Origin of the sequence: Pantoea sp. SOD02 (assembly GCF_024707505.1) — a bacterium.
GTDB classification, from domain to species: domain Bacteria; phylum Pseudomonadota; class Gammaproteobacteria; order Enterobacterales; family Enterobacteriaceae; genus Pantoea; species Pantoea symbiotica.
Genome location: NZ_CP102604.1, coordinates 2931835 through 3047177 on the forward strand (window position 1 = coordinate 2931835; position 115343 = coordinate 3047177).

A 115343-nucleotide genomic window follows, 5' to 3' on the forward strand; every position below is an offset into this window, starting at 1 on the left:
CTCTTCCAGCACCGGCTGCACGGTACGCACCACAAACGGGATGCTGGTAAAGGCCATCGCCACGGCAATGCCGAGCCAGGTGTAAGAGACTTTGATATCAAAATGCGCCAGCCATTGACCGTACCAGCCGTTGACCGAAAACAGGCCTGCCAGCGTTAAGCCCGCAACAGCGGTTGGCAGCGCAAACGGCAGATCCATCAAACCATCGAGCAGCGTGCGTCCCGGGAAGCGATAGCGCGTCAGAATCCACGCCATCAGCATGCCGAATACCGCATTGAACAGCGAAGCGACGCCCGCCGCCAGAATGGTGACTTTGTACGCAGCAATCAGCTGTGGATGAGTGATCACATCCCAATACTGCGTCAGCGTCATCTGTGACAGCTGCATCAGCAGCGCGCTGATCGGCAGCAGCAGAATCAGGCAGGTGAACAGTAAGCTGGTGCCGAGGCTCAATCCAAAGCCCGGCAAGACACGTTTTTGAGCAAGCGCAAACATTAACCGCGCCCCGCTGCCAGTAATTTATCCAGCTCACCGTCACTGGCGAAATGGACTTTCATCACGTTGTCCCAGCCGCCAAAGGCATCTTTGACGTTGAACAGTTCAGTCTGCGGGAAGCGATCTTTCTGCTCCGCCATCAACTGCGGATTGTTCACGCGATAGTAGTAACTGGTGATAATTTTCTGCGCTTCAGGCGTGTAGAGATAATTCAGATAGGCTTTGGCCGCGTCTGTGGTGCCGTTGTGCTCGACATTTTTGTCGACCCACGCCACCGGGAACTCCGCCAGAATATTGGTTTTCGGCACGATCACTTCGTACTGATCTTTGCCGTACTGATTACGGATGTTGTTCACTTCCGATTCAAAGCTGATCAGCACATCGCCGAGGCCGCGCTCGGCAAACGTAGTGGTAGCGCCGCGACCGCCGGTATCAAACACTTCAACGTTCTTCAGGAACTTCGCCATAAAGGCTCTGGTTTTGGCTATATCTTTGCCATCGGCCTGATCGGCTGCGCCCCACGCGGCGAGATAGGTATAACGCCCGTTACCGGACGTTTTAGGATTCGGGAAAATCAGCTTCACGTTATCGCGCGCCAGATCGGCCCAGCTGTGAATCTGCTTCGGGTTACCTTTACGCACCAGAAACGCCATGGTGGAGTAAAACGGTGAGCTGCTGTTTGGCAGACGTTGTTGCCAGTCAGCGGGAATCAGTTGGCCTTTGTCATGCAGCACCTGCACATCAGTAACCTGATTGTAGGTCACCACATCGGCGCGCAGACCTTGCAGAATTGCCAGCGCCTGCTTAGAAGAACCGGCGTGCGACTGCTTGATGGTCAGCTTGTCATTGGGATGCGCAGCGTCCCACTGCTTTTCAAAGGGTGCATTCAGGGCAACAAACAGTTCGCGCGAAACGTCGTAGGAGCTATTCAGCAACTCAGTTGCTTGCGCCGCACTGGCTAAAGCACACGACAGCGCGATACCGCCAAGCCATTTTTTCGAAATCGGAAGTGTCATGCTGCACCCTGAAAGACGGCAGTTAAGCCAATGCCATTAGATGCTGTCAGTGTATTTATAACTCAGGGGAAAGCTGTAACGGTTTTATATATCGTTTAGGGATTTCAAAGTCTAAAAAGGCATAAGACGGAGGGAGAGTTTATGCGGTGAGTGGGAATGAATTGTGCGGCGTTTTGGCCAGGTCGCCATAAATGGCGACCCAACGAAATCTCACACCGTAGGGTCGCCATTTATGGCGACCTCGCTTAATTACAACGCTGTCAGCACATCCAGCGACGGCGCAAAAAAGTAGCTACCACTCACCGGCTTAGTGAAGCGCAACATCGCGTCCATTTTGCCGTCGCGCTCGCCGAACATGCTCAGCAGCTGTTGCTCAATGTTATAGAGGCGATGACAGTAAGAGATGAAGTACAGCCCATGCGTACCGCTGGCGCTGCCGTACGGCAGGCTTTGGCGCAGAATCTTCAGCCCTTTGCCCTCTTCTTTCAGATCGACACGGCTGAGATGCGAAGTAGCAGGACGCTGATCGCCCGGCAGCTCTTCATCCGTCTCTTTGGTACGACCAATAATCGCTTCCTGCTTCTCTACTGCCATACGATTCCACAGCTTGAGGTTATGCTCCCAGCGTTGGGTAAACACATAGCTGCCGCCCGCATCCGCGCCTGCGCTGATAATCGCCACATCTTTGCGCGCTTCGCCCTGCGGGTTTTCCGTGCCATCGACGAAGCCCGACAGATCGCGGTCTTCAATCCAGCGGAAACCGTGCGTCTCTTCTTCGATATTGACGGCAGCAGCAAAGGCGCTGAGTGCGGCCTGAGCCAGCGCGAAGTTCACGTCGTGTCGTTGAGATTGAATATGGATCAGCAAATCGCGCTGCGTAGCCGGCGCAATGCCGTTGCCGAGCGGCGCAAACGCTTTGAGTTCAGGTGCGGAAGCGTTGCCTTGCAGATCGCGCCACAGCGCATCACCAAAGGCGATCACCGCGCCCAATCCGGCATCACTGAATTTGCTTTGCAGCACTTCAAGCTGCTGCAGGAAGGATTTGCTGCCCTGGCGCAGCGCGTCAAGATCACCCGTGACGCGGGCTTCGAGCCAAATGGCGAAACGGCGGTGTTCCAACAGGATCCCGCTCTGAAACTGAGACATTGAACTGCTCTCCGGCATGAAAGTTAGACGATGTTTTTTCGCCCGTATCATACCGGAAAGCCACACTCTTTGAGCGGGTGTTTAAGCAAGTTTTATCTTGTTTAACGCTGCCAGACAATCTTGCTGATTTTCCAGCTTTTCAGGGTATCGTCCGACGGCATCAAGCCTTCCGGACCATGCCATTCTCCGCTGTAGATGTAGGAGATGTGCTGGCTGCCCGGCGCACGGCACTCAACATCACGTGCATCGAGACCGGTAACCATTTTGCAGTTATTAAAGGCTTTGCTGAACTTAGCGCTGAACAGATCGCCGATCTTGCTGCCGTCCGCCGCTTTGGCATCGGCATCCTGCACTTCAATGCGTTCAACGCTGGTGCTGCCGTTAATTACCAATTTAACCTTGTCGCCATCCAGCGCCTGCCAGAAATCCACCACCTGACCATTCTGCGTGCGCATGCCCTGACGCAGTTTGTAATCGCCGTTCAGCGCTTTATTGATAGCGTCTTCCGACATCGAGGTGGTGCTCGTCAGGCCCGCAACCCCTTGCTCGGTGACCTCCAGCGATCCACCAAACCAGCCGAGCGGATTGAGCGCTGACCAGTGATAGCTCAGCGGATTGTACCAATGGCTTTCGCTATCGCTCGCGTTGCTTGAGGAACCCGAACTGGCGCAGCCGGCCAAAATCATGCTGCTAACCAGCAGTGCGTGACGAACAACTTTCATGAAAACTCCTTGATCTGCTAAGCCGATTGGCGTGCCTGTTGGAGTCGCAAACCGGCAAAAAGTTTATTCGATGTGCTGATGTTCCGGCAGAAAGCAGTCGCGCAGACGAGGTTGCGTTTGCAGCCAGAACAATGCCAGCAGGTCAAACAGCGTCAATAACAGCGGCAGCGGCGAGTCGGGAAAGGCGCCTTGCAGCAGGCTGTAACCTTGCCACAGCAGGCTGATGAGTAACGATGCGCTCAATACATGACGCCAGCTTTGCCACAGGCGCGGCCAGCGCTGACGATAGCCGGTCAGCAACAAGCCAATCGCCGCCGGAATGCCTAACGCCAGTCCCAGCCAGAAGCTTTGGCGATCGGGATAGAACAGCGCCAGCAAATCATTGCCCTGCTGACGCGATGCGCCCGCCATCACCAGCAGCAGCCAGGTGCGCGCCTGCAATAACAGGATCAGCCAGAAAAGAAACGGCAGCCGCAGCTGCCCTTTCGCATCGTACTCTTCGGGAAGGTATTTCAAAGCGACCATTAATACTCGCGATCTTCAATCAAACGCTTGCCCAGCAGCAGCGAATCCACCGGCTCGTACTCAAGCTTTTCATAGAACGCCACCACCTGATCGTTCTCTTCGCGCACCATCAAATTAATTTTTGGACAACCGCGCGCAATCAGCTTCTTCTCAAGACGATTCATCAACGCATTGGCAAAACCACGCCCCTGATAATCAGGATGCACCGCCAGATAGTAGACGGAACCGCGATGACCGTCGTAGCCGCCCATCACCGAACCGACCACTTCGCCACCCACTTCCGCAACCAGAAACAGTTCCGGGTCGTGGTTCATTTTGCGTTCGATGTCCAGCTCGGGATCGTTCCATGGGCGTAACAAATCGCAACGCTCCCAGAGCGTGATCACTTCTTCAAAATCTTCCTGGCGGAAAGAACGGATTTCCATCGACGTTACCCTGCTGTTAGGCACAATTCGCTGATTATCACGCATTCTTTGCCAGGCGCAACCCTCACGCGTGACAACGGGGCAAAAAAAGCGCGACATCGCTGTTAGTCAGTTGCAATAGAAAGTAAACACTTGAAATAGTTACGAGGTCGCCGCCTGGCAATTGTTACGCTATAACACTGGGCAGGATTTACCTGCCATGGACCCGTAAATGAAGAAGATTTCACTGCTTAAGCGCCTTACCAATCGTCGCCAACTGATACTTTCCGGTTTAGCGCTGGCGGTGTTGTCACCGCGCGCGGTACAGGCCAAAGAACAGAACAGCGATTTGCGCGTCAGTCCGCGCCATACGCCACCGAAACCCGCCAGCAACGGCAAACGCATCGTGATGATCGATCCCGGCCACGGCGGCATTGATTCCGGTGCTGTCGGCGAAGAGGGTTCAGAAGAGAAACACATCGTGCTGGCGATCGCTAACACCGTGAAGACGCTGCTGCAGTCGCATCCGCGCATCGAAGTGCGCCTGACGCGCGACAGCGACCACTTTATTCCGCTCTATCAGCGCGTTGAAATTGCCCATCAGCACGGCGCTAACCTGTTTATGTCGATTCACGCCGACGGCTACACCAGCCCGGATGCTAACGGCGCATCGGTGTTTGCCCTCTCCAATCGTGGTGCCAGCAGCGCGATGGCGCGTTACCTGTCGCAGCGTGAAAACGACGCCGACAAAGTGGGCGGCGCCGAGGTGCAGGATAAAGATCATTACCTCAACCAGATTCTGTTCGATCTGGTGCAGACCGATACCATCCGCAACAGCCTGACGCTCGGCAAGCACGTGCTGGATCAGATTCGCCCGGTGCATCATCTGCACAGTCAGCACACCGAGCAGGCCGCTTTTGCAGTGCTGAAATCGCCGTCGATTCCGTCGGTGCTGGTGGAAACCTCCTTCATTACTAATCCGCGTGAAGAGCAGTTGCTCGGCACTCAGGCGTTCCGCCAGAAAATTGCCAGCGCCATTGCCGACGGCATCGCCCGCTACTTTGATGAGGTCGATCGTCGCGAAGCATAGCCTTTATCCTGTGGTAGAATCGCGGCAAATTTCCGGAACGAGTGACTGATGAGCAATCCCGATATTTCCCGCGTCAAAGCCTTTTTGCTGGCGCTGCAAGATGATATTTGCGCCCAATTAGCGGCGGAAGATGGCAAGGCGAGCTTTGCCGAAGATGAGTGGCAGCGTCCCGGCGGCGGCGGCGGACGCAGTCGCGTCTTGCGTGATGGCGCGGTATTTGAACAAGCTGGCGTTAACTTCTCGCACGTGCACGGCGATCAAATGCCCGCTTCCGCTACCGCACATCGTCCCGAACTGGCTGGCCGCAGCTTTGAAGCGATGGGCGTGTCGCTGGTGGTGCATCCATCCAATCCTTACGTACCAACCAGTCACGCCAACGTGCGCTTCTTTATTGCGGAAAAACCGGGAGCCGATCCGGTGTGGTGGTTTGGCGGCGGTTTTGATCTCACGCCTTACTACGGCTTCGAAGAGGATGCGCTGCACTGGCATCAAACCGCACACGATCTGTGCCAGCCGTTTGGTGAAGAGGTTTATCCGCGCTACAAAAAGTGGTGCGACGATTACTTCTATCTCAAGCATCGCGACGAGCAGCGCGGCATCGGCGGCCTGTTCTATGACGATCTGAACACGCCCGATTTCGATTACTGCTTCGATTTCATGCAGGCGGTCGGTAACGGTTTCGCCAACGCCTATCTTCCGATTGTGGCCAGGCGCAAGGCGCTGCCGTGGGGCGATCGCGAGCGCCAGTTCCAGCTTTACCGTCGTGGTCGCTACGTCGAGTTTAATCTGGTGTGGGATCGCGGCACGCTGTTTGGCCTGCAAACCGGCGGCCGCACCGAATCCATTTTGATGTCGATGCCACCGCTGGTGCGCTGGGAATACGATTATCAGCCAGAAGTCGATTCCCCCGAAGCCGCGCTGTACCGCGATTTCCTGCCAGTCAAAGATTGGCTCAAATAACCCGTAAGGTCGCCATTCATGGCGACCTTTTTGATGGTTCTATAACGGTTCTGTCTGCGCCTCCACCACCGCTAACGCCACCATATTCACAATGCGTCGCACCGATGCGATGCGCGTCAACACATGCACCGGTTTGCTGATCCCCATCAGCACCGGTCCCACCGTGACACCTTCGGAGCAGGAGACGCGCAGCAGGTTATAGCTGATTCGCGCCGCTTCGACATTCGGCATAATCAGCAAATTCGCGGTGCCTTTCAGCGGGCTATCTGGCATCAGTTCGCGGCGAATGCTCTCGACCAGCGCCGCGTCACCGTGCATCTCGCCGTCAATCTCCAGATCCGGGGCGCGTTGCTGAATCAGCGCCAGCACTTCGCGCATTTTGCGCGCGCCCGGCGCATTCGAGGTGCCAAAGCTGGAGTGTGACAGCAGCGCCACACGCGGTTCAATGCCGAAGCGCCGCACCGTTTCCGCCGCCAGCAGTGTGATATCCGCCAGCTGTTCCGCGCTGGGATCTTCATTAACGTAGGTGTCGGCAATAAAGGTGTTGCCGCTCGGCAACAACAGCGCATTCATCGCGCCCGCTACCTTCACGTCCTCACGCAGCCCAAACACTTTCTCCACCACGTCGTAATGTTCCTGATAATCGCCGATGGTGCCGCAGATCAGCGCGTCAGCCTCGCCGCGATGCACCATGATTGCGCCAATCAACGTAGGATTGCCGATCACCGCGCGCTGGGCGGTTTCCGGCGTCACGCCGCGCCGTTTCATGATCTGGTAATACTCGTTCCAGTACTCTTTGAAACGCGGATCGGACTCGTTATTAACGATCTCAAAGTCTTTGCCTGCCTCGATCTTTAAACCCTGCTTTTGCAGACGCATAGCGATGACGTTCGGGCGGCCAATCAGAATCGGCTTCGCCAGGCCCAGCGTCACCAACTCTTGTGTGGCGTGCAGCACGCGCACCTCTTCGCCTTCGGCCAGCACCACGCGTTTGGGATCTTTGCGCGCCTGCGAGAAGATCGGTTTCATAAACAGATTGGTTTTGTAGACGAACTCGGTGAGCTGCTCGCGATAGGCATCAAAGTCTTCAATTGGTCGCGTGGCGACGCCCGATTCCATCGCCGCTTTGGCTACCGCTGGCGCGATCTGCACAATCAAACGCGGATCGAAAGGTTTCGGGATCAGGTATTCGGGGCCGAAACTCAGATCCTGATCGTCATATGCCGATGCCACCACATCGCTCTGTTCCGCCTGCGCCAGCGCCGCAATCGCGTGGACCGCCGCCAGCTTCATCTCTTCGTTGATCGCCGTGGCACCCACATCCAGCGCGCCACGAAAGATAAACGGGAAACACAGTACGTTGTTCACCTGATTGGGGAAATCAGAGCGGCCGGTACAGATAATCGCATCGGGCCGCACCTGTTTTGCCAGCGGCGGCATGATTTCCGGTTCGGGATTGGCCAGCGCCAGAATCAGCGGATCCTGCGCCATCTTATGCACCATCTCCGGCGTCAATGCTTTGGGGCCGGAGCAGCCGAGGAAGATATCCGCGCCGCCAATCACCTCATCTAGCGTGCGTGCGCCGCTGTCGTCTACTGCATACGCAGCTTTGGTTGGCGTCATATTCGGCTCGCGATCGCGATAGATCACGCCTTTGGAATCACACACCACAATGTTGTGCTGCTGCATGCCGAGCGCCACCAGCAGATTCAGACAGGCAATCGCCGAAGCACCCGCGCCTGAAACCACCAGCCGCACATCGCTAATGGCTTTTTTGACGATGGTTAAGCCGTTGAGCACCGCCGCAGTACAGATGATCGCCGTGCCGTGCTGATCGTCGTGGAACACCGGAATCTGCATGCGCTCACGCAACTTTTGCTCAATATAGAAGCACTCGGGCGCTTTGATATCTTCTAGGTTGATACCACCAAAAGTGGGTTCCAGCGCGGCAATCACCTCTATCAACTTGTCGGGATCGCGCTCATCGATTTCGATATCAAACACGTCAATGCCGGCAAACTTTTTAAACAGCACGCCCTTGCCTTCCATCACCGGCTTACTCGCCAGCGCGCCAATATTGCCCAATCCCAGCACCGCCGTGCCGTTGGAGATCACCGCCACCAGATTGCCGCGCGCGGTGTATTTGCGCGCCGCCAGCGGATCGGCGGCAATTTCCAGACAAGGTGCGGCTACGCCGGGCGAATAGGCCAGCGCCAGATCGCGCTGTGTGGCTAACGGTTTAGTAGGTGAAACCTGAATTTTTCCGGGCGTGGGAAATTGGTGAAAATCGAGAGCGCTTTGCTTGAGTTGATCGTCCATTAGGCATCCTTTGGCGCAGCTAAGTGAGCGTTCAGTATAGGAATGTGCGGCACAAAAGAGGGTGAAGGCGCTCAAAGAACACACAGTCTGAAAGGCACAGATTGCCACCGCTTCGCCTGCGGGATCGGCACAGCCTGCTATTCTTATTGATGGCAAAAAGCGTAGCTGAACCGTTTAGGCTAGACCTCCTTTCACTATCGCACCTCTTAAGCGCCACGACGTCACAATCAGAGAAAACGCATTTTCTTCGTGCAACGTCTGTAGCACTGTGTTGGACCAATACTTAACAGGAATGGGTGCAACACCTTTGCCCACATTATTGCTAATCAAGGAGTTAAGTGATGAACCAGCTAGATGCATTAAAACAGTACACCACCGTGGTGGCGGACAGCGGCGATATCGAATCCATTCGCCATTACCACCCGGAAGATGCCACCACCAACCCATCATTGATTCTGAAAGCCGCCGGCCTTGACGCTTACAAACATCTGATTGATGACGCCATCGACTACGCAAAAAAACAGGGCGGCAGCAAAGAGACGCAAATCATTAACGCCAGCGACAAAGTGGCGATCAACCTCGGTATGGAAATTCTGAAGAGCGTACCGGGCCGTGTTTCGACCGAAGTGGATGCGCGCCTCTCCTTCGATCGTGGCATGTGCGTTACCAAAGCCGAGAAGCTGGTACGTCTGTACGAAGAGTACGGCATCGACCGCTCACGCATTCTGATCAAACTGGCATCCACCTGGGAAGGCATCAAAGCCGCCGAGGAGCTGGAGAAAAACGGTATTCAGTGCAACCTGACGCTGCTGTTCTCCTTCGCTCAGGCGCGTGCCTGTGCTGAAGCCGGTGTGTTCCTGATCTCGCCGTTTGTTGGTCGTATTTATGACTGGTACAACTCACGCAAACCGATCGACCCGTATGTGGTTGATGAAGATCCGGGCGTGAAATCTGTGCGTCGTATCTACGATTACTACAAGAAGCACCGTTATAGCACCGTCATCATGGGTGCCAGCTTCCGTAAAGTGGAACAGATTCAGGCGCTGGCCGGCTGCGACCGACTGACCATTTCCCCTAACCTGCTGGAAGAGCTGGCCAACAGTGATGCGCCACTGGAGCGTAAGCTGGAGCCATCAACCGAAGGCTTCCATCAGCCGGCTTCACTGTCTGAAGCGGAATTCCGCTGGGAACACAATCAGGATCCGATGGCGGTAGAAAAACTGTCAGACGGCATCCGTCAGTTCGCCATCGACCAGCAGAAGCTGGAAGACGTGCTCTCTTCTCGTCTGTAATCCGCACTCACTCTTATGGCGGATGGGCATTGGCTCATCCGCTATCGCCAAATCACAAGGGAGAACCTTATGTCTTCACGCAGAGAGTTGGCTAACGCGATTCGTGCACTCAGCATGGATGCGGTACAAAAAGCAAATTCCGGACATCCCGGCATGCCGATGGGCATGGCAGATATCGCCGAAGTTTTGTGGCGCGATTTCCTCCACCATAATCCCAATAATCCGGCATGGATTGATCGCGACCGCTTTATTCTTTCCAACGGTCACGGTTCGATGCTGCAATACAGTTTGCTGCATCTCACCGGTTACGATTTGCCGATGGAAGAGCTAAAAAACTTCCGCCAGTTGCATTCCAAAACGCCAGGTCACCCGGAACTCGGTTATACCCCAGGCATCGAAACCACCACCGGTCCGCTCGGCCAGGGTTTAGCCAATGCCGTGGGCATGGCGATTGCCGAGCGCACGCTGGCGGCGCAGTTTAACCAACCCGATCACGATATCGTTGACCATTACACCTACGTGTTTATGGGCGATGGCTGTTTGATGGAAGGCATCTCGCACGAAGTAAGCTCGCTGGCCGGTACGCTCGGTCTTGGCAAGCTGATTGGTTTCTACGATCACAACGGTATCTCGATTGATGGTGAAACCGAAGGCTGGTTCACCGACGATACCCATAAACGTTTCGAAGCCTATAACTGGCATGTGATCGGCAGCGCAGAAGGTATTGATGGTCACGATCCAGAAGCCATTGCGGCGGCGATCAAGGAAGCGCAAAGCGTCACTGATAAGCCATCGTTGATCATCTGCCGCACGGTGATTGGTTTCGGTTCGCCGAATAAAGCCGGTAAGGAAGAGTCGCACGGCGCAGCGCTGGGCGAAGAGGAAGTGGCGCTGACGCGACAGAAACTCGGCTGGAAGTACCCGGCCTTTGAGATTCCCAAAGAGATTTATCAGCAGTGGGATGCCAAAGAAGCCGGCAGTCAGCGTGAGAAATCCTGGAATGAGAAATTTGCCGCCTACAAAGCTGCCCATCCGCAACTGGCAGAGGAATTCAGCCGCCGCGTGAGTGGTGAAATGCCGGTAAATTGGGAAACTGAAACCCAGAAATTTATTGAACAGTTGCAGGCTAATCCGCAAAAAATTGCCAGCCGTAAAGCCTCACAAAATACGCTGGAAGTGTACGGCAAGCTGCTGCCGGAATTCCTCGGCGGTTCGGCGGATTTGGCACCGAGCAACCTCACTATTTGGTCAGGTTCGAAATCGATCAAAGATGATCTGGCCGGTAACTACATTCACTACGGCGTGCGTGAGTTTGGTATGACGGCGATTGGCAACGGCATCGCCACGCACGGCGGCTTCGTGCCGTACACCGCCACCTTCCTGATGTTCGTCGAGTATGCGCGTAACGCGGTACGCATGGCGGCGCTGATGAAGGCGCGTCAGGTGCTGGTGTATACGCATGACTCCATCGGCCTTGGTGAAGATGGCCCGACGCACCAGCCGGTTGAGCAAATCGCTGGCTTGCGCGTCACGCCAAACCTCAGCTTGTGGCGTCCATGCGATCAGGTTGAAACCGCTGTAGCCTGGAAAGCCGCCGTTGAGCGCCATCACGGGCCAACCGCGCTGATTCTGTCGCGTCAGAATCTGCTGCAGCCGGATCGCAGCAAAGAGCAGGTGGCGAATATCGCGCGCGGTGGTTACGTGCTGAAAGATAGCAACGGCACACCGGAAGCGATCATTATCGCCACTGGTTCAGAGATTGAAATCGCGCTGGGCGCGGCGGAAAAACTCACCGCCAACGGCCACAAAATTCGCGTAGTGTCGCTGCCGAGTACCGATGTATTTGATAAGCAGGATGCTGCTTATCGCGAATCGGTGCTGCCATCTGGCGTGAAAGCGCGCGTGGCGGTCGAAGCCGGTATCGCTGATTACTGGTACAAGTATGTCGGGCTGGACGGCGCGATTGTCGGTATGACCACCTTTGGTGAGTCTGCTCCGGCCGGCAAACTGTTCCCGGAATTCGGTTTCACCGTCGAGAACATCGTTAGCCATACCGAAGCATTACTCAAGCCGCACTAATCGATCTGGCCCTGCGTCTTTTTGGCGTAAGGGCCATTTTTTGATCACAGCCTGATACAGAAAAAAATCTGCCCTGCCCTCTTCACGCCTCGCTCAAACTGATTACTATAAGCTTTCCTCCGATTCCTATAGCGGACGCTTTCCCGTTGAAAAAACGTACTCCTTTTTTACTGGCCTTAATGGTTTCAGTGCTTCCATTAAAAAGCATGGCGCAGTCATCGCCCGATCCACTGTTGGCATCGCAAATTGTTGATCGCTACGCCGAGCACATTTTCTATGGCAGCGGCGCAACAGGCATGGCGCTGGTGGCGATTGATGGCAATCAGCGGGTTTTCGCCAGCTTTGGTGATACGCGCCCCGGCAACAACGTGCGTCCGCAGCCCGATTCAGTGATTCGTATTGCCTCACTCAGCAAGCTGATGACCAGCGAAGTGATGGTGAAGATGGCCGAACGCGGTCAGCTGCGTCTTGACGATCCGCTAAGCAAATACGCGCCGCCCGGCGCGCGCGTGCCGAGCTACAACGGCCAGCCGATTCGCCTGATTAACCTCTCCACGCATACCAGCGGCCTGCCGCGCGAGCAGCCCGGCGGTAAACCGCATCGTCCGGTGTTTGTCTGGCCGACCAAGTCCGATCGCTGGCAATGGCTGAGCGGCGCCGCATTAAAAGCCGCGCCGGGCACCAATGCAGCCTATTCCAATCTTGGCTTTGATCTGCTGAGCGATGCACTCGCCAAAGCGGCGGGCATGCCGTATCCGGCGCTGTTTCAGCAGTTGATAACGCGTCCGTTGGGCATGAAAGACACCACTTTCACGCCGTCACCGGATCAGTGTCAGCGTCTGATGATTGCGGAGAAAGGCGCCAGTCCGTGCAACAACACGCTGGCGGCTATCGGCAGCGGCGGCGTTTACTCAACGCCAGACGATATGGGCCGCTGGATGCAGCAGTTCCTCAACTCGGCAGTGAATCACCGCACGCCGCAAATTGATCGCCTGCAAACGCTGATCTACCGCCGCGACCAGTTGACCAAAGTGGAAGGCATGGATGTGCCGGGCCGCGCCGATGCGCTGGGCATGGGTTGGGTTTATATGGGGCCGAAGGAAGGTCGTCCGGGGATTATTCAGAAAACCGGCGGCGGCGGCGGTTTCATTACCTATATGGCGATGGTGCCGCAACACAACGTTGGTGTGTTTGTGGTGGTGACGCGCTCGCCGTTAACGCGTTTCACTCCGATGAGCGATGGCGTGAATAATATGCTGACCGAGCTGGTGGGCAATCAGTCGGGTTCACCGATGACGGTGCAAGCGATTCGTTAATCATATGGGCGAAGGTCGCCATTAATGGCGACCTTACGGATTAACGCGACTGCACCGGATTTTGCGATTCAGTGACCCAGAGTGTTGGCCAGTCTTCACTGCTGTGCCACGCATCGCAGGTCTTCTCCTCCGCATACTCCGCCAGCACAAACTCGTTGCCGTCATACTGCCAGCGCGTCGCCACGCCGCAATCACCCAATCCACGTCCTTTACTGAAGGTGTAGAGCAATCCATGGCTGGCATCGAATTCGGCGTTCACCAACTCCAGCTGATTATCGCTGCGTGATGCTGGGGTAAACGGCAGCGTTAAGCTCAAGCCACGCGACACATAAGGCGCATCACGCGTCACTTCGAATGCCAGATCGATAACGTTATAGGCACCGGTTTCACAGCTAATCAGCAGCAGCGCTTTGCTGTCGGTTAGCGGTGAAACGCTCACTTCACGTCGCAGCGGATCGAGCGAGCAATTATCGGTATTTACCCGCCAGGTACCAAAATCAATCAAACCGCTGGTCTCTTCCTGCGTCAGCGGCGGCGGCGACGGTAAAGGCGCAGGTAACGCCGGCAAGGCGGGCTGCGGCGGCACATCCCACTGCACGCGGTCGCCACGCTTCACCCAGGCGCTGGCACCGTTGACGCGCCCCTGCACATCATCCATCAACAATAACGCTGCCTTCATGCCGCTGAGCGGAATGGTGGCGTTGGCTTTGTAGGTCAATTGCAGGCTTTGCGCATCCAGCGTCTGCGCCAGGAACTCGTCGATGGCGATAGCATTGCTGGTCGCCAGATGGTGCGGCTCCACCGTCCAGTGTTTGAGATCCGGCGTCAGACGACGTTGATCGAGCAACAAATTGTCCTTGAGCGGGCCGCCCGGCAGCTCACCGCTGTAGCCGCTGCCGTAATCAATGCGCAACAAGGGGCGATCGTTGACGCCAGCATGACGTGAGATCGTCATCACTAAGCCGTTGTCACCGGGAAAACTGCGCGCCACGCAAAAAGCCGCATTGTTACAGGTCAGCTGCCAGTCAGAAAATGACTTTTGCAGTGGCTGAGCCTGTACGCACGCGACAAAAAGAAAGGGCAATAAAAGCAGTAACTTCATCCAATACGACATCAAAAAAATCGGTCCCCAAATTCCTGGAAAGAAAATAATAGCGCAACGGGAACGCTGTCAGCAGGCCTAAACTGTGAGCCGGCCCTAAAAGCGGGGTCAACCGCTGAAAAAGACATCACCTTGTGGCAATCGGGTATTGGATAACGCAATGGCTCATCATCCGTTTTGACCGATTCCTGCTCAATCGGATTCGTCGCACTCTTGTTGACGCATCACAAAACGGTCAAATACACACAAACGGGCATAAACAGTCATGCTAGGTTAAATCCATGTTGCGGCTATGCAACGCGCGTAGAACGCGGATTTCGCGACATCAGGCGCATTTATGTGAAGTACTTCACGTAATTTTAATAACCAGACATCTCATTTACATTAAAGACAGATCCAGATCACTCTAATCAGCTAAGGCGTTTTGGTGACTGTGGACTCGTGCGCAGCCCACACTTTCCAAATGCGCAATCCAGTAATTTATAACCATCGGAGGTTAGTATGTTGCCGATTGAAAGACAGCAGCGAATTATTGACGAATTAAATGTAAATGGTCGGGTCATTGTCGCTGAATTAGTCACGTTATGTCAGGTTTCACAAGAAACCATTCGGCGTGATTTAACTCAGCTGGAGAAACGTGGTCTGTTACAACGCAGTCACGGTGGTGCGGTACCAGCAAAACGACAGGCCGCTAACATTCAGGGGAATACAAGAGGCGTTAACGAGTATGAATTATCTTTCCGCCAGAGAATAAATGAACACGTTGATGCCAAGATGGCTATTGCCAAACGCGCACTCGATTTCATTAGCCCTGGCGATTGTATATTACTCGATAGCAGCACCACTTGCTGGTATTTAGCGCGACAGCTGCCAGATATTGAATTAACGGTATTAACCAACTCCATCAGGATTGTGCAAACCCTTGCGGCACGCGGCAGCATCCGCACTATCTGTCTGGGGGGAGAATATTCTGACCGTTATGAAGATTTCCACGGCGTAGTCGCCGAGCAACCGCTCAGGGAATTTCAGATTAATAAGATCTTTTTTTCCTGTAGCAGTTTAGGCAATGACGGTTATTTACGCGAAGGGAACGAAAACAACGCACATTTAAAACAGCAAATGTTATTAGCAGCGGAAAGAAAACATCTGCTGCTGGACGGAAGTAAATTCCTGCAGCCCTCATTCGCGCGTATTTGTCATTATCGCGATGTGGACTTCCTCATTACTGACCAATTAAAAGACAAAGAGCTGGAACAAGAATTAGCGTGGAACGGCGTCAATATTATTGATTGCTCCCAGCGCAGCCATTCTATGCAGCTAATAAAAAATTAAATCGGAGTCTTTATGAAAAAACATCTTATCGCCTGTTCTCTGCTCGCCCTGTTTGCCGCCTCCGGCGCGCACGCTGCTGACAAATTACGCATGGGCATCGTGGTGAAAATTGGCGGTATTCCGTGGTTCAACGCCATGGAAGCGGGTATCAAGAGTGAAGCGGCGAAACGCGGCATTGACGCGTGGATGGTGGGCCCAACCGCGGCCGATCCGGCTTTGCAGGTGCGCGCTATCGAAGATCTGATCGCCCAGAAGGTCGACATCATTGGCGTGGTGCCGAATGACCCGAAAGTTCTGGAACCGGTGCTGAAGCGCGCCCGTGATGCCGGCATTGAAGTGATCACTCACGAATCGCCGGATCAGAAAGGCGCCAACTGGGACTTCGAACTGGTGGATGCGCCGACGCACGGCATCAACCATATGAAAGCGCTGGCGAAGTGCATGCATGAAGAGGGCAAATACGCCATGTACGTCGGCAGCCTGACCGTGCCATTGCATCAGCAGTGGACCGATGCGGCGCTGAATTACCAGAAAGAACACTATCCGAAGATGCAGATGGTCACCGACAAGTTTGGCGTCGGCGAATCGCTGGATGACTCGATCCGTACGACCAACGAACTGATGTCCAAGTACCCGGATTTGAAAGGGATTATGGCCTTTGGTTCACAAGGTCCGATTGGCGCCGGTCGTGCGGTGATGAACCGTAACAAGATGGATCAGGTTTGCGTGATTGGAGCCTTCAGTCCTGGTCAGGGCGCGTCACTGGTGCAGCGCGGCGCGATCAAAGGCGGCTACATCTGGAATCCGCAGACCGCAGGCGAAGTGTTCGTGCGCATCGCCGACATGATGCAGAAGAAAGAGCCAATCACCGACGGAATGACCATCGAGGGTTTGGGCAAAGTGAAAGTTGACGAGGCGACCCACACCATCCTCGGTAACAACACCGAAAGCCTGGACAAAGAGAACCTGCCAAAACTGGTGAAAATGGGGCTGTAATGATGAAAGAGGTGATCCCACAGACGCTGATTGCGCTCGACAACCTGTCGAAAACATTTGGTGGCAACCGCGCACTGAGCGATATCTCGCTGACCTTGCTGGCTGGCGAAGTGCACTGTCTCGCTGGCACCAACGGCTGTGGCAAGAGCACCTTAATCAAAGTCATTTCCGGGGTGCATGCCCCGGATAGCGGCAGCCGCATCACGCTGGGCGAAGGCCCAAGCTTCCCGCGTCTGACCACACGTCAGGCGCGTGACTTCGGCATCCAGGTGATCTACCAGGATCTGTCGCTGTTCCCCAATCTCAGCGTGGCGGAAAACATCGCCTTCGAGCACAACTTAAGTAGCCTGCTCGGCTGGCACCGCAAAGCCAAACTGCGTGAATCGGCGCAGCGCATTATAGATGAGCTGAAGTTTGACCTCGACCTCGATGAGAAAGTGGCATCGCTGTCGATTGCCGCCCGCCAGCAGGTGGCGATTTGCCGTGCGCTGGTCGCCGATGCGCGGCTGGTAATCATGGATGAACCAACGGCGTCGCTGACGCGTACCGAGGTAAATCAGCTGCTGCGCACCGTGCGTTACCTGAAAGACAAAAACATCTGCGTGGTGTTTGTCAGCCATCGTCTGGATGAAGTGCTGGAGATTTCGGATCGCGTGACGGTGATTCGCGACGGCCGCAAAATGGGCTGCTGGCCCGCCAAAGAGATGACGCCGCACCATCTGACCGAACTGATGACCGGCCTGAAGCTCGACTACCAGTTAAAAACGCCGACGCGCAATGACGACCGCCTGATCCTCGAAGTCGAAAAACTGACGCGCGCCGGACAATACCACGACGTTAATTTCAAACTCTATCAGGGCGAAGTGCTGGGCCTGTGCGGCCTGCTGGGCTCTGGCCGCACCGAACTGGCGCTATCGCTGTTTGGCATGACCAAACCCGACAGCGGCAAGATCTGGCTCGACAGCAAACCGGTGCGCTTCCGTGGACACGAAGACGCGATCAAAGCCGGTATCGGCTACGTCTCTGAAGATCGCTTAACGCAGGGCTTAGTCCAGCAGCAATCTGTGGCCGACAACATGGTGTTGCCGATCCTCGACAAACTGCAAAACCGTTTCCACCTGATTGACGAATACCGCAAGAACAAGCTGATCCTGCAGTGGATTCAGCAGCTTGGCGTGCGCGTTGCCGATCCCAATCTGGCGATCTCCACGCTCTCCGGCGGCAACCAGCAGAAAATCGTGCTGGCGAAATGGGTGCTGACCCAGCCGCGCATCCTGATCCTCGATTCGCCCACCGTTGGCGTGGATGTCGGCGCTAAAGCCAGCATCTATCAGCTGATTCATCTGCTGGCGAAGGAAGGTTTGTCGATCATCCTGATTTCCGACGAAGTGCCCGAGGTTTGGTACAACTGCGACCGCATCCTGCACTTCCGTGATGGCACCGTTCATGCCGAATACCAACCCGATACCGTTGAGCAACAGCAGCTGGCGGAGGTGATCAATGCCTGATTTTTCTCGTTTACGTCCGAGCTCCAGCCAGGGCTGGCTTGCCTGGGTTTTGCTGGCGTTCATCGTGTTTTTCTCTGCCGCCAGCGATCAGTTCCTGACGGTACAAAACCTGCTGGATCTGGCCGAAAGCTACGCCGTGACCGGCATCTTTGCCCTCGGCCTGTTTGTGGTGCTGGTGACCGGCGGCATCGATATCTCCTTTGCTGCGGTGGCGTCGGTGGTGCAATACCTGATCGCCTCCCTATTTGTGCAGTTCCAGTTTGATAACGCCCTACTCAGCATTCTGCTGGCGGTGGTGTGCGGCACGCTGTTTGGCGTAATCAACGCCCTGCTGATTACCTCGCTGCGCGTGGTGTCGATCATCATCACCATCAGCATGCAGTCGCTGCTGTTTGGTCTGCTGATGTGGGTGACCGGTGGCAAAAGCCTCTATTCGCTGCCGGATTGGTGGATCACGCTGCGCAGCGTGCTGCCGTTCAGCTGGCAAGGCAACAGCTTCCAGATTGGATTGCCGCTGGTGACCATGCTGGTGATTGCCGGACTCACCGCGCTGCTGCTGAACAAAACCAATCTCGGCCGCCAGCTGTATGCGGTGGGCGGCGATGCGGAATCAGCGCGCCGCATCGGTATTCGCGTCGGTCTTATCCACATCTTCGCCTACGGCTGGCTGGGTGCGATGGCGGCGATTGGCGGCTTAGTGCAGGTCTATCGCATGGGTGAAGTGGTGCCGAATGCGCTGGTCGGCGGCGAGCTGGATGTGCTGGCGGCCACGGTGCTGGGCGGTGCCAGCCTGATGGGCGGCAAAGGCACGGTGAGCGGCACCTTAATGGGTGTGTTCCTCATCGCCATCCTGAAGAACGGCCTCAACCTGATTGGCGTCTCCAACTACTTCATGAACATCGTGGTGGGTGGCGTGATCATGGTGGCCATCGCCGTGACTCACTACAAAAAACGTAAAGAAACTGATGTCAGTTTCGTTTAACGGAAGGCGCATTCACATGAAATCACTCTCTGCTCTGCGTCCGGACGGCACCAATATCGGCCTGATGCTACTCATTGCGCTGGCGCTGGCGACCTTCACCATCATGCTGCCGGGCCGCTTTCTCACGGATTCGACCTTTATGAGCATGGCGTTTCAGCTGCCCGAACTCGGCTTGCTGACGCTGGCGATGTTTATCGCCATTCTCAGCGGCGGACTGAATCTGGCGATCATCGCCACCGCTAATCTGACGGCGCTGTTTATCGCCTGGACGCTGATGCGCGCCCTGCCCGCCGATGCGGGAACCGGCATGCAACTGCTGTGGCTGTTCATCGCAATCATCGGCGCGATGCTGATTGCGGCGCTGATTGGCGTGATAACCGGCGTGATGGTGACGCGCATCGGTGCGCACCCGATTCTGGTGACGCTGGCGACCATGATGACGCTGAACGGTATCGGCATCTGGCTGACCAAAGGTGCAGCGGTCAGCGGTATGCCGTCGGTGGTGCAGGCGCTCGGTTCTAACACGTTGCTTGGCGTTCCGCTGCCGCTGTGGGTGTTCCTGATTGCTGCCGCGCTGCTGGCGCTGTTCCTCGGCAAAACCCGCGCCGGTAAATGCATCTACATGGGCGGCAGTAACATCAACGCCACCTGGTTTAGCGGCATCAACACCCATCGCATGGTGATTCTGGTGTACGTCATCTCCAGCCTGCTGTGCGTGTTGGCCGGACTGATCATGATGGCGCGCTTCAACTCGGCGCGTATGGGTTACGGCGATGCGTATCTGCTGCTGACGGTGCTGGCGATCATCCTTGGCGGTACCGATCCCAACGGCGGCTTTGGTCGCGTCACCGGCGTGGTGCTGGCGCTGATCGCGCTGCAAGTGCTCTCCACCGGCTTCAACCTGATGAATATCAGCCAGCACGTCAGCCTGGCGATGTGGGGCGCGGTACTGATTGTGGTGCTGGCCTTCAAACAATTCAAAACCCGCTTTAACGAACATCGTGCCGTCAAACTCAGCAAGCTGGCTGCGGCGCTTAACCCTTTGACCGAAAAAAAGGAAGTATGATGCGTATTCAAGTCTCCCCGTCGTTGATGTGTATGAATCTGATGGAGATCAAGCACCAGCTCGCCGTGCTGGACTCCCGCGCCGACTTCCTGCATATCGACATTATGGATGGTCACTACGTGAAAAATATCACGCTGTCGCCGTTCTTTATTGAGCAGATTCGCCCGTTTACCAAAGTGGCGCTGGATGTGCATTTGATGGTCGAGCAGCCCACCGATTTCATTGAAGTGATTGCCAAAGCGGGTGCGGATTACATCTGCCCGCACGCCGAAACCATCAACCGCGATGCGTTCCGCGTGATCAATATGATCCGCAGCTTCGGCAAGAAAGTTGGCGTGGTGCTCAACCCCGCGACGCCGGTCTCCTTTATCCATCACTACATTCATCTGGTGGATAAGATCACCGTGATGACGGTGGATCCGGGCTACGCCGGGCAACCGTTTATTCCGGAAATGGTGCAGAAGGTACAGGAGCTGAAAGCGCTCAAGCAGGCCAACGGCTATAAATACCTGATTGAGATTGACGGTTCCTGCAACACCCGCACTTACAACACGCTGGTTGGCGCGGGCGCAGAAGTGCTGATTGTTGGCACCTCCGGTTTATTCAATATCCATGACGATCTGGAAACCGCCTGGAATATGATGCGCGAAAGCATCGATGAGGCTCAGGGATTGGCGCAGGTATCCGCATGAAAAAATGCTGGCTCGGTATCGACATTGGCGGCACCGGCACACGTCTGCAGCTGATGGAAGCAGGCCGCGTTTGGTCGAGCTTCCGTAAAGTGCCGACGGCCAGCTGGGCGCAGCAACCTGATGCGCTTAGCGCGTTGGGCGAGTTAATCAGCGAAACGCTGGAGCAGCAGCCGGTGAGCGGTGTGATGCTCGGATTACCCGGCATTCTCAGCCGCGACCGCCAGCAGGTGATTTCGCTGCCGTTTATTCAGGCGCTGGATCAACAACCGGTTGCCGCGCTGCTCACCGAACGTCTTGGCGTGCCGGTGGCGATGGATAAAGATGTTAACCATCTGATGCTGTGGGATTTACTGCAGCTGGAGCAGCTGCCGGACAGCGCGGTGGGTTTGTATCCCGGCACCGGCATGGGCAACAGTTTGTGGATCAACGGTCAGTTTTATCATGGTCAGCACGGTGGCGCGGGTGAGCTTGGTCATGTGCCCGTTGCCGGCAACGATCTGCCCTGCCCGTGCGGCAATCGTGGCTGTGCGGAAACCGTCACTTCTGGCCATTGGCTGAGCCGCTGGGCGAGCGCTAATGTGCCGGAGACCAATATGTCGGTGCTGTTTACCCAGCATCGTGAGCATCCGGAGCTACAGGCTTTTGTGCAGCGCCTGGCGCAGTTGATTGCCACCGAGATGAACATTCTCGATCCGGAATACCTGATTCTCGGCGGCGGCGTGCTGGCGATGGCGGACTTCCCGCTGGCGCAGTTACGCAGCCAGATCCAGCAGCATCTTCGTCCACCCGCCACGCGCGACGGTTTGAAGATCGTGTTTAGCCAATCCACCGATCACACCGGTTGTCGCGGTGCCTGTTTAGCCGCCGAACGTCTGTTCAGGAGTGCATGATGAAAGGAAAAGTGTGTGTGTTTGGCTCGTTCAACCTCGACGTGGTCGCGGTGATGAACCGTTTTCCGATGCCGGGCGAATCGCTCACCGCCCATACCAGCATGATGGGACCGGGCGGCAAAGGCGCCAACCAGGCCACGGCCGCGCTGCGTGCCGGCGCGCGCGTGCACTATATCGGAAAGATTGGTAATGATGACTTCGGCATGTTTGCGCGTCGTCATCTGGAAAAGACCGGTTTCGATGCCATCACCTTGTTCACCTGCAAGGAGAAGCCAACCGGCAACGCGCTAATTTACGTTGCCGGTGACGATGCCGAGAACATGATTTCGGTCTATCCCGGCGCGAACACCACGGTAACAGCCGCCGAAGTGACGCGCTGCCAACCCACCGTCGCGGCGGCCGATATTCTGCTGGTGCAGCTGGAGAATAATCTCAGCGCCATTCAGCGCATGATCGATAACGCGCGCGCTGGCGGCACCTTTGTGATTATGAATCCCGCGCCGTGGCAGAAAGTCACTGATGCGCTGCTGGCGAAAGTGGACTTGTTGACGCCGAACAGCACCGAAGCGATGCAGCTGACCGGCGTGAAGGTCACCGACTTCGCCAGCGCACAGCAAGCGGCAGAAAAGCTGCACCGTAAAGGCGCGCGTCAGGTGATTATTACCTTGGGAGTTTCCGGCGCGTTGCTCTCAGTAGCCGAACAGCCGCCGCTGCGTATTCCGCTGTTCCCGGCGCAGCCGCTGGATACCACCGGCGCGGGCGATGCATTTAACGGCGCACTGGCGGCGCGGCTGGCTTCGGGCGATGAATTGCCGCAAGCGGCGCTGTTTGCTTCGGCCTATGCTTCGCTGTGCGTGGAACGCTCTGGAGCGGCACACTCGATGCCCTCTTACGCTGAAGCGCTGGCGCGATTGCAGGCATATCCGGAGTGTGTGCCGGAAGCGTTGGGTGAGTTGGTATAATCCTGTGCGGTAATGGACAAGGTCGGCATGAATGCCGCCCCTACGGGTGTTGTAGGGTCGCCATTTATGGCGACCTGGCCAAATTACGGCTTCAACCACCCGGCGATTTGGGCATGCTGCAACAACATAATGGCTTTACCGTCACGAATGCGGCCATCTTTTACCATCGCCAGCGCTTCCGGGAAACTCAGCTCCAGTACGGTAATATCTTCATCCTCAACGCCACCGCCGTTGTTGGCGCGCTGCGCATCGCTGTATTGCGCGGCGAAGAAGTGGATCAATTCGGTGACGCCGCCCGGCGACATATAGACTTCGTAGAGTTTCTCCACCTTGCCCACCTGATAACCGGTCTCTTCAATCGCTTCTTTGCGAATGCACTCTTCCGGCGAGTCGTCATCCATCAGCCCCGCGCAGGTCTCAATCAGCTCTCCGCTTTCATTGCCATTCACATAGGTGGCAATGCGGAACTGACGCACCAGCAGAACGCTATTTTTTTCTGTGTTATACAGCAGGATGGTGGCGCCGTTACCGCGATCGTAAACTTCGCGCTTGTGACGCACGACTTCGCCATTGTTGCGGGTGAGTTCGTAGGTGAAGTTGCGCAGCACAAACCAATTTTCTGACAGCAACTTGTCTTTGATGATGTTGATCTTTAACGACATAACCGCTCCACTGCTAAATTGAGGGAGCCTGAGATAATAGGCCGAAGCGGCGGGGAAAACTATCTGAATTGTGAGGATGGAGGAGGTATAAAAAGGAGGTCGCCATAAATGGCGACCCTACGGGGGAAATAAGTTGGAACGTAGGGTTGCCATTTATGGCAACCGGTTCAAAAGCCGTTTGGCTGGTCTTTCATATCCGGCAGATGGTGCGCGATGCCTTTGTGGCAATCGATACAGGTTTTCCCTTCCTCAATCGCTTTGCTGTGCATCTTCGCTGCCACGGTTTTCTGCGCGGTGAAATCCATATAATCGAAGTTGTGGCAGTTACGACACTCCTGCGAATTGTTGTTTTTCATCCTGCGCCACTCGTTTTGCGCCAGCTCGATGCGGTGATCCTCAAACTTTTGCGGCGTATCAATGATGCCGAAAATCTTGGCATACACCTCTTTGCTCGCCTGGATCTTACGCAGCATTTTCGGGCCCCACTCGTGCGGCACGTGACAATCCGGACAGGTGGCGCGCACGCCGCTGCGGTTGTTGTAGTGCACCGTCTGCATATATTCCTGATAGACGTTATTGCGCATTTCATGGCAGCCGATACAGAACTGCTCGCGGTTGGTCATCTCCATCGCGGTGTTGAATCCACCCCAGAAAATAATCCCGCCAGCAAAGCCCAGAATCAGCAAGGTGCCGAGCGCCAGACGACTTGGACGTCGCCACCAGCGCCAGATGCGCAGAAGTTTCTCTTTCATCATTTCCTCACTTACCGAAGCCGTCAGCCGGTTTGAAGGTGTTTTCCACCACCGGTTTGGCATCGGTTTGCGGTACGTGACACTGCAGGCAGAAGTAGCGGCGCGGCGACACGGTGCTGCTCACCAGACCATCACGATCGGTGAAGTGCGTTGGGCTGACGCGCGGCGCGCCGGTGGTGAGATAGCTCTGCGTGCCGTGACACTGCAGGCAACGGTTAACGTTTTTCGTCACCTGGTAGCCATCCACGCTGTGCGGGATCACCGGCGGCTGATTCACGTAGTTCAACGGTTGGCGGCTCTGCTCTTTGGGCTGATGAATGGTGCCCTGCTGCGTGGCCGTCACTTCCGGTGACTGATTAAGATCGACGCCGTTATTGGCGTAAACCGTGCCGCCCAGCATCAGGGCGGCCAAAGTAACGAGTGTGATTAAGGGTTTCATTGCATCCTGCCTTAAATTTTAACCAGCTTGACGGCGCATTTTTTGTAATCGGTCTGCTTCGACAGCGGATCGGTGGCGTCCAGCGTGACGTTGTTGGCCAGCACGCCCGCATCAAAGAACGGCATAAATACCAGACCTTTTGGCGGCTGATTGCGACCGCGCGTTTCCACGGTGGCAAGGGTTTCACCACGACGCGACACCACGCGAACTTTCTCGCCGCGACGGAAATTGCGCTCTTTAGCATCCAGCGGATGTATATAGAGTAGCGCCTGCGGCACCGCGCGGTGCAGTTCCGGCACGCGACGCGTCATGGTGCCGGTATGCCAGTGTTCCAGCACGCGACCGGTACAGAACCACAGGTCGTACTCTTCATCCGGCGATTCCGCTGGCGCTTCGTATGGCAGCGCGAAAATGGTGGCTTTGCCATCCGGCTTGCCGTAGAAACGCACGCCTTCACCGGCTTTGACGTAGCTGTCGTAACCTTCGCGATAGCGCCAGCGCGTTTCTTTGCCATCGACAACCGGCCAGCGCAAGCCGCGCGCCTGATGGTAAACATCGAACGGCGCGAGATCGTGGCCGTGACCGCGACCAAAGCTGGCGTACTCTTCGAACAAGCCTTTTTGGATGTAGAAGCCAAACTCGCGCGCTTCATCATTCAACTGGTCATCTGCCACTTCACTCAGCGGGAACTGGTTGACCTGGCCGTTGGCGTACAGCACATCAAACAGCGTTTTGTCACGCAGCTCAGGATTCTGCGCCAGCAGCGCTTCTGGCCACACTTCAGCCACTTTGAAACGTTTGGAGAAGTTCACCAGCTGCCAAAGATCGGATTTCGCGTCGCCCGGCGCTTTGACCTGCTGATGCCAGAACTGGGTGCGACGTTCGGCGTTGCCGTAAGCGCCCTCTTTCTCCACCCACATCGCGGTAGGCAGAATCAGGTCAGCCGACAAGGCGCTGACGGTGGGATAGGGATCGGAAACCACGATGAAGTTGCGCTCATCGCGCCAGCCCGGCATACGCTCCTGCGTCAGGTTCGGACCGGCCTGCATATTGTTGTTACACATCACCCAATAAGCGTTGAGCTTGCCATCTTTTAGCGCGCGATCCTGCGCCACAGCGTGCAAACCAATTTTGGCTGGCACCGTGCCCTGCGGCAGCTTCCACAGCTTCTCGGCGGTGGCGCGGTGTTTATCATTGTTGACCACCATATCCGCCGGTAAACGGTGGGCGAATGTACCAACTTCACGCGCCGTGCCGCACGCCGACGGCTGGCCGGTGAGTGAGAACGGACCGGTGCCCGGACGCGAGATTTTGCCGGTCAACAAGTGCAGGTTGTAGCACAGGTTATTGGCCCACACGCCGCGCGTATGCTGGTTGAAGCCCATGGTCCAGTACGACACCACGTTCACTTTCGGGTCGGCATACAGTTCGGCCAGCGCGATCAACTGATCTTTCTCCACGCCGCTCATTGCGCTGGTTTTTTCCACCGTGTACTCGGAAACAAACTTCGCAAACTCGTCGAAGCTCATTGGCGTGGATTCGCCGCTGTCCGGGTTCTTCGCCGCAGCCTGACGCGGATCGGTTGGACGCAAACCGTAACCGATGTCAGTCACGCCTTTGCGCAGCGTCACGTGGTTCTGCAGGAAGGTTTTATCGACATTATTGTTCTGAATAATGTAGTTGGCGATGAAGTTGAGGATCACCAAATCGCTCTGCGGCGTGAACACTATCGCGTTATCGGCCAGCTCGAAGCTGCGATGACGATAGGTTGAAAGCACCGCCACTTTGACGTTGTCATTACTGAGACGACGCGCGGTGATACGTGACCAGAGAATCGGGTGCATCTCCGCCATGTTCGAGCCCCACAGCACAAAGGCGTCGGCCTGCTCGATGTCGTCGTAGCAGCCCATCGGTTCATCCATGCCGAAGGTGCGCATAAAGCCGACCACCGCTGAAGCCATGCAGTGACGCGCATTAGGATCGAGATTGTTGGTGCGGAAACCGGCTTTCATCAGCTTGGAGGCCGCGTAACCTTCCCATACCGTCCACTGACCGGAACCGAACATGCCGACCGAATCCGGGCCGTTGGCTTTCAGCGCCGCTTTGAACTTCTCTTCCATGATGTCGAAGGCTTGATCCCAACTGACCGGCGTGAACTCGCCCTCTTTGGCATATTTGCCGTCGGTCATGCGCAGCAGCGGCTGGGTCAGACGATCTTTTCCATACATGATCTTCGGCAGGAAATAGCCTTTGATACAGTTCAGACCGCGGTTCACTTCTGCCTGCGGATCGCCCTGCGAAGCCACTACGTGGCCATCCTGGGTGCCGACCAACACGCCACAGCCGGTGCCGCAGAATCGGCACGGCGCTTTTTCCCAGCGAATCGGCGCAGCCAGCGAGGTCGCGGCTTTGGTCACGGTAGGAATGGTGAGTCCTACAGCCGTGGCAGCAGCCGCCGCCGCATTGGCCTTCATAAAATCACGACGACTTATACTCATGATGCTTCCTTACAAGGTTCTTCAATTTCGTCTTGCTGGTGATAAACCAGCGATACCGCCAACACGCCAGCGATGTTGCGACTCTCTTCAATATTGCGCAGCAGCGCGGCGCTATCTGCCGCACCCAGCGTCACCGCCAGCGTGCCGCGTGCGGCGTCTTCGGCAGCGATATCGCAATCGTCAAAGGCCAGCAGCGCACTTTTCACGGCGGGAATCGACGCCGGGCGCGCCTGAATCACCAGGCCGCAGACGTGCCAACTGTGTTCATGGTTCATGATGTAATCCTGTGGCTGAGACCGGACAAGGCGCGATGCAGGCGCCGCAACCGGTGCAATGCTGCGGAAGGGTTTCAGGCTGTGCGATGCCGTTTGGCATCAAATGGAAACGGATGGCTTGCTGTTCGCAACTCTCCTGACAACTGCGGCAATTTACGCCAAGAAAGGTGATGCAGCGGTTGTCGATGCGAATGCGTTGCGGAAACGGTTCGGTTTCACGCGCGTGGAACAGCGGCTGCGGGCAAGCGTCTACGCAGGCAGCGCAAAACGTGCATTCGCCCTGCAGAAAATCGAGGTGCGGTACTTCACCGGCAGCCAGGCGGATGATGTGGGTTTCGCAGGCCGCCACGCATTTGCCGCAGCCATCACAACCGTTCTCTCCCCGCCACCACGGCAAAGCGATGCCGTTAGCAGACGCTACGCGCTGCCCGGTAAAGAGTTCACGTCGCGACAGCGCCATCGGTTCACCTTAAACGGGGGAAAGAGAGATGGTGCGTAAAATAACCTGACGCTAATGAGGGCTATATCACCCCAAAGGGGTAAATCCCGACGTGGGATCAAGTGAAGGGGAATTGAAATAAAAACGGGGGCCAAAAGGCCCCCGCAGATGAGAATCGCTGTGATTAGCGCGGTGAATCTTCCGCCAGCGTATCGTGATTCTCAGCATGATGTTCATGCTCTTTCTGCGCTTCAGCATGCACGCGTTTGCGCACGCCAAACCAGCCCAGCACCAGAATCACGGCAATTAACGGAATTGAGGCTATGGTGTAGGTGCCGTTTGGATAGTCAAACGCCATCAACACCAGCACGCTCGCCAGGAATAGCAGCGTCAACCATGAAGTAAACGGCGCCCACGGCAGTTTGAAGCTGACATCGTCTGCCTTGCCTTCTTTAATCGCTTTGCGCAGACGCATCTGACACACCACGATAAAGCCCCACGACGAAATGATGCCGAGCGAAGCAAAGTTCAGAACGATTTCAAATACCTGAGAAGGCACGTAGTAGTTGAGTACCACACCAAATATGTATACACCGATGGTCACTAAAATACCGGCATACGGCACCTGCTGTTTGCTCATCTTCGACATGAACTGCGGTGCAGAACCGCCCATCGACATCGAACGCAGGATACGACCGGTAGAATAAAGCCCCGAGTTGAGGCTCGACAGCGCGGCGCTCAGCACCACGATGTTCATCACGCTACCGATGTAAGGCACGCCAAGTTTAGAGAAGAAGGTCACGAACGGGCTTTGTCCCGCCTGATAGGCGTTCCACGGCAGCAGCAGCACCAGCAACACTACCGAACCGACGTAGAACAGGCCGATACGCCAGATCACGCTGTTGATGGCTTTAGGCAGCATGGTTTTGGGATCTTTACACTCGCCTGCCGCCGTACCAACCAGCTCAATCGAGGCGAAGGCGAACACTACGCCCTGCACCAACACCAGCGCTGGCAGCAAACCGTGCGGGAAGAAGCCGCCGTTATCGGTGATCAAGTGGAATCCTGTGGTGTTGCCGTCGAGCGGCTTACCGCTGCCCAGGAATATCGTTCCCACAATCAGGAACGCCACAATCGCCAGCACTTTGACCAGCGCGAACCAGAACTCCATCTCGGCGAACCACTTCACGCCGATCATGTTCATGGTGCCGACAATCGCCAGTGCGCCCAGCGCAAACACCCACTGCGGCACATCGCCAAACGCGCCCCAATAGTGCATGTAAAGCGCGACGGCGGTGATATCGACGATACCGGTCATCGCCCAGTTAACGAAGTACATCCAGCCCGCAACGTAAGACGCTTTTTCCCCAAGGAATTCACGTGCATAAGAAACAAAGCTGCCGCTGGAAGGACGGTGTAATACCAGTTCGCCCAACGCACGGAGGATAAAGAAGGAGAAGATACCGCACACCAGATAAACCAGCGCCAGTGCAGGACCGGCCATTTGCAGGCGCGCGCCAGCACCGAGGAACAGACCGGTACCGATTGCACCGCCGATGGCGATCATTTGTACCTGACGATTACCCATTGCTTTGTGGTAACCGCTGTCATGCGAGTTGAGCCAGCGTCTTTTCGCAGCGCGTTGTTCGGCTGCGGTTTTTTTAGTTGATTTCATAGCTATCCTGTTTGTCCTGACCATCAATCACCGCTGAACCAAACGATTGCGTATGGCGGTGCGAAATGGGGTAAAAACCCGGTGTCACGCGGCGGAACGATGTCGCGTGGCGGGGTGGGAATTTACGGCGATGAATCCTACCCGTTCTGCAAGAACGAAGCAAAAAATACCGCCAGGCTGCACAAGATGAATTGTAATAATCCGTCGCGGTGCACAAAAAAACCGGTCAGAGGGCTGACCGGTAAAGGGATGGCTACAGGGATAACTACTACTACAGGGATACTACTGGAGGGAATTAACGATAAATCTCTGCGGTGCCGCTCCACAGGCTGGAATCGCCTGGAGTTTGTACACCAATAACGCGATAGCCGCTGGCGCCTTCCTCCTGCGCTTTTTGCGACAGATGGCGCGTTGCATCATCCAGCGTACCGCGTACGCCGCTGATGGAAACGGTGCCCGCGCTTTGCAGGTTTTGCGCTTGTGTAGCGCTTACGGGCTGGGCTGCCAGCGTCGAGAAACTTGCGGTGGCAAGCAGTGCAGCAGTCAGAACGGCATAACGTCTCTTCATGTGATGCTCCTGTTGTCTTCCGTTAAGGGTTACAAGACTCATTATCACGCAGGGAATGAAAACCAGGTTGAGCAAGCGGTAAAGCCGTTTAATATTTCGCCAGCTAAGCGCGGGTTATTTAGGGAAAGGTAAAGAGAAAGGGTTTTATCTGTTAAAAGTAACCTGATGTGACGAGATCGAACTCGCCGTTACCGCACGGCTGCCCTATAATCCACGCTCTTACAAGGGTTATTACTGTGATTGTGAAACGTCCCGTTACTCGAACCATTGCCCGCGCACTCAGCGTGATTGTGCTGCTGTCGCTATTGACCACCGGGCTGGCGCTGATGACGCTCTCCAGCAGCCTGCGCGATGCCGAAGCGGTGAATGTCGCCGGATCGCTGCGTATGCAGATTTACCGCCTGGCGTGGGACAGCACGCGCGATCCGCAGCAGCTGGAACATCACATTCAACTCTACCGGCAAACGCTGGAATCCCCGGCACTTCAACATCTGGAGCGCGCGTGGGTGCCGCTTGAAGTGAGTAGCCGCTATCGCTATCTGCGCGACAGCTGGCCGATGTTGCAGGAGACATTGCAGCCCGAGCGGGCACAAATCTACCAGCAACGTGTCGCAGGCTACGTCAGCGAAATCGACCGCTTCGTGCTGGCATTGCAGCATTACGCTGAACTGAAAATGCATCTGGTGGCCGCCAGCAGCCTGTTTGGTTTTCTGGCGATTGTGGCGCTGGCGCTGTGGACGATTCGCTTTATCCGCCGCAACGTAGTGCGGCCGCTTAACGCGCTGGTGACCGCCAGCCAATATGTTGAGCAGGCGAATTTCGCTTTTCCGCCGCTGCCGGTGCAACAACCCAATGAACTGGGCGTGCTAGCGCAGGCCTTCACCACCATGGCGGAACGGCTGCATTCGCACTATCGCCTGCTGGAGTGCGCGGTGCGGGATAAAACCGAAGATCTCACGCAAGCCAATCGCACGCTTTCTCTGCTGTATGAAAGCTCACAAATTCTCACCAGCAGCCCACCCAATCCCGAACTGTTTCAGGGATTGCTGCGTCTGGTGCAGCGGCGTGAAGCATTAACGGTGCTGCAAATTGCCAGCGAGGGGATTGAGTTTCAGGCCGGCGTGGCGGCGGATGATTTAAGCTGGCAGCGATTACCGTTAATGCAGGAAGAGCAGCGGCTGGGTGAGCTGTGCTGGCAAACCCGCCGCGCACCGCCCGCTGACGAACTGATGCAGAGCCTGGCGAACATGCTGGCGCGCGCGCTGTGGATCTGGCAGACGCAAAAACAGTATCAGCAGATGCTATTAATAGAAGAGCGCGCCACCATTGCGCGCGAACTTCACGATTCGCTGGCGCAGTCGCTCTCTTTCCTGCGCATCCAGCTGGCGCTTCTGCGGCGTAATGTCGATGAGTCGCAACCGCAGGCGCTGGCGATTATCGCTGACTTTGATCGCGCGCTGGCCGAAGCCTATCAGCAATTGCGCGAACTGCTGACCACTTTCCGCCTGACCATCGAACAGGCTGATTTGGTGCAGGCGATGCAGGCGATGATTGCGCCGCTGCAGGAGCAATCGCAGGCGGCCATCGACTTCGATTATCAGCCCGGCTTGCAAATGCTGGATGCCCAGCAGCAAGTGCATGTGCTGCAGATTGCGCGCGAAGCGCTGCTCAACGCGATTCGCCATGCGCAGGCGCAGAATATTCAGATTCATTATCAGCGTGTCGCTGAAGAGGACCACCTGCTGACGATTGAAGACGATGGCTGCGGTATTAGCAGCCTTGAAGAGCCGCCGGGACATTATGGATTAACGATTATGGCGGAGCGTGCCGCGCGCTTATCCGGCACGCTGATGATTACCCCGCAGGAGCAAGGTACGCGCGTTACGCTGCGTTTTCCGCCGCGCCCGGCGCATCGGTTGAGTTAACAATGAGCATGAGGTCGCCATGAATGGCGACCCTACGGTGGTTTGGTAGGGTGCGCATTCATGCGCACCTGGAACCAGGTCGCCATGAATGGCGACCCTACAAAATTAAAGACTGGAGAGATTATGGCCAACCCTTCCCTGACAATTATGATCGTTGACGATCATCCGCTGATGCGCCGTGGTATTCGCCAGCTGCTGGCGCTGGAGCCTCGGCTGGAAGTGGTGGCCGAAGCCAATAACGGCACTGAAGCACTGGCCGAAGCGCGCCGTTTGTCACCGGATGTCATCCTGCTCGATCTCAACATGAAAGGTATGTCCGGGCTGGATACGTTAAAAGCGCTGCGCAATGAAGGCATCGCCGCGCGCATTTTGGTGCTGACGGTTTCCGATGCACGCAATGATATCTACGCGATGGTGGATGCCGGTGCCGACGGCTATCTGCTGAAAGACAGCGAACCTGAACTGCTGCTGGCGCAGGTGATGCGCGGTGCGAAGGGTGAAAACGTATTTAGCGATGCGGTGGCCGATTATCTTGCGACGCGTCAGCCAACGTCGAATCCGTTCAAACAGCTGACGGAACGCGAGCTGGATGTGCTGCAGGAAGTGGCGCGCGGATTATCAAATAAGGAGATCGCCGCCACCTTGCACATCTCCGAAGAGACGGTAAAAGTGCACATTCGCAACCTGCTGCGCAAGCTGGATGTCCGTTCGCGCGTTGCCGCGACGGTGCTGTGGCTGGAGAGCCTACATGTGTAATCGCGCACATAAAATCGTCACTACATTCACACTTTCTCCATAATTTACTCACGATTCTCTAATTTGCTCAGCGTAAAGTACTATCAGCAGGCGTTTTCGTTAGAGGACCTTGCACTCCGCCAGCGTGACGCCATCCGCGCATCGCGCTCATCATAATAAAAGTAAAAAATACGCAGTTGAGGAGTGTCGGTTACATGTCGAATTTTTTTATCGACCGCCCCATTTTTGCCTGGGTTCTGTCTATTTTGCTCTGCCTGTGTGGCACGCTGGCGATCATCTCGCTACCGATTGAACAATATCCCGACCTCGCGCCACCCAACGTGCGTATCACCGCCAACTATCCCGGCGCATCCGCAGAAACGCTGGAAAACACCGTCACGCAAGTTATCGAACAGAACATGACCGGCATCGATAATTTGATGTACATGTCCTCCAACAGCAGCAACACCGGCCAGGCTCAAATCACCCTCACCTTCACCGCTGGCACCAATCCCGACGAAGCGCGCCAGCAGGTACAAAACCAGCTGCAAAGTGCGCTGCGCAAATTGCCCGCTGCGGTACAGTCACAAGGCGTGACGGTGAATAAAACCGGTGATAGCAACATCCTGATGATTGCCTTCGTCTCCACCGACGGAAGTATGGACAAACAGGATATTTCAGATTATGTCGCCAGTAACATTCAGGATCCGCTCAGCCGTATCGATGGCGTCGGCCAGGTTGATGCCTACGGCTCGCAATATGCGATGCGCATCTGGCTCGATCCCAACAAATTGATTGCCTACGCGCTGACCACCGAAGACGTGGTGAGCGCGATTGAATCACAGAACGCGCAGGTGGCGGTGGGTCAGGTCGGCGGCTTACCGTCCGTGGACAAACAAGCGCTCAACGCCACGGTAAATGCGCAGTCGATGCTGCAAACACCTGAGCAGTTCAAAGCGGTGACGCTGAAAACCAACAGCGACGGCTCGGTAGTGACGCTCGGCGATGTGGCGGATGTGGCGATGGGCGCGGAAAAATATGACTTCCTCAGCCGCTACAATGGTCAGGCGGCTTCGGGACTCGGCATTAAGCTGGCTTCCGGCGCCAACGAGATGAATACCGACAAACTGGTGCGTGCGCGCATTGCTGAGCTTTCGCACTACTTCCCGCACGGGCTGGAAGCCAAAGTCGCCTATGAAACCACGCCGTTCGTGAAGGCCTCAATTAAAGACGTGGTAAAAACCCTGCTGGAAGCGATCCTGCTGGTGTTCCTCGTGATGTACCTGTTCCTGCAAAACTTCCGCGCCACGCTGATCCCAACCATCGCAGTGCCGGTGGTGCTGCTCGGCACCTTTGCGGTGCTCTACGCCTTTGGTTACAGCATCAACACCCTAACGATGTTCGCCATGGTGCTCGCTATCGGTTTGCTGGTGGATGACGCCATCGTGGTGGTGGAAAACGTCGAGCGCATCATGAGCGAGGAAGGTCTGTCGCCGCGCGCCGCCACGCGTAAATCGATGGGGCAGATTCAGGGCGCGCTGGTCGGTATTGCGCTGGTGCTGTCGGCGGTGTTTGTGCCGATGGCGTTCTTTGGCGGCACCGTCGGCGCCATCTATCGCCAGTTCTCGATCACTATCGTTTCGGCGATGGTGCTGTCGGTATTGGTGGCGATGATTCTGACGCCCGCGCTCTGTTCCACGCTGCTGAAACCGCTGGAGCAAGGCCATCATCACGGTCGTCGTGGCTTCTTTGGCTGGTTTAACCGCACCTTCAACGCCAGCGCGGAACGCTATGAGCGCGGCGTCGCCAAAATTCTGCGCAAAGGCGGACGCTGGCTGCTGCTCTATCTCGCGATTATCGGCCTGATGGCGTTCCTGTTTATCCGTCTGCCCACCTCGTTCCTGCCGCTGGAAGATCGCGGCGTGTTCCTGACGCAGGTGCAATTACCTGCCGGTGCAACGCTGGAGCAAACCTCGAACGTGGTGGCGAAGGTCGAGAACTACTACATGACCCAGGAGAAAGATAATGTGGTCTCGGTGTTCTCCACCATCGGTGCGGGTCCTGGCGGTAACGGCCAGAACGTGGCGCGCCTGTTCGTTCGTTTGAAAGATTGGGAAGAGCGTCCGGGCAGCGATCGCACCTCTTTCGCCATCATCGAGCGTGCGACAAAAGCCTTCCACAAGATCAACGAAGCGCGCGTAATCGCCAGCAGTCCGCCAGCGATTACCGGCATGGGCAGTTCGTCGGGCTTCGATATGGAGCTGCAGGATCACGGCGGCATCGGTCATACGCAGTTAATGGCGATGCGCGATAAGTTGCTCGAGCTGGCCGACAGCAATCCGGCGCTGTCACGCGTGCGTCACAACGGCCTCGACGACAGCCCGCAGTTGCAGATTGATGTCGACCAGCGCAAAGCGCAGGCGCTGGGCGTGTCGCTGGATACCATCAATGACACCTTAACCACCGCGTGGGGCTCGACCTACGTCAATGACTTCCTCGATCGCGGTCGCGTGAAGAAAGTCTACGTGCAGGCAGCGGCAGAGTTCCGCATGCTGCCGGAAGACGTCAACAAGTGGTACGTGCGTAACAGCAGCGGCGGCATGGTGCCCTTCTCTGCTTTCGCCACCAGCCACTGGCAAACCGGTTCACCGCGCCTTGAACGCTACAATGGTTACTCCGCACTGGAGATTGTCGGTGAAGCGGCGAACGGCGTCAGTAGCGGTACAGCGATGGACGTGATGGAAAAACTGGTTGGGCAGCTGCCGCTCGGCGTCGGCTTCCAGTGGACCGGCGCATCCTATCAGGAACGCTTGTCCGGTTCGCAGGCGCCAGCGCTGTATGCGATTTCGCTGCTGGTGGTGTTCCTGTGTCTGGCGGCGTTGTATGAGAGCTGGTCGATTCCGTTCTCGGTAATGCTGGTGGTGCCGCTCGGCGTGGTGGGTGCGCTGGTGGCAACCTGGATGCGCGGGCTGGAGAACGATGTCTATTTCCAGGTGGGTTTGCTCACGGTGATCGGCTTGTCGGCGAAGAATGCCATTTTGATTGTCGAGTTCGCCAATGAGATCAACAGCAAAGGCCGCGAACTGATGGAGTCGACGCTGGAAGCCTCACGTCAGCGTCTGCGTCCGATCCTGATGACTTCGCTGGCGTTTATCTTCGGCGTACTGCCGATGGCCATCAGCAGCGGTGCCGGTTCCGGCAGCCAGCACGCGGTGGGTACCGGCGTAATGGGCGGGATGATTTCCGCTACCGTGCTGGCGATTTTCTTTGTGCCGCTGTTCTTTGTGGTGGTGCGCCGCCGCTTCCCGCTGAAAGAGAAGCCGCACGATTAAGCATGCCATTCCGCTGCGTGTATTTATTCGGTCGCCATAAGTGGCGACCCTACATCCACCTCATCCGTAGGGGCGCCATTTATGGCGACCGTACAAAAAAAGCCGCCATGAACGTCATGGCGGCTTTATTGTTGTGTGTGGTAAGAATTACAGCAAGTTGGGAAATGCCCTGCTTTTCTCTTCACGCGTTACTTGTTACGTAACATCGCTTCGATGAATTCTTTCCAGTTTCCCATTTCGGTGTCGACCATAAAAATCCTCTCTTATTGTAGCGGCAATTCTACGCCGTTTTTTTCTACAGGTGAATACGTTTCCACCTGTTATCACTATCGGCAAAAGCGTAGAAAAGCTGCAATCTGTTGAAATTGCGTACTGACGCACATTTCAGCAACTCTATAAAACGACTCAGAAAATGCCTGACTTAAATCGCGTAGCAGAAAATGGCGATTAGGATAATCCTTAGTGGCTTAATGATGTCACTGGCAATTATTAAGTGCGTAAGTGAAAGCGCTTCCCGGCCCTAAGTAATAAAATTTATAACGGCAAAATGGTCATGAAAAAAACGTGAATCAGGCAGGCTTTCGCCGTCAGCGCTCACAGCCCTTAGAGCGCTGTGGTAAACTCGCGCTTTATTTTTTACTAAACGGGAATAAGCGATGACAGCGCAGTGGGTGATGTACGGAATTAAAAATTGCGACACGATTAAAAAAGCACGCAACTATTTAGCGTCTTCCGGTATCGACTACTGTTTTCATGACTATCGCGTGGATGGCATTGATGACGCGCTGCTGCAATCGTTTATCGATCAGCTCGGTTATGAGGCGCTGCTCAACACGCGCGGAACCACGTGGCGCAAGCTGCCGGAGGCCGAACGCGACGCGGTAAACGATGCCGCCAGCGCCAAAGCGGTGATGCTGGCGCAGCCTGCCATCATCAAGCGTCCGGTGTTAGCCGCGCCGAATGGCGATCTGCTGGTCGGCTTCAAAGATTCCCTTTATTCCGCCTTTATCCAGGAGAAGTCATAACATGTTCTGTCCGGTTATTGAGCTGGCTCAGCAGCTTATCCGTCGCCCGTCTCTCAGCCCGGATGATGCCGGTTGTCAGGCGCTGCTGATTGCGCGTCTGGAAGCCATCGGCTTCAGCGTTGAGCCGATGCACATTGGCGATACGCTGAACTTTTGGGCGACGCGCGGCCAGGGCGAAACGCTGGCGTTTGCCGGTCATACCGATGTGGTGCCGCCGGGGGATGCCAACCGCTGGATCAGCCCGCCGTTTGAACCAAGCATCCGCGACGGCATGCTGTTTGGTCGTGGAGCCGCCGACATGAAAGGCTCACTGGCGGCAATGGTGGTGGCAGCGGAACGCTTTGTTGCCGCTAATCCGCAGCATAAAGGTCGTCTGGCGTTTCTGATTACCTCCGATGAAGAAGCCAGCGCGGTTAACGGTACGGTGAAAGTGGTTGAGCGTCTGATGGCGCGCAACGAACGCATGGATTATTGCCTGGTCGGCGAACCGTCAAGCACCGAGATCGTAGGTGACGTGGTGAAGAATGGCCGCCGCGGCTCGATGACCGCGAATCTCACCATTCATGGCGTGCAGGGCCACGTGGCCTACCCGCATTTGGCGGATAATCCGGTGCATCGCGCCATGCCTGCGCTGAATGAGCTGGTGGAGACAGTTTGGGATGAAGGCAACGAATTCTTCCCGCCGACCAGCATGCAGATCGCCAACGTGCAGGCCGGCACCGGCAGCAATAACGTGATTCCTGGCGAATTCTTTGTGCAGTTTAACTTCCGTTTCAGCACCCAATTGACCGATCAGATGATCAAAGATCGCGTGGCGCAACTGCTTGATCGCCATCAGCTGCGCTACACGCTGGAGTGGAATGTTTCCGGTCAGCCGTTCCTGACCTCACGCGGCAAGCTGGTGGATGCCGTGGTAAACGCTGTGGCGCACTATAATGAGATTAAGCCGCAGTTACTGACGACCGGCGGCACCTCCGATGGGCGCTTTATCGCGCGCATGGGTGCGCAGGTGGTGGAACTGGGCCCGGTGAACGCCACCATTCATAAGATCAATGAGTGCGTGAAAGCGTCAGATTTGCAGATGCTGAGCCGTATGTATCAGCGCATCATGGAACAGCTGATCGCCTAAGCGCGCAGAAGGAGAAAGGGGATGGAATTCTTTAAAGAGTACTGGTGGATCCTGGTGATCCTGCTGATGGTTGGTATTTTGATGAACGTTTACAAAGACCTAAAACGTATCGATCATAAAAAATTCATGGATAACAAACCGACGTTGCCGCCACATCGTGATTTCAACGATAAATGGGACGACGAAGACGACTGGCCGAAAAAGAAATAACCTCCATATCGCTAACGGCGCGAAAATCGCGCCGTTACGCTTTCTGCTACATCATCATCACCACATCATCATCGCCCGGTTTGGCACCGCTGAGCGCCTCATCGAAGTAACGACGCGGCACGGTATAACGCAAATGATTCAGCGCCAGCTCCATGCTGCGATCGTTAATGGCGTGCGGTAAATCTTCCACCACATCCAGCGTGACATCGCCGCCCAATGACATCAGACGTTGCTTCGCCTCTTCGGCGCGTTGCAGCGGGATCTGTTCGTCGTAATCACCGTGAATCAGATGAATGGTGTTACGCGTGCTGGCCCGCAGCGGCAGCGTGGCATAGCGGCCGCTGAAGACAATCGCGCGTCCGGCTAAATCCGGCTGCGCTTTTATGCCTTCCAGCACCATGATGCCGCCCTGTGAAAAACCCACCAGCGCCGTTGCTTCGGCACGCACGCCGCTCTCCTGCTGCCAGTGACGCACCGATCCCACGAATTCTGGCATGATCGCATCCACGCCCTGCTGCTCAGAACGATCGTGTGGCGGAATATCGGCAAACCATTGGCGCCCTTGCGGCACGCTGCCCGCGTAAGGTGCGCCGACTGACACCACCAGCGCCTGCGGGAACGCTTTCGCGAACCAGCTGCCAATCTGCGCCATTGAATCCGGGTTGTCGTTGATGCCGTGATAAAGCAGAAACAGCTGCGCTGCACTGCTAGGTTGCTGAACAATTACATATCGTAGTGCCATAAGATCCTCCTCAAATCACTATACGCCGCTGCTGGCACAGAGATATCGGGAAAATTTGAACGAGATAATGGATTTATTGCAATGAACGCAGCCGCTGCGCGGCATCGGGATTGAGGTGAATCAGTGCTGCGGCCGCTTCCAAGCGCAGCTGGTTTATCAGGGCTTTACGCCCGCTGAGACCGGCATGTTGCGCGGCTTGGGTTAGCGTCTGTTTTTGCTGCAGGATGGCATTCAACAGCGATGAAGGAGACTGGCGCACCAGCCGCTGTAGCGCCGCGTAACTGGCTTCGAACGGGCGCTGCGCCCAGGCAAAACCGGCTAACAACGCCCAGTCATCGTCGTTGAGTTGCTGGCTGGCATCGTTTGTCAGCGCTAATGGCAGTTCGATGATATCTCGCAGCCACGGCCAATCCCGCGCCAGGCGCTGCGCAGCCTGCTGTTGTAGAACTTCACCTTCCGCAGATGTTGCCAGCATCGCCATCGCCGCATAGCAACCGCTGCTCGCTTCGCGCTGCGAGCCAATACGCACCAGCGTAAAACCGCAGGCGCGCCAGAAGTGCCACAAAGATTCGGTGTAGCCGAAACTTACGGAGAGATAATCACAGCCCTGCGCCTGCTGACGTGCGGTGGCCACCAGCGCTTTGCCAATCCCACGCTGACGTTGTGATGCCTGCACCGCGATTCGGCTAATGCGCTGTGAGCGCAGCGTCGCCGCCTGCGCGAAACCGGCATGGGCCGCCAGCGATTGCGCCACCAAATTACCGCGTGGCCGACGATGACCGGCCCACACCGCATCGGCTAATGGCTGATCCAATCCGCCCTCTTCCACCAGCCACAGCGCGCCAGTTACCTGATCGGCTTCACCCGCCAACCAAAAGCGCATGCCGGGCGCATCCAGCATGCGCCGCAAATCCAGTGGCGAAGTGCGATAGTGCGCGCTGGCAAGCAGGCGATATCCAGCTTCCAGCGCCGCTAAGTTGTGGTCTGGCGTTGCCGGATAAATCGCGATCTCACCGCTTACATTGCTCTCCTGCGCATCTTCAAACAGCAATGCCTGGCTGAGCCACTGTTCCAGCGGATCGTTTGGCGACCAGCGCAACGGCTCGTCGAGCTGGAAATAGCGCACATCCGGCAAGGTGGCGCAGAAGCGCAGCATAAAGCCGCGTCCGGTGCCTTCGTAACCTTGCACGGTGGTAATGAGCAGCACGCGCGGGAAACGATGCACCAGTTGCTGCAGGATCGGCGCGGGAATGGCGGCAGCTTCATCGACAATCAGCCACTGCGCCTGAGGCGGCGCTTCCTGTGCAAGGATCGCATCGGGTGCCATGAAACTGAAATACTCACCGGCAAACTCTGCCAGCACATCAGTGGAGACTTTGGCTGGCGCCGTGACTAAACAGTGTTGATTGCGCTGCGCCAGCATGCCGGCCAACGCGGATTTGCCGCGACCGCGCGCGGCGGTGATCACCGCAACGCCTTGCGGCATCGCTTCAAGCTGTTCGAGGATTTGTGCTTGTTGCTGCGGCGCCTGACAGCGCCAGTCGGGCAGATGCGTTTCCACGGGATAACGCACCGCTTGATGCTGACGTTGCAACATCACTTGTGCATCGTTAAGCATGAGGAATTGCAGATGGTGGATAAAGTGCGGCGTGGCGATCGGCTCGGCGACATCTGCCCAGCGCAGGCTGTCGGCATCGGTTTGGTTGGGCCAGCTTTTCCAGGCAGGCGTTAACAGCAATAACCAGCTGCCCGCGCGTAAGGTTCCGGCCAGCGCGGCAAAAGCTTCGGCGTGAAAACCGCTGCGCGCATCGAATATCGCGTGCTGGAATTCACGGCCCAACAAAGTACGTAAAGCAGTGGGCGCGACGGCCTGCGGGAAATCGGCGCTGTCGCTCACCGTCAGCCAGTCACCGGGCAGCGCGGTGAGCCAACCTGTGGCCTGCTGCTGCGCCCAATCCGCATCACCCGCTATAACGCAAAGGCGGCGAATGCCTGCACGCTGCATCGCCGCCGTTTGTTCATTTAAGCAGATCACTTGCTAGCGAAGGTGTTGCACTGGCCAGGATCGCCGCTATCGAAACCGCGTTTCAGCCAGGTGTAACGCTGCTGAGAGGTGCCGTGCGTGAAGCTGTCCGGTACTACGCGGCCCTGACCTTTCTGCTGCAGACGATCGTCACCAATCGCTTCAGCGGCATTAAGCGCTTCCTGCAAATCGCCCACTTCCAGAATGTTTTGCTGCTGCATGTAATGGCCCCAAACGCCGGCAAAGCAGTCCGCCTGCAGCTCCATTTTCACCGACAACTGGTTCGCCTGCGCCTGGCTCGCGCCCTGCTGCATCTGACGCACTTTCGGCTCAATTCCCAGCAGTTTTTGTACGTGATGACCCACTTCATGAGCGATCACGTAGCCTTGCGCAAAGTCGCCACCAGCACCGAGTTTGGTTTTCATGTCATCGTAGAACGACAAATCGATGTATACGGTTTGGTCGGCAGGACAGTAAAACGGCCCCATCGCCGATTGTCCGGTTCCGCAGTTGGTGCGCGTCGCCCCGCGATACATCACCAGCTTCGGCGGCACGTATTGCTTGTTCATCTGCTGGAACAGCTTGCTCCAGGTATCTTCGGTGGTCGCCAGAATTACCGAGGTGAATTTTGCATCTTCGTTACTCTGCGCGCTGTTCACCTGCCGCTGCTGCGAAGTGGGCGCGACATTACCGCCGCCACCTTCTAATAGCGCGGTGAGGTCGTAGCCGTAATAGCCGGCAACGGCCACCACCACCAGCAAGATAAGGCCGCCTTTGCCGCGTGGAATGCGGATTTGTCGTCCACCGCCGCCGCCAAGGCCCGGTGAATCATTGCGTCGATCTTCTACGTTGTCGCTCTCACGACGCCCTTGCCAGCGCATGGTCTAACTCCTTTAAACATGTTTGGCATGATTTTAGTTGGCGGCAGCGGGAAGCACCAGTGTTGTCGTTGCAGAACACCGTTGGGCCGTGATTTATGACGACCTGAATGGCGGGCATAAAAAAAGGTCGTCATAAATGACGACCCTACGGGAGAGGTGGACGAACTTAGTCCAGCTTGACACCTAAACGGTGTGCAACTTCTTCGTACGCTTCAACCAGGCCGCCGAGGCTCTGACGGAAACGGTCTTTATCCATTTTGTCCATGGTGTTTTTGTCCCACAGACGCGCGCCATCTGGCGAGAACTCGTCACCCAGCACCACTTCGCCGTTGAACAGACCAAACTCCAGCTTGAAGTCGACCAGGATCAAACCTGCGTCATCAAACAGTTTGCTCAGCACTTCGTTGGCTTTGAAGGTCAGCTCTTGCATGCGTGCCAGATTCGCTTTGCTCACCCAGCCGAAGGTTTCGCAGTAGGATTCGTTGACCATCGGGTCGTGTTTGGCGTCATCTTTCAGGAAGAGATCAAACAGCGGTGGATTGAGCACAATGCCCTCTTCCACGCCCAGACGTTTTACCAGCGATCCTGCCGCACGGTTGCGTACCACGCACTCTACCGGCACCATCTCCAGCTTTTTCACCAGCGCTTCGTTATCCGACAGCAGCGCTTCCATCTGGGTCGGAATGCCCGCTTCCTGCAATTTGGTCATGATGAAATGGTTAAACTTGTTGTTTACCATTCCTTTGCGATCAAACTGCTCGATTCGTGCACCGTCTCCTGCTGACGTATCGTTGCGGAATTCAAGTACCAGCAGATCCGGATTATCGGTGCTGTATACGGTTTTCGCTTTACCGCGATACAACTCAGCTCGCTTTTGCATCTTGTTAACTCCAAACATGAAAGAACCCGTGTTCAGCGGTGTTTCACCGCGCGCCGATTGCGTGACGCAATCGTTTACTTCGCCGGGCGCTATTATACACAAAATGCTTAAAGGGTTTGTGTATATGCCAAATCAAAAAAGGCCGGAGAATCTCCGGCCCTTTGGCAATTTATTTCAGCGCGCCTTGAATCACCTGCACCAGCGCGTCGTTCTGCGCCTGGGTTAGCACGTGACCTTTCGGATCGATGAACTGCAGACTGCTGCGGTTATCCAGATCGCCAACCTGCAATTTGTAATCGCCGTTTGGTAGTTCTGGATCTTTGGCGCCGATCTGATCCCACACGCCGCTGCCCGGCTGTTTGTAGGTCACTTTCAGGCTGCCCTGCGAACGGTTGTCATCAGTGACTTCCATGCCCACGCGTTTCAGCGCCGCTGGCAAACGCTGCCAGGTGACATTAAACGGTGCGCGCAGAATCAACAGCGGTAAACCGGTGTCATCCGCGCCGCTCTGGACATCAATCTGTCCTGTCGCACGGTTGGCCGCCGCATCCTGGCTGGCAGAATCCACTTTATCCAGACCGGTGCTGATGTCGTTCAACATCTGGCCGGTATAGCGTTGAATCTGCGCTGGAGATGTCACCGCCTGACCAGACTGCTGCAGTTCCAGCAGACGAACGGTCAGCACTTGCTGATAGCTCTGATTCTGCACGCTGATCTGATAGCGACCGCGATACTGGTTATCTTCGTCAGCGCGGTTCCACTGCACCCAATCGGTAGTCAGCTGTTGACCAGCATCATCACGTTGCGCGATCGGGAACTTGTACGACTGAACCACACCAACCACTTGCGACCAGATCGAACCACGGCTGCTTTCTACTGCCAGCACGCCCGTATTACCGGTGAACTGTGCACGCGTGCCGTTTAACAGCGCCAGCGGCTGGGCTGGCGGACGAATATCCAGCTCTTTGCCAACCGCGCCTTTCGCCACGTTATGCGGAACATCGTAATCACCATTCTGCAACGGCAGAATCATGCCCGCTGGGGCTTTTAAATCGTGCAGCTCAGGCGCCTGCAGGTAAGATTCATCACCGCTGACCTGGCGCTTATAACGCTGATCGTTGGAACACGCTGTTAGCAGCATCAGGGTGGAAAGGCCCACTACCGTTGCCAGCGTCGAGCGCTTAACTGAATAACTCATTGATTCTCCCTAAATTATCGCAGACCCGCTTTAATCAGCGCTTGTGCCGTTTTCGCCTGACCGGCTTCGGTCAGTGGCGTCATTGGCAAACGCAGCGTGTCATCCGCGATTAATCCTAGCTGTTTTGCTGCCCATTTCACCGGGATTGGATTGGGTTCACAGAAAAGCGTCTGGTGCAGATGCATCAGACGCTGATTCAGGCGACGCGCTTCGGCGAATTTGCCCTGTTGCGCCAAGGCACAGAGTTCAACCATTTCACGCGCTGCAATGTTAGCCGTGACCGAAATTACGCCTTTGCCGCCCAGTTGCATGGAGTCCAGCGCCGTCGCGTCATCGCCGCTGACGATGATGAACTCATCATTAACCAGCTCTTGGATCTGTGAGATACGCGATAAGTTCCCGGTGGCTTCTTTGATTCCGATAATATTTTTAATTTCGGCTAAGCGCGCAACGGTTTCCGGCAGCATGTCGCAACCGGTACGCGAAGGAACGTTATACAGCATCTGCGGCAGATCGGTACTTTCCGCAATGGCTTTAAAGTGCTGGAACAAGCCTTCCTGCGTCGGACGGTTGTAATAAGGCGTAACCGTCAAACAGCCCACGACACCGCTGCCGGTAAAGCGTTTGGTCAGAGAGATGCCTTCAGCAGTGGCATTTGCGCCGGTGCCAGCGATAACCGGAATACGGCCATCCGCCAGTTCCAGCGTTTGCATAACCACATCACCGTGCTCGTCATGGCTGAGCGTGGCAGATTCGCCGGTGGTGCCAACAGAAACAATCGCCGCGGTGCCGCTGGCAACATGATAATCAATCAGTTTTTTCAAACTTTCGCGGCAGACATTACCTTTTTCATTCATTGGCGTAATGAGCGCAACAATACTTCCGGTGAACATGGGCTATCCCCTCGACAAACAAGTGCCTCATGTTACGTTTTACATTGAAAGAAAAGCAAGCGAGCCACGCCATTCCCACGCTTGTCAGCAGTTTTTTTTATGTTTACCTTATAGTTATTAGCGAACGTACAGGAAATGCCATTTTGTCGCAGTCACAGCCTCACCATCTGGTGATCACCGCACTGGGCGTTGATCGTCCGGGTATCGTCAATACCATCACCCGCCACGTCAGCAGCTGCGGCTGTAATATCGAAGACAGCCGTTTGGCGATGCTGGGCGATGAGTTCACCTTTATCATGCTGCTTTCCGGTAGCTGGAACGCGATAACCCTGATTGAATCGACGCTGCCGATGAAAGGGGCAGAGCTGGAACTGCTGATTGTGATGAAGCGCACCAATGCACGCGTCACGCCACCGATGCCCGCCACCGTATGGGTGCAGGTTGAAGTGCCGGATTCACCGCACATCATTGAACGCTTTACCGATCTGTTCGATAAACATCAAATGAACATCGCCGAACTGGTATCGCGGATTCAACCCGCTCAGGACGACGTTGCGCCCACGCTCTATATTCAAATGACAGCGCACAGCCCGGCCAATCAGTTCAGTGCGCCCATCGAGCAGGCTTTCAATCAGCTGTGCGAAGAACTGCATGCACAAGGCTCAATTCGTCTTTATAGTGTCACCGACGATGCTGACAGCACCGTTTAATCAGGCTCCGGGTTATTTCGCCACACACTCTGCCGCTGCGGCAAACCGTGTTGTGAAATAACCCTGACGGTAAACACCACCTGGCACTTTTACTCTTGATGGTGTATTACCCACAGCATGTAGAAAAAATGGAGAGTTGTGATGAATCCACTGAAAGCCGGTGATACTGCACCGAAATTTAGCTTGCCCGATCAGGACGGCGAACAAGTAAATTTGGCCGACTTCCAGGGACAGCGCGTTCTGGTCTATTTCTATCCGAAAGCCATGACGCCGGGTTGCACCGTGCAGGCTTGCGGACTGCGCGACAACATGGATGAGTTGAAAAAAATTAGCGTTGAGATTCTGGGTATCAGCACCGATAAGCCTGAGAAGCTGTCGCGCTTTGCCGATAAAGAGCTGCTGAACTTCACGCTGTTATCGGATGAAGATCATCAGGTGTGTGAGCAGTTTGGCGTTTGGGGTGAAAAAACCTTTATGGGCAAAACCTATGACGGCATTCACCGCATCAGTTTCCTGATTGATGCCAATGGCAAAGTTGAGAAAGTGTTCGACGACTTCAAAACCTCCAACCACCACGACATTGTGCTGGATTATCTGAAGTCAGCCTGATGTAAACGGGTGCGCAGGTCGCACCCGTTTTCTTTTACTCAGCGCGCGGCTCGTCGAGCGCCGGGGTTTCTGGCCACGCACGCACCACCGCTTTCACCAGCGTCGCCAGCGGAATCGCAAAGAACACGCCCCAGAATCCCCACATCCCGCCGAAAATCACCACCGACAGAATGATCACCAACGGATGCAGGTTGACTGCTTCAGAGAACAGAATCGGCACCAGCACGTTGCCATCCAGCGCCTGAATCACCAGATAAATGGCTATCATGGTCCAGAAATCGCTGCCCAATCCCCACTGGAACAGGCCAACGCCAATTACCGGAATGGTCACCACCATTGCGCCGATATAAGGAATCAACACCGAAATACCCACCAACACCGCCAGCAGCAGCGAGTAGTTGAGGCCCAGCAGCAGGAACGCCAGCCAGGTGACAAATCCCACCGCCACCATCTCCAGCACTTTGCCGCGAATGTAGTTGGTGATCTGTTGATTCATCTCTTGCCACACCACGCCCGCCAAACCGCGATTGCGCGGCAGCACGCGACGTACCGCATTCAGCATCTGCTCTTTATCTTTCAGCAGGAAGAACACCATCAGCGGCACCAGCACCAGATAGATCATCAGCGTCATTAAACCCACCAGCGACGCCAGCGAATACTTCACCAGCGATTCGCCCAAGCCGGTGAGACGGCTGCGCAAGTTTTCGACGATAATATCGATGATACCCGCATCGACCAGCGCCGGATAACGCTTCGGCAGGCCAGCAGCAAACACATAGAGCTTATTCAGCATGTTGGGCAGGTCACGCGTCAGGTTGATGCCCTGCTGCCACGCCACCGGCGCGACAATCAGCACCATCACCAGCAAGATGCCGGCAAACACCACCAGCACCGCGCTGGTTGCCCAGGTTCGGCTACAGCCAACGCGCTGCAAGCGCACCGTTGGCCACTCCAGCAGATAAGCCAGCACCAACGCCACTAACAGCGGTGCCAGCAAACCGCTGAGGAAGAACAGAATGCAAAACGCCGCCAGCAGAATCACCAGCAGCCCGATGGCCTGCGGATCGCTGAAGCGGCGTTTGTACCATTGATAAAGCAGAACGAGCATTAAAACATCCTTGATACTAAAAATGTGGTCGCCATGAATGGCGACCCTACAAAAAACTTAGTGTGTAATGCTACTGACCAACGCATCCTGACCGGAGATCATCACGCAGTTGCGTCCGGCATTTTTCGCCTGATAGAGCGCGGCATCGGCTTGCTTGAGACTCTGCTCCTGCGTACCACTTTCCGGCTGCCAGTCGGCAATGCCCACCGATAGCGTGACATTGCCGACCTGATCGATCCAGTTTTCCGCAATGCTGATGCGCACACGTTCAGCCAGAATGCGCGCATCCTCAACCGAGGTCGCAGGCAGCAGCATCAGGAACTCTTCCCCGCCGTTACGGCACACCACATCGGTTTGACGTGCGCTGCCGCGTAAGGTTCGCGCCACATGTTTAATGACTTCATCACCCACATCATGACCAAAGGTATCGTTGACGCGTTTGAAGTGATCGATATCCAGCGCCAGCACCGAGAAGGGTTGACGCATAGTGGCGAAGTAGTCGAGCACCGCGCTCAGGCCACGGCGATTAAGCAGATTGGTCATGGGATCGCTCTGCACTTCCGATTTCAGGCGACCAATTTTGTCCTGTACTAAACCAATGCCGGTAAGCAGCGCACGTTTGACCTGCGCCGCTTCGAAATACCAGGCGCGAATACCGCCAATCTCACTCGACACGCCTTGTGAATCCATCTGGCTGGCTTTGCGCGCCAGCTGCCACAGCGGCAGCGCAATCAGGCGCGCCAGAATCACCGCCACCAGCAAGGTCAGCAGCGCAAACGGCACCGAGTTTTTCAATACTTTCAGCAGTAAACCGGTGAGCGGCGCCAGCGTGACATCGGTGGGTTTCAGCGCCACCACCATCCAGCCGGTGGTCGGCACGATGGCGTAACCGGCCAGCTTAGGCACGTTCTCTTCCGTCAGTTGCACTTCACCGTTGGTTTTCTCTTCGCGCTGGCGATCGCTGACGATGCCCGGCACGCTTTTACCAATCAGCTGGCTGTTCTGGTGATAGAGCACCTGATTATTGCGATCCAGCACGTAAACGTGGGTGCCATCGCGATAGAACTGCTCACCGAGCAGCGCGTTGAGGATGCTTTTCTTCTTCAGGTAGATGGTACCGCCGACGTAGCCAAGGTAGCGTCCGTCTTTGCTCCAGATCGGCCAGGAGACAAACACAATCAGGTTATTGGCAGCGGAAATGCTGGGCTTGCTGACCATCGGCTGACGCTGCGCCAGCGCCTCACGCGAAGCCTGGCTGGTCAGCTGCATGCCCTTCAGCATCAGCGATTCGGGTGAAATGGCTTTCACGATGCCGTTGCTGTCCACAACTGCCACCGAGTTGAAACTGTTGGTTTGCTCACGCAGGCGATTCACTTCCTGCTGCGACAAATCGGCATTATCAAAATCATTGCCCAACTGCGTCGCGCTGTAGTGCAGCTGCGACTGAGCCAGCTGAAAGAAGACCTCAGTGGTCGCCGCCAGTTTGGTAGCGTAGGCGCGATTGGCTTCGAGGGTACTTTCGATCAGGACCATACGTTGCACGCGCCAGGTGGCGTACAAGGTGTTGGCAAGCGTGATGACGATGCTGGTGATCGCCAATAGCGCGATCAGCGTTCGCAGGTCAGTTTTTGGCCGCAGGCGCATTAGCATGGCGCGCCGGCCTTAGTGAATAGATTCATCAATATGTGTGCCTGACAGTCTTGTTATTGTTGGATGCACTTGCCCTGGTGAGCTAACGGGCGATTGTACACCCACAACGCAAATTGAGCACGAAGCATCCTGTCAGCCACACAGATTTCTTTCTCTGCGCTGGCGCTAATCGATCAAACCGTTGGCGTCGTAAAACGGCCACGGACCGGGATAATCGCCGATAGCACACAAATGCGTGCTCATGCCCTGCTGCGGATGCCAGCGATGCAGCAGGAAACCCGGCGGCTCCAGCACAAAATTGGCTGGACCATTTTCCGCGAGATCAAACGCTACCTGATGCGAAACGCCCGGCGCAACACAGGCCAGGGTACCGGCAAAACGCGCCTGCACCGAGCGATGCAGATGGCCGCTCAGCACGCGTTCCACCTGCGGATGACGCTGGATAATCGCCGCCAGCGCCGCCGGATTGCGCAGCGGTTGGTTATCCATATGTTCTATGCCGCAGAGAAACGGCGGATGATGCAGCATCACTAGCGTTGGCAACTGCGGCTGGCGCTGCAACTGCTCATCAAGCCACTGCAGCTGCGCTTCATCCACATAGCCCCACGGCTGCTGCGGCACGCTGGAATCGAGCGCCAGCAACTGCACGCCTTTCACCTGCATCTGCCAGTTCAGGGTTTCACCGTGCTGCAAATAGTGATGATCCGGAAACGCCGCACGCAGCGCCTGACGATCGTCGTGATTGCCTGGCATCAGCAGAAACGGTATTTGCAAATGACGCAGCGCCTGCTTCAACGTTTGATACTCTTCCGCCGTGCCGAAATCGACCAGATCGCCGGTGATCACCACCATGTCCGGGCGCGGAGTAAGGCGGTTAAGCGTCTCGATGACCCGCAGCAGCGCGGCTTGGGTGTCGACTTTTTTGTAGGACAAACGGCCGTTGGCCTTGATGTGTAAATCGCTAATTTGCGCGATTAGCGTCATTGCTTCAGACACGAATTTTTTCCTTTGGATATGAAACGCCGGCCGGTCGCCATTAATGGCGACCCTACAACGGCACTGCACGCTTATCGGTCGCCATTAATCGCGACCCTACGACGGCACCGCTCGCTTATCGGTCGCCATTAATGGCGACCCTACGACGGCACCGCTCGCTTATCGGTCGCCATTAATGGCGACCCTACGACGGCACCGCTCGCTTTTGTAGGGTCGCCATTTATGGCGACCGGGCCAATTAAGAGAACTGCAGTGCAGCGTCCTGCGCCAGCGTCCAGCTCACCGCTTGTCCGGCATGCCAGGCTTCGCGCGCGTGGCGATCCACCTGAATCGGCGTGGCCAGCCCGATATCGATCATCAGCCGCTGCGACGCGCCCAAAAAGGTGCTGGCGACAATAAAGCCCTGACGCTGATAGCGATCATCGCTGGCCAGCAGCACATCTTCCGGACGGCAGAAACGCTGCGGATTGCCGCGCGTATCCACATCCACGCAGTTAATCGCACCAACAAAATCGGCGACAAATTTTGATGCCGGACGCTGATAGATGTTCTGCGGCGTATCGATTTGCACCAAACGTCCCTGCTCCATCACCGCGATACGGTCGCCGAGCGCCATCGCTTCCTGCTGATCGTGCGTCACGTACACTGCGGTGATCGCCAGCTTCTTCAACAGCGCGCCGATCTCCAGACGCAGACGATCGCGCAGGCGCGCATCCAATGCCGCCAGCGGCTCATCAAACAGCAGCACTTTGGGCCGCGCAGCTAACGCGCGCGCCAGTGCCACACGCTGCTTCTGCCCGCCGGAGAGTTTGTCGATGCTACGCTGCGCCAGCGCGGTGAGATCCACCAGCGCCAGCATCTCCTGCACGCGCGCTTCGCGTTCGGCACGCGCCACGCCCTGCACTTTCAGGCCGTACGCCACGTTCTCGGCCACATTGAGATTCGGGAACAGCGCGTAGTTCTGGAACACCATGCCGACGTTGCGTTTTTCAATCGGCAACGCGGTAACGTTGCGATCGTCAAACCACACTTCGCCGCCGACGTCGCAGCTCTCCAGCCCACTGATAATGCGCAGCGTGGTGGTTTTGCCGCAGCCGGACGGCCCCAGCAGCACCAGCGTTTCGCCGGCATGAACGGTGAGATCGAGCGGTTGTAGCGCCTGATGATGATTAAAGTGACGTGCGCAGCCGCGCAGCGTCACGGTAACGGCCGCAGGATTCATGCTGCCTCCTTGTGTTGGCGCGAAACCGCGCGGTTAAGCCAGTGATTCACAGCATTGAGCATCAGCAGCAGCGGCAGAATCATCAGAATGAAAATCAGCGTGTAGGCGGAGCCCACTTCCAGCCTCATCGAGGCGTAACTGTCGGCGAGGCCAACCGGCAAGGTTTTGGTCAGCGGCGTATGCAACATCCAGGTGATGTTGAATTCGCCCACCGACAGCGTGATCACCATAAAAGCACCGGCGAGAATGCCGTTGCGGCAGTTCGGTACCACCACGGTAAAGAAGCGCTGCCACAAGCTGGCACCAAGGCTGGCCGAGGCTTCTTCGAGGCGCGGCATATCTACTGCCTGCATCACCGCCAGCACCGGCCGCATCATAAACGGCAAGGTAAACAGCACGTGACCAATCAGGATAAACAGCCAGCTGTCGCGCAGGCCGGAAAACTGGCCGTAGAGCAGAATGATACCGAGCGCGGTCGCCAGACCGGGCAGCGCCACCGGTAGCATCAAACACTCTTCAATACGTGCCGCCCAGCGGCCCGGCGCTTTCAGCAATCCCCACGCGGCGGGCACGCCAATCACCAAGGTGAGCAATAGGCAGAACAGCGCGATCAGCAGCGACAGCCAGAAGGTATCGGCGTACATCTGCCACACTTGCTCCACCCACTTCAGCGTGAAGCCGCTGCGCAGGCCGATAAAATAGTTATTGGTGACGCCCGCCAGCATCGACAGCACCACCGGCACGATCATAAACAGCGCGGTAATGGCGGTGATCAGCAGTTGCAGGCTAAACAGTCCACGACGTTTCATGATTGCGCTTCCTTAGACTGCGCCAGACGGCGCGCCAGCATCAGCGCCAGCCAGGCGAATCCGCCCATCAATACTGATAGCGCGGCGGCGGTGGCAAAGTTGGCGTAGTTGGTGAACTCGCCGTAAATGGTCAGCGGCAGCACCGCTAAATCAGTGCCGAGCGTAAAGGCGGTGCCAAAGGCGCCCATGCTGGTAGCGAAGCACAGCGCGCCGGTAGAGAGCAGCGCCGGTTGCAGGCCGGGAACAATCACATCCCAGGTGATGCGCCACTGGCTGGCACCAAGGGAACGCGCCGCTTCTTCCAGCGAGCGATCGAGTTTTTCACTCGCCGCCACCAGCGTGACGATGGCGCGCGGCAGCGAGAAATAGAGGTAACCGATAAACAGCCCCGCCAGCGAATAGGCCAGCGTCCAGCGCTCATGCACCAGGCTCATGCTGACTTGCGCCAGCAATCCCTGACGCCCGGCCAGCATCACCACCAGAAAACCCACCACCACGCCGGGAAACGCCAGCGGGAAGGTCAGCAGCGCCAGCAAGGTGCCGCGCCCGGTAAAGCGCTGGCGCGCCAGAAAGCAGCCGACGATAGCGGCAATCAGTAGCGTCACCAGCGTCACCGCCAGCGACAGCAGCACGGTGTTCAGCAGGCTCAGCAGATAGTGCGGCTGGGTGATCACCGTCCAGTAACCGCTGTGCTGGGTGCTGCGATCGTTCTGCATGCCGATTTGCAGCAAACGGGCAAACGGCAACAGCCAGAAAGCGCAGAAGAACAGCAGCGCGGGCAGCGTCAGCCACAGCCAGCGGCTGCCCGGTTGCGTACGAATCTGGCGGCGCGAGGCCGCCAGGGTGTCAGCCATCGACATTAACGAATCTCGCTCAGGTATTTCGCCGAGAAGGCTTTCTGCGCATCGGCCATCTGCTGATAATTCACGGTTTGCGCACGCGCATAATCGCTGTCTGGCAGGAAGAATTTCTTCGCCTCTGCGGACATCGCCGAGGTGCGCACCGGACGCAGGAAGGCATTGGCCCAAATCGCCTGACCTTTATCCGACAACACGTAGTCGATCACTTTCTTGCCGTTGTCTGCGTGCGGCGCGTTCTTCACCAGGCTGATGACGTACGGCACCGTGACCGTGCCTTCTTTCGGAATCACAAAAGCGACATTGGCGTGATCTTTATATTTGGCGCGATAGGCGTTGAAGTCGTAGTCGAGCAGGATTGGAATTTCACCGGAGATCAGGCGCGCGTAGGCGGTTTGCTTCGGTACGATCGGCTGGTTTGCCTGTAATTTTTTGAACCAGGTCAGCGCAGGCGTGAAGTCATTCATATTGCCGCCCTTCGCCTGGTTGACCGCCACGGCCGCCACGTAACCGACAAAAGCACTGGCCGGATCGAGATAGCCGATCATCCCTTTGTATTCCGGCTTCAGCAGATCGTCCCAGGATTGCGGCACCGGCGCGCCACCCAGCGCATCAACGTTAACCATAAAACCCATGGTGCCGGAGTGCAGCGCCACCCATTTGCCATCGGGATCTTTCATTCCGGCTGGGATCTCGTCCCAATGCGCGGGCTTGTAGCTGCTGATGACACCGGCGCTGTCCGCCTGGATGCCAAAACTGACGCCGTAATAAACCACATCTGCCACCGGATTGCCCTTCTCCGCCACCAGCTGCGCCAGCGCCTGGCCGGAGTTTTTGTTGTCCTGCGGCACCTGAATCCCGGTGTCTTTGGCAATGGCGTTAAGCTGGGTTCCCCAATCCGCCCACTCGGGAGGACAGTTGTAGCAAATTGCCGTCTCAGCGGCCTGGGTGAAACTACTGAACAGCGAACCGGCGGTCAGTGCGAGCGCCCCGGCAATGATGGTGACTTTTTTCATGATGGTTCCCTGATGTTGGCAATTGAAGAAAAAGCGGTTGCGGGCGCAGCGATGCTTTCGCCGCTGCGCAACCGATGCGCCAGTACGCGAGTGCCGCGACTGGCTTGTTGTAACAACATGTCGATGGCACCCGCGCCGAGCATGTCGGCGGGTTGCGTCACGCTCGCCAGCGACGGCGCGATTTGCTCGCCGATATCGATGCCATCAAAACCCATCACCGACAGCTGCTGCGGAATGCGCACACCGGCGCGCGCCGCCGCACCAATCAGGCTGATGGCGAGCAGATCGTTAGTGCAAATCACCGCGCTCAGCGGCGTGCCGCCTTGCAGCTGCGGCTGCAGCAGAGCGAAATCAGATTGGGTATGGCTGGGCATTTCAATCACCGGCAGCGCGTCGAGTCCGGCTTGTTGCATCGCATCGCAATAGCCCTGATAGCGCAGACGTGCGCGATCGGATTGCAGCATCGGCCCAGCCACCATGCCAATGTGGCGATGGCCGAGTTCAAGCAGATGTTGAGTGGCTTCTTGCATCGCCTGACGGTTATCGACGCAAATAGCTGGCCAATGGGTTTCCTGCGGCACGTTGTGCGTCAGGACAAACGGCATGCTGGCTTGATGCAGCGTATGCAGAATGGCGCTGTTATCGGCGTCGGCAACGGTAAGAACCAAACCGGCCACGCGCTGATTCAGCATGTGTTCCACAATCGCCGCTTCGCGCTCTGGCTGATAATCGCTGGTTGCCACTAGCAGACCGTAACCGGCGGCACGCGCCTGCCGCTCCATCGCTTGCAGTTGGCGGGCGAAGATCGGATTGAGCAGCGACGGCAGCAGCACGCCGAAGGTGGTTGAACTTTGGGTACGCAGTTGGCGGGCAATGTGATTGGGGCGAAAGCCGAGCTGCTCGGAGGCGCTCAACACTTTTTCCAGCGTGTCAGCACGCAGTAGATGCGGATCAGAAAATGCGCGTGCAGCGGTGGCGCGAGAAACGCCAGCCAGTTTGGCCACGCTGATTAAATCGGACATATTCGCCTCGTAAAGTGCCAATGAGATCGATCTCATTGGCGCTTAAACTAGCGGCGAACTGTGACAGCAACATCGCGGAGAAATGACAGCGAGATGACAGCAGCGTGAACTGCTGTCAGGCAGGAATTACAACATCAGGAAGGCATAACCTTCGTTTTGCAGCGACGCCACGGTGGTGCCGCTCGACAGCGTGTGGGTGACGCGCGTATCAATCCAGTCACGTTCCAGCTGATGGAAAGCCACCGACTGATCGCAAATGGTCACCTTCACGCCGGCTTTTCTCAGCTCATCAATGAGCTTGAGATTCGGGTTATCAGTGCCGTACGCTTTGCGGAACTGATCGTTGTTCAGCGCGGCAGGAACCGCATCGCTGTTGATCGACACCACAAACTTCAGCTGATCGAGCGGTACACCCGCCGCGTAATAGAGGTTGGTGACGCGCGCCACGCGCTCCAGCCCAAGGTTGGCCTGATGAATATCCCCTTCATTACGGTTGATCTGGAAGACGATTTTATTGCTCAATCCCGGCGTGGTGGCAGGATTGTAGTCGGGCACACTCACATAATGGATTTTGCCGTAGCCGTCGATCGCCGGCGTGCTCCAGAAGTCAGCCGGTTCGGTTTTCTTGTCGGCAAATTTATCGCTGACCTTGTCGACCAAATCGGGCAGTTGTAATACATTGCCGCCGACAAAACCTGCCAGGGCCGCAATAACGATATAGGATGCTGGACGCATTTCACTTCTCCTGTGCCTGAGATTTACATCTGTAAGAGTGCATAACCCTGATTTTCCAGCGTCGACACGGTGGTCGGGCTGGAGAGTGCATGAATCACCGATGGGTCAATCCACTCTTTCGGGAAGTGATGGAACGCCACCGACTGATCGCACACTGAAACTTTCACGCCCAACTTATTCAGCGCGCCAATCAGCGCCAGATTAGGGTTGTCCGCTTTGTAGAACTGCTGGAAATGCGCGTTATCCAGCATCGCAGGCGTGGCATCACCGGTAACGGACACCACAAAGTGCAGGTCGTCGGCCGGTACGCCCGAAGCGATATAGAGATTCACCACGCGCGCGACACGTTCAAGACCAAGATTTGGCCGCGTCATCTCTCCTTCACTTTTGGTGATTTGAAACACCACTTTGTTGCTTAAACCCACCACCGGTTTAAAGGCGGCATCCGGCTCGTAATGGATTTTGCCGTAGCCGTCGACGGCCGGCGTGCTCCAGAAACCGTCGGGATCGGTAGGTTCGGCAGAAAAATGGCTGACAACACGCTGATATAAGTCATCACCTTTGCTCACGGTGGCGCCAACAAAGCCACCGACAATCGCGATAAGGGCGTATGAGACTACAGAACGCATAAAAACTCTCCGGCATGCACTGCGCGTCAATTCACAGTCCGTTTGAATAAAGTGCTTTATCTATACCACAGCGTGAGCATGGCAAAAGTCCTGTAGTGACGGGCTGTCCGGCTGAATGGTTGCGTGCAAAATAATTAGCAGGGTTAATTGAAAAAGGCTTTCGATTGACGCTTTGCCAGGAGTTGAGAAAAGAGTGGCCGTGAAATTGTGACCATAATCCAGAAAGGATAAGTTTACGTGCGTTTAAAATCTGTCCAATAATTACTGTGCAAAATGCCCTTAACACCATAATCACGATTAAAATCACTGATGGATAAAGCGGGCCAACAGCGCTGATTTGCCTCTTCTTTTCAGAGTAAACCTGGAAAAGTTCATGCCAGGCTCAATAATTTTGAGTAACTTTACGTAACTTTAACTTTTTCCGGTTAAGAAGCCTGTTTATCTCGCTGCAGCCTATTCAATTTTTTGCTGCAATTTCGTCGCGCTGTAACCATTTTTTTCATTTAAAACCCATCAAGCTTCGTCGTTTGCTTGTTGTCTCAGTCTGGTTAAGATAGAGCGCGTTACGCAAATGGAAAATAGTGCAGAACATTTGAACCACTTACCTGTCCAATTTCGGGTGACTTTTACAGGATCAAGGCATGTTTAACCGGTTGAAAAAATCATTGCTGGCGGCCCTTATTCCTACGCTGCTGCTGACGCCTGCGCTGAGTGTGCGCGCTGACGTCAGTGATACGCTGCCCGACATGGGCACCACAGCAGGTTCAACGCTCTCTATTAATCAGGAACTGCAGATGGGCGACTTCTACGTACGCCAGCTGCGCGCCAGTGCGCCTCTGATTAACGATCCGTTGTTGAATCAATACATTAATGAGCTCGGTCAGCGTCTGGTGGCGCATGCCAACTCGGTACGCACACCGTTCCACTTCTTTTTGATCCAGAACGATGAACTCAACGCCTTCGCCTTCTTTGGTGGCAACGTGGTGCTGCATTCGTCGCTGTTCCGCTACACCGATAACGAAAGCCAGCTGGCGTCGGTGATGGCGCACGAAATCTCGCACGTCACGCAGCGCCATCTGGCGCGCGCCATGGAAGAGCAGCGACGCAATGCGCCGCTGACCTGGGTGGGCGCATTGGGGTCGATTCTGCTGGCGATGGCCAGTCCGCAAGCGGGCATGGCGGCCTTAACCGGTACGCTGGCGGGCGCGCAGCAAGGCATTATCAGCTTTACCCAGGGCAACGAACAGGAAGCCGACCGCATTGGTATTCAGGTGCTGCAGCGCGCCGGCTTCGATCCGCAAGCAATGCCGACTTTCCTGCAGAAGCTGGCGGATCAGAGCCGCTTCTCCTCCAAGCCACCGGAAATTTTGCTGACGCATCCGTTACCCGACAGCCGACTGGCCGATGCGCGTAACCGCGCCAACCAGATGCGTCCGGTGGTGGTGCAGTCGTCGCAGGATTTCTACATGGCGAAAGTGCGTTCGCTCGGCATGTACGCTACTGGCCGCAATCAGCTGACCGATGACCTGTTGAATGAATACGCCAAAGGCAACGTGCGCGAGCAGCAGGCGGCGCAGTACGGCAAAGCGGTGCAGTTCCTGCAGGCTAAAAACTTTGATAGCGCCAAACGCGTGATCGCTCCGCTGCTGGCGAAGCAGCCGGATAACGTCTGGTTCCTCGATATCATGACCGACATCGACATCGGCCTGAATCAGCCGCAGCAGGCGATTGCCATGTTGACCAGCTCCAAAGGCAGCAGCACCAATCCGGTACTGCAACTGAACCTGGCTAACGCCTATGTCGAAGCGAAACAGCCAGCCAACGCCAGCCGCATCCTCAATCGCTACACCTTTGCCCATCCAGACGATGTGAACGCCTTTGATCTGCTGGCGCAGGCTTCGGCGGCGCAGGGTTTACGGGATGAAGAACTTTCAGCGCGCGCTGAAGGTTTGGCGCTGAATGGCCAGCTTGATCAGGCGATCTCCACCTTAAGCAGCGCCAGCGCGCAGGTGCCGCTCGGCAGCCTGAAACAGGCGCGTTATGACGCACGTATCGATCAGTTCCGTGAATTGCAGAAGCGTTTTAAGGTTTATCAAAAAGGATAAGAAGATGGTCAGCATTTATCACAACCCGCGCTGCAGCAAAAGCCGCGAGACGCTTGCGCTGTTGCAGGAGAAAGGTATTGAGCCCGAAGTGGTGCTCTATCTTGAGACGCCGCCCGATGTGCCAACGCTACAGCGCCTGCTGCAACAGCTCGGCATGCACAGCGCACGCGAACTGATGCGCCGCAAAGAGGATCTGTATATAGAGCTGGCTTTAGCGAATAGCGAGTTAAGCGAGGATCAGCTGCTGCAGGCGATGGTGGAACATCCGAAACTGATCGAACGCCCAATCGTGATTAATGGCGAACAGGCGCGTATTGGCCGTCCACCTGAAGCGGTGCTGGAGATTCTCTAAAGCTCCAGCGCTTCTTTAACAAAGGGAATGGTAAGTTTGCGTTGGGCGCTGATGGAGGCGCGATCGAGACGATCCAGCGTATCAAACAGCGTGCGCATCTCACGGTCGAGGCGTTTCAGCAGGAAGCGCCCGACATCTTCCGGCAACTCAAAACCACGCAGTCCAGCGCGCAGCTGCATCGCCTGTAATTTGTCATCATCCGAGAGCGGCTGCAAACGGTAAATCTGCCCCCAATCGAGGCGTGAAGCCAAATCCGGTAAGCCGAGATTCAGCTGACGCGGCGGTCGATCGCCGGTAATCAGCAAACGCGTTTTACCGATTTCCAGAATGCGGTTGTAGAGATCAAAGATCGCCATTTCCCACTCCGGATCGCCTGCGATGCACTCGATATTATCGATACACACCAGCGCCAGATTCTCCATCCCTTCCAGTACTTCCGGTACAAACCACGTGCGCTTATCCAGCGGCACATAGCCCACCGCTTCGCCGCGCGCCGAGAGTTCCGCACAGGCTGCGTGCAGCAGATGACTGCGGCCACCGCCTTCGCGCGACCAGAAATAGAGATAGCTACCGTGTTGCTGAGAGAGTGCGCCTTGCAGCGCCGCCAGCAGAGACGTGTTTTCCCCCGGCCAGAAACTGGCGAAGGTTTCATCATCGGGTAAATAGAGTGGCAATGAGAGCTGTGCCGGCGTGTTCAGAAGTACCTCAACGGATGAGCGGGCAGAAAACCGCGCAAGTTTATCACGATCTTTGCCGGAGATGAACCGGGCTTCCCTGCCCGGCTTGCAGCCTTAACTTTCGCGCTTCTCTTCAGCGTCCAGCACCACTTCTTCCGGACGTAATACGCTGATTAAACGGAAGATCAAAGCCAGGCCGACACCAACGATGGTCGCCAGCGCCATGCCTTTCAGCTCGGCCGCGCCGATATGCACTTTGGCACCGCTCACACCGATGATCAGGATCACCGAGGTCAGGATCAGGTTCTGCGCTTTGTTGTAATCCACTTTAGATTCGATCAGCACACGAATACCGGACGCGCCGATCACGCCGTAGAGCAGCAGCGATACGCCGCCCATCACCGGCACGGGAACCGCCTGAATCGCCGCCGCCAGTTTGCCAACGCACGAGAGCAGAATGGCAAAGATCGCCGCGCCGCCAATTACCCAAGTGCTGTAGACGCGGGTAATCGCCATTACGCCGATGTTCTCGCCGTAAGTGGTGTTCGGCGTGGAGCCGAAGAAACCGGAGATCATGGTGGATAATCCGTTGGCGAACATCGAGCGATGCAGGCCCGGATCGCGGATCAGATCTTTCTTCACGATGTTGGCGGTGACCACTAAGTGACCTACGTGCTCGGCAATCACCACCAGCGCGGCCGGTAGAATGGTCAACATCGCCACCCACTCAAAACGCGGCGTGTAGAAGGTTGGCAGCGCAAACCACGGTGCATTTTCCACCGCGGTCCAGTCCACAATCCCCATCATGTAAGAGAGCGCATAGCCCACCAACACACCGACCAAAATCGGGATGATGGCGAGGAAACCACGGAACAGCACCGAACCAAACACGGTCACCGCCAGCGTCACCATCGAGATGATCACGGTTTTGCTGTCTGGTGATGTGCCGTCAGCGGGCAGTAAACCTGCCATATTCGCCGCCACGCCCGCCAGTTCCAGACCGATAACCGCAACAATCGCGCCCATCGCCGCCGGTGGAAACATCACATCAAGCCAGCCGGTGCCGGCTTTCTTGACGATCAGCGCCACAATGCAGAACAGCAAACCGCAGAGAATAAAACCGCCCAGCGCCACTTCGTAACCCAGCGGCAACAGCAGCAGCACCGGCGAAATAAAGGCAAAGCTTGAACCGAGATACGCCGGGATTTTGCCTTTACAGATAAACAGATAGAGCAGCGTTCCGACGCCGTTAAACAGCAACACCGTGGCCGGGTTGATGTGGAACAGAATCGGCACCAGCACGGTTGCGCCGAACATGGCGAACAGATGCTGCAGGCTGAGTGGAATGGTTTGTAAAAGCGGTGGGCGTTCGCTCACACCAATAGCGCGACGAGTCATTATTATCCCCTATCCTCTTCGTTCTTCGAACCATGGCTGCGTTGGCTGCTCTCGTTCACCCGAATCACTTACTTATGTAAGCTCATCGGGATGAACTCGTTTGCCGCCTTGCCCTGGTTCGAATAACTCGAGGATGACAATGTTGTGTTTTTGCCAAAAAAAAGCCGACTCTCTGGCCGGCTGGTTTCTTTTATTTGGTTCCGAAAATCTTGTCCCCGGCATCGCCGAGTCCAGGAATGATGTAGCCCTTCTCGTTCAATCCCTGATCGATAGATGCGGTGTAAAGCTCCACATCCGGATGCGCTTTCTCCAACGCGGCAATACCTTCAGGCGCTGCTACCAGCACCAGCACTTTAATGCTGGTACAACCGGCTTTCTTCAGCAGATCGATTGTAGCGATCATCGAACCACCGGTTGCCAGCATCGGGTCGACCACCAGCGCCAGGCGCTCTTCAATGTTCGACACCAGCTTCTGGAAATACGGTACCGGCTCCAGCGTCTCTTCATCACGATACACGCCAACCACGCTGATGCGCGCGCTTGGCACGTGCTCGAGCACACCTTCCATCATGCCGAGGCCAGCACGCAGAATCGGAACCACAGTGATTTTTTTACCTTTGATCTGATCGATTTCAACCGGACCATTCCAGCCTTCAATCGTGACGCGCTCGGTTTCCAGATCGGCGGTGGCTTCATAGGTCAGCAAGCTGCCCACTTCCGAGGCCAGCTCGCGGAAACGCTTGGTGCTGATATCATGCTCACGCATCAGGCCCAGTTTATGTTTGACCAGCGGGTGTTTGACTTCCACGATCTTCATGATTGTTCTCCCGGAATTGAGTTGAGCTAAAAAAAAATCGCCGGATTATACCGCCTTTTCGCCGCTGCGCCACATGTCATCGGTCAATAGCCTGCGTCATCTAAGGATTGGCGAAAATCTGAGGCTATGCAAAGGCAGCATGAGATGGGACTCGCAAACGTTTGCCTGCGCTGTTAGAATTGCCGCGCTTAATTTTTGCCACCAACCGCAACTCGCGTGGGGATTCCGCAGTGACCGACAAAACCTCTCTCAGCTACAAAGACGCCGGTGTTGATATCGATGCTGGTAACGATCTGGTTGACCGTATTAAAGGCGTAGTGAAAAAAACCCGCCGCCCGGAAGTCATGGGTGGATTGGGCGGATTCGGCGCGCTCTGTGCGCTGCCGCAGAAGTACCGCGAGCCTGTGCTGGTCTCCGGAACCGATGGCGTCGGCACCAAGCTGCGTCTGGCGATGGATCTCAAACGCCATGACAGCATCGGCATCGATCTGGTCGCAATGTGTGTTAACGACCTGATTGTTCAGGGTGCTGAGCCGCTGTTCTTCCTCGATTATTACGCGACCGGCAAGCTGGATGTGGATACCGCTTCATCGGTAATCACCGGCATCGCCGAAGGTTGCTTGCAGTCGGGTTGTGCGCTGGTCGGCGGTGAAACCGCTGAAATGCCAGGCATGTACCACGGCGAAGATTACGACGTGGCGGGTTTCTGCGTCGGCGTGGTGGAAAAATCAGAAATCATTGACGGTTCGAAAGTGCAGGACGGCGACGTACTGATCGCGTTGGGTTCCAGCGGCCCACACTCGAACGGTTATTCTCTGGTGCGCAAGATTCTTGAAGTCAGCCAGACCGATCCGGCCACCAAACAGCTGGATGGCAAATCACTGGCCGATCACCTGCTGGCGCCAACCCGCATCTATGTGAAAAACATCCTTAGCCTGATTGAACAGGTTGATGTGCATGCGATTTCGCATCTGACCGGCGGCGGCTTCTGGGAAAACATCCCGCGCGTTCTGCCAGACAAGACCCAGGCGGTGCTGGAAGAGAGCAGCTGGCAGTGGCCGTCTGTGTTCAGCTGGTTGCAGCAGGCGGGCAACGTTAGCCGTCACGAAATGTACCGCACCTTTAACTGCGGCGTGGGCATGGTGATTGCGCTGAGCCCGGCAGAAGCCGATAAAGCGGTACAGCTGATGACCGACGCGGGCGAAAAAGCGTGGAAAATCGGTGTGATTAAAGCGTCTGATTCTGAAGAGCGTGTGGTTATCAATCCATGAAGAAACTGGTTGTACTGATCTCCGGCAACGGAAGCAATCTTCAGTCCATCCTCGACGCCTGCGCAAGCGGGCGTATCAACGGCAGCGTCGCTGCCGTTTTCAGTAATAAAGCCAGCGCGTATGGTTTAACGCGCGCGCAGGAAGCCAACGTCCCGCCGCATGCGTTAGCCGCCAGTGATTTTGCCGACCGCGAAGCCTTTGATCGCCAGCTGATGCAGGAGATTGATGCTTACGCGCCGGATCTGGTGGTGCTGGCCGGTTATATGCGCATCCTCAGCAGCGCTTTTGTCGCGCACTATCACGATCGTCTGGTGAATATTCATCCGTCGCTGTTGCCGAAATATCCGGGCTTGCACACGCATCGTCAGGCGTTGGAAAACGGCGACGAAGAGCATGGCACTTCAGTGCACTTTGTCACTGACGAGCTGGATGGCGGACCGATTATTTTGCAGGCGCACGTGCCGGTGTTTGCTGGCGACAGCGAAGACGAAATCAGCGCGCGCGTGCAGCATCAGGAACACGCGATCTATCCGCTGGTGATCAGCTGGTTTGTTGACGGGCGTTTGCAGATGCGTGAGGGTAAAGCGTGGCTGGATGGTCAGCCGTTGCCACCTGAAGGTCATGCCAACGAATAAATGTAAGGTCGCCATTCATGGCGACCTTCATCACGTCCGCACCATCAACCAAACCGTCCCGTAATGTAATCTTCGGTACGCCGCGCTTTTGGCGAAGTGAAGATGCGATCGGTTTCGTCAAACTCAACTAATTGTCCGTTATGCATAAACGCGGTGTAATCCGACACGCGCGCCGCCTGCTGCATATTGTGCGTCACTAACACCAGCGTAAAATGCTGCTTCAACGTAGTCATCAACTCCTCGATCACCAGCGTTGAGATCGGATCAAGTGCCGAGGTGGGCTCATCCAGCAACAATACTTCCGGCTCAATGGCAATGGCACGCGCAATCACCAAACGTTGCTGCTGGCCGTTAGAGAGCGTTAAGGCGTTCTGCCCCAGCTGATCTTTCACTTCGGCCCACAAGGCCGCCGCACGCAGCGCACGCTCACAGGCTTCATTCAACACGCGACGGTCGCGCACGCCCTGCAAGCGCAGGCCGTAAACTACGTTTTCGTAAATCGATTTAGGAAACGGATTTGGCCTCTGGAACACCATGCCAATGCGGCGACGCAGCGCGGGAAGATCCTGATTCGCCTGCATCACCGCGTAGTCATCCAGCAGAATCTCGCCCTCTATGCGGCAGCGATCGATCACATCATTCATGCGATTAAAGCAGCGCAGCAGCGTCGATTTGCCGCAGCCGGAAGGACCAATCAACGCCGTTATGCGGTTTTTCGGGATCTGCAGATCAATGTTATTCAGTGCCTGGCGTTCGCCATACCACAGCGACAGATGATTAACGCGAAGGGCAATGTCGTAATCGGGCGTCATCAGAAACCTTTTTAGTGCGTCATAAGCCGGTAACGCTCACGCAGCCGATGGCGCAATGCCATCGCCAGCAAATTGAGCGACAGGATGATCACCACCAGCAGCAAAGCGGTGGCGTAAACCAGCGGTCGATCAGCATCGATGTTGGGGCTCTGGAACGCCAAATCATAGATCTGAAAACCGAGGTGCATGAATTTACGATCGAGGTGCAGATAAGGGAACACCGCATCAACCGGCAGCTCTGGCACCATTTTCACCACGCCCACCAGCATCAGCGGCGCGGTTTCTCCAGCGGCACGCGCCACCGCCAGAATCAGGCCGGTAAGCATGGCCGGTACCGCCAACGGCAGCACCACGCGCCACAGCGTTTCCGCCTGGGTTGCGCCCAGCGCCAGCGATCCCTGACGCAGATTATCCGGAATGCGCGACAATCCTTCTTCGGTGGCAACAATCACCACCGGCAGCGTCAGCAGCGCCAACGTTAGTGCGGCCCACAGCAAGCCCGGCGTACCAAAAGTGGGATTGGGTAAGGCGCTGGAAAAGAACAGCTGATCGATGGTGCCACCAATCAGCCAGACAAAGAAACCAAGGCCAAACACGCCATAAACGATCGACGGCACGCCGGCGAGATTCACCACCGCGATACGCACCAGCCGCGTTAGCGCATTGCGTCCGGCGTATTCGTGCAGCCAAACCGCAGCGATGACGCCGAGCGGCATGACGATGATCGACATCAACAGCACCATCAGCACGGTGCCAAAAATCGCCGGAAACGCCCCGCTTTCACCGCCACCGGAAGTCGGTGAATCGCTGACGAATTGCCAAATCTGGCTGAAGAAGTGCAGCGTTTTGTTGGTTAAGGTCATGGCATTCGGATACCACGCATCCACAACCTGCGCCAGCGGGATGGTGTGATCCACGCCGTTCACATCGCGTAGCACCAGCGTATCGCGCTGACTCTCTTGCTGCAGATGGGTTAACTGCTGCGCCAGCGCGTTGAAGCGGCGCTGTAACGCAGTGCGGTTGGCATCAAACTCGGACTGCACTTCCAGAGTGAAGCTGCCGTTACGCTGCTGCTCATCGGCCTGCTGCTGCAGGCTTTCCAGCTGTGCATTGAGGCGCGCCATCTTGATGCGACGGATGTTACTCGCCTGGCGCAGTTGCTCATGTACCTGCTGCAAACGCTGATGCAGCAAGGCATCGCGGCTTTGCGCGGTCATCACTTCATTATCCTGGCGCAGCTCCACCAGCCAACCATACGCATTGCCGCCGTTGCGGCGCTGTAGCACCAACACATCGACAGGACGACGGGTTTTCGCCTCGCCCTGGCTGTAAAGCACGCGGAAATCCGGCGCGGCAAAATCGCGGTTACCGGTTTTCACCACATAGCGCCACTGTTCGCCCTGCTGCTGCTTTTGCAAGGTTTCGCCCAGCACCATCACCGCGCTGCCTTCCGGCGGCTGGAACTGATATTGATCGACCGGCTGCGGCCAGAAGGCGCGCACGCCTTGCCAGCCGAGCAAACCAATCAACAAGGTAAACGCCAGCAGGCAAACCGCGACAGCTCCGGCGGTGAGCCAGCGCCAGCGATCGTTCTGTTTCATCGCCGTCATCCTTGGCCCTCATGCTGGCTGTAGCGTTGACGCAGGCGCTGACGAATCAACTCGGCGATGGTGTTGATCACCAACGTGAAGATCAACAGTATCAACGCGCTAAGGAACAGAATGCGGTAATGCGCGCTGCCCGCTGCGGCTTCGGGCATCTCAATGGCAATGTTGGCGGAGAGCGCACGCAGACCAGCAAATAAGCCGCCTTCGCTGACTGGCGTATTGCCGGTGGCCATCAGAACAATCATCGTCTCGCCGACGGCGCGGCCAAAGCCAATCATTAAGGCGGCGAAAATGCCCGCCGATGCGCCCGGTAGCACCACGCGCGTCAGGGTTTGCCACGGCGTGGCACCCAGCGCCAGTGAGCCCTGCCCGAGCGCGCCCGGCACGCTGAACAGCGCATCTTCCGATAAGGTGAAAATCAGCGGCACTAGCGCAAAACCCATCGCCAACGCGGCCACCAGCAGGTTGCGCTGTTCGTAATGCGCTAAACGCTCGCCAATTTCCGGCCACAACAGCGTTGGCAGCCACAGCGTCAGCAACGTCACCACAAGCAACACCGGCAATAACAGAATCACTTCAAAGCCGGGACGTCGCCAGCTGGCAGGCAAACGCGGACTGAGCACGCCGCACAACAGTAAGGTAGCCGCCAGCACCAGCGGTAGCAGCAACACGCCAACCAGGGCGGTGCTGATGTGCGGCGCCAGCCACACGCCAGCGATCAAACCAATCACCACGCTTGGCAGCGCGCCCATCATTTCGATCGCCGGTTTCACCCAACGGCGTAAACCTGGCGACATAAACCACGCGGTATACATCGCGGCGGCCAGCGCAAGCGGCGTGGCGAACAGCAGCGCCAGACTGGCGGCTTTCAGCGTGCCCAATACCAGCGGCATCAGGCTGAACTTGGCTTGATAGCTGTCCCCCGCCGCAGTGGACTGCCATACCCAATCGGCCTGCGGATAGTTTTCGTACCAAATTTTCTGCCACAGGTTGCGCCAGGTGAAGTCCGGCCACGGATTATCTAAAGCAAACTGCTGCCATTCCCCGGCGCGTTCAATGATCAAGGCATCACCGCGCGGCGCGAAGGCCAGCGCCTGAATGCCCGGCGCCAGCTGACGCGCTAAGATTGCGCCCTGCTGCTTGCTGGCGAACAGCTGAACCTTGCCCTGCGCATCGTAAGTGGCAAACACGCGGCGCTGCGGTTCCGGCGTGATGCCGCGCGCCTGCTGGCTGCCGTTGAAGGTGTGAATCTGTTGCAGACGCGGCCCTTTATCACTGGCGATAGCGAACCATTGCTGCACGCCCTGTGAATCCTGAATCAGCAAAGTTCGTCCACCGGCCAACATATGCAGGCTTTGCGGCGGCAGATTGAGGGTTTGCGTTTCGCGTAGCTGCGCGCCATCCGGCGTGATTTGCCACACGCGCAGTAAGCGCCCGCTGCTGGCGTAGAGTAAGGTGCCATCCGGCGACAACAGCAGATGATCGGCCTGCTGCTGCGGCAACAGGATCTGATTCACCTTTTGCTGATTTTCCAGCTTGAGCAGGCTAATGCCTGCTGCGGTTTGCGCGGCAATCAACCATTGATGGTCGTTGAGCGACGTCAGCGCCATGTTACTGACCGGGCCTTGCGGTAAGCGCAGCGGACGATCGCCGAGCGGGAAACCCCATTCGCCGCTGCCGTTGCGGATAACCGGTTGCATTAACAGCAGTTCGCCCTGCATATTGAGCAGCACGCTGCGGTTATCAAAGCTTGCGATCGCCGCATCAGGCTTGCCATTCAGCGCCAGTGCCGGTGCCGCGGGTTGACCATCGAGCGGAATAAAGCGCGCTTCGTTACGGCTAATGCGCCAGCCCAAATGGCCGTCGCTGCCCATCGCCAGCATTGGGGCTTTGTCCCACAGCTGAATATTGGTGGTGGCATGCATTCCCGGCGCGCTAAACAGCGGCAGCACCACCCAGATCAACCAGAAGAACAGCAGTAACATCAGCAGCAAAATTCCCACGCCGCAAGCTGTGACAACGCGGCGCACTAAATTATCAGTGGCGCGTCGACGACGGTCGCTAAAGTGGACGGGAATACGATTTATGCTCATGCAGGCCAGGTTACCGGTGGAAACAAGTCGCTATGTTGCCCGTAGCTGATTGATAAGACAACCTTTGACGTTGGACAAGCCTGCCATACTCTCGCCATAATGGTGACGGACACTGAGCGGTAACGCATTTTTGTGCATTTTCCGCCGGACATTCCGTCCAGCATCAGCATCTCGGAGTCAGAATGGGTCAGGATAAGCTGTATATAGAAAAAGAATTAAGCTGGTTAAGCTTCAATGAACGTGTGTTACAGGAAGCCTCGGATAAAAGTAATCCGCTGATTGAGCGCATGCGCTTTCTGGGAATTTATTCCAATAACCTCGAAGAGTTCTATAAAGTCCGCTTTGCCGATCTCAAGCGGCGGATTCTGATCAGCGAAGAGCAAGGCAAACCGACCTCTTTGCGACATCTGTTAAAGAAAATTCAGCTGCGGGTGCAGAAGTCGGATCAAGAGTTTGATGCGCTGTATAACGATCTGCTGCTGGAGATGGCGCGTAACCAGATCTTCCTGATTAACGAACGCCAGCTTTCACCGAATCAGCAAGAGTGGCTGCGCTACTACTTCAAACATCAATTACGCCAGCACGTTACGCCGATTCTGATTAACCATGACACCGATCTGATCGAATTCCTGAAAGACGATTACACCTATCTGGCGGTGGAGATCATTCGCGGCGATGATATTCGTTATGCGCTGCTGGAGATCCCGTCGGATAAAGTGCCGCGCTTTATTAACCTGCCGGCTGAGTCGCCACGTCGCCGCAAGCCAATGATTCTGTTGGATAACATCCTGCGTTACTGCCTTGACGAAATTTTCAAAGGCTTCTTCGATTACGATACGCTGAATGCCTATTCAATGAAGATGACGCGCGATGCCGAATACGATCTGGTAACAGAAATGGAATCGAGCCTGCTGGAGCTGATGTCCTCAAGCCTGAAGCAGCGTCTCAATGCCGAGCCGGTACGTTTCGTTTATCAGCGCGATATGCCGGATGCGATGGTGGAAATGCTGCGCCATAAGCTGTCGATTTCGAACTACGATTCGATTGTGCCCGGCGGCCGCTATCATAACTTTAAAGATTTCATCGGCTTCCCGAACGTTGGCAAAAGCAATCTGGAAAACCGTCCGCTACCGCAGATTCGTCACATCGGTTTTGACGGCTTCCGCAACGGTTTCGACGCCATCCGTAATCGCGATGTGCTGCTCTACTATCCGTATCACACCTTTGAGCATGTGCTGGAGTTGCTGCGACAGGCCTCGTTCGACCCGAACGTGCTGGCGATTAAGATCAACATTTATCGCGTAGCGAAAAACTCGCGCATCATGGATGCGATGATTCACGCCGCCTATAACGGTAAGAAAGTCACGGTGGTGGTGGAACTGCAGGCGCGCTTCGATGAAGAGGCCAACATCCGCTGGGCGAAACGTCTGACCGAAGCGGGCGTGCATGTGATCTTCTCCGCGCCAGGTCTGAAAATCCACGCCAAGCTGTTCCTGATTTCGCGCCGTGAAGGTGAAGAAATAGTGCGTTATGCGCATATCGGTACCGGGAACTTCAACGAAAAAACCGCGCGCATTTATACTGACTATTCATTGCTGACCGCCGATGCGCGCATCACCAATGAAGTGCGCCGCGTGTTCAACTTCATTGAGAATCCGTATCGCCCGGTGACCTTCGAGCATCTGCTGGTTTCACCGCAGAATTCGCGCGACATGCTGTATAAGTTCATTGATGCCGAGATCGCCAACGCGCAGCAAGGCAATCCTGCCGGCATTACGTTGAAGATCAACAACCTGGTGGATAATGGATTAGTTGATCGGCTGTATGCCGCCTCGTCGGCAGGCGTGAAAGTGAATCTGCTGGTGCGCGGCATGTGTTCGCTGATCCCCGATTTACCGGGCATCAGTGAAAATATTCGCATTACCAGCATCGTTGACCGCTATCTCGAGCACGACCGCGTCTATATTTTTGAGAACGGCGGCGAGAAAAAGGTGTTCCTCTCTTCCGCGGACTGGATGACGCGTAACATTGATCACCGCATTGAAGTTGCCGTGGCGATTCTTGATCCACGCGTGAAGCAACGCATTCTGGACATTATCGCCATTCTGTTTAGTGATACGGTGAAAGCCCGCATCGTCGATAAAGAGCTGAGTAATCGTTATGTGCCGCGCGGCAACCGTAAAAAGGTGCGTTCGCAGCTGGCCATTTACGACTACATCAAGAAACTGGAACAACCCGAATAACGCCTATGCCAATCTCACATAAAAGTACGCCGAAACCTCAAGAATTCGCGGCAATCGACCTCGGCTCGAACAGCTTCCATATGGTCATTGCCCGCGTGGTGGATGGCGCTTTGCAAGTGCTGGGACGCCTGAAACAGCGCGTGCATCTGGCCGATGGGCTGGATGCGCACAATCGCCTGAGCGAAGAAGCGATTGAGCGCGGGCTAAGCTGTCTGGCGTTGTTCGCCGAGCGTTTGCAGGGCTTTAGTGCCGCCAACGTGACGATCGTCGGTACGCATACGCTACGTATCGCCAGCAACGCGGAAGAGTTCTTGCAGCGCGCGGCTGAAGTGATTCCCTATCCGATTGAAGTGATTTCCGGCAACGAAGAAGCGCGTTTGATCTTCATGGGCGTGGAACACACGCAGCCGGAAAAAGGTCGCAAGCTGGTGATTGATATCGGCGGCGGTTCAACTGAACTGGTGATTGGTGAAGACTTTGAGCCGCAGTTGGTAGAAAGCCGCCGCATGGGCTGCGTCAGCTTCGCTAATCTGTTCTTCCCGAAAGGGGAAATCACGCCGGAAAACTTCCGCCGTGCGCGCCTCTCCGCTGCGCAAAAGCTGGAAACCATGGCGTGGCAATATCGTCTGCACGGCTGGCAATACGCGCTGGGCGCTTCGGGTTCCATCAAAGCGGCCTGCGAAGTGCTGCTGGCGATGGGCGAAAAAGAGAAGCTGATTACGCCCGAAACGCTGGAGTTACTGACCACCGAAGTGCTGAAGCATAAGTCATTCAATGCGCTGAGCCTGCCGGGCTTGTCGGAAGAGCGTAAAGCGGTGTTTGTGCCGGGTTTAGCGATTTTGTGTGGCGTTTTTGATGCGTTAGCGATTCGCGAACTGCGTCTTTCTGACGGCGCACTGCGTGAAGGCGTGCTGTATGAGATGGAAGGCCGTTTCCGCCATCAGGACATCCGCAGCCGCACCGCGCAAAGTCTGGCCAATCACTACGCGATTGATAGCGATCAGGCGCGCCGGGTGCTGGAAACCACCGAGAAGCTCTATTTGCAGTGGCAGGAGCAGAATCCGAAGCAAGCCAATCCACAACTGTCGGCGCTGCTGAAATGGGCCGCGCTGCTGCATGAAGTGGGATTGACCATCAATCACAGCGGCATGCAGCGCCATTCGGCCTACATCCTGCAAAACTCCAACATGCCGGGCTTTAATCAGGATCAACAGATGCTGTTGGCGACGCTGGTACGTTATCACCGCAAAGCGGTGAAGCAGGATGAAATGCCGCGTTTCACCTTGTTTAAAAAGAAACAGTTTCTGCCGATGGTATTCCTGTTGCGTCTTGGCACGCTGCTGAATAATCAGCGCCAGGCGACTACCAAACCGGATTCGCTCAAGCTCAGCACCGACGACGGCCACTGGACGCTTACCTTCCCTGCCGGCTTCCTAAGCCAGAATACGCTGGTGCAGCTGGATCTGGAGCGCGAGCAAGCTTACTGGAATGATGTCACCGGCTGGAAACTGATGCTGGAAGAAGAGGAGTAAAGCGGGCAGTTGGCCCGCAATCTGGTTATGACTACACGCCCCGATAACTATTACGCTGAAAAATACGCTCTCACGCCGACCCATTCTGAAGTGCTGGCGGCCCTGCTACATCTTGAAGTGGGGAAAGCGCTGGATTTGGGCTGCGGCCAGGGCCGCAATAGCCTGTTTCTCAATCAGCATGGCTTTGAGGTGACGGCCTGGGACAGCAACCCTGCCAGTCTGGAACGCCTGAACAGCATCATCGCGGAAGAGAATCTGCAGAACATTCACACCGAGCTGTGCGATCTCAATAGCGTGCGGTTCAACGGCGCCTATCAGTTTGTGCTGTCGACTGTGGTGATGATGTTCCTGCAACCGGCAACTATTCCGCAGCTGATTGCTGATATGCAGGCCAGCACGCGTAAATATGGCTACAACCTGATTGTGGCGGCGATGGATACCGATGATTATCCCAATACGCAAAATTTCCCATTTGCGTTCAAATCCGGTGAGCTCAGCCATTATTACCGCAACTGGCACATCGTGAAGTACAACGAAGATGTCGGTGAACTGCATCGTCGTGATGAAAACGGTAACCGTATTAAATGCCGTTTCGCCACGCTGCTGGCGCAGAAAGCCAGCTACTAAGCCCACGGCCGCCTTGCGCGGCCGTTACTTTGTCTGATATCGATCAATCCGCCGCACCTTTTTTGCTCGTTTTTCACACAGCGATTGCTTTAGCGATCTAAGTGTGACTAAATATTGCCTCCGCCCAATCGGGCAATTACAGGAACCACCCCGCGTGAACAGCGCTATCTCTGCACGAAGACGTCCCAAAACCGGTACCATGACCCGCGTTGTTTTACTGGTCAGCTTCTTAATTTTGTTTGGCCGCCTGCTTTTCATCATTCCCGGTGCCATTGAGCATCATCAGCAAAAGAAAGCCATCCCTGAACCGGTCACGCTGAGCACCAGTGATTCGCGCTAAATACTTTGCGGGTCGCCTGTCGCTGCTAAACATTGTCCTTTGAGACAATGCTGCTTTTTACGTCCTGTTACCCGCAACGCGCTACACTGTGAGCTGACTTTACAGACACAAGGAACGCGTTATGTCTGCTTCGCATTCGCAAAAATTAGCTGAAACCCGCCATCACATCCTGAACCTGCTGCTTAACGAGCATGATCTGGTTGATGTTCTGCTGGATAAATCCGTCGATCTTAATGCGGGTGAACTGCGTGATATCACCGACTGGCGTCATGAATTAGAGCGTGAGCTGCAGCAATTACACGCCGCGGATTTGGCCGACATCCTCGAAGCCTTGCCGGAAGAAGAGCGTCAGGCGCTGTGGCGTTTAGTGCCAACGGCGCAGCGCGGACACGTGCTGGTTGAGGCTTCAGAAACCGTTTGGGCCAGCCTGACGGAAGAAATGTCTGATCGCGATATTCTGCACGCCATCGAGCCGCTGGATATCGACGATCAGGTATATCTGGCGCGCTACTTGCCGCGCGATTTAACCGGGCGTCTGCTCACCACTCTTGAGCCAAGCCTGCGCGCACGGTTAATGAGCGTGATCGAACTGGATCGCGACCGCGTCGGGCAGATCATGGATTTCAACATCCTGACGGTGCGCTCTGACGTGACCTTAGCCACGGTGCAACGATATCTGCGTAAAGGCAAAAAAATGCCTGACGGCACCGATAAGATCTTTATCACCGACGAACAGAACCAACTACAAGGTGAGCTGACGCTCACGGATATTCTGCTCAACAAACCGAAGATGCTGGTCGCCGAAGTGATGAATCCGCATCCCACTACGTTTCAACTCAACGATAAAGCGGAAGACGCCGCCAGTGCATTCGAACGTTATAACCTGATCTCCGCTGCGGTAACCGATGCACAAGGCAAGCTGATTGGCCGTATCACCATTGAAGACGTGGTCGATTTGGTGAATGAAGAGAATGAAAGCAACATCCGTAAAATGGGTGGTATCAGCCAGGGCGAAGACGTGTTTGCGCCGGTGCGTAAAGCGGTGGGCAAACGCTGGGCCTGGCTGGCAGTTAACCTGTGTACTGCGTTTGTCGCTTCGCGCGTGATTGGCCTGTTTGAAGCCACCATATCGCAGCTGGTTGCGCTGGCGGCGCTGATGCCTATAGTTGCGGGCATCGGCGGCAATACCGGCAATCAAACCATCACCATGATTGTGCGCGCATTGGCGCTGCATCAGGTTGAACCGGGTAACTTCTCGTTCCTGATCATGCGTGAACTCGGCGTGGCATTAATAAACGGCCTGTTCTGGGGCGGCATTATGGGCGGCGTCACCTGGCTGATGTATGACAATCTGCAACTCGGCGGCGTGATGATGCTGGCTATGCTGCTAAATCTGCTGCTGGCCGCGCTGATGGGCGTGCTGATTCCGTTAATCATGACTAAGATGAAACGCGATCCCGCCGTTGGCTCCAGCGTGCTGATCACCGCGATCACCGATACCGGCGGATTCTTTATCTTCCTCGGTCTGGCAACGATATTTTTGCTGCATCATTAAGGCTTTAAACAGTGTGCGTAACGTTGCAGCATCTGCTGTAAATTGAGTTGCAACGTTGCGCGCGCCAGTTCACTCAATGCTGGATTGACCCGCGATGAACCGCGCTGATTTAACCACTCCAGTACATCGATTAAATGCCATAACGCTGTTTTTCCATCATGAATCGGACGCGGAAACTGCGGGCTGTGGCTTAGCATTAGCTTGCGCATATTCTGCCGCGAAACACCTATCAACTCTGCAATATCCGTCAGCCCGACTAAATCCGGCGCGGCTTCAATCAGTTCAGCCTCTGGCAATCCCTGAAAAACATCCTCTAACGCACTGCGCACCGCGTCCTGTGCAGTGCTGGCTTCGCGGCAGAACGTCATGCTTAATTTCCCCGCCACACCCGCGCCAATTAACGCATCAGTGCAACCTTGCGAACCGAGACGCTCAAGCGCTTCATCAGTGTCGATTTCATCGTTGAGCTGAAAACGCAGCGTAAACTCAAATTCCATGTTTCACTCCTCGTCACTTAATCCGCTTAGGACTTTCACTGCAGTTATCCACCACCCGCCTTAGCAATTTGGCATGCGTTTCAGGATTTTTTGGCGTGCTCCAGATGCAGGTAATACAGTAATCCCCACATCGACACTCTGCCGAGTTATCTGGGCAGTACATCTTGCCCCACGCATGGTGGCCGCCGACTGCAATTTTCCAACCTCTTGCTTCTGCATATCGCAAAACTTCTTCTACCGCTTTATGCGGATGCCGCTTCCTGTCTGACATCGCTGGTTACCTTATGCTCACCGCACTGAGTTGTCAACTGACAACCAAGAGAAACTTCGATACTATTTCAGCGGCGCATGCTGCAGAAAATAACCAGAACCGTCTCAACACGCTTTGGTTCCTTTTTGTGCTGGAAGACAGCGCACAAAATCAAGCGCACAGCGTCTGAAGTGCATATAGACTCTATTGTTATCACTGACCTGACGGAGAAGAAGCATGTTTAACGTGGATGATTTTGTGCAGTCTAAGACCGGCGGCCCAAAGATGCAGGTGCTGCGCGTGGAAGGCGATATGCTGTGGTGCGCTCGGGTTGACGATCACATCAAACGAGAAATTGAAGTCAGAGCCGATACCGTGAATCTGTATCATGAAGACGGCGATTTCGGCGTCTGTTAAAAAACGTAATGCTTGTCAGTTAAGCGTGAATCGGTCGCCATGAATGGCGACCCTACGTTTATTTGGCAGGATTTTGTAGGGTGCGCATTCATGCGCACCTGCATATATAGGCAATTTTTTATGGGTTGTCGCGCTGCACATTGTTCTGCCCGATACCGCCAATAAACGGCAAACGCAGCCTGAACGGTGTGAAATCCAGCCCCATGTTTAATCCCAGCAAGTTCACTTCCAACCCCTCTTCCGCGCCAACCGTTACGCCCAGCACACCCAGCAGGGAAAGCTGTACGCCACGACCTGACGGCGGTAAACCCACCGGATTGAGTAGCGAGCGATAATCTTTGCCGAGCGCGTTAGCCGGTAGATCCAGTTTCAACGCCGGTACCTCGCGGCCAATGTGCGCCATAAAAGTATTGCTGTTGGGTCCCGGCCAGGCGTGATAGGTCGTTGGCCACGGATAGGATTTAATTGCCGCTTCGATCTGCGGAATCATCGCTTCTGCGCTACTGCCGCGATGATCAACCAGCAGACGCGGCTTGGCGCCGTACCAGTAACCATCCGGGAGATTGCTGTTACGTCGCACTTTATCGCCGCTGCCCCAGCTAATCACTTCATAGCGGTTGTAGCGGGTTTCACCGGCGCGTTTAAAGATAATCCACGGATGCACCGCTACGGCGCCCTTCCAACCATAGGTTGGCGCAGCATAAACCTGCACGATAGCTTCAGCCGCATAACGCTGTGGATCCGGTGCGATACCGGCAGAATCCCGCCTTGCGGACGCCCAGCCACCGCGTTCAGAGGTGAGCTCACCGCTACGCGTTGCCTGCGCCAGACTCGCGCCTAATGAAAGCAAGATGATGCAAAGAAAAGAGATCAGTACGGCTTTGAAAGGCAACATCGACGGCATCCTGATGAGTAAAAATCACTCGCTATCTTGCAACGAAACGGGGAGTTTGTATTCACTAACTATGCGATTCACTTAGCCGTTTTACCTGCCATCAAAACGTTTGAAAGAAAAAGCCCGCAATTAAGCGGGCTTCGTTTTTACTCAGTAATCAAAGCAGGATTTATTCCCACTCGATCGTCGCAGGTGGTTTACCTGAAATATCATAAACCACGCGGGAAATGCCGTTCACTTCGTTGATGATGCGGTTAGAAACGCGGCCGAGGAAATCGTACGGCAGGTGCGCCCAGTGCGCGGTCATGAAGTCGATGGTTTCCACCGCACGCAGTGAAACCACCCAATCGTATTTACGACCATCGCCCATCACGCCAACAGAACGCACTGGCAGGAACACGGTGAACGCCTGGCTGACTTTGTTGTACAGGTCAGCTTTATGCAGCTCTTCGATGAAGATTGCGTCTGCACGGCGCAGCAGGTCGCAGTACTCTTTCTTCACTTCGCCCAGCACGCGCACGCCCAAACCTGGACCTGGGAACGGGTGACGATACAGCATGTCGTATGGCAAGCCGAGTTCCAGACCGATTTTACGTACTTCGTCTTTGAACAGCTCTTTCAGCGGCTCAACCAGGCCCATCTTCATCTCTTTCGGCAAACCGCCCACGTTGTGGTGCGATTTGATTACGTGCGCTTTACCGGTGGCAGAAGCCGCCGACTCGATCACGTCAGGATAGATGGTGCCCTGCGCCAGCCACTTCACGTCTTCCAGACGCAGTGCCTGCTCGTCGAATACTTCAACGAATACGCGGCCAATGATTTTACGTTTGGCTTCTGGGTCGTTCTCGCCCGCCAGCGCATCAAGGAAGCGCGCTTCAGCCGCCACGTGCACGATGTTCAGGCCGAAGTGGTCGCCAAACATGTCGAGCACCTGCTCAGCTTCATTCAGACGCAGCAAACCGTTGTCGACAAACACACAGGTCAGACGCTCACCGATGGCGCGGTGCAGCAGCATCGCGGTCACAGAGGAGTCCACACCGCCAGACAGGCCGAGGATCACTTTGTCTTCGCCAACCTGCTGACGAATACGCTCAACCGCATCTTCGATGATTTTGGCTGGTGTCCACAGCGCTTCGCAGCCGCAGATATCACGAATGAAACGCTCAAGCATGCGCAGGCCCTGACGCGTGTGCGTCACTTCCGGGTGGAACTGCACGCCGTAGAATTTCTTCTCTTCGTTTGCCATGATGGCGAACGGACAGGTTTCGGTGCTGGCAACGGTTTCGAAACCGGCTGGGATGGCGGTGACTTTGTCGCCGTGGCTCATCCACACGTCCAGCAGCGGTTTACCTGCTGCGCTAATCGCATCTTCGATGTCACGCACCAGCGCGCTCTGGGTCAGCACTTCAACCTGCGCATAACCAAATTCACGCTCGTTAGAGCCTTCTACTTTGCCGCCCAGTTGCATCGCCATGGTCTGCATGCCGTAGCAAACGCCCAACACAGGCACGCCGGCGTTAAACACGTATTCCGGGGCACGCGGGCTGTTCAGCTCGGTGGTGCTCTCCGGACCGCCAGAGAGAATGATGCCGTTCGGGTTGAACTGGCGAATTTGCTCTTCGGTGACATCCCACGCCCAGAGCTCGCAGTAAACACCCAGTTCGCGCACGCGGCGCGCAACCAGCTGCGTATACTGAGAACCAAAATCGAGGATCAAAATACGATGTTTATGAATATTTTCAGTCGTCATTGAGGCGTTTCCATTGGGATGGACTTAATAATAAAAGCGCCCGGCGGGTGCCGGGCGCTAAATTTTACGGGATTATGAACCCATGCGGTAGTTTGGTGACTCTTTGGTGATGGTCACATCATGCACGTGGCTTTCATTGATGCCCGCGCCGCTGATACGCACGAACTCCGCTTTGGTACGCAGATCGTCGATGGTTGGGCAACCGGTCAGGCCCATGCAAGAGCGCAAGCCGCCCATCTGCTGGTGCACGATCTCTTTCAGGCGGCCTTTATAGGCAACGCGACCTTCGATACCTTCCGGTACCAGTTTGTCCGCGGCGTTATCGCTCTGGAAGTAACGGTCTGAAGAACCTTTAGACATCGCGCCCAGTGAACCCATACCGCGATAAGACTTGAACGAACGGCCCTGATACAGCTCGATTTCGCCCGGAGACTCTTCGGTACCGGCCAGCATTGAGCCAACCATAACGGCCGCTGCGCCTGCTGCAATCGCTTTTGCGATATCACCAGAGAAGCGGATACCGCCATCAGCGATAACTGGAATGCCGGTGCCTTCCAGCGCGGCAACTGCATCAGAAACTGCGGTGATCTGTGGAACGCCAACGCCGGTAACGATACGTGTGGTACAGATTGAGCCAGGGCCGATACCCACTTTCACCGCGCTCACGCCTGCCTGCGCCAGCGCCAGTGCGCCCGCGCCAGTAGCGACGTTGCCGCCGATGATTTCCAGGTTCGGATATTTTGCACGGGTTTCACGAATACGCTGCAGCACGCCTTCTGAGTGACCGTGTGACGAGTCAATCAGCAGCACGTCAACACCGGCAGCAACCAGCGCATCGACGCGCTCTTCGTTGCCTGCACCAGCGCCAACAGCAGCACCCACGCGCAGACGGCCTTCCGCATCTTTACAGGCGTTAGGTTTACGTTCAGCTTTCTGGAAATCTTTAACGGTGATCATGCCCAGCAGGTGGAAGCTGTCATCAACAACCAGCGCTTTCTCAACACGTTTTTCATGCATTTTGTGCAGCACAACTTCGCGTGCTTCACCCTCTTTCACCGTTACCAGACGCTCTTTCGGGGTCATCACCGCAGAAACCGGCAAGGTCAGGTCGGTAACAAAACGCACGTCACGGCCAGTGATGATGCCCACCAGCTCGTTCTCGGTGTTCACCACCGGGTAACCGGCAAAGCCGTTACGTTCGGTCAGCTCTTTCACCGCCGCCAGCGCGGTGGTTGGCAGCACGGTTTGCGGGTCGGTAACTACGCCGCTTTCGTGTTTTTTCACCTTACGAACTTCATCCGCCTGGCGCTCAATTGACATGTTTTTGTGAATAAAGCCCAAACCACCTTCCTGCGCCAGCGCAATGGCGAGACCGGCTTCGGTCACGGTGTCCATGGCAGCAGAGAGCATTGGGATGTTCAGACGGATGTTTTTCGTCAGTTGAGTGCTGAGATCAGCGGTATTCGGTAAGACAGTGGAGTGAGCGGGAACGAGCAGAACGTCGTCAAATGTGAGGGCTTCTTTAGCGATTCTTAACATTGCAATATCTCCACCTGGGGGCGATTAAAACAGATAAAATATTGCCGCGGCATTATACAGGCCGAAACCGATTGCCTCCAGTGTTTTTTCAGAAAAAGTCTTGATCCTCAGGGCAAGCAATGTAGTATCAGTTGATTAACCCTCTGATTTAAAATTTGATCTACATCACATGTCGCTACCCCCAACCGCCAATATTTTTACTGTCAGCCGCCTGAACACCACGGTGCGCCAACTGCTGGAAAATGAGATGGGCCTGGTGTGGCTCAGTGCTGAAATTTCAAATTTCACTCAGCCCTCTTCCGGTCATTGGTACTTCACGTTGAAGGATGATGGCGCACAAGTGCGCTGCGCGATGTTCCGCAATAGTAATAGGCGCGTCACCTTCCGTCCTCAGCATGGCCAGCAAGTTTTAGTGCGCGCCAGCATCACGCTGTATGAGCCGCGCGGCGATTATCAGCTGATTATCGAAAGCATGCATCCCGCCGGTGAAGGCTTGCTGCAGCAGCAATTTGAACAGTTGAAAGCGCGTTTGGCTGCAGAAGGCTTATTTGATCAACAGTTCAAGCAGCCGCTGCCGGATCCGGCGCGTCAGGTTGGCGTGATTACCTCCGCTACCGGCGCGGCGCTGCACGACGTACTACGCGTACTGCATCGACGCGATCCCTCCTTGCCGGTGATTATTTATCCAACGGCGGTGCAAGGCGTAGATGCGCCAGCCAGCATTGTGCGTGCCATTGAGCTGGCCAACCAGCGCGATGAGTGTGACGTGCTGATCGTGGGCCGTGGCGGCGGTTCGCTGGAAGATTTATGGAGTTTCAATGACGAACGCGTGGCGCGGGCGATTTTTGCCAGCCGCTTGCCGATCGTCAGCGCCGTTGGGCATGAAACCGATGTCACCATTGCTGACTTCGTGGCGGATTTACGCGCGCCAACGCCTTCTGCTGCGGCAGAACTGGTGAGCCGTAACCAGCTCGAACTGCTGCGCCGTTTGCAGTCGCAGCAGCAGCGCATGGAAATGGCGATGGATTTCTATCTGGCACAGCAGCAGCGTCGCTTCACGCGCATCCAGCACCGTTTACAGCAGCAGCATCCGCAGCTGCGTCTGGCACGTCAGCAGACCGCGCTATTCCAGCTGCAGCGCCGTCTCGGTGAAGCGATGGACCAGCGCCTGCGGGTGGCTAATCGTCAGCAGGATCGTCTGCTGCAACGCCTCAATGCCCAGCAGCCGCAGGGACGTATTCTGCGCGCTCAGCAGCAGTTGCAGCAGTGGCACTATCGCTTACAGCAGGGCATGGAAAAGCAGCTCAATCACAATCGTCAGCGCTTTGGCACGCTGGCAGCACAACTGGAAGGCGTGAGCCCGCTGGCGACGCTGGCGCGTGGCTTCAGCGTCACTACTGACACGCAAGGTCAGGTGGTGAAGAAAACCCAGCAGCTAAGTAAAGGCGACTTGCTACGCACCCGGCTGGACGATGGCTGGGTGGAAAGCCAGGTTACCGCCCTCGAACCACAGAAATCCCGGAGCCGTAAAGCACGTTCATAGTATGAAAACTATACTTTCTGGCACATTCGTTAAAGAGCCAGGGAGATTGGTATGTCTTACAGCGTTATCCCACCCTACATTCTGCGCAATATCATTGATAATTGCTCCGGCGCGCAACAAGACTACGCGCGCCGCACCCTCACCCACGTCCAGCACTTAATGGGCGAACACAATGCTAAACCGGCAAGCACCGCCACAGCGCAGCCTGGCACGGTGCTGCGGGCTATCTACGACGCCGAAGGAACACAAAATCTGCCCGGCACTTTGGTGCGCGACGAAGGCCAGCCGGGAAATGGTGATGTCGCAGCCGAAGAGGCGTGGAACTATCTCGGCATTACCTACGATTTCTTTTGGCAAACCTACCAACGCAATTCGCTGGACAACAAAGGCCTCAAGCTCGATGGCACCGTGCATTACGGTAAGGAGTACCAGAACGCCTTCTGGAACGGTCAGCAGATGGTGTTTGGTGACGGCGACGGCGAGATTTTCAATCGCTTCACCATTGCGCTGGATGTGGTGGCGCACGAGCTGACGCACGGCGTGACGGAAACCGAAGCGGGATTGATCTATTTCCAACAGGCAGGTGCGCTGAACGAATCGATGTCTGACGTGTTTGGCTCGCTGGTTAAGCAATTCCACCTCAAGCAGAGCGCCGATCAGGCCGACTGGATCATCGGCGAAGGCTTGCTGGCGCAGGGCATCAACGGGCGCGGATTGCGATCGATGTCATCACCGGGCACCGCCTACGACGATCCGGTGCTGGGCAAAGATCCGCAACCAGCCGACATGGCTCACTACATCGAAACGCGTGACGACAACGGCGGCGTACATCTCAACTCTGGCATTCCCAATCGCGCCTTCTATCTCGCCGCTAAAGCGCTGGGCGGCTTCGCGTGGGAACAGGCGGGTCAAGCCTGGTACGACACGCTGTGCGACAAAACGCTGCCGCAGGATGCCGATTTCAGCACCTTTGCACGCTTTACCGTGCAGCACGCGAAACAGCGGTTCAACAACTCAGTGGCGGAGAAGATCCAATCCGCCTGGCAGCAGGTGGGCGTAAAATGGACATCCAACTGACCGATGACGCAATAATCGAGCTGGCGCGGGAAGGCGGTATCGCTTTTATTCCCAAACTACGCGGCGAACGGCGCTTTGCGCTGGCGGAGCTGCCGGAACCGCAAAAGCAGCGCGTCTGCGAGGTGCTGGAACAGGCAATGCCGCTGGGCGAACCGGAAGATCAGGCGGCAAACATGGGTCGAGGCGATCAGCGCTATTACCGCATTCAAATCTCTTACGCCACACATCTTGAGGCGGCAAGCTTAGTGATTTTAATTCCTGAACAACTGGCGCCACCCGAGCTGCAATCGCTGTGGCGAGACGGTGAATAGGTTATCAGAGATCTCTCAAGGCAGAGCGTAACTGGTTGACTATACTCATTATGTGGCTAGCTAGTCCACGTCGAAGAAAACACCCTTAGATGAGGTCTCTGCTATGACACAAAAAAAGCAACGAGGTGGTGCCGGGAACTTTGCAGAGGACCCGGAGCGCGCCAGGGAAGCAGGTAGCGCTGGCGGCAAAGTCAGCGGGGGTAATTTCAGAAACGATCCTGAAAGAGCCAGGGAAGCTGGAAGAAAAGGAGGTCAAAAAAGCCGTCGCCCTTCCAAGCAGCAGTAATTAAGGTGCCTTAAAGGAAGTGATGTGCCACGGATGGTTAAAAAAAAGGCCGACATCATGATGTCGGCCTTTCTCGTATTGAGAACTTAATTGCTGTCTGGCAGCGCGTAAGCAATCACATAATCACCACGGTCTGGCGACTGACGTGCGCCGCCTGCGGAGATCAGGATGTACTGCTTGCCGGTTTTCGGCGAAACGTAGCTGATTGGACCGCCCTGGCTACCAACTGGCAGACGTGCTTTCCACACTTCTTTACCGGTTGAGCTATCGAAAGCGCGCAGATAGTAATCCTGCGTACCGGCGATGAACACCAGGCCGCCCTGCGTTGCCAGCGTGCCGCCTAAGGTCGGCATACCAATTGGCATCTTCGCGCGCATTTTGATACCAAACGGACCGGTATCTTCAACGGTACCAACCGGCACCTGCCATACGATCTGACGGGTTTTCATGTCAATCGCCGACAGCGTACCGAACGGCGGAGCCTGACACGGAATGCCCAGCGGCGACATGAAGCGGTTTTTGTTAACCGCGTACGGTGTGCCTTTAAGCGGAACCGCACCCATACCGGTGTTGATGGCTTCGCCACCGTTGCTGGCTGCAGTCTTGCTAGTGTCTTGCGGGATCATCTGTACCCACAGGCCCAGACGCATGTCGTTAACGAACATGTACTGGTTATTCGGGTCAAACGAGATACCGCCCCAGTTCATACCGCCCAGTGAACCTGGGAAGCTGAGGGATTTATCGGTATCTGGCACGGTGAACAGACCATCGTAACGCATGCCTTTGAAGGCAATACGGCACGCCAGCTGATCAAACGGCGTTGCGCCCCACATATCCGACTCAGTCATTTTCTGGTTGCCGATGTTTGGCATTTCCACTGAGTGCGGCTGAGTTTTGGTGTACTGCTCGTTCGGGATGTGACCCTGCGGCATCGGCAGCTCTTCAACTTTGGTCAAAGGCTTGCCGGTCAGGCGGTCCAGCACCCAAATCATGCCGGTTTTCGCGCCGATAACCACGGCTGGCTTGTTGGTGCCATCCTTCATCGGGAAGTCTACCAGGCTCGGCTGCATTGGCAGGTCAAAGTCCCACAGATCGTTATGCACGGTCTGATAAACCCACTTCTGCTTACCGGTGGTGGCATCCAGCGCCAGGATTGATGCACCGTAGGTGTGATCCAGTTTGGTACGGTTTGCACCCCACAGGTCCACTGACGAGCTTCCCATTGGCAGGAACACGGTGTTCATTGCCGGATCGTAAGACATTGGCGCCCATGAGTTCGGCGTACTGCGGGTGTAATCTTTACCCGGCATCAGCACCGCATTGGGGTCGTCGTTGCCTGGGTCAAACGCCCAACGCATCTGACCGGTGATAACGTCAAAACCACGCAGCACGCCGCCAGGCATGTCGGTCTGTACGTTATCCGCAACACGGCCGCCCACAACAACGGTGGTACCGGCCATCGCTGGCGGTGAAGTCAGCTGATACTGCGGATCTGGCGCACTGCCGAGACCGGTTTTCAGGTCAACCACACCGTGCGTACCGAAGGTGTCGCACAGCTCACCGTTGTCGGCGTTGATAGCAATCAGACGCGCATCGATGGTGTTCATCAGAATACGACGCTGACAGGTATCGCCCGCAGGCAGCACAGCGGCAGTCACCGGCGTTGAGCCCGGCTGCGTTGGCTGCTGAAGCGGTTTGGTGGCATCGAAATAGGCTAAGCCACGGCAGCGGTTCCACACTTCTGCCTGCGCGTTGATTTCGCGTTTCCAGATTTCCTTACCGCTGTCTGCTGCAACCGCAATCACATTGTTATGCGGGGTGCACAGGAACAGCGTGTTGCCCACTTGCAGTGGAGTTTGCTGATCTTCCGCACCGTTACCGGTTGGGCTGATCGGTGTGTCACCGGTGTGGAAAGTCCAGGCGACCTGCAGGTCTTTCACGTTGTCGCGGGTGATTTGATCGATGGCAGCGAAGCGGTCGCCACCCGGCGTACGGCCGTAGCTACTCCAGTCTTGCTGAGGTTTTGATTTATCGACCGGAATCAGCGGCAGCTGTTTACCGTCAAACGCCACGGTAGGATGCGGCTGGAACATCTGCACGAAGGTCGCCACCATGCCCACCGCGATCACCGCCGAGAACACATAAGAGGCTTTCGCCAGAGAGCTTTTGCCTTCGCTTTTACGCAGAGCTGGCCAGGTGAGGAATGCAAACAGCATCAAGCCGGCTGGCACCATCAAACGTGATACCAGCGGCCAGAAATGCAAGCCCGCATCAAACAGTGACCAAATCAACGTGCCAGCAAACACCAGAATAAACAGGGTGACGGCGGATGATTTGCGACGGAAGAACTGAATGGCCGACAGCAACATGACGATACCGGCGATGAGGAAGTACCAGCTGCCGCCCAGCGCAACCAGCTTGCCGCCGCCGATAGCGAAGAACAAGCCGATAGCCAGCAGGACCAGGCCAAACAGTACGGACCAGATGCTCAGCCCTTTGCCGGGACGAGCGGAATTTTCTGCCATAACAAAAACTCTCCTGAAAAAATAAAGCGCTGGCGCCAGTAAATCTGTGGCAGCCGATAACAAGGCTCCAGCCGCAGCGGGAGACAGGAATAATTCCGTTACGCTTTATTTTATATCTATTGGTACGGGTGCAATGCCCGTGATTCGGCGCTTGTGAGCGAGGACACAACGCAGGTGAGAGTGATTCTCGCTACAAGGCGGCAGGATTGTACCACCTGGTACAATAAAAAGTGAATATCCATAACGCGGCAGTCACTGGTTAATAGCATTTTTGCTACAAATCCAGTCGTAAGCTATTAATAAATATGACGGCGTATCGTGACTTTTCTTATTGCGACGTTAAGTCGGGGATGAATTCGACACGTTTTTTGGAAATTAGGCCGTCGCCGTGCTGGCAGAAGTAGTCCACCGCACCGCAGGCTTTCAGCACCTGCAACGGTTGGTGGCAATCCGGGCATGAGGCGATGAGTGCGAAATGACGTTCACAGCTGGGGCAGTCAAAACCGGTTTCATTATGAGTGAGTCGTTGCTGACAGGCTGGGCAGGAAAAATTCATCAATCATCCTCTGCGCTTTGGATGGCAGTCGCCATGAATGGCGACCCTACGCGTTACAGGTTCATAAAAAAAGGGCCCTGCTGGGCCCTTCTCATGTTAACGCTTGTTCTTCTTCAGATGCGACATCAGACGCTGACGTTTACGCTGCTGCGTTGGCGTCAACAGATTGCGCTTGCCCGCGTACGGGTTATCGCCCTCTTTGAACTGAATGCGAATCGGCGTGCCCATCACGTTGAGTGAACGACGGAAGTAGTTCATCAGGTAACGTTTATAGGAATCGGCCAGATCTTTCACCTGGTTGCCGTGAATCACCACGATTGGCGGGTTATAACCACCGGCGTGCGCATACTTCAGCTTCACGCGGCGACCACGCACCAATGGCGGCTGGTGATCGTCGGCGGCCATGGTCATGATGCGCGTCAGCATGGCGGTGCCCACACGTTTGGTGGAGCAGTCGTACGCTTCAGTCACCGATTCGAACAGGTTACCGACGCCGCTGCCGTGCAGGGCTGAAATGAAGTGGATGCGCGCAAAATCGATGAAGCCCAGGCGGAAGTCCAACATCTCTTTGACTTCATCTCTGGCTTCCTGCGTCATGCCATCCCATTTGTTGACCACGATCACCAGTGAGCGCCCACTATTCAGGATGAAGCCCAGCAGCGACAGATCCTGATCTGAAATTCCGGCACGCGCATCAATCACCAGCATCACCACGTTAGCGTCTTCGATCGCTTGCAACGTTTTGATAACTGAGAATTTCTCGACAGTTTCGGTGATTTTACCGCGCTTACGTACGCCAGCGGTATCAATTAGCACATACTCACGATCGTCACGTTCCATCGGAATATAGATGCTATCGCGCGTGGTGCCCGGCATGTCGAAGACCACGACACGATCTTCGCCAAGAATACGGTTAGTTAGCGTTGACTTACCCACATTTGGGCGGCCGACGATCGCGAGTTTGATTGGCAGTGTGGTTGGGTCGAAGTCTTCTTCATCCTCTTCCTCCAGCGCCTTCTCAGTCTCTTCTTCTAAATCGGCCCAATAGGCGGCGTTCTCTTCTTCTTCAGTGAGCTCGACTTCTGGAACAATTTCTTCCATCCACGGCAACAGTGCGGTTTCCAGCAGGCTGTTAACGCCACGGCCATGCGAAGCCGCAATGGCGTGAATCTCACCTAAGCCCAGCGCATAGAAATCCAGCACCGCTGCTTCCGGGTCGATACCGTCAGTTTTGTTGGCGACCACAAAGGTGGCTTTCTCACGCGCACGCAGATGATTGGCGATTTGCTGATCCGCCGGCATCACGCCCGCGCGCGCATCCACCATAAACAGCACCACATCGGCTTCTTCAATCGCCAGCAGCGACTGCTCCGCCATGCGGTTTTCAACGCCCTCTTCGGTGCCATCGATACCGCCGGTATCAATAACAATGAATTCGCGCCCTTCCACTTCGGCGCGACCATATTTGCGATCGCGAGTCAGTCCAGGAAAATCCGCCACCAGCGCATCACGTGTGCGTGTTAAACGGTTAAATAGCGTAGATTTTCCCACATTGGGACGCCCAACCAGCGCGACCACAGGTACCATAACACTTGCCTCAGTTTTTAAAATAATTCGCCCGAATGGCGTGATTATAACGACATTTGACGCCAGGCGTCAGGCTGAAGGCGCAAAGAATACCATGCCTGACTAAAAACGAAACGGCCCCTGACGAATCAGGAGCCGTGTAAGCGAGCGGGAAACAGGTTCCCGCAGAGCCAATTCCTTAACGGGTGATGGCGTAAACTTCTCCGCCTTTCGCCTGGATCAGCAGCTTGTCACCGGCTACAACCGGTTCAGTCTGGAAGCCATCGCTGTCCAGTTTCTGCTGCGCCACGAAGCGGCCGTCAAGGGTGTTGATCCAATGCAGATAACCTTCACTATCGCCCACCACCAGATAACCGTTGAACAGCACCGGCGAGGTCAGATTACGATGCAGCAGATCGCTTTGACGCCAGATGGCCACGCCACCGTCAGCATTCAGGGCAATCACGCGGTCATCCTGATCGACCAGATAGATACGACCAGCATCCACCACCATGTCTTTCACGCCGCCAATTTCGCGCTTCCACAGAACCTGACCAGAACGCAGTTCCAGTGCGGTGAGGTTACCGTTATACGCCAGCGCATAAATCACACCGTTTACCACAACTGGCGTAGTATCGACGTCGCTCAGGCGATCGATTTCCGTAGCGCCGCTTGGCTGCGAAATACGCTGCTGCCAAATCAGCTGACCTTGGTTGACGATGACTGCGCTCACGCGGCCATTGTCGCCACCGACGATTGCGCCACCAAAGGCCACGGTCGGAGCCGATTCACCGCGCAGTGACAGCGCAGGCATATCGAGGTTGACGGTCCATTTGATTACGCCAGTGCTCTGATCAAGACCTTGCAACATACCGTTGCTGGTGTGGATCAGCACTAAACCGTCGCTCACTACCGGACGCGACAGCGCTTCACCGGCGACCTTGGTCTGCCAGGCAATGCCACCATCGCTGCTATTTAACGCAAATACCTGACCACGTTCGCTACCGATGTAGATGCGATCGCCGCTGGCCGTTACACCGCCAGAAAGCAGTGCCGAGATGTTTTTCGAGAAGAATCCGGTTTTCTCAGAGAGATCGACTTTCCATTTCTCTTTACCATTGCTGGCATCAAGCGCTTTAACCACACCAAAACGATCCGCAGCATACACGGTACCGTCCAGCCAGGCTGGATGCAGATTGGAATAGAAATCACCAACGCCGTCGCCGACCGAGGTGCTCCACGCGGTCTGCGGCGTAAACTGGTTTTCCACTTTAGGCAGCGGGGCCATTTTCACTACATCTTCTTCGCCGCTGAACAGCGAGCAACCGCTGAGCAGAGTGACTGAAATCAGCCCTGGCAGCAGGTATTTACGTAATTCCATGTGCGCTCTCTTGACTGGCTTAACTTAAGTTATTCATCTTCATCTGCAGCATTTGCTTCAGCGCAGGAGAGGCCTGCGATTCAGCACCTTTGCTCCAGGCATCACGCGCGCCCTGCTTATCGCCTTTGCTCAGCAGTGCTTCGCCACGAATGTCCGCCACAATGGCTGTCCAGCCATCACCTTTAACATTGTTAAGGGTAGAAAGTGCGGCATCGGCCTGGCTTTGCTGCAACTGAATGCGTGCCAGACGCAGGTTAATCACCGCCTGCAGGTTGGCATCTTTGGTATCTTTCAGCCCACTCTGTAACAGAGTGATAGCTTTATCGAGCTGATTGGTTTCAACATACTGCTTAGCCAGATCCAGCGACGCCAACGCACCGTAGGTGTTGTTGTTTTCGCTAGCGAAAGTGGCTACTGCTGCCAGCGAATCCGGCTTGTCCGCCTGCATCGCACTGGTCAGCTGTTGATATTCTGCTGATGCCGCTTTATCGGTCCCTTCCTGATGGCTGGACCAGAAACGCCAGCCACCCAGCGCAGCGATACCGATGATTACGCCAACGGCCAGGAATTTGCCATTGTTGGCAAAGAACTGACGCAGTGCGTCAACTTGTTCGTTTTCGTTGCTGTAAACTTCCACGCAATCCCTCTCTTTAAAATGGCTGTTGCAGTGCTGCGCTTACTGCAGCAGCGTGCGCAATGTCGCAGCGGCGTCGCTCTGAGCCAGCGTCTGTTGATCGCCAGTACGCAAGTCTTTCACCACAACCTGGCCCGCTTTCACTTCATCCTCGCCCAGCACCAGCGCAATGCGTGCGCCCCACTTGTCTGCACGTCCAAACTGCTTCTTGAAGTTACCGCCACCGAAGTTGGTCATCAGCTTCAATGCAGGATCAGCATCACGCAGTTTTTCCGCCAGTTGCATCGCGGCGGACTGAACGCCCTGCCCCGAAGCGATAACATAGACATCAACAATGCGCGTCGGTTCAAATTCTGGATTAACCGCTTGCACCAGCAACACCAAACGCTCCATGCCCATGGCAAAACCAACTGCTGGCGTGGCTCGACCACCCAACTGTTCAACTAAACCATCGTAACGTCCGCCACCGCATACGGTGCCCTGCGAACCGAGGCTGCTGGTTACCCATTCAAACACGGTACGGTTGTAGTAATCGAGGCCGCGCACCAGGCGCTGGTTGATACGATATTTAATGCCCGCGTCGTCCAGCAAGGCGCACAGCCCGCTGAAGTGCTCGCGCGACTCCTCATCAAGGAATTCGCCCAGCGTTGGCGCATCGTTTAACAGTTTCTGGATGTCAGGATTTTTGCTGTCGAGCACACGCAGTGGATTGGTGTACATGCGGCGTTTGCAATCTTCGTCGAGTACGTCCTGATGTTGCTCCAGGAACGCCACCAGCGCGCTGCGATAGTTGGCGCGCGCGTCCAGCGAACCGATAGAGTTCAGCTCAAGCTCAACGTGATCGGCGATACCTAACGCTTTCCACCAGCGCGCGGTCATCATGATCAGCTCAGCATCCACGTCCGGGCCTTGCAGGCCAAAGACTTCCACACCCATTTGGTGGAACTGGCGATAACGACCTTTCTGCGGACGCTCGTAGCGGAACATCGGGCCGGTGTACCACAGACGCTGTTCCTGATTGTATAGCAGACCGTGCTCGATACCGGCACGCACGCAACCTGCGGTGCCTTCCGGACGCAGCGTCAGGCTTTCGCCGTTGCGGTCTTCAAAGGTGTACATCTCTTTCTCAACCACGTCGGTGACTTCACCGATTGCGCGGCTGAACAACGGGGTGTGCTCAACGATTGGCAGACGGATTTCACTGTAACCATAGCTGGCCAGCACCTGCTTAAGGGTGCCTTCAATACGCTGCCAAATCGCGGTATCCGCCGGCAGGTAATCGTTCATCCCGCGAATCGCTTGAATATTCTTCGCCACGTTAGAATCTCTTTAAGACAAAAAAACCTGAGCGGCATCATACCTTATGAGGATGAAACCGCACAGGTTCAATCACAAACTGGCACGCGACAGGCGCGCACCACGATTATTTTTCCAGCTGCTGCACGTTGATGCGGCGGCTTTCATCCAGCATGCTGGCTTTGGCGCGAATACGCGCTTCCAGCTGGTCGATCATGTCGTTGTTATCGAGACGATCGCGCTGGCGCACACCATCTTCGTAGAAGCCGCTTTTCTTGGCGCCGCCGGTCACGCCAAGGGTAGAAACTGTCGCTTCACCCGGACCGTTCACCACGCAGCCGATAATGGAAATATCCATCGGCGTGATGATGTCTTCCAGACGCTCTTCCAGCGCATTCACCGTACCGATGACATCAAACTCCTGACGCGAGCAAGTCGGGCAGGCAATAAAGTTGATGCCACGCGCGCGGATGCGCAAAGATTTGAGGATGTCGTAGCCGACTTTCACTTCTTCAACCGGATCGGCCGCCAGCGAAATACGCAGCGTATCGCCAATGCCTTCGGCCAGCAGCAGACCTAAACCAATCGCCGATTTCACTGAACCCGCACGCGCGCCGCCCGCTTCGGTGATACCGAGGTGCAGCGGTTGATCGATGGCTTTCGCCAGCAGACGATAGGATTCAACGGCAAGGAAGACGTCGGAGGCTTTGACGCTCACTTTGAACTGATCAAAGTTGAGGCGATCGAGGTGATCCACATGGCGCATCGCGGATTCGAGCAGCGCCTGCGGCGTTGGCTCGCCGTATTTTTCCTGCAGATCTTTTTCCAGCGAACCGGCATTCACGCCGATACGGATCGGAATATTGTAATTACGCGCACAATCCACCACCTGGCGGATACGCTCATTGTTACCGATGTTGCCTGGATTGATACGCAGACAATCCACGCCATATTCAGCGACTTTCAGTGCGATGCGATAGTCAAAGTGAATGTCCGCTACCAGCGGCACGTTGACCTGTTGCTTAATCAGTTTGAAGGCTTCAGCCGCATCCATAGTGGGAACAGAGACGCGCACGATATCAACCCCGACGCGCTCGAGCTGGCGAATCTGGTTAACGGTGGCGTCCACATCAGTGGTGCGGGTGTTGGTCATTGACTGAACGGCGATGGGCGCACCATCGCCAACTGGCACCTTGCCGACGTAAATCCGTGTTGATTTGCGACGGATAATGGGTGCTTCGTTATGCATATTCTCTCTCCACAATTACCCGGAAAGCGCGCTGTGCGTTATTGCGCACCCAGCGTCAGACGGGCAACCTGGTTATTACGGATAAAACGACTTAAATCAACGGGCTGATTCTGATATTGCACGTCAACCGCACCTGGTGCGCCAATTTTCAGACGATACGGAGCCGTTCCGGACAAACTCAGCTTACCGCCGCTACGTTGCAGACCGCTGAACAACTTCTTGCCGGTCGCATCGCTGACTTCCAGCCAGCAATCGGCTTTGAAGTTCATCACGATGGCATTTGGATCGCCAGCCGGTTGGCTGACAGCCGCATTTCCGGTAGGCATCTGGCCAGCAGGAATGCTGTTCGCTGGCGCCGGAGACGTCGCCGCTGGCGGTGCCGTATCAATCGGAGCCTGGCTTGGCGAAACCACGGCGTTATCGCTGCCGTTGGTTTGCGCGGTATTGCTAGTGCTCGCCGCAGGTGCGGCGGTGTTGCTTTCCGGCGTGGCGACAGCGCCAGCACCGTTATCAACTGGCGTACCGGCAGCGTTGGTATCCGCATCGGCATTGCTGTCGGTGCTGTTATCGCCCAATGGAATGGACTGGCTATTGTCGCCGCTGCCGTTTTGATCGGCCATCGACACCAAATCAGCCTGTGACGCTTTATGGTTCTGCCACCACCACGCACCGGTTAAACCGACTACGACAAAAATCACCAACCAGGTGAAGATCATCAGCCAGCCATCGCGCTTTTTACGACGCTTACCCAATGAGAAGCTCTGCATCGGCTCGATCTTGGCCGCGCGCACCGGAGCCTGTTTTGCCATCATCGGCAGCAGGTCATCTTCCGGTACATGCACCAGTCGGGCATAGGAGCGAATGTATCCGCGCAGGAATGTCGACGCTAAATCAGCAGGTGACTTATCCTCTTCAATATCACGCACGGTAGTAAGTTTCAGGCACAGGCGTTCAGCGACGTTTTGCTGGGTCAGCCCCATCTGCTCACGGGCCAGACGCAGGCGTTCACCTGTGGAATGTACTGCAGAATTCTCTTGAGTGGCTTCAGTATTCATTAGCTAAATAACGCTGGTACTGTATCGATTGTGGAAAACTTCGCGCCAACCGGTCGCCATAACGTGTAACGTCAGCAGCGTTTCCCTGTTGCGCGGCGAAACGTATCTGTAACCACAGGCTCTCTGCCGTTGCCGGCAAACGCTGATGGTACACTTCTAAAAGCAGCGGAACCGACTGCTGTTCCTGCTGTTCAAGCCGCCTTTCCACTTCCCTTAGCAGTTGACTACCCTGCTCCGGTGCGGCATCCAGCGCGTAACCTAACTGCTCGCGCGCTGCGGCACTCTCATCAGCCTGCAGGTAACAATAGCCCGAAAACAGGAATGCATCCTGACGAGCATCGATTTCCTGCGCCTCAATTGCCAGCTTAAACTGTTGATGCGCTTCGTCATACTGCCTTAAACCGCAGAGAAACGCACCGTAATTGTTAGCCACATAACCATTCAACGGCGCTAACTGCTGCGCCCGCTGATAGTGCCAGCGAGTTTGCGCGCTATTCTGCTGCGCCTGCGCCACCCGAGCAAGGGCCAACGGGACACGATAATCTTTTGGCGCTGCCTGCTGAGCACGCAATAAATTGCGCTGTGCGGCGGCATAATCCTTCACCGCCAGGTAGTGCAATCCGAGCTGCAAACGAATATCCGCTGCGCTTTGCTGTGCGGGATGATTGACACAACCGGTTACAACAAAGCCAGCCAGAATCGCTGCGAGTAATCCTTTACGCATTTCAGTCTCTCCATGAAAAATATGCGGAGAGACTGACATGAGTTACGCCCGGTGAATATCAGCAGGCGCTGGCTTTCAGAGCGCCTTCACAGAGATAGCTTCGCCTGCCATTTTCTTACGCAGCGTACGCTTGGTACGGTCGATCACATCGCCCGCTAGCTGACCACAAGCGGCGTCGATGTCGTCACCACGGGTTTTACGCACGATGGTGGTGAAACCGTAATCCATCAGGACTTTGGAGAAGCGATCGATACGGCTGTTAGAGCTACGGCCATACGGCGCGCCGGGGAACGGGTTCCACGGAATCAGGTTAATTTTGCACGGCGTCTCTTTCAGCAGTGCCGCCAGCTCATGCGCGTTGTCAGTGCTGTCATTGACGTGATCCAACATCACGTACTCAATGGTCACACGGCCCTGATTGGCGTTGGACTTGCCGATGTAGCGTTTTACCGCCGCAAGGAAAGTCTCGATGTTGTACTTTTTGTTGATCGGCACGATCTCGTCACGAATCGCATCGTTTGGCGCATGCAGCGAAATCGCCAGCGCTACGTCGATCATGTCGCCCAGCTTATCCAGCGCCGGCACCACGCCCGAAGTGGAGAGCGTAACGCGACGTTTTGACAGGCCGAAACCAAAGTCGTCCAGCATGATGTCCATTGCCGGTACCACGTTGTTCAGGTTCAGCAGCGGCTCGCCCATGCCCATCATCACCACGTTGGTAATCGGACGCTGACCGGTAATTTTCGCGGCACCGATGATTTTCGCGGCGCGCCATACCTGGCCGATAATTTCTGAGACGCGCAGGTTACGGTTAAAGCCCTGCTGCGCCGTCGAACAGAACTTGCACTCCAGCGCACAGCCTACCTGCGAAGAGACGCACAAAGTTGCGCGATCTGCTTCCGGGATATAGACGGTTTCAACCAGCTGGTCGCCCACGCGGATCGCCCATTTAATGGTGCCATCGGTGGAACGCATCTCTTCCGCCACTTCCGGCGCACGGATTTCAGCGCGCTGCATCAGCTTACCGCGCAGCACTTTGTTGATGTCGGTCATCTGCTCGAAATCATCGCAGCAGTAGTGATACATCCACTTCATGACCTGATCGGCACGGAACGGCTTTTCGCCCATCTCAAGAAAGAATTCGCGCATCTGCTGACGGTTAAGATCCAGCAGGTTAATTTTTTCGTTTTTTGGGGAAACAACCACGGGGGAAGCGGACGACGGCGTCACAATCTGTTCGGACATAATGTTCTCTGGCCTCGTTGTTACACGTTACGGCTCTGGTTAATAGTAGGAAAAAAACAGCGCCCTCGCTGAGGCTGGCTCAACAAGGGCGCATAATTGTACTACATCTGCTGCATGATGCCAGGGGAACCGTTTCACAGATGTTGAACAGCTGTAAAGACGCGTGTCCGCTCAGGCCATCAACGCACTTAGCGAGTGCGTGGGCAGACTTCGTTTTCTGCGAAGAAGTACGCGATTTCGCGTGCTGCAGATTCAGCAGAGTCAGAACCGTGGGTCGCGTTCTCGGTGAAGCTGTCCGCGTAATCCGCACGCAGAGTACCTGCCAGCGCGTTGTCTGGGTTAGTTGCACCCATCAGATCGCGGTGACGCTGAACGGCGTTTTCGCCTTCCAGTACAGAAACCACAACTGGGCCAGAAGTCATGAATTCAACCAGACCATCAAAGAATGGACGGCCTTTATGCTCAGCGTAGAAGCCTTCAGCCTGCTCTTTGGTCAGGTGCAGCATTTTTGCGCCAACGATTTTGAAGCCCGCGCTTTCAAAACGGTTATAGATTGCACCAATCACGTTCTTAGCGACGGCGTTTGGTTTCACGATTGAGAAAGTACGTTCGATTGCCATGTTGACCTCTAGTTAGCATCCTGAAGAATCCGGGAGCTCCTCCCGGTAAGAAAACGCGCCGATTATAGGGACATCATGGCGCGTTGCCTATTAGCGATTAGCGGAATTATTGAAAATAATTGATTTTTGTCGGGGCACGCAGGCAAAAAGTATGCCATATCCAAGCACTCAACCGCGGGTAAAGGCCACCGATGAGAGTTGCCCTGCTTCATCCATCACCACCAGTTGATAACTGCCCGGCTCATCCAGCACCAGCGCCGCACTCTTATTATTCGCGTCCCGCTCCAGCGGCTGCCCGTTCAAAAACCACCAGCGCTGCTCACCTTGTCCGCCCTGCACCGCTACCGGCATCACCAGCACCACTTTGCCCGGCAGCGGCTGTACGCGCTGACCGTTGATCACACCGGTAATCACCATCGGCGGCGCGTTGCCCTGATTGAGTGGCGGACAAGCGAGATCGATCGGCGGCAAGCGCTGCGCACGGCGTTCAGCAACCGGCAGCCAGGGTTCAAGCGGCAGCGGCCACATCAGGCGCTCGTGACTTTGTGCATCCGGGCAGTCTGCTGCTACGCGCAATCCCCGGCTGTTCTGCCAGTAGCGCTGGCGCAAACCATTAACGCCTTCCTGCCCCGGCGCCAGCAGCGTTGGCGGCACGGTTTGATTCAATACCCAGCTCTGACGACGCTGGCGACAGTTCTCGTCGCCGATGGGCAACGGCTGGCCGCCAGGCCAGCAAATGCTCATGGCGCTGACCGCTTGCGGACGCGGATCGCGCGGCGCACCGTTCACCGGCATATGGCCAGCCAGCAAATTATTGACCTGATTCATCACCGGTACCGCCGAGGCAAAACCAAATTGCCCGGCGACAGGCGTGGCATCCGGTCGCCCAACCCACACGCCAATCAGATAGCGCGGCGTGATGCCAATCGTCCATGCATCGCGATAGCCGTAGCTGGTCCCGGTTTTCCACGCCAAAGGCGCAATCTCCGACACCGTGCCGCTGGCCGGCGGTTGCGCTGCGCCAGCCAAAATGCGCCGCACAATCCATGCTGCGCCCGGCGACAGCAGCGGCCTTTCCTGCAGCGGCTGTGTCGTCAGCCAGCGCAACTGCGCCGCATTGCCGTGACGGGCAAAGGCGCTGTAGGCCGCCACAATCTCATCCATGCGTGTGCCGGTGCCGCCCAGCACCAGCGACAGATTGGGTTCTGCGCCGGCTGGAAAGCGCAGATTCAATCCCACGTTACGCAAACGCGCAGCAACGGTTTTTGGTCCCAGCGCATCCAGCAACTGCACCGCAGGAAGATTGAGCGATCGCTCCAGCGCATCGCTGGCGCTCACCGGTCCGTGAAAACCAGAGTCGAAGTTACCGGGACGATAGTCACCGAAGCGGCGCGGCACATCCTGCAGCAGCGATTCACCATGTATCAACCCATCGTCCAGCGCCATGCCATAGACAAAGGGCTTCAGCACCGATCCCGGCGATCGCACGCAGGAGATCATATCGACGTGACCAAAACGGCTGTCGTCATTGAAATCCACCGAACCGACATAGCCGCGCACTTTCATGTTTTGGTGATCCACCACCAACAGCGCCAACGAGGTGCGCGGCGGCAAGTTACTTTTCAGCGACGCCGCCAGATTCTCCAGTTCGCGCTGCAGCGACACATCAATGGTTGAGGTGATTTTGTTGTCGGGTGACAGCGACAATAGGCGGCGAGCCAGCAGCGGCGCACGTTGCGGCATTTGGCGCGGCGGCAGCCACACCGCTTCTTGTTTGATATCGGCGACATCCTGCACTGACCAGACGTGATATTGCGCGAGGCGATCCAACACCTTGTTGCGTGCGGCTTCGGCGCGCTGTGGCCAGCGGTCCGGACGCAGGCGGCTCGGCGCCTGTGGCAGCACCGCCAGCAGCGCCGCTTCCCCTTTGGTAAGTTGCGATGGCGGTTTCCCCAGCCACATCCAGCTCGCCGCGCCAACGCCCTCAACCGTGCCGCCAAAAGGGGCGCGATTGAGATACAGTGTGAGGATGTCGCGTTTAGAGAGATGATATTCGAGCTGTAGCGCACGCCACGCCTGCACCACTTTACCGCGCAGCGTGCGCGGTTGCGGATCAATAAGTCGCGCCACCTGCATAGTGAGCGTGCTACCGCCGGAGACCACGCCGTGATGCAGCACGTTCTGCCCGACAGCGCGCACAATCGCCATCGGATTGATGCCGGGATGCTGCCAAAACCAGCGATCTTCGTAAGTCAGCAGCGCCTCGATATAAGCGGGTGAGACATCCTCCAGCGTCACCGGATAGCGCCACACGCCTTGTTGATCAGCAAAGCGCCACAGCGGTGTACCGTCTTCGGCTACCACCACGCGCGCCGGCTGCAACTCACGCAGCGGCAGCGGCGTAAGTCGATCCAGCAGCCACAGCGCAGCCATTAGCAGCACTAAAAAAAGCGGCAGCCAGCGCCACCGCTGTAGTTGCTTACTTCCAAACATCAATGGTTAACGCACATTGAGTTTTTCCGGCGTGCTGCCAATCGCGCGCCATTCCGGCACATACATCGATTCCACCTGCGGCGGTGGCAAGCGATAGCTGCCCGGCGTCACCGCACGCGCCAGATACAGCAGCGTGCCCGGCGTATAGCCATCCAGCGCCAGCGCGGCGACAAAGCGGTCGTCACGGAATTCGATATGCTTAATGTTGGCTTGCTGCATATCCATCATGCTCTCTTTCAGCGCATCGGCACTGTCGCCTAAACTGGCGCTGCTGTCGCTCAGGTTCTGGTTTTCCAGCTCAAGTCCAGCAGGCAGCAGATCCACCACCAGCGCATCACTGACGCGCTCGCTGGCCGCGACTTTGAGCCGCACCACCAGCAGTTCGCCACTTTTCAGGTTGGTGAGATCCGCTGGCTTACCATCCAGCGTGAAGTACTCACGACTGATCTGCAGCACGTTGCTCATCGGCGACGGTGCGGTGCGCGGATAGCCCACAACATTTAGCGTGCCGTAAAGCGGCGACGCGTTGTCGCTTTTCACCGACACGCCCTGACGCAGCTGATCTTCCGTCATACCAATATTGAGCGGCTGATTGCTGCTGAGCGGTTCCGCTTTGCCTTGTAGTGTCGCCTGCCAGCTTTCGCCTTTATGCTGCTGCAAGGTGCGGGCGGCGAGGAACAACGCGTTGTTTTCTTGCGTCGAGAACCAGCGCTGTCCGTGCACCGCTTTCGCCAGCTCGATCAGCAGCGGACCTTGCATCTCCGGCAGCAGCTGGTTTTCCGTCAACAACGACAAAATCAGTGCGCGATCGCGCACCGGGCTGCCGTAATCGCCGAGCCAGCTGTTAGGCTTACGTTCCAGCCCAATGCCCTGCGCCAGCGCCAGTTGTGCGCGCTGTTGATCGCCCATCAGCTTCAACGCCACGCCAAGCTGCACCATCGCCAGGCCCGATTTAGCCTGATCGCGCTTTTCATACAGCGCACGCAACGCGCCGAGCGGTGCCTGCTGCTGACGTGCCAGCACCAATCCGGCGTAGGCCTGCACGCTGAAACGCAAACCATCTGCATCGCTGCTCCAGCTGGTTTCGATTTGCGTGGGATCCTGCAGATAGCGCAGCAGACGTTCGTCGGCGCGGGTAATCACGCCATCCGGCACGCTGTAACCGGCTTCGCTGGCGCGCAGCAGGAAATCAGTGACGTAAGCCGTCAGCCAAAACTCTTCCTGACTCTCTTTGCTCCACAAACCAAAGCTGCCGTTGCCGCGCTGCATGCCGGCAAGGCGCGCGATGCCGGTATCAATCGAGGCGCGACGCGCTTCATCGTTGCTGGTTTTGATGCCCATCGCCGTCAGCTGCGCATGGTTGGTGAACACCGACGGCCAAATGCCGCTGGCGGTCTGTTCAAGGCAGCCATAAGGATAGGCATACAGCGAACTGATGTAGCTGGCGATATTCAGCGGCGGACGGTTGCTGAGTGACAGCTGTCCGCTCAAGGTATCCTGCTGCAATCCATTGAAGGCGCTCGCCATCACCTGCCAGTTCTGACCGGTTTGCATCACGTTATCGAAGCTCAGCGTTTGTGCCGGATAAGCCGGACGCACGCCAATTTTCCATTTGCGCTCGCTGGCTGCCAGCGTTTCGCCCGGCAAACTCATGCCGGAAACCTTGACCTGCACATCGCCCTCACCAAAGCCGCCCTGAGCTTTGACCGGAATTTGCAAAGTGGTGCGCGCGCCTTTCGCCAGCTGCACGCTGGCGGGGATCTGGCCGTTAAGGGCGATCTGGCCGCTGGCCGTGACGTTGATTTTAAGCGTCTGCGGTTGATCGGTGAGGTTGGTGAGATCCAGCGCCAGCGTAGATTGATCGCCGCTGGCCAGGAAGCGCGGCGTCGCCAGTTCGCTGATCAAGGGTGCAGCAACTACCAGCTTGCGATCGGCCGAGCCGAAGCTGTCGGCGCTCCACACCTGCGCCATCAAACGCAGTTCGCCATTGAACGCCGGGATCGGCAGTTCCAGCGTGCCTTCACCGTTGGCATCCAGCGTTACGGGCTGCAACTGCTGCGCCACGATCTGCACCTCGGTGACCGGCTTTTTACCGCCGCGCGACAGCGTATCGGCATCGTCGCCGTCACCGCCAAAGCGCAGCGCGGCCAGCTTGCCACCGCCTTCAATCAGCTGACCGAACACATCGTACTGATCGGCGTTATAGCGCTTGCGGCCAAAAAACGCGTCCCACGGGTTCGGGGTTTTGTAATCGGTAATGTTGAGCACGCCGCTGTCCACCGCCGAGAGCAATACCTGAACCTGCTGCGGCAACGCGCCACCTTCACGGCTGGCTTTGACCTTCACTTTTAGCGCCTGCTCAGGACGGATTTTATCCGGCGCGTCGAGCGCTAAGCTGAGGCGACGCGCTTCAGTCGCCATCGGCAGATGCAGCAAGCCCACCGCACGTTTCGGCGTGACGCCGCTGGCTTTGTCGCCGTCACGCACCACGATGGCGCTAAGATAGAGATCGTGTCTCTTCCAGCTGTCGCTAATCGGTACATCAATGGTCGCGCCGCCCGCCGGAACGTTCAGCGGTTGCCACCACAGCGTGCCGCTGCTGGATTCCACCATCAGATAGCCTTTACCGGCAGCAGGCGATTCCACCTGTACATGCGCGGTGTCGCCCGCCTGATAGGCGGTTTTATCGATTTTCAGTTTGACCTGATCCGGACGCAGCGCGCCGGTGCCGTTGGTGTTGTCCTGCCACCAATATCCCGCCTGGAAACGCACGCTGCTAATGATGTTGTCGCCGGCATGCACTTCCAGGCGATAGGTGCCCCACTCCACCGGGAAGCTCACCTTCTGGCTGCCGCCCGCTGCAATTGTGATGCGCTGCTGCTCCTCCTGCAGATCCTTTTGATCGAAGCGCGACTGCCAGCCTTCGCTGTCAGAGAAGCTCCAGTAATAGTCGCGGCGTTCGTGGATCAGGCGCACATCAAGATCTGATGCCGCCAGTTTCTCGCCCTGCGGATTGGCGTAGACCACGTCGAACTCCGCCAGACTGTTTTCCGCCACGGTCGGCTCATCGTGATAACGGTCGGTGCGATAGTCATATACCGATTCGCTGTTAAACAGCGGACGAATGCCGGGCAGCGCCGGAGCCGGCCAAATCGCCTGAGTCGCGCGGCGCGTCACCGGACGGCCGCCGGTTTCCAGCAGGCTGGCTTGCAGAATCAGATTGAGCGGCGAATGACTCTCTTTCCAGCTGCTCTCAACGTTGAGCTGCAATTTGCCGCTCTCATCCAGCTTCTCATCCACATCATCGAGCGAGCGTTTCAGCTCTTCAGTGATGTCGCCAAATTGATAGCCTGGCAGCGCGGCAACCGCTTCACGTGCCGGGCGCAGGAACAGCTGCCCTTGCAACTCGTTACCTGCGGCAGGCGCACCGTACAAATAGCGGCCTTCGACCGCAAAAGTAATGTCGTCATCTGGCGTCACCGGCTGCGCGCTGTTGGTTAGATCCAGTGCCATGCGCTCTGGCAGGAAGTCTTCTACGTGGAACGGCCAACTGCGCGGCTGGTTATCGCCGCTGTTGATGCGCAGCGTCCATTCGCCAGTCATTGCGGAAGCAGGTAACGCAAAACGATGTTGATAGACGCCGTTTTCCGGCTGCCAGACAAAGGTCTGCGACACTTCGCCATTCGGCTGCACCACTTCGGCTTTCACCGGCTGCGACGGCAATGGTTTGCCGTCAGCATCACGCAGCAGCGCGTTGACGATCACCGTTTCACCCGGACGATAGAGATCGCGCGGACCAAATACGAAGAACTGTTTGTCATAGCCTTGCGGACCATCAATCGGAAACTCAGCCAGATCCAGCGCCGGACGATTGAGATCGATCAGCGAGGTTTGGCCCTTTTGTGTCGCCAGCAGCAGCTTGCCTTTGGCATTCGCCGGTAAGCGCAGATGACCGTTGCTGTCGCTGGTGCCGCTGGCGAGTTGTTTGCCTTTTTCATCCAGCAACTGCACGCTGACATCATCCAGCGGCGCGCCGTTGGCCAGGCTTTGGGCGAACAGTTCCAACTGTTCGGGGAATTGGTGCAGCGATAAACCGATGTCGCTCAATGTGAAGAGTGTCGCCGGCTGCGTGTAGTTGTAGGTTCCGGCCTGTTTCATCACCGCCAGATAGACGCCCGGCTGTTTCAGCGCATCGACATCGCCCAGCGGCAGTTGCATTTTCTCGCGCGTATTGCGCGCCGGATTGAGATCGAAGCGTGCGCCGTAAACCAGATCGGCATTTTTCAGCAGCTCGCGCGATTCCCAGTACGACATGTTGTTGCCGTAATTCCACTGGGCGAGAAAATCGGCTAGCGAGGCACTTTTCACGCGGAAGAAATCGACGTCGACGTTATTCACATTTAATGCCAGCACCGGCAAACCCTGCGTCAGGCACAGCGGCAACAGCGATCCGCGACTGGCAAAGCCCACCATCGGCTGGATATCGCGCGTGGTGAGCGTTTGGCTAAAAGGCGCGGATAAGGTGCTGCCATCGGCCGCTTTGAGACCGGCATCGACGTTAACCGTCAACTTGCGCGACGGTTCAGGATGACGAAAACGCAGCGCTTTACCGTTTTGCGCCAGCTCCCAGCCGCCGTCGACCTTGCCGCTTTTATCATCGGTAATTTGCACATGCGCGGCAAAATCCTGTTTGCTATCAAGTGGCGAATTGAAGGTCAACACCAGCGCGGCAGCGCCGTCGAGTTGCAGTTCGGAGAGATCGATAACGGATAGCGATTGCGGCGTTGTTGCTGCGGCTGGTGTTTCCTGCGCGTGACTCGTCAAGGTTACGCCGCCCAGTAATACACCACCGATCAGCGCGCTGAGCAGCAGCCGGTTAAAACGTTTTGCCATGGTAATTCCCTCACCAGTCCCAGAAGTTAAGAAAACGCAATTTCGCGCAATTTCACATCAACCCGCCGACTTTAGCAATCACACCCTTGAGATAGCGTTCACATTCCCGGACACTGGTCGTTTCCCGTTTGCTGAGAAGAGGTTGCTATGACAGCCATATTTGTGTCCGCTGATTGGTTGAAAGAACATTACACCGAGGAAACATTGCAGGTGCTTGATGCCCGCATGTTGCCGCCTGGCCAGGAAGCCGTACGCGATCTGCAGGCTGAATATCTGGTTGGCCATCTGCCGAATGCCCCGTTCTTTGATATCGAAGCGTTGTCCGATCACACCTCACCTTATCCGCACATGATGCCGCGCGCCGAATCCTTTGCGGTGGCGATGCGCGAATTGGGCGTCAGCCAGGATAAACATCTGGTGGTGTATGACGAAGGCAACCTGTTCTCGGCACCGCGCGCATGGTGGATGCTGCGCGCCTTTGGCTGCGAAAATGTGTCGATTCTCGCCGGAGGATTACAGGGCTGGAAAGCGGCCGGTTTCGATGTCGCCACCGGACCAGTAAGTTTACCGGAAGGCGAATTCGAAGCGACTTATGATGGCGCACAGGTGAAACGCCTGACCGACGTGCTGCTGATCAGCCACGAAGGCGGTGCGCAAATTATTGATGCACGCGCGGCCAACCGTTTTAACGCCGAAGTGGATGAACCGCGTCCGGGCTTGCTGCGCGGACATATTCCTCACAGCCTGAACGTGCCGTGGAACAGTTTGGTGGTAAATGGTGAACTGAAACCGGCAGCGGAACTGCGCGATCTGTTTGATCAGGCGGGCGTAAAACTGGATCAGCCGGTGATTGCCAGCTGCGGTTCAGGTGTTACGGCGGTGGTGGTGATTCTGGCGCTGACGTCGCTGGGTGTACGGGATGTGACGCTGTACGACGGTTCGTGGGGCGAATGGGGCAGCCGCGACGATTTACCGATCGAGAAGTAATAGCAGGTCGCCATAAATGGCGACCCTACATGTAAGGTGCGGGTTATATAATCCGCTGACTGCCCTTGAAATCGCGCAGGAAACTGCCCCAGCGACGTTCATAGAAAGGCGTGATGTGGGCAGTAAAGAAGTGGCTCACGCCGCGGTCTTCATTCACCACTTCACAGATATCAATGGGGGCATCATCGGCCAGCGTGTCTGTTGCTACGCCGCCCGCCGCTTGAATAATTTCATCGATATCGCTATCGGCTTCGATACCAATCAGCAGGTTGGGTTCTTCGGTGGCACTTTCGCGAATGCTGGCGATGTAAGCACGGCGCACCTGCTTGTACTTGGCAAACAGCTGCGTCAGTGAATCAATCATCTGCGCTGGCGGCTCGGCCACTTCAGACAGCAGCAGCGCCTGGCCGCCTTCCAGCACGGTTTGCTGGCTCAGCGCACTGCCCTCTTCGCCAATCAGATGCGCGATTTCACCCGGCGAAAACTCTTTGCCCGCTGGCAGCTTCGGATTGAGGAACAGCGTTTCGCCTTGCGTAATCTCAAACAGCGTACGCACCGGCATGCGCAGATAAGGCTGCTCATCTTTGATTGCCTCGCCCATCGCTTCTTCGGAGGTGAAGAACGGGATCACGCTGCCACCACCCTCTTTTTCCCAATGCTGTAATTCGACCGGCGAAGTCGCATCAAACTGCTCAGCGGGACTTTCGCCTGGCACCCAAACATCGGCGTCCAGCAGCAGTTGGAAAAATTCCGGACGGTGCGCAGGCTCGGTGGCCGCCAGCTTCAGCACCTCTTCAAGACGGTTACTCATTTATCGTATTCCAAAAAAGACGGCAAGCTTACGCCTGCCGTGATGAGGACTATTTTAGTAACAGATTGGCGACAGTGCGCACACCCAAACCGGTCGCACCAGCGGACCACTGATCCACCGCGCCTTTGCGATACGTCGCGGAGCAGTCAATGTGCAGCCAGCCTTGCTGATATTTGCTGACAAAATGCGACAGGAACGCCGCCGCGCTGCTCGCACCTGCCGCGTGTGACGGGCTGGCGATGTTATTCAGATCGGCAAAGTTCGAAGGCAGATGGCTGCGATGGAACTCGGCCAGCGGCAAGCGCCAGAAGGCTTCGTTTTCGCCGGTCGCACTGCCGAGCAGCGATTCCGCCAGCACATCGTCAAAGGTAAACAGCGCGTGGTAATCGTTGCCCAAGGCGGTTTTCGCCGCGCCGGTCAGCGTTGCCGCATCGATCAGCAGTTCAGGATTCTGCTCGCTGGCATCGATCAGGCCATCGGCCAATACCAGGCGACCTTCCGCATCAGTATTCATCACTTCCACGGTTTTACCGTTGCGATAGCGAATGATGTCGCCCAGGCGGAATGCGTTGCCGCTGACCATGTTGTCGGCGCAGCACAGATACAGTTTCACGCGCTTGTTCAGACCGCGCGAAATCGCCAGCGCCAGTGCGCCGGTCAAGGTTGCCGCGCCGCCCATATCGGACTTCATCGAGTCCATGAAGGCGCTTTGCTTCAGGCTGTAACCGCCGGTATCGAAGGTGATACCTTTACCGACCAGACAAGCATAAACCGGCGCACTTTCATCGCCGCCTGGGTTGTAATCCAGCGCCAGCAATACCGGCGCGCGCGTTGAACCACGGCCCACGGTGTGAATGCCGGCATAACCCTGCTCGCGCAGATCGTCGCCTTTGGTGATGCGATAGCTCACCGCTTTGCCGCCCACTTCATTGATCAGATCAACCGCGTTATGCGCCAGCTGCTCTGGACTAAGATCTTCCGCCGGCAGGTTAATGGTGTCGCGCACCCAATCGACAATCTTCAGACGACGCGCAAATTCAGCCTGATCGGCCTCATTGAATTCCGGCCATTCGACCTGACGTTTGCCTTTCGGGCTGCGATAGCCTTGCCAGAATGCCCAGCACTTCTCTAAATCCCAGCCTTCGCCCTGCAGTGAGACGTGACGAATGCCCTGACCGTCCAGCTTGCGACCCGCGCGCTGGATGCTCATCAGCGCATCTGCGCCAGTCAGGTGAATGGTCATGCCACTTTCGTTACTGCTCAGCAGCGCTTTATCACCCCAGCGCGCGTCGGCGGCCTGGGAGCTGAGCGTAATTATCATCGGTTGTGTTGTCATCGCGTGGCTCCGTTTGCGTTAGGTGTCACCTTGCGCCAGAACCGGCGCAAGGGGTGCATGAATTAGCGGGCGTTTGTTGCAGGCGAGAGCGCCCGCAAACGCGTTACCGCTTTGTTAACCAGCTCGATAGCGTACTCAATTTCCTCTGCGCTGGTGAAGCGTCCGAGCGAAAAACGCAGCGAGCTGTGTGCCAGCTCCTGCTCAACGCCCATCGCGCGCAGCACATAGGAAGGTTCGAGACTGGCCGAGGTACAGGCGGAACCGGATGACAGCGCCAAATCTTTCAGCGCCATAATCAGCGATTCGCCATCGACGTGGGCAAAACTGATATTGAGGATGTTCGGAGCGCCCTGCTCCAGCGAACCGTTCAGGTTCACGTTACCCAGTTGACTAATGCCGCGCCACAGACGCTGGCGCAACTCGGCCAGACGCGCCATTTCGCTGCTCATCTCTTCGCGCGCAATGCGGTAGGCTTCGCCCATGCCGACAATCTGATGCACCGGTAAAGTGCCCGAACGCATGCCGCGCTCGTGGCCGCCACCGTGCATCTGCGCATCAATTTGCAGACGCGGTTTACGACGCACCCACAGCGCGCCGATGCCTTTCGGTCCATACAGTTTATGCGCCGAGAAGGACATCAAATCCACCGGCAGTTCAGTGACATCAATCGACAGTTTGCCGACGCTTTGCGTGGCATCAACGTGGAACAGGATGTCACGCGCACGGCACAGCGCGCCGAGTGCGGCGATATCCTGAATCACACCGGTTTCATTATTGACGTGCATCAGCGACACCAGCACCGTGTCGTCGCGCAGTGCAGATTCGAGCATCTGCGGCGTGACGATACCGTCGCTGCCCGGCTGTAAGAAGGTGACATCAAAGCCTTCGTGCGCCAGTTGCTGGCAACTGTCGAGCACTGCTTTGTGTTCGGTTTGGCTGGTAATAATGTGCTTGCCGCGCGCCTGATGGCATTGTGCGGCACCTTTAATGGCAAGGTTGTCCGCTTCGGTAGCGCCGGAGGTAAAGACGATTTCACGCGGATCGGCGTTGACCAACTCCGCAATCTGATTGCGAGCCACATCAACGGCTTCTTCAGCCTGCCAGCCAAAACGGTGGGAACGGGACGCGGGGTTACCGAAAGTGCCATCCATCGTGAGGAACTGCATCATTTTGGTGGCGACACGCGGATCCGCAGGCGTAGTAGCTGCGTAATCCAGGTAAATCGGTAATTTCATTGCGCTAAAACTCCGTATAAAAAATCATACGTCTTTATAGCACGAATCGGCCCATCCTGAGTTAACAGGAAAGGCCGAGCCAGAATAGATTAAGCGCGCAGATTAACGTTGATGGTTTCTTGCACACGATGCTGCTGGAAGCGGCGATTATCGACCGTGTTCTGACGATCGGCCACTTCGAGGATTTCCTGATTATTCACCAGTTCCGCCAGCGTGATGTTGTTGAGGAAATCGCTAATGCGCTCACTCAGGTCACGCCACAAAACGTGGGTCAGGCAACGCTCGCCGCCCTGGCAGCCTTCTTTGCCCTGGCATTTGGTGGCATCGACAGATTCGTCAACGGCGGTAATCACCGCGCCCACAGCAATCGCGCTTGAATCTTTACCTAACAGATAACCGCCACCTGGACCACGAACGCTGGCAACCAAGCCGTGCTTACGCAGACGTGAGAATAACTGCTCCAGATAGGACAACGAGATGCCCTGACGCTCAGAAATATCAGCTAGCGGCACAGGGCCCTCATTGGAGTGCAGTGCAACGTCCAGCATAGCGGTTACGGCATAACGTCCTTTGGATGTCAGTCTCATAGCATACAACCTCGTAAGCGTCCGTCCGGTTATCGGCGGGTTATCTGATGAATTGGATGCAGTCTGACATTCCTGAGTAAAACGGTCAACTATTTAACCTAGTAATTTGCTCAACTATTTAACCAAGTGTTTTACTCAACTATTATCCACATTACCTTTGCGCTTTTCGAACGATGCCATCATGCCGCGTAGGATGTTCAGTTCGTCGCGTTCCGGACGCGCACGCGTATATAAACGACGCAGCTTGCTCATCACCTGGCTTGGCGTACCTTCACGGATAAAGCCGCTGTTCAGCATCATCTGCTCGATGTGCTGATAGAAGCGCTCGAGATCGTCAACCAGCGGATACGGTGACTCGACAGCTTGTTCCGTCGGCGCGGCTTTTTCCTGCGCGTTCAGCCAGGCCATGCGCACTTCGTAAGCGATAATCTGCACCGCCATCGCCAGATTCAGTGAGCTGTATTCCGGATTGGCCTGAATCGCGACGTGATAGTGACACTTCTGCAACTCTTCGTTGGTCAGGCCGACTCGCTCGCGGCCAAACACTAATGCAACCGGCGCCTGCTGGCCCTCTTCCACGCTTTTAATGCCGCACTCACGTGAATCCAACATTGGCCACGGCAGTGAACGTGAACGTGCGCTGGTGCCAACCACCAAACTACAGCCGGCAATGGCTTCATCCATGGTATCGACAATGCGCGCATTACCAATGACATCGCTGGCACCGGCGGCGAGGGAAATGGCCTGTGAATCCGGTTTCACCAGCGGATTGACCAGATAAAGGTTGGTTAAGCCCATGGTTTTCATCGCGCGTGCGACGGAGCCCATGTTGCCAGTGTGCGAGGTTTCTACCAGTACGATTCGGATATTCTGCAGCATAATTAGAGGCGGTCAGGGAAATGATGGCGCGCATCCTAACATAAAAAGAGGACATTTGCTGAACACGCTGATATACTCCGCGCCGTTTTCCCCGTTCTTTAACATCCAGCGAGAGATACCGATGCATCCGATGCTCAACATCGCCGTGCGCGCAGCGCGCAAGGCCGGAAATTTAATTGCCAAGAATTATGAAACCCCGGACGCAGTTGAAGCTAGCCAGAAAGGCAGCAACGACTTCGTTACCAATGTTGACCGTGACGCAGAACGTCTGATTATCGAAGTAATTCGTAAATCGTACCCGAAACACACCATCATCACCGAAGAAAGCGGTGAACTGGCGGGCGAAGATCAGGATATTCAATGGGTAATCGATCCGCTGGATGGCACCACCAACTTCATTAAACGTCTTCCACACTTCTCAGTATCTATCGCTGTGCGCATCAAAGGCCGCACCGAAGTGGCTGTGGTTTACGATCCAATGCGTAATGAACTCTTCACCGCCGTACGCGGTCAGGGCGCACAGCTGAACGGCTATCGCCTGCGCGGCAGCACGGCTCGCGATCTGGATGGCACCATTCTGGCTACCGGCTTCCCGTTCAAGTTGAAACAGCACGCAACGCCATACATCAACATCGTTGGCAAACTGTTTACTCAGTGTGCCGATTTCCGTCGCACCGGTTCAGCGGCGCTGGATCTGGCTTACACCGCAGCGGGTCGCGTTGATGGTTTCTTCGAGATTGGCCTGAAGCCGTGGGATTTCGCCGCGGGCGAACTGCTGGTTCGTGAAGCGGGTGGCCTGGTGACTGACTTTACCGGCAACCACGGTTACGTGATGTCAGGTAACATCGTTGCGGGTAACCCACGCGTAGTGAAAGCGATGCTGGCATCGATGCGTGAAGAATTGAGTGAAGCGCTGAAGCGCTAAATGAGAGAAGGCGGCTGAATCAGCCGCCTTTTTTATTTACCGACGTTCGTGACTTAATACCTGACGCGGTTGCGTCTTGCGTCCTACGCGACCCATCAAGGCCGCCAGTACCGCTTCAATCACCAGCATAAAGAAGGTGAACCAGCTTGCTTTCGCCGTTGCGGCAGCGGCTTGCTCAGCCACTTCACGCGCTTTCTGCTCCGCCTGCTGTTTCAACTGCTGATATTGCTGTACGGCTTTTTTGTAGCTCTCTTCAGTCTTCGTCACAATCTGCTCAACTTCCTGATCGCTTTTACCGGTACGCGCTTTAATAATATTTTTCAGCGCATCACGATCGGCAGCCTGCAATGTATCTGAATGACGATTCATAACGCCTTTCAACCAATTAGCCAGATCATTGTCAGCATTCTGTGGATTTTGTGCGGTTTGTTCCGCTTGATTTTGCGCATTATTGGCTTCGTTATTTACATCCTTTTGCAGATTCTCAGGTTGTAATTCTGACTTGCCGGTTTGACGCAACGTAGTTTGCAATTCATTTTTTAAATCATCTAAATTGATATTACTTTCCTGCAGCTTCTCTTTTGCCATATTGGTGAGTGAAGGCGCCGCAGCGGAAATTCCACTGCCAACCGCATTAACCCCAGCGCCTAAAATATTAAAGGCTCCACCAATAATTCCAGTGGCTAAGGTAATCGCCAGCCACAGCGTGAGAATGGTGCTGACGCCAAACATCAGTAAGCCGTGCATCGCCCCTTCGCGCTGCGCCAGACGTCCCGCAACGTAGCTACCCACGGCCATGGCGATCAGCATACTCACGCCTGTCCAGATTAACGCGCCAGTTCCCAAATGCTGGAGTGGGTTTTGTTCCTGCTGCGGATCGATGGTGGTCGCACCAATTGCCGTGCCTAATATACCTAATAAAATATGGATGATTAGCGCAGCGATAACGCCTGCAAATACCGCGCTCCAGGAAATACGCTTCAACGGCAAACCGACATGATTTTCATGAACAGTTTCTACACCGCCATTATTAATCCGGGTTTCAGGCATCGTTTTTTCCTCGCAAAATATTACGATAAATAATTATTGTTACTGAATGGACCAGAAGCCTGACTGGTAACAATTAGCGTAGTCGGTGAACGCTATTTCCACCAGATTAGTACAGGGATGAGATTTAATTATATGAGGCGGATAACGATTTAAACGCAGACGATACTATTACCGCTGCGTTTATTATTTTTTAGACTACATGAAAGGACGAATTCCGCCGCCAATGCCCGGCGAAGCACTTTGCCATAATGCAACGCCCGCAACGATTAACAACGCGCTGCCCAATAATGCGAGCAACGGCATAAACAACTTAGCCGAAGGATGGCTGCCGCCAGCCTGTCCTAAACGTTGCGCCAGCACACGGGAACGCTGCACTAACAAGCCGAGCGCCGAAACTGTCAACGCCGTGCCCACCGCCATCGCCACGGCAGAGGCAACGCCCCACGCATAAACTCCGATCACTTTGGCAAACAGCAGCATCATGATGGCACCGGAACAGGGCCGCAGCCCCATGGAAAACACCACCAGCGCCTGCGTTTTAGCGCTAACCGCCTGATCCATCTGTGCGGCGCTGGGCAGATGCGCATGACCGCAGCCGCAGTGTTCATCATGCTGATGTGTAGGACGAATAGCGTGAATCTGCAGCTTTGGCTGACGGCGCAGTTGCTGGCGCAGCGATCGTAGTGCACGCCAACCGACCCAAACACCCAGCGCGACAACGAGCAGATAACTACCCTTCTCCAGCCAGTAACTGCCGAGATGCATCTGGCGCGACGAGGTTTGCAGCACCACCAGCATCAGCGTCACCAAACCAATCGCCACGCCGCCTTGCAGCAAAGCCGCCAATAGCGTCAGTTTCATGCTGGTTTTCAACTTTGCCGGATGAGTGGCGAGGAAGGTGGTGATCACCACTTTGCCGTGTCCCGGACCCAGCGCATGCAATACGCCATATGCGAGGCTAAACAGCATCAGCGTCACGCCCGCTTGCTGCGGTTGTTCAGCGACCTGTTGCAACAGCTGCGTCATCTCGCGATTCAGGACTTTTTGCCACAGCACGCTTTGCAGCAAAATCTGCGACCAGTGCTGCCACAGCAGTACGCCAGCAAGCAGTAATAATGCCGCCATCAGCCACAGCGGCCATAAACGACGTGAGCGAGAAGGCAGCGAAATCAATGACATGTCAGCGTTACCGTTTGGGCGAATTGCTGGCCAAGATCCATATCCTCCGGCGGCGCATCGGCTTTATCCAGCGATAGCGCATATTGTTTCAGCGAGTCATCCGGTTTCGGCGTGTGCAGTTCGATTTGGCAATGGGATTTAACGGTGTCGTCCATGGTTAATGCCTGTGGATTATCGTAATACATATCAACGAAATAACTGGGATCAAAGGTCTGAATGCGATACTGCTTCGCACTTAATAACTGTGGCTCGCCAAACGGCACGATGAACTCCAGCACCGCTTTGTTGCCGTTACGCGATAAGTTGTACTCTTTCGGCAAATTGAGGAACTTGACCCGATTTTTGTCCTGCCACACTTCGGTGAAATAGTGTTGCCCAAGCACGTTGGCCATCACCTGCGCCGCCAGCTTTTTCCATACCACATCGCCAGGTTTGGCCTTACCTGCGTCGTACAGCAGATCGGCAGAGGTAATCTCATCCATGGTCCACACCATTTTCATGCCGCTAAGATGTTGGTTGTCACTGATGAACTCGGTTTTCATATCAATAAAGCTGTGCGGATGTGACCAGGCTGCGGTGCTGAACAACAGCGTAAACGTAATGAGTGCAATTTTCATGTGTTATAAAGTAACAATTTTAGAGTGAAGTGTAGAGTGGTCCAGAAAAATTGTGACCCGCCCTAAAGCTCTGAACAAAAGTCACGACAAAGTGCAAGGTTACCGCGTGGAGTTAGCTATTCTTAGCTCAAAAGTGACCTGCGGATAAACCATTGATGAGTTCTGCACCTTCCTCTGCACCACTCTTCAGCCGCTCCCAGCGTCGTTGTCATCTGTTACTGCTGCTATTTCTGCCCGCTCCCGCGTTGACGCTTGAAAAGCTCTGCCAGTTAAATGGCGTGGCGCCTGTTGTCGCCCGACAGGATATCGCGGATGTGGGAGAGGAGATACAGCGTTACCATCAACTGGAGCTACACCAGATGGTCGATGGCAGCTTCCGCATTCATGGGACGGAACTGGACAGGCGGCTGTGCCTGATCCACTGGCTGCGACGCGCGCTGCGTTTGTCGCAGGATTTTGTCTGCGAGCATTTTGCCCCAGTGCTGCGTCAGCGCTTGAAAGTACTGAAAATCGAGAAAGCGCTGTGGGATGAAACCAACCTGCAGGCGCTGATCCAGCACTGCAGCCTGCGCCTGGCGCGCGACTTCAGTGCACGCGACCGCCTGTTTCTGCAAATCTTCATGAAGTATTCGCTGTGTCAGCGACAAAACGCCCTGTTCAATGACGGGCAACGCGCATGGCTGGCGGAAAAAGCCGAGCGAGCTGCCGCCGACGACGTGATTCATCACTGGCAGAAACGCTGCCACATAGCGCCGGATGTGAGCGAAACCGACTTCTGGACGCTGTTGTTTAGCTTGATTCACGCGCCAACCGCTACGCAACTGGAGCATCCACAAGCGGTAAAGCTGATGCAGTCAGTGGAAGCGCTGATTACGCGCTTTGAGCAGCTGGCACAAACCACCTTCAGGAATCGATCCGAACTCAGTCAGCAACTCTTTACGCATCTGGCGCAGGCGCTGGATCGCAGTCATTTCGCCATCGGCATTGATAACAGCGTGGCGTTGGATGTCGCACGACTCTACCCGCGCCTGCTGCGCACCACGGAGCGCGCGCTTGAGCATTTCAGCCGTAATTTTGCCACGCGTTTTAGTGCTGAAGAGGTGAGTTTGGTGGCGGTATTGTTTGGTGCCTGGCTGATGCAGGAGAGTGCATTGCAGGAAAAGCAGGTGCTGCTGCTGACAGGCGCGGATGCCGCGCTGGAGCAGTTGCTGGAGCAGCAGTTACGTGAAATGACATTGTTACCGATTAACATCAGCTATCAGGACGTCGTGCATTTTCAGCGTGAAGGCGCGCCGCGCGATATCGCGCTGGTGATCACGCCGTACGCCATTTCGTTGCCGCTGTTTTCACCGCCGCTGATCCAGGCTGAGCTGCCGCTGAGTAGCCATCAGCAGCAGCGCATTCGCCAGTTGCTGGAGAGTTAAGCGGCGCGCGGACGCAGGAACAGCGCCGGCAGCGCCACTAACGCCATCACCCAGAACAGATGTCCTTGCAGATGAGCAAACAGCACACCGCAAATCATGGTCATCACCGCAATACCGCCGCCCATGGCCTGCGCCGAGTAGAGCGATTGCAGACGAATCACTTCCGCACCTTTGCGCGCGGCAATAAATCGCATCGCCGCTAAATGGCAGACGGTAAAGCTGCCGCAGTGCAAAATCTGCGCCACGATCAGTAGCGGCAAGGCGGTGCTGGAGCCGAGCATCGTCCAGCGGATAATGGCGCACACGCCCGATAACAGCAGCAAATCGCGCGCGCTCCAGCGGCGGAACAGCCGGCTGCTAAGAGCAAAAATGATGATTTCAGCCACCACGCCCAGCGACCACAAATAGCCGATAATCGACGCGGAATAACCGCTCTCCTGCCACCAAATCGCGCTAAAGCTGTAGTAAGCCGCATGTGCGCCCTGCAACAATGTCACGCATAACATAAAGCGCCACACCGCATTTTCACGCAGCAAATCACGCCATGCCTGCCAGCCACCGTCGGTGGACGTCTGACGTTCACTGCCCTGCGGCTTAGTCGCAGGCGTTAACATCATCCCACCCAACATGCTGATCGCGCCCAGTGACAGCAGCACCAGAATCGCCTGAGACGAGAACGCAGTGACCAGCATGCCGGTTAACGCAGAACTGATGACAAACGCCAGCGAACCCCAGAGACGAACCGGGCCATAAGTCAGGCCGATTTGCTGCGTCCAGGTGGCGGCCAGCGCATCACTTAACGGCACCAGCGGTGAGAAAAACAGGTTGAAGCCGATCATCACGAACAGCAGCCACATCCATTGTTGCCCCAGCCAATAACCGATGGCGAACAGGCAGGTCATCAGCGCC

The 115343-nt window shown here is 56.0% G+C and carries 105 protein-coding genes (2 of these 105 only partly in view); 39 read left to right on the plus strand and 66 right to left on the minus strand.

Annotated elements, in window-relative coordinates; translation table 11 throughout:
* From cysT to NR302_RS13685, 6 genes are all read right to left on the minus strand, one after another.
* On the minus strand, positions 1-495 hold the 5' portion of the coding sequence (gene cysT / locus NR302_RS13660) for a sulfate/thiosulfate ABC transporter permease CysT (RefSeq protein WP_097096503.1). The gene continues 339 nt to the left of window position 1, outside the view; 495 of the gene's 834 nt are visible here — the first part of the coding sequence; it begins with the start codon at positions 493-495; its stop codon lies beyond the left edge, outside the window.
* The gene (locus tag NR302_RS13665) at positions 495-1511 is read right to left on the minus strand and encodes a sulfate ABC transporter substrate-binding protein (protein ID WP_154155744.1); all 1017 of its coding nucleotides are present in this window, start codon (positions 1509-1511) and stop codon (positions 495-497) included. Before NR302_RS13665 ends, cysT begins: the two co-directional genes overlap by 1 nt.
* 249 nt (positions 1512-1760) lie before the next feature.
* Positions 1761-2657, minus strand: coding sequence for a Dyp-type peroxidase (locus NR302_RS13670; RefSeq protein WP_258143721.1), 897 nt, complete (start codon positions 2655-2657; stop codon positions 1761-1763).
* A gap of 101 nt (positions 2658-2758) precedes the next feature.
* Complete coding sequence (locus NR302_RS13675) at positions 2759-3379, minus strand: RpoE-regulated lipoprotein (protein ID WP_154155740.1); 621 nt, start codon at positions 3377-3379, stop codon at positions 2759-2761.
* A gap of 63 nt (positions 3380-3442) precedes the next feature.
* Positions 3443-3904, minus strand: a complete 462-nt coding sequence (locus tag NR302_RS13680) for a DUF2919 domain-containing protein (protein ID WP_258143722.1) — start codon at positions 3902-3904, stop codon at positions 3443-3445.
* Positions 3904-4329, minus strand: a complete 426-nt coding sequence (locus tag NR302_RS13685) for a GNAT family acetyltransferase (RefSeq protein ID WP_154181584.1) — start codon at positions 4327-4329, stop codon at positions 3904-3906. Before NR302_RS13685 ends, NR302_RS13680 begins: the two co-directional genes overlap by 1 nt.
* A gap of 211 nt (positions 4330-4540) precedes the next feature.
* Between NR302_RS13685 and amiA the strand changes: the two genes are divergently transcribed.
* Positions 4541-5398 carry an N-acetylmuramoyl-L-alanine amidase AmiA gene (gene amiA / locus NR302_RS13690; RefSeq protein WP_008107837.1) on the plus strand — a complete coding sequence of 286 codons (858 nt, stop codon included), beginning with the start codon at positions 4541-4543 and terminating at the stop codon, positions 5396-5398.
* Between the two features lie 48 nt (positions 5399-5446).
* Positions 5447-6358: an oxygen-dependent coproporphyrinogen oxidase gene (hemF, locus tag NR302_RS13695; protein WP_258143723.1), complete on the plus strand. Its 912-nt coding sequence runs from the start codon at positions 5447-5449 to the stop codon at positions 6356-6358.
* 39 nt (positions 6359-6397) lie between these two features.
* Here the strand turns inward: hemF and maeB are convergent, their stop codons facing one another.
* Entirely contained in the window at positions 6398-8677 is a 2280-nt protein-coding gene (gene maeB / locus NR302_RS13700) for an NADP-dependent oxaloacetate-decarboxylating malate dehydrogenase (RefSeq protein ID WP_258143724.1), read from the minus strand.
* Positions 8678-9018: 341 nt separating this feature from the next.
* Here maeB and tal point away from each other — a divergent pair, with 341 nt between their 5' ends.
* The 3 genes from tal to ampH all read left to right on the plus strand — a co-directional run bounded on the left by tal (position 9019) and on the right by ampH (position 13364).
* Positions 9019-9969 (plus strand): transaldolase, encoded by a 951-nt coding sequence (gene tal / locus NR302_RS13705; RefSeq protein WP_008107843.1) that lies wholly within the window; start codon positions 9019-9021, stop codon positions 9967-9969.
* Positions 9970-10038: 69 nt separating this feature from the next.
* Positions 10039-12048: a transketolase gene (gene tkt, locus NR302_RS13710; RefSeq protein ID WP_258143725.1), complete on the plus strand. Its 2010-nt coding sequence runs from the start codon at positions 10039-10041 to the stop codon at positions 12046-12048.
* Positions 12049-12194: 146 nt separating this feature from the next.
* Positions 12195-13364 (plus strand): D-alanyl-D-alanine-carboxypeptidase/endopeptidase AmpH, encoded by a 1170-nt coding sequence (gene ampH, locus NR302_RS13715; protein ID WP_008107847.1) that lies wholly within the window; start codon positions 12195-12197, stop codon positions 13362-13364.
* A 40-nt stretch (positions 13365-13404) separates the two neighbouring features.
* Here the strand turns inward: ampH and NR302_RS13720 are convergent, their stop codons facing one another.
* The gene (locus NR302_RS13720) at positions 13405-14478 is read right to left on the minus strand and encodes a DUF1176 domain-containing protein (protein ID WP_154155728.1); all 1074 of its coding nucleotides are present in this window, start codon (positions 14476-14478) and stop codon (positions 13405-13407) included.
* A gap of 489 nt (positions 14479-14967) precedes the next feature.
* Between NR302_RS13720 and NR302_RS13725 the strand changes: the two genes are divergently transcribed.
* From NR302_RS13725 to NR302_RS13760, 8 genes are read left to right on the plus strand one after another with little or no spacing between them, the layout of a single operon-like run.
* Entirely contained in the window at positions 14968-15798 is an 831-nt protein-coding gene (locus NR302_RS13725) for a DeoR/GlpR family DNA-binding transcription regulator (protein ID WP_258143726.1), read from the plus strand.
* Between the two features lie 12 nt (positions 15799-15810).
* A complete protein-coding gene (locus NR302_RS13730; protein ID WP_061717926.1) occupies positions 15811-16794 on the plus strand; it encodes a substrate-binding domain-containing protein in 984 nt (327 codons plus the stop codon).
* Between the two features lie 2 nt (positions 16795-16796).
* Positions 16797-18302, plus strand: coding sequence for a sugar ABC transporter ATP-binding protein (locus tag NR302_RS13735; RefSeq protein ID WP_258145199.1), 1506 nt, complete (start codon positions 16797-16799; stop codon positions 18300-18302).
* Positions 18295-19284, plus strand: a complete 990-nt coding sequence (locus tag NR302_RS13740; protein WP_008107854.1) for an ABC transporter permease — start codon at positions 18295-18297, stop codon at positions 19282-19284. Before NR302_RS13735 ends, NR302_RS13740 begins: the two co-directional genes overlap by 8 nt.
* Before the next feature lie 16 nt (positions 19285-19300).
* Positions 19301-20350, plus strand: a complete 1050-nt coding sequence (locus tag NR302_RS13745) for an ABC transporter permease (protein WP_179449942.1) — start codon at positions 19301-19303, stop codon at positions 20348-20350.
* A complete protein-coding gene (gene alsE, locus NR302_RS13750; protein WP_008107856.1) occupies positions 20350-21042 on the plus strand; it encodes a D-allulose 6-phosphate 3-epimerase in 693 nt (230 codons plus the stop codon). Before NR302_RS13745 ends, alsE begins: the two co-directional genes overlap by 1 nt.
* The gene (gene alsK, locus NR302_RS13755) at positions 21039-21932 is read left to right on the plus strand and encodes an allose kinase (protein ID WP_258143727.1); all 894 of its coding nucleotides are present in this window, start codon (positions 21039-21041) and stop codon (positions 21930-21932) included. Before alsE ends, alsK begins: the two co-directional genes overlap by 4 nt.
* On the plus strand, positions 21932-22894 hold the full coding sequence (locus NR302_RS13760) for a ribokinase (RefSeq protein WP_008107858.1): 963 nt from the start codon (positions 21932-21934) through the stop codon (positions 22892-22894). The genes alsK and NR302_RS13760 overlap by 1 nt, the downstream gene beginning before the upstream one ends.
* 83 nt (positions 22895-22977) lie before the next feature.
* Here NR302_RS13760 and nudK read toward each other — a convergent pair whose 3' ends face one another.
* From nudK to NR302_RS13800, 8 genes are all read right to left on the minus strand, one after another.
* On the minus strand, positions 22978-23556 hold the full coding sequence (gene nudK / locus NR302_RS13765; RefSeq protein WP_258143728.1) for a GDP-mannose pyrophosphatase NudK: 579 nt from the start codon (positions 23554-23556) through the stop codon (positions 22978-22980).
* 167 nt (positions 23557-23723) lie between these two features.
* Positions 23724-24308: a cytochrome c-type protein NapC gene (gene napC / locus NR302_RS13770; RefSeq protein ID WP_008107860.1), complete on the minus strand. Its 585-nt coding sequence runs from the start codon at positions 24306-24308 to the stop codon at positions 23724-23726.
* Between the two features lie 7 nt (positions 24309-24315).
* A complete protein-coding gene (gene napB, locus NR302_RS13775) occupies positions 24316-24747 on the minus strand; it encodes a nitrate reductase cytochrome c-type subunit (RefSeq protein ID WP_154155720.1) in 432 nt (143 codons plus the stop codon).
* An 11-nt stretch (positions 24748-24758) separates the two neighbouring features.
* Complete coding sequence (gene napA / locus NR302_RS13780) at positions 24759-27245, minus strand: nitrate reductase catalytic subunit NapA (RefSeq protein WP_258143729.1); 2487 nt, start codon at positions 27243-27245, stop codon at positions 24759-24761.
* Complete coding sequence (locus NR302_RS13785) at positions 27242-27520, minus strand: chaperone NapD (RefSeq protein ID WP_008107865.1); 279 nt, start codon at positions 27518-27520, stop codon at positions 27242-27244. The genes napA and NR302_RS13785 overlap by 4 nt, the downstream gene beginning before the upstream one ends.
* Entirely contained in the window at positions 27510-27980 is a 471-nt protein-coding gene (gene napF / locus NR302_RS13790; protein ID WP_154190460.1) for a ferredoxin-type protein NapF, read from the minus strand. Before napF ends, NR302_RS13785 begins: the two co-directional genes overlap by 11 nt.
* Positions 27981-28143: 163 nt before the next feature.
* Positions 28144-29634: an L-asparagine permease gene (ansP, locus tag NR302_RS13795; RefSeq protein WP_008107869.1), complete on the minus strand. Its 1491-nt coding sequence runs from the start codon at positions 29632-29634 to the stop codon at positions 28144-28146.
* Between the two features lie 295 nt (positions 29635-29929).
* On the minus strand, positions 29930-30202 hold the full coding sequence (locus tag NR302_RS13800; RefSeq protein WP_008107875.1) for a YdgH/BhsA/McbA-like domain containing protein: 273 nt from the start codon (positions 30200-30202) through the stop codon (positions 29930-29932).
* Positions 30203-30438: 236 nt separating this feature from the next.
* Between NR302_RS13800 and narQ the strand changes: the two genes are divergently transcribed.
* The 3 genes from narQ (at position 30439) to acrD (ending at position 36194) form a co-directional block, all read left to right on the plus strand.
* Complete coding sequence (gene narQ, locus NR302_RS13805) at positions 30439-32127, plus strand: nitrate/nitrite two-component system sensor histidine kinase NarQ (RefSeq protein WP_258143730.1); 1689 nt, start codon at positions 30439-30441, stop codon at positions 32125-32127.
* 123 nt (positions 32128-32250) lie between these two features.
* Positions 32251-32883 carry a response regulator gene (locus NR302_RS13810; RefSeq protein WP_258143731.1) on the plus strand — a complete coding sequence of 211 codons (633 nt, stop codon included), beginning with the start codon at positions 32251-32253 and terminating at the stop codon, positions 32881-32883.
* 194 nt (positions 32884-33077) lie between these two features.
* On the plus strand, positions 33078-36194 hold the full coding sequence (gene acrD, locus NR302_RS13815) for a multidrug efflux RND transporter permease AcrD (protein ID WP_061717936.1): 3117 nt from the start codon (positions 33078-33080) through the stop codon (positions 36192-36194).
* A 188-nt stretch (positions 36195-36382) separates the two neighbouring features.
* Here the strand turns inward: acrD and ypfM are convergent, their stop codons facing one another.
* Complete coding sequence (gene ypfM, locus NR302_RS23735; protein ID WP_139221414.1) at positions 36383-36445, minus strand: protein YpfM; 63 nt, start codon at positions 36443-36445, stop codon at positions 36383-36385.
* Between the two features lie 405 nt (positions 36446-36850).
* Here ypfM and NR302_RS13820 point away from each other — a divergent pair, with 405 nt between their 5' ends.
* Genes NR302_RS13820 through NR302_RS13830 form a run of 3 tightly spaced genes read left to right on the plus strand, consistent with a single transcriptional unit; the run spans position 36851 to position 38558 of the window.
* Positions 36851-37219, plus strand: coding sequence for an ArsC family reductase (locus tag NR302_RS13820; RefSeq protein WP_154181591.1), 369 nt, complete (start codon positions 36851-36853; stop codon positions 37217-37219).
* A 1-nt stretch (position 37220) separates the two neighbouring features.
* Positions 37221-38348 carry a succinyl-diaminopimelate desuccinylase gene (dapE, locus tag NR302_RS13825; protein ID WP_061717937.1) on the plus strand — a complete coding sequence of 376 codons (1128 nt, stop codon included), beginning with the start codon at positions 37221-37223 and terminating at the stop codon, positions 38346-38348.
* A 21-nt stretch (positions 38349-38369) separates the two neighbouring features.
* Positions 38370-38558 carry a YpfN family protein gene (locus NR302_RS13830; RefSeq protein WP_008108368.1) on the plus strand — a complete coding sequence of 63 codons (189 nt, stop codon included), beginning with the start codon at positions 38370-38372 and terminating at the stop codon, positions 38556-38558.
* A 46-nt stretch (positions 38559-38604) separates the two neighbouring features.
* Here the strand turns inward: NR302_RS13830 and ypfH are convergent, their stop codons facing one another.
* The 6 genes from ypfH to dapA form a co-directional block, all read right to left on the minus strand.
* On the minus strand, positions 38605-39300 hold the full coding sequence (gene ypfH / locus NR302_RS13835) for an esterase (protein ID WP_008108366.1): 696 nt from the start codon (positions 39298-39300) through the stop codon (positions 38605-38607).
* A gap of 73 nt (positions 39301-39373) precedes the next feature.
* On the minus strand, positions 39374-41305 hold the full coding sequence (locus NR302_RS13840) for a tRNA(Met) cytidine acetyltransferase TmcA (protein ID WP_258143732.1): 1932 nt from the start codon (positions 41303-41305) through the stop codon (positions 39374-39376).
* 26 nt (positions 41306-41331) lie between these two features.
* The gene (locus tag NR302_RS13845; RefSeq protein ID WP_008108361.1) at positions 41332-42204 is read right to left on the minus strand and encodes a neutral zinc metallopeptidase; all 873 of its coding nucleotides are present in this window, start codon (positions 42202-42204) and stop codon (positions 41332-41334) included.
* Positions 42205-42370: 166 nt separating this feature from the next.
* Complete coding sequence (gene purC, locus NR302_RS13850) at positions 42371-43084, minus strand: phosphoribosylaminoimidazolesuccinocarboxamide synthase (RefSeq protein WP_061718438.1); 714 nt, start codon at positions 43082-43084, stop codon at positions 42371-42373.
* A 169-nt stretch (positions 43085-43253) separates the two neighbouring features.
* The gene (bamC, locus tag NR302_RS13855; protein WP_258143733.1) at positions 43254-44282 is read right to left on the minus strand and encodes an outer membrane protein assembly factor BamC; all 1029 of its coding nucleotides are present in this window, start codon (positions 44280-44282) and stop codon (positions 43254-43256) included.
* A 14-nt stretch (positions 44283-44296) separates the two neighbouring features.
* Positions 44297-45175: a 4-hydroxy-tetrahydrodipicolinate synthase gene (dapA, locus tag NR302_RS13860; protein ID WP_007884824.1), complete on the minus strand. Its 879-nt coding sequence runs from the start codon at positions 45173-45175 to the stop codon at positions 44297-44299.
* 143 nt (positions 45176-45318) lie between these two features.
* On the opposite strand from dapA, the gene NR302_RS13865 reads away from it, so the two are divergent.
* The gene (locus NR302_RS13865; RefSeq protein ID WP_036649519.1) at positions 45319-45885 is read left to right on the plus strand and encodes a glycine cleavage system transcriptional repressor; all 567 of its coding nucleotides are present in this window, start codon (positions 45319-45321) and stop codon (positions 45883-45885) included.
* 141 nt (positions 45886-46026) lie between these two features.
* Entirely contained in the window at positions 46027-46494 is a 468-nt protein-coding gene (gene bcp, locus NR302_RS13870) for a thioredoxin-dependent thiol peroxidase (protein WP_008108351.1), read from the plus strand.
* 34 nt (positions 46495-46528) lie between these two features.
* Here bcp and NR302_RS13875 read toward each other — a convergent pair whose 3' ends face one another.
* The 10 genes from NR302_RS13875 to NR302_RS13920 form a co-directional block, all read right to left on the minus strand.
* Positions 46529-47602, minus strand: coding sequence for an AI-2E family transporter (locus NR302_RS13875; RefSeq protein ID WP_008108349.1), 1074 nt, complete (start codon positions 47600-47602; stop codon positions 46529-46531).
* A gap of 57 nt (positions 47603-47659) precedes the next feature.
* On the minus strand, positions 47660-49252 hold the full coding sequence (locus NR302_RS13880; protein ID WP_258143734.1) for a sensor domain-containing diguanylate cyclase: 1593 nt from the start codon (positions 49250-49252) through the stop codon (positions 47660-47662).
* 165 nt (positions 49253-49417) lie between these two features.
* The gene (locus tag NR302_RS13885; protein ID WP_374990645.1) at positions 49418-50236 is read right to left on the minus strand and encodes a phosphodiesterase; all 819 of its coding nucleotides are present in this window, start codon (positions 50234-50236) and stop codon (positions 49418-49420) included.
* Between the two features lie 250 nt (positions 50237-50486).
* The gene (locus NR302_RS13890) at positions 50487-51470 is read right to left on the minus strand and encodes an ABC transporter ATP-binding protein (RefSeq protein ID WP_258143736.1); all 984 of its coding nucleotides are present in this window, start codon (positions 51468-51470) and stop codon (positions 50487-50489) included.
* Entirely contained in the window at positions 51467-52279 is an 813-nt protein-coding gene (locus NR302_RS13895) for an ABC transporter permease (protein ID WP_008108344.1), read from the minus strand. The genes NR302_RS13890 and NR302_RS13895 overlap by 4 nt, the downstream gene beginning before the upstream one ends.
* Positions 52276-53139, minus strand: coding sequence for an ABC transporter permease (locus NR302_RS13900; RefSeq protein WP_258143737.1), 864 nt, complete (start codon positions 53137-53139; stop codon positions 52276-52278). The genes NR302_RS13895 and NR302_RS13900 overlap by 4 nt, the downstream gene beginning before the upstream one ends.
* The gene (locus tag NR302_RS13905) at positions 53139-54152 is read right to left on the minus strand and encodes an ABC transporter substrate-binding protein (RefSeq protein WP_258143738.1); all 1014 of its coding nucleotides are present in this window, start codon (positions 54150-54152) and stop codon (positions 53139-53141) included. The genes NR302_RS13900 and NR302_RS13905 overlap by 1 nt, the downstream gene beginning before the upstream one ends.
* Positions 54149-55174 carry a substrate-binding domain-containing protein gene (locus NR302_RS13910; RefSeq protein ID WP_258143739.1) on the minus strand — a complete coding sequence of 342 codons (1026 nt, stop codon included), beginning with the start codon at positions 55172-55174 and terminating at the stop codon, positions 54149-54151. The genes NR302_RS13905 and NR302_RS13910 overlap by 4 nt, the downstream gene beginning before the upstream one ends.
* A gap of 126 nt (positions 55175-55300) precedes the next feature.
* A complete protein-coding gene (locus tag NR302_RS13915) occupies positions 55301-55909 on the minus strand; it encodes a DsrE family protein (protein WP_008108337.1) in 609 nt (202 codons plus the stop codon).
* 23 nt (positions 55910-55932) lie between these two features.
* The gene (locus NR302_RS13920) at positions 55933-56538 is read right to left on the minus strand and encodes a DsrE family protein (RefSeq protein ID WP_008108336.1); all 606 of its coding nucleotides are present in this window, start codon (positions 56536-56538) and stop codon (positions 55933-55935) included.
* Between the two features lie 641 nt (positions 56539-57179).
* Between NR302_RS13920 and NR302_RS13925 the strand changes: the two genes are divergently transcribed.
* Both NR302_RS13925 and arsC read left to right on the plus strand, forming a co-directional pair.
* Complete coding sequence (locus NR302_RS13925; protein ID WP_258143740.1) at positions 57180-58643, plus strand: M48 family metallopeptidase; 1464 nt, start codon at positions 57180-57182, stop codon at positions 58641-58643.
* Between the two features lie 4 nt (positions 58644-58647).
* Positions 58648-58995: an arsenate reductase (glutaredoxin) gene (arsC, locus tag NR302_RS13930; RefSeq protein ID WP_258143741.1), complete on the plus strand. Its 348-nt coding sequence runs from the start codon at positions 58648-58650 to the stop codon at positions 58993-58995.
* Here the strand turns inward: arsC and hda are convergent.
* The 3 genes from hda to upp form a co-directional block, all read right to left on the minus strand.
* Entirely contained in the window at positions 58992-59693 is a 702-nt protein-coding gene (hda, locus tag NR302_RS13935; RefSeq protein WP_036649513.1) for a DnaA inactivator Hda, read from the minus strand. The two genes, arsC and hda, sit on opposite strands and share 4 nt — an antisense overlap.
* Positions 59694-59786: 93 nt before the next feature.
* Positions 59787-61070 (minus strand): uracil permease, encoded by a 1284-nt coding sequence (gene uraA, locus NR302_RS13940; RefSeq protein ID WP_154181602.1) that lies wholly within the window; start codon positions 61068-61070, stop codon positions 59787-59789.
* A 190-nt stretch (positions 61071-61260) separates the two neighbouring features.
* Positions 61261-61887, minus strand: a complete 627-nt coding sequence (gene upp, locus NR302_RS13945; RefSeq protein WP_008108331.1) for a uracil phosphoribosyltransferase — start codon at positions 61885-61887, stop codon at positions 61261-61263.
* 230 nt (positions 61888-62117) lie between these two features.
* On the opposite strand from upp, the gene purM reads away from it, so the two are divergent.
* Positions 62118-63158 carry a phosphoribosylformylglycinamidine cyclo-ligase gene (purM, locus tag NR302_RS13950; protein ID WP_258143742.1) on the plus strand — a complete coding sequence of 347 codons (1041 nt, stop codon included), beginning with the start codon at positions 62118-62120 and terminating at the stop codon, positions 63156-63158.
* Entirely contained in the window at positions 63155-63793 is a 639-nt protein-coding gene (purN, locus tag NR302_RS13955) for a phosphoribosylglycinamide formyltransferase (protein WP_258143743.1), read from the plus strand. Before purM ends, purN begins: the two co-directional genes overlap by 4 nt.
* Positions 63794-63837: 44 nt before the next feature.
* Here purN and pstB read toward each other — a convergent pair whose 3' ends face one another.
* The 3 genes from pstB to NR302_RS13970 are packed head-to-tail and all read right to left on the minus strand — an operon-like array spanning position 63838 to position 68305.
* A complete protein-coding gene (pstB, locus tag NR302_RS13960; protein ID WP_258143744.1) occupies positions 63838-64605 on the minus strand; it encodes a phosphate ABC transporter ATP-binding protein PstB in 768 nt (255 codons plus the stop codon).
* Between the two features lie 11 nt (positions 64606-64616).
* Positions 64617-66215: a phosphate ABC transporter permease PstA gene (pstA, locus tag NR302_RS13965; protein WP_154190480.1), complete on the minus strand. Its 1599-nt coding sequence runs from the start codon at positions 66213-66215 to the stop codon at positions 64617-64619.
* Complete coding sequence (locus tag NR302_RS13970) at positions 66212-68305, minus strand: ABC transporter permease subunit (protein ID WP_258143745.1); 2094 nt, start codon at positions 68303-68305, stop codon at positions 66212-66214. The genes pstA and NR302_RS13970 overlap by 4 nt, the downstream gene beginning before the upstream one ends.
* A gap of 182 nt (positions 68306-68487) precedes the next feature.
* On the opposite strand from NR302_RS13970, the gene ppk1 reads away from it, so the two are divergent.
* The 5 genes from ppk1 (at position 68488) to mgtE (ending at position 74602) form a co-directional block, all read left to right on the plus strand.
* Positions 68488-70548 carry a polyphosphate kinase 1 gene (gene ppk1, locus NR302_RS13975; protein ID WP_008108325.1) on the plus strand — a complete coding sequence of 687 codons (2061 nt, stop codon included), beginning with the start codon at positions 68488-68490 and terminating at the stop codon, positions 70546-70548.
* Positions 70549-70553: 5 nt separating this feature from the next.
* Complete coding sequence (gene ppx, locus NR302_RS13980; protein WP_008108324.1) at positions 70554-72080, plus strand: exopolyphosphatase; 1527 nt, start codon at positions 70554-70556, stop codon at positions 72078-72080.
* Positions 72081-72107: 27 nt separating this feature from the next.
* Positions 72108-72707 carry a tellurite resistance methyltransferase TehB gene (gene tehB / locus NR302_RS13985; RefSeq protein ID WP_258143746.1) on the plus strand — a complete coding sequence of 200 codons (600 nt, stop codon included), beginning with the start codon at positions 72108-72110 and terminating at the stop codon, positions 72705-72707.
* Positions 72708-72861: 154 nt separating this feature from the next.
* Positions 72862-73047 (plus strand): YfgG family protein, encoded by a 186-nt coding sequence (locus NR302_RS13990; protein WP_008108322.1) that lies wholly within the window; start codon positions 72862-72864, stop codon positions 73045-73047.
* Positions 73048-73168: 121 nt separating this feature from the next.
* Complete coding sequence (gene mgtE, locus NR302_RS13995; protein WP_258143747.1) at positions 73169-74602, plus strand: magnesium transporter; 1434 nt, start codon at positions 73169-73171, stop codon at positions 74600-74602.
* Here the strand turns inward: mgtE and NR302_RS14000 are convergent.
* Positions 74599-75099 (minus strand): AlpA family transcriptional regulator, encoded by a 501-nt coding sequence (locus NR302_RS14000; RefSeq protein WP_258143748.1) that lies wholly within the window; start codon positions 75097-75099, stop codon positions 74599-74601. The two genes, mgtE and NR302_RS14000, sit on opposite strands and share 4 nt — an antisense overlap.
* A 13-nt stretch (positions 75100-75112) precedes the next feature.
* Entirely contained in the window at positions 75113-75370 is a 258-nt protein-coding gene (locus NR302_RS14005) for a hypothetical protein (RefSeq protein WP_258143749.1), read from the minus strand.
* 13 nt (positions 75371-75383) lie between these two features.
* Between NR302_RS14005 and NR302_RS14010 the strand changes: the two genes are divergently transcribed.
* Together NR302_RS14010 and NR302_RS14015 are read left to right on the plus strand one after the other, a co-directional pair.
* Complete coding sequence (locus tag NR302_RS14010) at positions 75384-75539, plus strand: hypothetical protein (RefSeq protein WP_258143750.1); 156 nt, start codon at positions 75384-75386, stop codon at positions 75537-75539.
* A 47-nt stretch (positions 75540-75586) separates the two neighbouring features.
* The gene (locus NR302_RS14015; RefSeq protein ID WP_008108319.1) at positions 75587-75766 is read left to right on the plus strand and encodes a hypothetical protein; all 180 of its coding nucleotides are present in this window, start codon (positions 75587-75589) and stop codon (positions 75764-75766) included.
* A gap of 118 nt (positions 75767-75884) precedes the next feature.
* On the opposite strand, the gene NR302_RS14020 is transcribed toward NR302_RS14015, so the two are convergent.
* The 3 genes from NR302_RS14020 to guaB all read right to left on the minus strand — a co-directional run bounded on the left by NR302_RS14020 (position 75885) and on the right by guaB (position 79950).
* A complete protein-coding gene (locus tag NR302_RS14020) occupies positions 75885-76661 on the minus strand; it encodes a DUF3750 domain-containing protein (RefSeq protein WP_008108318.1) in 777 nt (258 codons plus the stop codon).
* Positions 76662-76830: 169 nt separating this feature from the next.
* The gene (gene guaA / locus NR302_RS14025; RefSeq protein WP_008108317.1) at positions 76831-78411 is read right to left on the minus strand and encodes a glutamine-hydrolyzing GMP synthase; all 1581 of its coding nucleotides are present in this window, start codon (positions 78409-78411) and stop codon (positions 76831-76833) included.
* Positions 78412-78483: 72 nt separating this feature from the next.
* The gene (gene guaB, locus NR302_RS14030) at positions 78484-79950 is read right to left on the minus strand and encodes an IMP dehydrogenase (protein ID WP_008108316.1); all 1467 of its coding nucleotides are present in this window, start codon (positions 79948-79950) and stop codon (positions 78484-78486) included.
* Between the two features lie 169 nt (positions 79951-80119).
* On the opposite strand from guaB, the gene xseA reads away from it, so the two are divergent.
* The 4 genes from xseA to NR302_RS14050 all read left to right on the plus strand — a co-directional run bounded on the left by xseA (position 80120) and on the right by NR302_RS14050 (position 83167).
* Positions 80120-81493: an exodeoxyribonuclease VII large subunit gene (xseA, locus tag NR302_RS14035; protein WP_179449887.1), complete on the plus strand. Its 1374-nt coding sequence runs from the start codon at positions 80120-80122 to the stop codon at positions 81491-81493.
* A gap of 51 nt (positions 81494-81544) precedes the next feature.
* Positions 81545-82570 (plus strand): M4 family metallopeptidase, encoded by a 1026-nt coding sequence (locus NR302_RS14040; protein ID WP_154190496.1) that lies wholly within the window; start codon positions 81545-81547, stop codon positions 82568-82570.
* Positions 82555-82881 carry a protealysin inhibitor emfourin gene (locus NR302_RS14045; RefSeq protein WP_154155670.1) on the plus strand — a complete coding sequence of 109 codons (327 nt, stop codon included), beginning with the start codon at positions 82555-82557 and terminating at the stop codon, positions 82879-82881. The genes NR302_RS14040 and NR302_RS14045 overlap by 16 nt, the downstream gene beginning before the upstream one ends.
* Before the next feature lie 103 nt (positions 82882-82984).
* Positions 82985-83167, plus strand: a complete 183-nt coding sequence (locus NR302_RS14050) for a general stress protein (protein ID WP_045814915.1) — start codon at positions 82985-82987, stop codon at positions 83165-83167.
* A gap of 86 nt (positions 83168-83253) precedes the next feature.
* Here the strand turns inward: NR302_RS14050 and NR302_RS14055 are convergent, their stop codons facing one another.
* The 13 genes from NR302_RS14055 to NR302_RS14115 form a co-directional block, all read right to left on the minus strand.
* Positions 83254-85692 (minus strand): glucose/quinate/shikimate family membrane-bound PQQ-dependent dehydrogenase, encoded by a 2439-nt coding sequence (locus NR302_RS14055; protein ID WP_258143751.1) that lies wholly within the window; start codon positions 85690-85692, stop codon positions 83254-83256.
* 328 nt (positions 85693-86020) lie between these two features.
* Positions 86021-86248: a zinc ribbon domain-containing protein gene (locus NR302_RS14060; protein WP_258143752.1), complete on the minus strand. Its 228-nt coding sequence runs from the start codon at positions 86246-86248 to the stop codon at positions 86021-86023.
* 96 nt (positions 86249-86344) lie between these two features.
* Positions 86345-87835, minus strand: coding sequence for a ribosome biogenesis GTPase Der (gene der, locus NR302_RS14065; protein ID WP_154155664.1), 1491 nt, complete (start codon positions 87833-87835; stop codon positions 86345-86347).
* 178 nt (positions 87836-88013) lie between these two features.
* Positions 88014-89195, minus strand: coding sequence for an outer membrane protein assembly factor BamB (gene bamB / locus NR302_RS14070; RefSeq protein WP_008108309.1), 1182 nt, complete (start codon positions 89193-89195; stop codon positions 88014-88016).
* A gap of 19 nt (positions 89196-89214) precedes the next feature.
* On the minus strand, positions 89215-89832 hold the full coding sequence (locus NR302_RS14075) for a YfgM family protein (RefSeq protein WP_008108308.1): 618 nt from the start codon (positions 89830-89832) through the stop codon (positions 89215-89217).
* A 39-nt stretch (positions 89833-89871) separates the two neighbouring features.
* Positions 89872-91146: a histidine--tRNA ligase gene (hisS, locus tag NR302_RS14080; RefSeq protein ID WP_008108307.1), complete on the minus strand. Its 1275-nt coding sequence runs from the start codon at positions 91144-91146 to the stop codon at positions 89872-89874.
* A gap of 106 nt (positions 91147-91252) precedes the next feature.
* Positions 91253-92374, minus strand: coding sequence for a flavodoxin-dependent (E)-4-hydroxy-3-methylbut-2-enyl-diphosphate synthase (gene ispG / locus NR302_RS14085; RefSeq protein ID WP_258143753.1), 1122 nt, complete (start codon positions 92372-92374; stop codon positions 91253-91255).
* A 38-nt stretch (positions 92375-92412) separates the two neighbouring features.
* Positions 92413-93429 carry a cytoskeleton protein RodZ gene (rodZ, locus tag NR302_RS14090; protein WP_258143754.1) on the minus strand — a complete coding sequence of 339 codons (1017 nt, stop codon included), beginning with the start codon at positions 93427-93429 and terminating at the stop codon, positions 92413-92415.
* Positions 93419-94153 carry a type IV pilus biogenesis/stability protein PilW gene (pilW, locus tag NR302_RS14095; RefSeq protein ID WP_258143755.1) on the minus strand — a complete coding sequence of 245 codons (735 nt, stop codon included), beginning with the start codon at positions 94151-94153 and terminating at the stop codon, positions 93419-93421. The genes rodZ and pilW overlap by 11 nt, the downstream gene beginning before the upstream one ends.
* 75 nt (positions 94154-94228) lie before the next feature.
* Positions 94229-95398 (minus strand): bifunctional tRNA (adenosine(37)-C2)-methyltransferase TrmG/ribosomal RNA large subunit methyltransferase RlmN, encoded by a 1170-nt coding sequence (locus NR302_RS14100; protein ID WP_007884898.1) that lies wholly within the window; start codon positions 95396-95398, stop codon positions 94229-94231.
* Positions 95399-95586: 188 nt separating this feature from the next.
* The gene (ndk, locus tag NR302_RS14105) at positions 95587-96018 is read right to left on the minus strand and encodes a nucleoside-diphosphate kinase (RefSeq protein WP_007884899.1); all 432 of its coding nucleotides are present in this window, start codon (positions 96016-96018) and stop codon (positions 95587-95589) included.
* A gap of 168 nt (positions 96019-96186) precedes the next feature.
* On the minus strand, positions 96187-98511 hold the full coding sequence (gene pbpC / locus NR302_RS14110; RefSeq protein WP_258143756.1) for a peptidoglycan glycosyltransferase PbpC: 2325 nt from the start codon (positions 98509-98511) through the stop codon (positions 96187-96189).
* A 6-nt stretch (positions 98512-98517) separates the two neighbouring features.
* Positions 98518-103404: an alpha-2-macroglobulin gene (locus tag NR302_RS14115; protein WP_258143757.1), complete on the minus strand. Its 4887-nt coding sequence runs from the start codon at positions 103402-103404 to the stop codon at positions 98518-98520.
* Positions 103405-103551: 147 nt separating this feature from the next.
* Between NR302_RS14115 and sseA the strand changes: the two genes are divergently transcribed.
* Positions 103552-104391 (plus strand): 3-mercaptopyruvate sulfurtransferase, encoded by an 840-nt coding sequence (sseA, locus tag NR302_RS14120; RefSeq protein ID WP_258143758.1) that lies wholly within the window; start codon positions 103552-103554, stop codon positions 104389-104391.
* Between the two features lie 43 nt (positions 104392-104434).
* Here the strand turns inward: sseA and sseB are convergent, their stop codons facing one another.
* From sseB to trmJ, 5 genes are all read right to left on the minus strand, one after another.
* Positions 104435-105202, minus strand: coding sequence for an enhanced serine sensitivity protein SseB (gene sseB / locus NR302_RS14125; RefSeq protein WP_258143759.1), 768 nt, complete (start codon positions 105200-105202; stop codon positions 104435-104437).
* 49 nt (positions 105203-105251) lie between these two features.
* Positions 105252-106538: an aminopeptidase PepB gene (gene pepB, locus NR302_RS14130; RefSeq protein ID WP_154181611.1), complete on the minus strand. Its 1287-nt coding sequence runs from the start codon at positions 106536-106538 to the stop codon at positions 105252-105254.
* Between the two features lie 62 nt (positions 106539-106600).
* Positions 106601-107773 carry an IscS subfamily cysteine desulfurase gene (locus NR302_RS14135; RefSeq protein ID WP_258143760.1) on the minus strand — a complete coding sequence of 391 codons (1173 nt, stop codon included), beginning with the start codon at positions 107771-107773 and terminating at the stop codon, positions 106601-106603.
* An 89-nt stretch (positions 107774-107862) separates the two neighbouring features.
* The gene (gene iscR, locus NR302_RS14140; RefSeq protein ID WP_008108287.1) at positions 107863-108360 is read right to left on the minus strand and encodes a Fe-S cluster assembly transcriptional regulator IscR; all 498 of its coding nucleotides are present in this window, start codon (positions 108358-108360) and stop codon (positions 107863-107865) included.
* Between the two features lie 135 nt (positions 108361-108495).
* Positions 108496-109239: a tRNA (cytosine(32)/uridine(32)-2'-O)-methyltransferase TrmJ gene (gene trmJ / locus NR302_RS14145; protein ID WP_258143761.1), complete on the minus strand. Its 744-nt coding sequence runs from the start codon at positions 109237-109239 to the stop codon at positions 108496-108498.
* Between the two features lie 121 nt (positions 109240-109360).
* Here trmJ and suhB point away from each other — a divergent pair, with 121 nt between their 5' ends.
* A complete protein-coding gene (gene suhB, locus NR302_RS14150; RefSeq protein WP_008108283.1) occupies positions 109361-110164 on the plus strand; it encodes an inositol-1-monophosphatase in 804 nt (267 codons plus the stop codon).
* Positions 110165-110200: 36 nt separating this feature from the next.
* Here the strand turns inward: suhB and NR302_RS14155 are convergent, their stop codons facing one another.
* From NR302_RS14155 to NR302_RS14165, 3 genes are all read right to left on the minus strand, one after another.
* Positions 110201-111214 (minus strand): MFS transporter, encoded by a 1014-nt coding sequence (locus NR302_RS14155; protein ID WP_061717979.1) that lies wholly within the window; start codon positions 111212-111214, stop codon positions 110201-110203.
* Positions 111215-111409: 195 nt separating this feature from the next.
* Positions 111410-112393: a nickel/cobalt transporter gene (locus NR302_RS14160; RefSeq protein WP_258143762.1), complete on the minus strand. Its 984-nt coding sequence runs from the start codon at positions 112391-112393 to the stop codon at positions 111410-111412.
* Positions 112384-113010 carry a DUF1007 family protein gene (locus NR302_RS14165; RefSeq protein ID WP_061717983.1) on the minus strand — a complete coding sequence of 209 codons (627 nt, stop codon included), beginning with the start codon at positions 113008-113010 and terminating at the stop codon, positions 112384-112386. Before NR302_RS14165 ends, NR302_RS14160 begins: the two co-directional genes overlap by 10 nt.
* Before the next feature lie 155 nt (positions 113011-113165).
* Here NR302_RS14165 and csiE point away from each other — a divergent pair, with 155 nt between their 5' ends.
* Positions 113166-114434 (plus strand): stationary phase inducible protein CsiE, encoded by a 1269-nt coding sequence (gene csiE, locus NR302_RS14170; protein ID WP_258143763.1) that lies wholly within the window; start codon positions 113166-113168, stop codon positions 114432-114434.
* Here the strand turns inward: csiE and NR302_RS14175 are convergent.
* Positions 114431-115343: the 3' portion of a 3-phenylpropionate MFS transporter gene (locus NR302_RS14175; RefSeq protein WP_258143764.1), read on the minus strand. It continues 227 nt past the right edge of the window; 913 of the gene's 1140 nt are visible here — the last part of the coding sequence; the start codon falls outside the window, past its right edge; it ends in the stop codon at positions 114431-114433. The genes csiE and NR302_RS14175 overlap by 4 nt on opposite strands.

What these genes read in the sequence shown, in the direction of transcription:
- NR302_RS13725 (WP_258143726.1), top strand. Translation starts at nt 14,968, where the DNA reads ATGTTGCCGATTGAAAGACAGCAGCGAATTATTGACGAATTAAATGTA.
- NR302_RS14100 (WP_007884898.1), bottom strand. Translation starts at nt 95,398, where the DNA reads ATGTCCGAACAGATTGTGACGCCGTCGTCCGCTTCCCCCGTGGTTGTT.
- pstB (WP_258143744.1), bottom strand. Translation starts at nt 64,605, where the DNA reads ATGACGCCCGATTACGACATTGCCCTTCGCGTTAATCATCTGTCGCTG.
- ansP (WP_008107869.1), bottom strand. Translation starts at nt 29,634, where the DNA reads ATGAAATCAACTAAAAAAACCGCAGCCGAACAACGCGCTGCGAAAAGA.
- NR302_RS13885 (WP_374990645.1), bottom strand. Translation starts at nt 50,236, where the DNA reads ATGACGCTAATCGCGCAAATTAGCGATTTACACATCAAGGCCAACGGC.
- guaB (WP_008108316.1), bottom strand. Translation starts at nt 79,950, where the DNA reads ATGTTAAGAATCGCTAAAGAAGCCCTCACATTTGACGACGTTCTGCTC.
- arsC (WP_258143741.1), top strand. Translation starts at nt 58,648, where the DNA reads ATGGTCAGCATTTATCACAACCCGCGCTGCAGCAAAAGCCGCGAGACG.
- mgtE (WP_258143747.1), top strand. Translation starts at nt 73,169, where the DNA reads ATGTCTGCTTCGCATTCGCAAAAATTAGCTGAAACCCGCCATCACATC.
- dapA (WP_007884824.1), bottom strand. Translation starts at nt 45,175, where the DNA reads ATGTTCACCGGAAGTATTGTTGCGCTCATTACGCCAATGAATGAAAAA.
- bamB (WP_008108309.1), bottom strand. Translation starts at nt 89,195, where the DNA reads ATGGAATTACGTAAATACCTGCTGCCAGGGCTGATTTCAGTCACTCTG.
- sseB (WP_258143759.1), bottom strand. Translation starts at nt 105,202, where the DNA reads ATGAGTAACCGTCTTGAAGAGGTGCTGAAGCTGGCGGCCACCGAGCCT.
- NR302_RS13910 (WP_258143739.1), bottom strand. Translation starts at nt 55,174, where the DNA reads ATGTCCGATTTAATCAGCGTGGCCAAACTGGCTGGCGTTTCTCGCGCC.
- NR302_RS13810 (WP_258143731.1), top strand. Translation starts at nt 32,251, where the DNA reads ATGGCCAACCCTTCCCTGACAATTATGATCGTTGACGATCATCCGCTG.
- upp (WP_008108331.1), bottom strand. Translation starts at nt 61,887, where the DNA reads ATGAAGATCGTGGAAGTCAAACACCCGCTGGTCAAACATAAACTGGGC.
- NR302_RS13740 (WP_008107854.1), top strand. Translation starts at nt 18,295, where the DNA reads ATGCCTGATTTTTCTCGTTTACGTCCGAGCTCCAGCCAGGGCTGGCTT.
- tal (WP_008107843.1), top strand. Translation starts at nt 9,019, where the DNA reads ATGAACCAGCTAGATGCATTAAAACAGTACACCACCGTGGTGGCGGAC.
- NR302_RS13670 (WP_258143721.1), bottom strand. Translation starts at nt 2,657, where the DNA reads ATGTCTCAGTTTCAGAGCGGGATCCTGTTGGAACACCGCCGTTTCGCC.
- NR302_RS13760 (WP_008107858.1), top strand. Translation starts at nt 21,932, where the DNA reads ATGAAAGGAAAAGTGTGTGTGTTTGGCTCGTTCAACCTCGACGTGGTC.
- ndk (WP_007884899.1), bottom strand. Translation starts at nt 96,018, where the DNA reads ATGGCAATCGAACGTACTTTCTCAATCGTGAAACCAAACGCCGTCGCT.
- ppx (WP_008108324.1), top strand. Translation starts at nt 70,554, where the DNA reads ATGCCAATCTCACATAAAAGTACGCCGAAACCTCAAGAATTCGCGGCA.
- ypfH (WP_008108366.1), bottom strand. Translation starts at nt 39,300, where the DNA reads ATGGCACTACGATATGTAATTGTTCAGCAACCTAGCAGTGCAGCGCAG.
- ppk1 (WP_008108325.1), top strand. Translation starts at nt 68,488, where the DNA reads ATGGGTCAGGATAAGCTGTATATAGAAAAAGAATTAAGCTGGTTAAGC.
- guaA (WP_008108317.1), bottom strand. Translation starts at nt 78,411, where the DNA reads ATGACGACTGAAAATATTCATAAACATCGTATTTTGATCCTCGATTTT.
- NR302_RS13905 (WP_258143738.1), bottom strand. Translation starts at nt 54,152, where the DNA reads ATGAAAAAAGTCACCATCATTGCCGGGGCGCTCGCACTGACCGCCGGT.
- maeB (WP_258143724.1), bottom strand. Translation starts at nt 8,677, where the DNA reads ATGGACGATCAACTCAAGCAAAGCGCTCTCGATTTTCACCAATTTCCC.
- NR302_RS14045 (WP_154155670.1), top strand. Translation starts at nt 82,555, where the DNA reads ATGGACATCCAACTGACCGATGACGCAATAATCGAGCTGGCGCGGGAA.
- NR302_RS14055 (WP_258143751.1), bottom strand. Translation starts at nt 85,692, where the DNA reads ATGGCAGAAAATTCCGCTCGTCCCGGCAAAGGGCTGAGCATCTGGTCC.
- NR302_RS14040 (WP_154190496.1), top strand. Translation starts at nt 81,545, where the DNA reads ATGTCTTACAGCGTTATCCCACCCTACATTCTGCGCAATATCATTGAT.
- purC (WP_061718438.1), bottom strand. Translation starts at nt 43,084, where the DNA reads ATGCAAAAGCGAGCTGAGTTGTATCGCGGTAAAGCGAAAACCGTATAC.
- NR302_RS14165 (WP_061717983.1), bottom strand. Translation starts at nt 113,010, where the DNA reads ATGAAAATTGCACTCATTACGTTTACGCTGTTGTTCAGCACCGCAGCC.
- NR302_RS13900 (WP_258143737.1), bottom strand. Translation starts at nt 53,139, where the DNA reads ATGTCGATGGCTGACACCCTGGCGGCCTCGCGCCGCCAGATTCGTACG.
- amiA (WP_008107837.1), top strand. Translation starts at nt 4,541, where the DNA reads ATGAAGAAGATTTCACTGCTTAAGCGCCTTACCAATCGTCGCCAACTG.
- xseA (WP_179449887.1), top strand. Translation starts at nt 80,120, where the DNA reads ATGTCGCTACCCCCAACCGCCAATATTTTTACTGTCAGCCGCCTGAAC.
- NR302_RS14160 (WP_258143762.1), bottom strand. Translation starts at nt 112,393, where the DNA reads ATGTCATTGATTTCGCTGCCTTCTCGCTCACGTCGTTTATGGCCGCTG.
- NR302_RS13785 (WP_008107865.1), bottom strand. Translation starts at nt 27,520, where the DNA reads ATGAACCATGAACACAGTTGGCACGTCTGCGGCCTGGTGATTCAGGCG.
- der (WP_154155664.1), bottom strand. Translation starts at nt 87,835, where the DNA reads ATGGTACCTGTGGTCGCGCTGGTTGGGCGTCCCAATGTGGGAAAATCT.
- suhB (WP_008108283.1), top strand. Translation starts at nt 109,361, where the DNA reads ATGCATCCGATGCTCAACATCGCCGTGCGCGCAGCGCGCAAGGCCGGA.
- purN (WP_258143743.1), top strand. Translation starts at nt 63,155, where the DNA reads ATGAAGAAACTGGTTGTACTGATCTCCGGCAACGGAAGCAATCTTCAG.
- pstA (WP_154190480.1), bottom strand. Translation starts at nt 66,215, where the DNA reads ATGACGGCGATGAAACAGAACGATCGCTGGCGCTGGCTCACCGCCGGA.
- NR302_RS13730 (WP_061717926.1), top strand. Translation starts at nt 15,811, where the DNA reads ATGAAAAAACATCTTATCGCCTGTTCTCTGCTCGCCCTGTTTGCCGCC.
- pbpC (WP_258143756.1), bottom strand. Translation starts at nt 98,511, where the DNA reads ATGTTTGGAAGTAAGCAACTACAGCGGTGGCGCTGGCTGCCGCTTTTT.
- napA (WP_258143729.1), bottom strand. Translation starts at nt 27,245, where the DNA reads ATGAGTATAAGTCGTCGTGATTTTATGAAGGCCAATGCGGCGGCGGCT.
- NR302_RS13875 (WP_008108349.1), bottom strand. Translation starts at nt 47,602, where the DNA reads ATGCTCGTTCTGCTTTATCAATGGTACAAACGCCGCTTCAGCGATCCG.
- rodZ (WP_258143754.1), bottom strand. Translation starts at nt 93,429, where the DNA reads ATGAATACTGAAGCCACTCAAGAGAATTCTGCAGTACATTCCACAGGT.
- iscR (WP_008108287.1), bottom strand. Translation starts at nt 108,360, where the DNA reads ATGAGACTGACATCCAAAGGACGTTATGCCGTAACCGCTATGCTGGAC.
- acrD (WP_061717936.1), top strand. Translation starts at nt 33,078, where the DNA reads ATGTCGAATTTTTTTATCGACCGCCCCATTTTTGCCTGGGTTCTGTCT.
- NR302_RS14050 (WP_045814915.1), top strand. Translation starts at nt 82,985, where the DNA reads ATGACACAAAAAAAGCAACGAGGTGGTGCCGGGAACTTTGCAGAGGAC.
- bcp (WP_008108351.1), top strand. Translation starts at nt 46,027, where the DNA reads ATGAATCCACTGAAAGCCGGTGATACTGCACCGAAATTTAGCTTGCCC.
- uraA (WP_154181602.1), bottom strand. Translation starts at nt 61,070, where the DNA reads ATGACTCGTCGCGCTATTGGTGTGAGCGAACGCCCACCGCTTTTACAA.
- NR302_RS13880 (WP_258143734.1), bottom strand. Translation starts at nt 49,252, where the DNA reads ATGCTAATGCGCCTGCGGCCAAAAACTGACCTGCGAACGCTGATCGCG.
- csiE (WP_258143763.1), top strand. Translation starts at nt 113,166, where the DNA reads ATGAGTTCTGCACCTTCCTCTGCACCACTCTTCAGCCGCTCCCAGCGT.
- alsE (WP_008107856.1), top strand. Translation starts at nt 20,350, where the DNA reads ATGCGTATTCAAGTCTCCCCGTCGTTGATGTGTATGAATCTGATGGAG.
- NR302_RS13735 (WP_258145199.1), top strand. Translation starts at nt 16,797, where the DNA reads ATGAAAGAGGTGATCCCACAGACGCTGATTGCGCTCGACAACCTGTCG.
- napC (WP_008107860.1), bottom strand. Translation starts at nt 24,308, where the DNA reads ATGAAAGAGAAACTTCTGCGCATCTGGCGCTGGTGGCGACGTCCAAGT.
- NR302_RS13665 (WP_154155744.1), bottom strand. Translation starts at nt 1,511, where the DNA reads ATGACACTTCCGATTTCGAAAAAATGGCTTGGCGGTATCGCGCTGTCG.
- NR302_RS13925 (WP_258143740.1), top strand. Translation starts at nt 57,180, where the DNA reads ATGTTTAACCGGTTGAAAAAATCATTGCTGGCGGCCCTTATTCCTACG.
- NR302_RS13840 (WP_258143732.1), bottom strand. Translation starts at nt 41,305, where the DNA reads ATGCAGCGTGCAGGCATTCGCCGCCTTTGCGTTATAGCGGGTGATGCG.
- NR302_RS13890 (WP_258143736.1), bottom strand. Translation starts at nt 51,470, where the DNA reads ATGAATCCTGCGGCCGTTACCGTGACGCTGCGCGGCTGCGCACGTCAC.
- NR302_RS14135 (WP_258143760.1), bottom strand. Translation starts at nt 107,773, where the DNA reads ATGAAATTACCGATTTACCTGGATTACGCAGCTACTACGCCTGCGGAT.
- NR302_RS14000 (WP_258143748.1), bottom strand. Translation starts at nt 75,099, where the DNA reads ATGGAATTTGAGTTTACGCTGCGTTTTCAGCTCAACGATGAAATCGAC.
- sseA (WP_258143758.1), top strand. Translation starts at nt 103,552, where the DNA reads ATGACAGCCATATTTGTGTCCGCTGATTGGTTGAAAGAACATTACACC.
- NR302_RS14020 (WP_008108318.1), bottom strand. Translation starts at nt 76,661, where the DNA reads ATGTTGCCTTTCAAAGCCGTACTGATCTCTTTTCTTTGCATCATCTTG.
- NR302_RS14060 (WP_258143752.1), bottom strand. Translation starts at nt 86,248, where the DNA reads ATGAATTTTTCCTGCCCAGCCTGTCAGCAACGACTCACTCATAATGAA.
- NR302_RS13845 (WP_008108361.1), bottom strand. Translation starts at nt 42,204, where the DNA reads ATGCGCTGGCAAGGGCGTCGTGAGAGCGACAACGTAGAAGATCGACGC.
- NR302_RS13680 (WP_258143722.1), bottom strand. Translation starts at nt 3,904, where the DNA reads ATGGTCGCTTTGAAATACCTTCCCGAAGAGTACGATGCGAAAGGGCAG.
- ispG (WP_258143753.1), bottom strand. Translation starts at nt 92,374, where the DNA reads ATGCATAACGAAGCACCCATTATCCGTCGCAAATCAACACGGATTTAC.
- bamC (WP_258143733.1), bottom strand. Translation starts at nt 44,282, where the DNA reads ATGAGTTATTCAGTTAAGCGCTCGACGCTGGCAACGGTAGTGGGCCTT.
- NR302_RS13830 (WP_008108368.1), top strand. Translation starts at nt 38,370, where the DNA reads ATGGAATTCTTTAAAGAGTACTGGTGGATCCTGGTGATCCTGCTGATG.
- nudK (WP_258143728.1), bottom strand. Translation starts at nt 23,556, where the DNA reads ATGTCGTTAAAGATCAACATCATCAAAGACAAGTTGCTGTCAGAAAAT.
- alsK (WP_258143727.1), top strand. Translation starts at nt 21,039, where the DNA reads ATGAAAAAATGCTGGCTCGGTATCGACATTGGCGGCACCGGCACACGT.
- NR302_RS14005 (WP_258143749.1), bottom strand. Translation starts at nt 75,370, where the DNA reads ATGTCAGACAGGAAGCGGCATCCGCATAAAGCGGTAGAAGAAGTTTTG.
- NR302_RS13915 (WP_008108337.1), bottom strand. Translation starts at nt 55,909, where the DNA reads ATGCGTCCAGCATCCTATATCGTTATTGCGGCCCTGGCAGGTTTTGTC.
- NR302_RS13720 (WP_154155728.1), bottom strand. Translation starts at nt 14,478, where the DNA reads ATGTCGTATTGGATGAAGTTACTGCTTTTATTGCCCTTTCTTTTTGTC.
- dapE (WP_061717937.1), top strand. Translation starts at nt 37,221, where the DNA reads ATGTTCTGTCCGGTTATTGAGCTGGCTCAGCAGCTTATCCGTCGCCCG.
- NR302_RS14010 (WP_258143750.1), top strand. Translation starts at nt 75,384, where the DNA reads ATGCTCACCGCACTGAGTTGTCAACTGACAACCAAGAGAAACTTCGAT.
- NR302_RS14155 (WP_061717979.1), bottom strand. Translation starts at nt 111,214, where the DNA reads ATGCCTGAAACCCGGATTAATAATGGCGGTGTAGAAACTGTTCATGAA.
- NR302_RS13745 (WP_179449942.1), top strand. Translation starts at nt 19,301, where the DNA reads ATGAAATCACTCTCTGCTCTGCGTCCGGACGGCACCAATATCGGCCTG.
- trmJ (WP_258143761.1), bottom strand. Translation starts at nt 109,239, where the DNA reads ATGCTGCAGAATATCCGAATCGTACTGGTAGAAACCTCGCACACTGGC.
- tehB (WP_258143746.1), top strand. Translation starts at nt 72,108, where the DNA reads ATGACTACACGCCCCGATAACTATTACGCTGAAAAATACGCTCTCACG.
- NR302_RS13920 (WP_008108336.1), bottom strand. Translation starts at nt 56,538, where the DNA reads ATGCGTTCTGTAGTCTCATACGCCCTTATCGCGATTGTCGGTGGCTTT.
- NR302_RS14115 (WP_258143757.1), bottom strand. Translation starts at nt 103,404, where the DNA reads ATGGCAAAACGTTTTAACCGGCTGCTGCTCAGCGCGCTGATCGGTGGT.
- hemF (WP_258143723.1), top strand. Translation starts at nt 5,447, where the DNA reads ATGAGCAATCCCGATATTTCCCGCGTCAAAGCCTTTTTGCTGGCGCTG.
- tkt (WP_258143725.1), top strand. Translation starts at nt 10,039, where the DNA reads ATGTCTTCACGCAGAGAGTTGGCTAACGCGATTCGTGCACTCAGCATG.
- NR302_RS14015 (WP_008108319.1), top strand. Translation starts at nt 75,587, where the DNA reads ATGTTTAACGTGGATGATTTTGTGCAGTCTAAGACCGGCGGCCCAAAG.
- napB (WP_154155720.1), bottom strand. Translation starts at nt 24,747, where the DNA reads ATGAAACCCTTAATCACACTCGTTACTTTGGCCGCCCTGATGCTGGGC.
- pilW (WP_258143755.1), bottom strand. Translation starts at nt 94,153, where the DNA reads ATGCGTAAAGGATTACTCGCAGCGATTCTGGCTGGCTTTGTTGTAACC.
- NR302_RS13675 (WP_154155740.1), bottom strand. Translation starts at nt 3,379, where the DNA reads ATGAAAGTTGTTCGTCACGCACTGCTGGTTAGCAGCATGATTTTGGCC.
- pepB (WP_154181611.1), bottom strand. Translation starts at nt 106,538, where the DNA reads ATGACAACACAACCGATGATAATTACGCTCAGCTCCCAGGCCGCCGAC.
- NR302_RS13800 (WP_008107875.1), bottom strand. Translation starts at nt 30,202, where the DNA reads ATGAAGAGACGTTATGCCGTTCTGACTGCTGCACTGCTTGCCACCGCA.
- napF (WP_154190460.1), bottom strand. Translation starts at nt 27,980, where the DNA reads ATGGCGCTGTCGCGACGTGAACTCTTTACCGGGCAGCGCGTAGCGTCT.
- NR302_RS13820 (WP_154181591.1), top strand. Translation starts at nt 36,851, where the DNA reads ATGACAGCGCAGTGGGTGATGTACGGAATTAAAAATTGCGACACGATT.
- NR302_RS13895 (WP_008108344.1), bottom strand. Translation starts at nt 52,279, where the DNA reads ATGAAACGTCGTGGACTGTTTAGCCTGCAACTGCTGATCACCGCCATT.
- NR302_RS13685 (WP_154181584.1), bottom strand. Translation starts at nt 4,329, where the DNA reads ATGGAAATCCGTTCTTTCCGCCAGGAAGATTTTGAAGAAGTGATCACG.
- NR302_RS13970 (WP_258143745.1), bottom strand. Translation starts at nt 68,305, where the DNA reads ATGAGCATAAATCGTATTCCCGTCCACTTTAGCGACCGTCGTCGACGC.